The organism is Nostoc cf. commune SO-36 (genome assembly GCF_023734775.1).
In the GTDB taxonomy this organism is placed as follows: domain Bacteria; phylum Cyanobacteriota; class Cyanobacteriia; order Cyanobacteriales; family Nostocaceae; genus Nostoc; species Nostoc commune_A.
In genome coordinates this window covers 5,440,841-5,556,183 of the sequence record NZ_AP025732.1, presented here as the reverse complement: position 1 = coordinate 5,556,183, position 115,343 = coordinate 5,440,841, and the positions used below count along the sequence as shown (strand labels likewise).

The 115,343-nt window shown below is 41.9% G+C and carries 100 protein-coding genes, 1 tRNA gene, 18 pseudogenes and 1 other annotated feature (2 of these 120 running past the window's edge); of the genes and pseudogenes, 62 read left to right on the top strand and 57 right to left on the bottom strand.

Annotated elements, in window-relative coordinates:
* From ANSO36C_RS25255 to ANSO36C_RS25245, 3 genes are all read left to right on the top strand, one after another.
* Positions 1-185: the 3' end of an NIL domain-containing protein gene (locus ANSO36C_RS25255; protein ID WP_251956753.1), read on the top strand. It extends 409 nt beyond the left edge of the window; only the last 185 of its 594 coding nucleotides appear in the window; the start codon falls outside the window, past its left edge; it ends in the stop codon at positions 183-185.
* A 15-nt stretch (positions 186-200) separates the two neighbouring features.
* Positions 201-491: an NIL domain-containing protein gene (locus tag ANSO36C_RS25250; RefSeq protein WP_251956751.1), complete on the top strand. Its 291-nt coding sequence runs from the start codon at positions 201-203 to the stop codon at positions 489-491.
* A 346-nt stretch (positions 492-837) separates the two neighbouring features.
* On the top strand, positions 838-1,305 hold the full coding sequence (locus ANSO36C_RS25245) for an RrF2 family transcriptional regulator (protein ID WP_190947379.1): 468 nt from the start codon (positions 838-840) through the stop codon (positions 1,303-1,305).
* A gap of 166 nt (positions 1,306-1,471) precedes the next feature.
* On the opposite strand, the pseudogene ANSO36C_RS25240 reads toward ANSO36C_RS25245, so the two are convergent.
* From ANSO36C_RS25240 to ANSO36C_RS34465, 3 genes and pseudogenes are all read right to left on the bottom strand, one after another.
* Positions 1,472-1,895 (bottom strand): annotated as a pseudogene (locus tag ANSO36C_RS25240) (YidH family protein).
* A gap of 394 nt (positions 1,896-2,289) precedes the next feature.
* Positions 2,290-2,913 (bottom strand): hypothetical protein, encoded by a 624-nt coding sequence (locus tag ANSO36C_RS25235; protein ID WP_251956750.1) that lies wholly within the window; start codon positions 2,911-2,913, stop codon positions 2,290-2,292.
* Positions 2,914-3,268: 355 nt separating this feature from the next.
* On the bottom strand, positions 3,269-3,733 hold the full coding sequence (locus ANSO36C_RS34465; RefSeq protein ID WP_323374502.1) for a cadmium resistance transporter: 465 nt from the start codon (positions 3,731-3,733) through the stop codon (positions 3,269-3,271).
* Positions 3,734-4,110: 377 nt separating this feature from the next.
* On the opposite strand from ANSO36C_RS34465, the pseudogene ANSO36C_RS25225 reads away from it, so the two are divergent.
* Positions 4,111-4,326, top strand: a pseudogene (locus ANSO36C_RS25225) (LysR family transcriptional regulator); the annotation flags it as partial.
* Between the two features lie 157 nt (positions 4,327-4,483).
* Here ANSO36C_RS25225 and ANSO36C_RS25220 read toward each other — a convergent pair.
* Positions 4,484-4,654: pseudogene (locus ANSO36C_RS25220) on the bottom strand (DUF4277 domain-containing protein); the annotation flags it as partial.
* A gap of 213 nt (positions 4,655-4,867) precedes the next feature.
* Between ANSO36C_RS25220 and ANSO36C_RS25215 the strand changes: the two are divergent.
* From ANSO36C_RS25215 to ANSO36C_RS25055, 26 genes and pseudogenes are all read left to right on the top strand, one after another.
* Positions 4,868-5,224 carry a hypothetical protein gene (locus ANSO36C_RS25215; RefSeq protein WP_251956748.1) on the top strand — a complete coding sequence of 119 codons (357 nt, stop codon included), beginning with the start codon at positions 4,868-4,870 and terminating at the stop codon, positions 5,222-5,224.
* Entirely contained in the window at positions 5,167-5,589 is a 423-nt protein-coding gene (locus tag ANSO36C_RS25210; RefSeq protein WP_410174726.1) for a transposase, read from the top strand. Before ANSO36C_RS25215 ends, ANSO36C_RS25210 begins: the two co-directional genes overlap by 58 nt.
* Positions 5,590-5,749: 160 nt before the next feature.
* Positions 5,750-11,811, top strand: a pseudogene (locus ANSO36C_RS35050) (AAA family ATPase).
* Positions 11,812-11,819: 8 nt separating this feature from the next.
* Positions 11,820-12,449, top strand: a complete 630-nt coding sequence (locus ANSO36C_RS25165) for a response regulator (protein ID WP_251956739.1) — start codon at positions 11,820-11,822, stop codon at positions 12,447-12,449.
* Positions 12,450-12,656: 207 nt separating this feature from the next.
* Positions 12,657-13,214, top strand: a complete 558-nt coding sequence (locus ANSO36C_RS25160) for a DsbA family protein (protein WP_251960435.1) — start codon at positions 12,657-12,659, stop codon at positions 13,212-13,214.
* A gap of 168 nt (positions 13,215-13,382) precedes the next feature.
* The gene (locus ANSO36C_RS25155; protein WP_251956738.1) at positions 13,383-13,865 is read left to right on the top strand and encodes a peptidoglycan-binding domain-containing protein; all 483 of its coding nucleotides are present in this window, start codon (positions 13,383-13,385) and stop codon (positions 13,863-13,865) included.
* A gap of 32 nt (positions 13,866-13,897) precedes the next feature.
* Positions 13,898-14,437: a nuclear transport factor 2 family protein gene (locus tag ANSO36C_RS25150; RefSeq protein ID WP_251956737.1), complete on the top strand. Its 540-nt coding sequence runs from the start codon at positions 13,898-13,900 to the stop codon at positions 14,435-14,437.
* 118 nt (positions 14,438-14,555) lie between these two features.
* On the top strand, positions 14,556-15,158 hold the full coding sequence (locus ANSO36C_RS25145) for a cupin domain-containing protein (RefSeq protein WP_251956736.1): 603 nt from the start codon (positions 14,556-14,558) through the stop codon (positions 15,156-15,158).
* A 181-nt stretch (positions 15,159-15,339) separates the two neighbouring features.
* A complete protein-coding gene (locus ANSO36C_RS25140) occupies positions 15,340-15,927 on the top strand; it encodes a Dps family protein (RefSeq protein ID WP_251956735.1) in 588 nt (195 codons plus the stop codon).
* A gap of 76 nt (positions 15,928-16,003) precedes the next feature.
* Positions 16,004-17,581 (top strand): GMC family oxidoreductase, encoded by a 1,578-nt coding sequence (locus tag ANSO36C_RS25135; protein WP_251956734.1) that lies wholly within the window; start codon positions 16,004-16,006, stop codon positions 17,579-17,581.
* Between the two features lie 53 nt (positions 17,582-17,634).
* The gene (locus ANSO36C_RS25130) at positions 17,635-18,546 is read left to right on the top strand and encodes an SDR family NAD(P)-dependent oxidoreductase (RefSeq protein ID WP_251956733.1); all 912 of its coding nucleotides are present in this window, start codon (positions 17,635-17,637) and stop codon (positions 18,544-18,546) included.
* 77 nt (positions 18,547-18,623) lie between these two features.
* A complete protein-coding gene (locus ANSO36C_RS25125; RefSeq protein WP_251956732.1) occupies positions 18,624-19,445 on the top strand; it encodes an alpha/beta fold hydrolase in 822 nt (273 codons plus the stop codon).
* A gap of 15 nt (positions 19,446-19,460) precedes the next feature.
* Entirely contained in the window at positions 19,461-20,210 is a 750-nt protein-coding gene (locus ANSO36C_RS25120) for an SDR family oxidoreductase (protein WP_251956731.1), read from the top strand.
* Between the two features lie 19 nt (positions 20,211-20,229).
* Positions 20,230-20,880, top strand: coding sequence for an MOSC domain-containing protein (locus ANSO36C_RS25115; RefSeq protein ID WP_251956730.1), 651 nt, complete (start codon positions 20,230-20,232; stop codon positions 20,878-20,880).
* 57 nt (positions 20,881-20,937) lie between these two features.
* Entirely contained in the window at positions 20,938-21,807 is an 870-nt protein-coding gene (locus tag ANSO36C_RS25110) for an alpha/beta fold hydrolase (RefSeq protein ID WP_251956729.1), read from the top strand.
* A 117-nt stretch (positions 21,808-21,924) separates the two neighbouring features.
* Positions 21,925-22,794, top strand: coding sequence for an alpha/beta fold hydrolase (locus tag ANSO36C_RS25105; protein WP_251956728.1), 870 nt, complete (start codon positions 21,925-21,927; stop codon positions 22,792-22,794).
* A gap of 50 nt (positions 22,795-22,844) precedes the next feature.
* Positions 22,845-23,546, top strand: coding sequence for a dienelactone hydrolase family protein (locus tag ANSO36C_RS25100; RefSeq protein WP_251956727.1), 702 nt, complete (start codon positions 22,845-22,847; stop codon positions 23,544-23,546).
* 113 nt (positions 23,547-23,659) lie between these two features.
* Complete coding sequence (locus ANSO36C_RS25095; RefSeq protein ID WP_251956726.1) at positions 23,660-24,655, top strand: alpha/beta hydrolase; 996 nt, start codon at positions 23,660-23,662, stop codon at positions 24,653-24,655.
* Between the two features lie 239 nt (positions 24,656-24,894).
* On the top strand, positions 24,895-25,923 hold the full coding sequence (locus tag ANSO36C_RS25090; protein WP_251956725.1) for an alpha/beta fold hydrolase: 1,029 nt from the start codon (positions 24,895-24,897) through the stop codon (positions 25,921-25,923).
* A gap of 16 nt (positions 25,924-25,939) precedes the next feature.
* A complete protein-coding gene (locus ANSO36C_RS25085; protein ID WP_251956724.1) occupies positions 25,940-26,401 on the top strand; it encodes a DUF6130 family protein in 462 nt (153 codons plus the stop codon).
* Between the two features lie 55 nt (positions 26,402-26,456).
* A complete protein-coding gene (locus ANSO36C_RS25080; RefSeq protein WP_251956723.1) occupies positions 26,457-26,981 on the top strand; it encodes a nuclear transport factor 2 family protein in 525 nt (174 codons plus the stop codon).
* Positions 26,982-27,033: 52 nt separating this feature from the next.
* Positions 27,034-27,438: a DUF302 domain-containing protein gene (locus ANSO36C_RS25075; RefSeq protein ID WP_251956722.1), complete on the top strand. Its 405-nt coding sequence runs from the start codon at positions 27,034-27,036 to the stop codon at positions 27,436-27,438.
* A gap of 130 nt (positions 27,439-27,568) precedes the next feature.
* The gene (locus tag ANSO36C_RS25070; protein WP_251956721.1) at positions 27,569-28,216 is read left to right on the top strand and encodes a cysteine hydrolase family protein; all 648 of its coding nucleotides are present in this window, start codon (positions 27,569-27,571) and stop codon (positions 28,214-28,216) included.
* 10 nt (positions 28,217-28,226) lie between these two features.
* Entirely contained in the window at positions 28,227-28,610 is a 384-nt protein-coding gene (locus ANSO36C_RS25065; RefSeq protein WP_251956720.1) for a hypothetical protein, read from the top strand.
* A 138-nt stretch (positions 28,611-28,748) separates the two neighbouring features.
* Positions 28,749-30,143, top strand: a complete 1,395-nt coding sequence (locus ANSO36C_RS25060) for a mercuric reductase (protein ID WP_251956719.1) — start codon at positions 28,749-28,751, stop codon at positions 30,141-30,143.
* A gap of 72 nt (positions 30,144-30,215) precedes the next feature.
* Positions 30,216-31,166 (top strand): L-lactate dehydrogenase, encoded by a 951-nt coding sequence (locus ANSO36C_RS25055; protein WP_251956718.1) that lies wholly within the window; start codon positions 30,216-30,218, stop codon positions 31,164-31,166.
* A 205-nt stretch (positions 31,167-31,371) separates the two neighbouring features.
* Here ANSO36C_RS25055 and ANSO36C_RS25050 read toward each other — a convergent pair whose 3' ends face one another.
* The 10 genes and pseudogenes from ANSO36C_RS25050 to ANSO36C_RS25005 all read right to left on the bottom strand — a co-directional run bounded on the left by ANSO36C_RS25050 (position 31,372) and on the right by ANSO36C_RS25005 (position 37,086).
* Positions 31,372-32,142, bottom strand: coding sequence for an SLAC1 family transporter (locus tag ANSO36C_RS25050; RefSeq protein ID WP_251956717.1), 771 nt, complete (start codon positions 32,140-32,142; stop codon positions 31,372-31,374).
* Between the two features lie 81 nt (positions 32,143-32,223).
* Positions 32,224-32,373 (bottom strand): hypothetical protein, encoded by a 150-nt coding sequence (locus ANSO36C_RS25045; protein ID WP_251956716.1) that lies wholly within the window; start codon positions 32,371-32,373, stop codon positions 32,224-32,226.
* A gap of 8 nt (positions 32,374-32,381) precedes the next feature.
* Complete coding sequence (locus ANSO36C_RS25040; protein WP_251956715.1) at positions 32,382-32,636, bottom strand: HAD hydrolase family protein; 255 nt, start codon at positions 32,634-32,636, stop codon at positions 32,382-32,384.
* Between the two features lie 2 nt (positions 32,637-32,638).
* Positions 32,639-32,704 (bottom strand): annotated as a pseudogene (locus tag ANSO36C_RS25035) (hypothetical protein); the annotation flags it as partial.
* An 86-nt stretch (positions 32,705-32,790) separates the two neighbouring features.
* Entirely contained in the window at positions 32,791-33,255 is a 465-nt protein-coding gene (locus tag ANSO36C_RS25030) for a hypothetical protein (RefSeq protein WP_251956714.1), read from the bottom strand.
* On the bottom strand, positions 33,255-33,425 hold the full coding sequence (locus ANSO36C_RS25025) for a hypothetical protein (protein WP_251956713.1): 171 nt from the start codon (positions 33,423-33,425) through the stop codon (positions 33,255-33,257). Before ANSO36C_RS25025 ends, ANSO36C_RS25030 begins: the two co-directional genes overlap by 1 nt.
* Entirely contained in the window at positions 33,422-34,735 is a 1,314-nt protein-coding gene (locus ANSO36C_RS25020; RefSeq protein ID WP_251956712.1) for an NAD(P)/FAD-dependent oxidoreductase, read from the bottom strand. Before ANSO36C_RS25020 ends, ANSO36C_RS25025 begins: the two co-directional genes overlap by 4 nt.
* A gap of 68 nt (positions 34,736-34,803) precedes the next feature.
* Entirely contained in the window at positions 34,804-35,070 is a 267-nt protein-coding gene (locus tag ANSO36C_RS25015) for a UbiA prenyltransferase family protein (protein WP_251956711.1), read from the bottom strand.
* Positions 35,071-35,552: 482 nt separating this feature from the next.
* Positions 35,553-36,494 carry an SGNH/GDSL hydrolase family protein gene (locus tag ANSO36C_RS25010; RefSeq protein ID WP_251956710.1) on the bottom strand — a complete coding sequence of 314 codons (942 nt, stop codon included), beginning with the start codon at positions 36,492-36,494 and terminating at the stop codon, positions 35,553-35,555.
* Positions 36,495-36,909: 415 nt separating this feature from the next.
* Positions 36,910-37,086, bottom strand: a complete 177-nt coding sequence (locus ANSO36C_RS25005; RefSeq protein ID WP_323374501.1) for a hypothetical protein — start codon at positions 37,084-37,086, stop codon at positions 36,910-36,912.
* Between the two features lie 510 nt (positions 37,087-37,596).
* Between ANSO36C_RS25005 and ANSO36C_RS25000 the strand changes: the two are divergent.
* The 3 genes and pseudogenes from ANSO36C_RS25000 to ANSO36C_RS24985 all read left to right on the top strand — a co-directional run.
* A pseudogene (locus ANSO36C_RS25000) lies at positions 37,597-38,151 on the top strand (transposase); the annotation flags it as partial.
* 106 nt (positions 38,152-38,257) lie between these two features.
* On the top strand, positions 38,258-38,500 hold the full coding sequence (locus ANSO36C_RS35045) for a P-loop NTPase family protein (RefSeq protein WP_251956709.1): 243 nt from the start codon (positions 38,258-38,260) through the stop codon (positions 38,498-38,500).
* Between the two features lie 547 nt (positions 38,501-39,047).
* Positions 39,048-39,365: pseudogene (locus ANSO36C_RS24985) on the top strand (IS4 family transposase); the annotation flags it as partial.
* Positions 39,366-39,494: 129 nt separating this feature from the next.
* Here ANSO36C_RS24985 and ANSO36C_RS24980 read toward each other — a convergent pair.
* Positions 39,495-40,415: pseudogene (locus tag ANSO36C_RS24980) on the bottom strand (IS4 family transposase); the annotation flags it as partial.
* Between the two features lie 150 nt (positions 40,416-40,565).
* Here ANSO36C_RS24980 and ANSO36C_RS24975 point away from each other — a divergent pair.
* From ANSO36C_RS24975 to ANSO36C_RS24965, 3 genes and pseudogenes are all read left to right on the top strand, one after another.
* Positions 40,566-40,859, top strand: coding sequence for a PH domain-containing protein (locus tag ANSO36C_RS24975; protein ID WP_251955938.1), 294 nt, complete (start codon positions 40,566-40,568; stop codon positions 40,857-40,859).
* A gap of 165 nt (positions 40,860-41,024) precedes the next feature.
* Positions 41,025-41,567, top strand: a pseudogene (locus ANSO36C_RS24970) (IS4 family transposase); the annotation flags it as partial.
* A gap of 55 nt (positions 41,568-41,622) precedes the next feature.
* A complete protein-coding gene (locus ANSO36C_RS24965; RefSeq protein WP_251956708.1) occupies positions 41,623-41,838 on the top strand; it encodes a hypothetical protein in 216 nt (71 codons plus the stop codon).
* Between the two features lie 595 nt (positions 41,839-42,433).
* Here the strand turns inward: ANSO36C_RS24965 and ANSO36C_RS24960 are convergent.
* On the bottom strand, positions 42,434-43,072 hold the full coding sequence (locus ANSO36C_RS24960; RefSeq protein ID WP_251956707.1) for a response regulator transcription factor: 639 nt from the start codon (positions 43,070-43,072) through the stop codon (positions 42,434-42,436).
* On the bottom strand, positions 43,069-44,241 hold the full coding sequence (locus ANSO36C_RS24955; protein ID WP_251956706.1) for a sensor histidine kinase: 1,173 nt from the start codon (positions 44,239-44,241) through the stop codon (positions 43,069-43,071). The genes ANSO36C_RS24960 and ANSO36C_RS24955 overlap by 4 nt, the downstream gene beginning before the upstream one ends.
* A 548-nt stretch (positions 44,242-44,789) precedes the next feature.
* Here ANSO36C_RS24955 and ANSO36C_RS24950 point away from each other — a divergent pair.
* Positions 44,790-44,945, top strand: coding sequence for a hypothetical protein (locus ANSO36C_RS24950; protein ID WP_251956705.1), 156 nt, complete (start codon positions 44,790-44,792; stop codon positions 44,943-44,945).
* 22 nt (positions 44,946-44,967) lie between these two features.
* Here the strand turns inward: ANSO36C_RS24950 and ANSO36C_RS24945 are convergent, their stop codons facing one another.
* The 4 genes from ANSO36C_RS24945 to ANSO36C_RS24930 form a co-directional block, all read right to left on the bottom strand.
* The gene (locus ANSO36C_RS24945) at positions 44,968-45,843 is read right to left on the bottom strand and encodes an SDR family oxidoreductase (RefSeq protein ID WP_251956704.1); all 876 of its coding nucleotides are present in this window, start codon (positions 45,841-45,843) and stop codon (positions 44,968-44,970) included.
* Between the two features lie 78 nt (positions 45,844-45,921).
* Positions 45,922-46,665, bottom strand: coding sequence for a tetratricopeptide repeat protein (locus ANSO36C_RS24940; protein ID WP_251956703.1), 744 nt, complete (start codon positions 46,663-46,665; stop codon positions 45,922-45,924).
* Between the two features lie 490 nt (positions 46,666-47,155).
* Complete coding sequence (crtO, locus tag ANSO36C_RS24935) at positions 47,156-48,850, bottom strand: beta-carotene ketolase CrtO (RefSeq protein WP_251956702.1); 1,695 nt, start codon at positions 48,848-48,850, stop codon at positions 47,156-47,158.
* A gap of 104 nt (positions 48,851-48,954) precedes the next feature.
* Complete coding sequence (locus ANSO36C_RS24930; RefSeq protein WP_251956701.1) at positions 48,955-49,713, bottom strand: LmeA family phospholipid-binding protein; 759 nt, start codon at positions 49,711-49,713, stop codon at positions 48,955-48,957.
* A 955-nt stretch (positions 49,714-50,668) separates the two neighbouring features.
* On the opposite strand from ANSO36C_RS24930, the gene ANSO36C_RS24925 reads away from it, so the two are divergent.
* The gene (locus tag ANSO36C_RS24925) at positions 50,669-50,890 is read left to right on the top strand and encodes a ferredoxin-thioredoxin reductase variable chain (RefSeq protein WP_251960434.1); all 222 of its coding nucleotides are present in this window, start codon (positions 50,669-50,671) and stop codon (positions 50,888-50,890) included.
* Between the two features lie 5 nt (positions 50,891-50,895).
* Here ANSO36C_RS24925 and ANSO36C_RS24920 read toward each other — a convergent pair whose 3' ends face one another.
* The 6 genes from ANSO36C_RS24920 to ANSO36C_RS24895 form a co-directional block, all read right to left on the bottom strand.
* Positions 50,896-51,117: a hypothetical protein gene (locus tag ANSO36C_RS24920; RefSeq protein WP_251956700.1), complete on the bottom strand. Its 222-nt coding sequence runs from the start codon at positions 51,115-51,117 to the stop codon at positions 50,896-50,898.
* Between the two features lie 97 nt (positions 51,118-51,214).
* Complete coding sequence (locus ANSO36C_RS24915; protein WP_251956699.1) at positions 51,215-52,006, bottom strand: YdcF family protein; 792 nt, start codon at positions 52,004-52,006, stop codon at positions 51,215-51,217.
* A 24-nt stretch (positions 52,007-52,030) separates the two neighbouring features.
* On the bottom strand, positions 52,031-52,537 hold the full coding sequence (locus ANSO36C_RS24910) for a hypothetical protein (protein WP_251956698.1): 507 nt from the start codon (positions 52,535-52,537) through the stop codon (positions 52,031-52,033).
* A 95-nt stretch (positions 52,538-52,632) separates the two neighbouring features.
* Positions 52,633-54,162: a bifunctional aminoglycoside phosphotransferase/ATP-binding protein gene (locus ANSO36C_RS24905; protein WP_251956697.1), complete on the bottom strand. Its 1,530-nt coding sequence runs from the start codon at positions 54,160-54,162 to the stop codon at positions 52,633-52,635.
* A 99-nt stretch (positions 54,163-54,261) separates the two neighbouring features.
* Complete coding sequence (locus ANSO36C_RS24900; RefSeq protein WP_251956696.1) at positions 54,262-54,867, bottom strand: 50S ribosomal protein L25/general stress protein Ctc; 606 nt, start codon at positions 54,865-54,867, stop codon at positions 54,262-54,264.
* 69 nt (positions 54,868-54,936) lie between these two features.
* Positions 54,937-56,280, bottom strand: a complete 1,344-nt coding sequence (locus ANSO36C_RS24895) for an adenylosuccinate synthase (RefSeq protein ID WP_251956695.1) — start codon at positions 56,278-56,280, stop codon at positions 54,937-54,939.
* 997 nt (positions 56,281-57,277) lie between these two features.
* On the opposite strand from ANSO36C_RS24895, the gene ANSO36C_RS34450 reads away from it, so the two are divergent.
* Both ANSO36C_RS34450 and ANSO36C_RS24890 read left to right on the top strand, forming a co-directional pair.
* Positions 57,278-57,955, top strand: coding sequence for a CHASE3 domain-containing protein (locus tag ANSO36C_RS34450; RefSeq protein ID WP_323374500.1), 678 nt, complete (start codon positions 57,278-57,280; stop codon positions 57,953-57,955).
* Positions 57,883-59,433, top strand: a complete 1,551-nt coding sequence (locus ANSO36C_RS24890; protein ID WP_323374499.1) for a hybrid sensor histidine kinase/response regulator — start codon at positions 57,883-57,885, stop codon at positions 59,431-59,433. Before ANSO36C_RS34450 ends, ANSO36C_RS24890 begins: the two co-directional genes overlap by 73 nt.
* Positions 59,434-59,716: 283 nt before the next feature.
* On the opposite strand, the gene ANSO36C_RS24885 is transcribed toward ANSO36C_RS24890, so the two are convergent.
* Positions 59,717-60,037: a hypothetical protein gene (locus tag ANSO36C_RS24885; RefSeq protein WP_251956694.1), complete on the bottom strand. Its 321-nt coding sequence runs from the start codon at positions 60,035-60,037 to the stop codon at positions 59,717-59,719.
* A gap of 477 nt (positions 60,038-60,514) precedes the next feature.
* Between ANSO36C_RS24885 and ANSO36C_RS24880 the strand changes: the two are divergent.
* Positions 60,515-61,565, top strand: a pseudogene (locus tag ANSO36C_RS24880) (adenosine deaminase).
* A gap of 161 nt (positions 61,566-61,726) precedes the next feature.
* Positions 61,727-63,428, top strand: a pseudogene (gene mutL / locus ANSO36C_RS24875) (DNA mismatch repair endonuclease MutL).
* Between the two features lie 32 nt (positions 63,429-63,460).
* On the opposite strand, the pseudogene ANSO36C_RS24870 reads toward mutL, so the two are convergent.
* A pseudogene (locus tag ANSO36C_RS24870) lies at positions 63,461-63,726 on the bottom strand (IS4 family transposase); the annotation flags it as partial.
* A 718-nt stretch (positions 63,727-64,444) separates the two neighbouring features.
* Between ANSO36C_RS24870 and kdpA the strand changes: the two are divergent.
* The 3 genes from kdpA to kdpC all read left to right on the top strand — a co-directional run bounded on the left by kdpA (position 64,445) and on the right by kdpC (position 69,503).
* The gene (gene kdpA / locus ANSO36C_RS24865) at positions 64,445-66,130 is read left to right on the top strand and encodes a potassium-transporting ATPase subunit KdpA (RefSeq protein ID WP_251956693.1); all 1,686 of its coding nucleotides are present in this window, start codon (positions 64,445-64,447) and stop codon (positions 66,128-66,130) included.
* A 324-nt stretch (positions 66,131-66,454) separates the two neighbouring features.
* Positions 66,455-68,560, top strand: a complete 2,106-nt coding sequence (gene kdpB / locus ANSO36C_RS24860; protein ID WP_251956692.1) for a potassium-transporting ATPase subunit KdpB — start codon at positions 66,455-66,457, stop codon at positions 68,558-68,560.
* Positions 68,561-68,900: 340 nt separating this feature from the next.
* Positions 68,901-69,503 carry a K(+)-transporting ATPase subunit C gene (kdpC, locus tag ANSO36C_RS24855; RefSeq protein WP_251956691.1) on the top strand — a complete coding sequence of 201 codons (603 nt, stop codon included), beginning with the start codon at positions 68,901-68,903 and terminating at the stop codon, positions 69,501-69,503.
* Positions 69,504-69,725: 222 nt separating this feature from the next.
* Here kdpC and ANSO36C_RS24850 read toward each other — a convergent pair whose 3' ends face one another.
* Together ANSO36C_RS24850 and ANSO36C_RS24845 are read right to left on the bottom strand one after the other, a co-directional pair.
* Positions 69,726-71,222: a carotenoid oxygenase family protein gene (locus ANSO36C_RS24850; protein WP_251956690.1), complete on the bottom strand. Its 1,497-nt coding sequence runs from the start codon at positions 71,220-71,222 to the stop codon at positions 69,726-69,728.
* 84 nt (positions 71,223-71,306) lie between these two features.
* Positions 71,307-72,683 (bottom strand): folate/biopterin family MFS transporter, encoded by a 1,377-nt coding sequence (locus ANSO36C_RS24845; RefSeq protein ID WP_251956689.1) that lies wholly within the window; start codon positions 72,681-72,683, stop codon positions 71,307-71,309.
* A 156-nt stretch (positions 72,684-72,839) separates the two neighbouring features.
* Here ANSO36C_RS24845 and ANSO36C_RS24840 point away from each other — a divergent pair, with 156 nt between their 5' ends.
* The 3 genes from ANSO36C_RS24840 to ANSO36C_RS24830 all read left to right on the top strand — a co-directional run bounded on the left by ANSO36C_RS24840 (position 72,840) and on the right by ANSO36C_RS24830 (position 76,246).
* Positions 72,840-74,093: an anhydro-N-acetylmuramic acid kinase gene (locus tag ANSO36C_RS24840; RefSeq protein ID WP_251956688.1), complete on the top strand. Its 1,254-nt coding sequence runs from the start codon at positions 72,840-72,842 to the stop codon at positions 74,091-74,093.
* Between the two features lie 131 nt (positions 74,094-74,224).
* The gene (locus ANSO36C_RS24835) at positions 74,225-74,671 is read left to right on the top strand and encodes a hypothetical protein (protein WP_251956687.1); all 447 of its coding nucleotides are present in this window, start codon (positions 74,225-74,227) and stop codon (positions 74,669-74,671) included.
* Positions 74,672-75,232: 561 nt separating this feature from the next.
* On the top strand, positions 75,233-76,246 hold the full coding sequence (locus tag ANSO36C_RS24830) for a glycosyltransferase family 2 protein (RefSeq protein ID WP_251956686.1): 1,014 nt from the start codon (positions 75,233-75,235) through the stop codon (positions 76,244-76,246).
* A 44-nt stretch (positions 76,247-76,290) separates the two neighbouring features.
* On the opposite strand, the gene ANSO36C_RS24825 is transcribed toward ANSO36C_RS24830, so the two are convergent.
* Positions 76,291-77,550: a glycosyltransferase gene (locus ANSO36C_RS24825; RefSeq protein ID WP_251956685.1), complete on the bottom strand. Its 1,260-nt coding sequence runs from the start codon at positions 77,548-77,550 to the stop codon at positions 76,291-76,293.
* Positions 77,551-78,554: 1,004 nt separating this feature from the next.
* Between ANSO36C_RS24825 and ANSO36C_RS24820 the strand changes: the two genes are divergently transcribed.
* Positions 78,555-80,108 (top strand): serine/threonine protein kinase, encoded by a 1,554-nt coding sequence (locus ANSO36C_RS24820; protein ID WP_251956684.1) that lies wholly within the window; start codon positions 78,555-78,557, stop codon positions 80,106-80,108.
* Positions 80,109-80,582: 474 nt separating this feature from the next.
* Here the strand turns inward: ANSO36C_RS24820 and ANSO36C_RS24815 are convergent, their stop codons facing one another.
* The 6 genes from ANSO36C_RS24815 to ANSO36C_RS24790 all read right to left on the bottom strand — a co-directional run bounded on the left by ANSO36C_RS24815 (position 80,583) and on the right by ANSO36C_RS24790 (position 86,511).
* On the bottom strand, positions 80,583-80,780 hold the full coding sequence (locus tag ANSO36C_RS24815; protein ID WP_251956683.1) for an NblA/ycf18 family protein: 198 nt from the start codon (positions 80,778-80,780) through the stop codon (positions 80,583-80,585).
* A gap of 622 nt (positions 80,781-81,402) precedes the next feature.
* Complete coding sequence (locus ANSO36C_RS24810) at positions 81,403-82,140, bottom strand: Stp1/IreP family PP2C-type Ser/Thr phosphatase (RefSeq protein WP_251956682.1); 738 nt, start codon at positions 82,138-82,140, stop codon at positions 81,403-81,405.
* Between the two features lie 20 nt (positions 82,141-82,160).
* Positions 82,161-83,846 (bottom strand): ABC1 kinase family protein, encoded by a 1,686-nt coding sequence (locus tag ANSO36C_RS24805; RefSeq protein ID WP_251956681.1) that lies wholly within the window; start codon positions 83,844-83,846, stop codon positions 82,161-82,163.
* Positions 83,847-83,989: 143 nt separating this feature from the next.
* On the bottom strand, positions 83,990-84,316 hold the full coding sequence (locus ANSO36C_RS24800) for a DUF6825 family protein (protein ID WP_251956680.1): 327 nt from the start codon (positions 84,314-84,316) through the stop codon (positions 83,990-83,992).
* 162 nt (positions 84,317-84,478) lie between these two features.
* Positions 84,479-86,098: a ribosomal protection-like ABC-F family protein gene (abc-f, locus tag ANSO36C_RS24795; RefSeq protein WP_251956679.1), complete on the bottom strand. Its 1,620-nt coding sequence runs from the start codon at positions 86,096-86,098 to the stop codon at positions 84,479-84,481.
* 173 nt (positions 86,099-86,271) lie between these two features.
* A complete protein-coding gene (locus tag ANSO36C_RS24790; protein ID WP_251956678.1) occupies positions 86,272-86,511 on the bottom strand; it encodes a hypothetical protein in 240 nt (79 codons plus the stop codon).
* On the opposite strand from ANSO36C_RS24790, the pseudogene ANSO36C_RS24785 reads away from it, so the two are divergent.
* Positions 86,500-86,781 (top strand): annotated as a pseudogene (locus ANSO36C_RS24785) (protein kinase family protein); the annotation flags it as partial. The gene ANSO36C_RS24790 and the pseudogene ANSO36C_RS24785 sit on opposite strands and share 12 nt — an antisense overlap.
* Positions 86,782-87,293: 512 nt before the next feature.
* Here ANSO36C_RS24785 and rplL read toward each other — a convergent pair.
* The 8 genes and pseudogenes from rplL to rplS form a co-directional block, all read right to left on the bottom strand.
* Positions 87,294-87,686 (bottom strand): 50S ribosomal protein L7/L12, encoded by a 393-nt coding sequence (rplL, locus tag ANSO36C_RS24780; protein ID WP_251956677.1) that lies wholly within the window; start codon positions 87,684-87,686, stop codon positions 87,294-87,296.
* 86 nt (positions 87,687-87,772) lie between these two features.
* Positions 87,773-88,387 carry a 50S ribosomal protein L10 gene (rplJ, locus tag ANSO36C_RS24775; RefSeq protein WP_251956676.1) on the bottom strand — a complete coding sequence of 205 codons (615 nt, stop codon included), beginning with the start codon at positions 88,385-88,387 and terminating at the stop codon, positions 87,773-87,775.
* Between the two features lie 63 nt (positions 88,388-88,450).
* Positions 88,451-88,618: a sequence feature (ribosomal protein L10 leader region), on the bottom strand.
* 56 nt (positions 88,619-88,674) lie between these two features.
* Positions 88,675-89,388: pseudogene (rplA, locus tag ANSO36C_RS24770) on the bottom strand (50S ribosomal protein L1).
* 150 nt (positions 89,389-89,538) lie between these two features.
* Positions 89,539-89,949, bottom strand: a complete 411-nt coding sequence (gene rplK, locus ANSO36C_RS24765) for a 50S ribosomal protein L11 (RefSeq protein ID WP_251956675.1) — start codon at positions 89,947-89,949, stop codon at positions 89,539-89,541.
* A 21-nt stretch (positions 89,950-89,970) separates the two neighbouring features.
* Positions 89,971-90,613: pseudogene (gene nusG, locus ANSO36C_RS24760) on the bottom strand (transcription termination/antitermination protein NusG).
* Positions 90,613-90,833 (bottom strand): annotated as a pseudogene (gene secE / locus ANSO36C_RS24755) (preprotein translocase subunit SecE). The pseudogenes nusG and secE overlap by 1 nt, the downstream one beginning before the upstream one ends.
* A 297-nt stretch (positions 90,834-91,130) precedes the next feature.
* Positions 91,131-91,203 (bottom strand) — tRNA-Trp (locus tag ANSO36C_RS24750).
* A gap of 146 nt (positions 91,204-91,349) precedes the next feature.
* Positions 91,350-91,713, bottom strand: a pseudogene (rplS, locus tag ANSO36C_RS24745) (50S ribosomal protein L19).
* 155 nt (positions 91,714-91,868) lie between these two features.
* On the opposite strand from rplS, the pseudogene ANSO36C_RS24740 reads away from it, so the two are divergent.
* Positions 91,869-92,812, top strand: a pseudogene (locus ANSO36C_RS24740) (glycosyltransferase family 2 protein).
* 151 nt (positions 92,813-92,963) lie between these two features.
* Here the strand turns inward: ANSO36C_RS24740 and ANSO36C_RS24735 are convergent.
* The 3 genes from ANSO36C_RS24735 to ANSO36C_RS24725 form a co-directional block, all read right to left on the bottom strand.
* The gene (locus ANSO36C_RS24735) at positions 92,964-97,238 is read right to left on the bottom strand and encodes a DUF4347 domain-containing protein (RefSeq protein ID WP_251956674.1); all 4,275 of its coding nucleotides are present in this window, start codon (positions 97,236-97,238) and stop codon (positions 92,964-92,966) included.
* A gap of 307 nt (positions 97,239-97,545) precedes the next feature.
* The gene (cysK, locus tag ANSO36C_RS24730) at positions 97,546-98,508 is read right to left on the bottom strand and encodes a cysteine synthase A (RefSeq protein ID WP_251956673.1); all 963 of its coding nucleotides are present in this window, start codon (positions 98,506-98,508) and stop codon (positions 97,546-97,548) included.
* Positions 98,509-98,526: 18 nt separating this feature from the next.
* Positions 98,527-99,009, bottom strand: coding sequence for an RrF2 family transcriptional regulator (locus tag ANSO36C_RS24725; protein ID WP_251960433.1), 483 nt, complete (start codon positions 99,007-99,009; stop codon positions 98,527-98,529).
* A gap of 214 nt (positions 99,010-99,223) precedes the next feature.
* Between ANSO36C_RS24725 and cysE the strand changes: the two genes are divergently transcribed.
* On the top strand, positions 99,224-99,949 hold the full coding sequence (cysE, locus tag ANSO36C_RS24720) for a serine O-acetyltransferase (RefSeq protein ID WP_251956672.1): 726 nt from the start codon (positions 99,224-99,226) through the stop codon (positions 99,947-99,949).
* A 268-nt stretch (positions 99,950-100,217) separates the two neighbouring features.
* A complete protein-coding gene (locus tag ANSO36C_RS24715; protein ID WP_251956671.1) occupies positions 100,218-100,808 on the top strand; it encodes a Crp/Fnr family transcriptional regulator in 591 nt (196 codons plus the stop codon).
* A 6-nt stretch (positions 100,809-100,814) separates the two neighbouring features.
* Here ANSO36C_RS24715 and ANSO36C_RS24710 read toward each other — a convergent pair whose 3' ends face one another.
* Together ANSO36C_RS24710 and ANSO36C_RS24705 are read right to left on the bottom strand one after the other, a co-directional pair.
* Entirely contained in the window at positions 100,815-101,153 is a 339-nt protein-coding gene (locus tag ANSO36C_RS24710) for an NIL domain-containing protein (protein ID WP_251956670.1), read from the bottom strand.
* Between the two features lie 22 nt (positions 101,154-101,175).
* Positions 101,176-101,505 carry an NIL domain-containing protein gene (locus ANSO36C_RS24705; protein ID WP_323374498.1) on the bottom strand — a complete coding sequence of 110 codons (330 nt, stop codon included), beginning with the start codon at positions 101,503-101,505 and terminating at the stop codon, positions 101,176-101,178.
* Positions 101,506-101,820: 315 nt separating this feature from the next.
* On the opposite strand from ANSO36C_RS24705, the gene ANSO36C_RS24700 reads away from it, so the two are divergent.
* Together ANSO36C_RS24700 and ANSO36C_RS24695 are read left to right on the top strand one after the other, a co-directional pair.
* Positions 101,821-103,836, top strand: a complete 2,016-nt coding sequence (locus ANSO36C_RS24700; RefSeq protein WP_251956669.1) for a hypothetical protein — start codon at positions 101,821-101,823, stop codon at positions 103,834-103,836.
* A gap of 102 nt (positions 103,837-103,938) precedes the next feature.
* Complete coding sequence (locus tag ANSO36C_RS24695) at positions 103,939-104,673, top strand: type I restriction enzyme HsdR N-terminal domain-containing protein (protein WP_251956668.1); 735 nt, start codon at positions 103,939-103,941, stop codon at positions 104,671-104,673.
* 152 nt (positions 104,674-104,825) lie between these two features.
* Here ANSO36C_RS24695 and ANSO36C_RS24690 read toward each other — a convergent pair whose 3' ends face one another.
* The 4 genes from ANSO36C_RS24690 to ANSO36C_RS24675 form a co-directional block, all read right to left on the bottom strand.
* Entirely contained in the window at positions 104,826-105,092 is a 267-nt protein-coding gene (locus ANSO36C_RS24690) for an NIL domain-containing protein (RefSeq protein WP_251956667.1), read from the bottom strand.
* A 151-nt stretch (positions 105,093-105,243) separates the two neighbouring features.
* Complete coding sequence (cysW, locus tag ANSO36C_RS24685) at positions 105,244-106,119, bottom strand: sulfate ABC transporter permease subunit CysW (RefSeq protein WP_251956666.1); 876 nt, start codon at positions 106,117-106,119, stop codon at positions 105,244-105,246.
* Positions 106,106-106,966, bottom strand: coding sequence for a sulfate ABC transporter permease subunit CysT (cysT, locus tag ANSO36C_RS24680; RefSeq protein ID WP_410174631.1), 861 nt, complete (start codon positions 106,964-106,966; stop codon positions 106,106-106,108). The genes cysW and cysT overlap by 14 nt, the downstream gene beginning before the upstream one ends.
* 137 nt (positions 106,967-107,103) lie before the next feature.
* A complete protein-coding gene (locus ANSO36C_RS24675) occupies positions 107,104-108,276 on the bottom strand; it encodes a sulfate ABC transporter substrate-binding protein (RefSeq protein WP_251956665.1) in 1,173 nt (390 codons plus the stop codon).
* A gap of 178 nt (positions 108,277-108,454) precedes the next feature.
* Between ANSO36C_RS24675 and ANSO36C_RS24670 the strand changes: the two genes are divergently transcribed.
* From ANSO36C_RS24670 to ANSO36C_RS24660, 3 genes are all read left to right on the top strand, one after another.
* Positions 108,455-108,646, top strand: coding sequence for a hypothetical protein (locus tag ANSO36C_RS24670; RefSeq protein WP_251956664.1), 192 nt, complete (start codon positions 108,455-108,457; stop codon positions 108,644-108,646).
* 208 nt (positions 108,647-108,854) lie between these two features.
* The gene (locus ANSO36C_RS24665; RefSeq protein WP_251956663.1) at positions 108,855-109,715 is read left to right on the top strand and encodes a HaeIII family restriction endonuclease; all 861 of its coding nucleotides are present in this window, start codon (positions 108,855-108,857) and stop codon (positions 109,713-109,715) included.
* A complete protein-coding gene (locus ANSO36C_RS24660; RefSeq protein ID WP_251956662.1) occupies positions 109,708-110,550 on the top strand; it encodes a DNA adenine methylase in 843 nt (280 codons plus the stop codon). The genes ANSO36C_RS24665 and ANSO36C_RS24660 overlap by 8 nt, the downstream gene beginning before the upstream one ends.
* 229 nt (positions 110,551-110,779) lie before the next feature.
* Here ANSO36C_RS24660 and ANSO36C_RS24655 read toward each other — a convergent pair whose 3' ends face one another.
* Positions 110,780-111,559, bottom strand: a complete 780-nt coding sequence (locus ANSO36C_RS24655) for a class II glutamine amidotransferase (protein WP_251956661.1) — start codon at positions 111,557-111,559, stop codon at positions 110,780-110,782.
* Positions 111,560-111,827: 268 nt separating this feature from the next.
* Here ANSO36C_RS24655 and ANSO36C_RS24650 point away from each other — a divergent pair, with 268 nt between their 5' ends.
* A complete protein-coding gene (locus ANSO36C_RS24650) occupies positions 111,828-112,046 on the top strand; it encodes a hypothetical protein (protein WP_251956660.1) in 219 nt (72 codons plus the stop codon).
* 15 nt (positions 112,047-112,061) lie between these two features.
* Here the strand turns inward: ANSO36C_RS24650 and purE are convergent, their stop codons facing one another.
* On the bottom strand, positions 112,062-112,580 hold the full coding sequence (purE, locus tag ANSO36C_RS24645) for a 5-(carboxyamino)imidazole ribonucleotide mutase (RefSeq protein WP_251956659.1): 519 nt from the start codon (positions 112,578-112,580) through the stop codon (positions 112,062-112,064).
* 138 nt (positions 112,581-112,718) lie between these two features.
* Here purE and nagA point away from each other — a divergent pair, with 138 nt between their 5' ends.
* The 3 genes from nagA to ANSO36C_RS24630 all read left to right on the top strand — a co-directional run.
* A complete protein-coding gene (gene nagA / locus ANSO36C_RS24640) occupies positions 112,719-113,882 on the top strand; it encodes an N-acetylglucosamine-6-phosphate deacetylase (protein WP_251956658.1) in 1,164 nt (387 codons plus the stop codon).
* A 384-nt stretch (positions 113,883-114,266) separates the two neighbouring features.
* Positions 114,267-114,929: a cadmium resistance transporter gene (locus ANSO36C_RS24635; protein ID WP_251956657.1), complete on the top strand. Its 663-nt coding sequence runs from the start codon at positions 114,267-114,269 to the stop codon at positions 114,927-114,929.
* A 184-nt stretch (positions 114,930-115,113) separates the two neighbouring features.
* Positions 115,114-115,343 carry the start of a hypothetical protein gene (locus ANSO36C_RS24630; RefSeq protein ID WP_251956656.1) on the top strand. The gene runs 634 nt beyond the window's last position, so only the first 230 of its 864 coding nucleotides appear in the window; the start codon lies at positions 115,114-115,116; the stop codon falls past the right edge of the window.

The following is a 115,343-nucleotide window of genomic DNA, read 5'->3' as shown; positions in this document are numbered from 1 at the left end:
CTCGTTATGGAGTTACAGTCAATATTATTGCAGCATCACTGCTAGCCAATCAGCAAGATGATGGTTGGTTTGATTTAGATATTTGGGGTAAGCCAGAGCAACTTTTTTCTAGTTTCAATCACTTAAAAATGCTAAATTTACCACTGTGGATAGACACATCTTCTTTGCATGGACATATCATTTAAGGCGAATGTTTGTCTATGATTTCATTTATTAATCAAAGCAGTAGTATGAATCAACTGCGGGTGCGTTTATATATTCCTCAATCTTACTGGCAAGAACCAATTATTTCTCGGATAATTTCTTGTTTTCAGATAACTGTTAATATTACCGGGGCTGAACTAGAAAAAAACACTAATATTCCAGGGCGTTTTGACTTAGAATTGCGAGGTTCTATGTCTCAAATTGGTGATTGCTTAAATTATCTGGAATCTTTAAATATCAAGGTTTTAGGTAAAGCGAATGCAGATGGTGATAGTTGGTACTGTTAATTTTTAAAATATAAATACTAAAAGTTGGTAGGATAATCGTAGTTTAATTGAAAATATACTAAATTGGAAGAATGCCGACGAGAATACAACTGCTGCGATCGTTGATCGGATTATTCACCTTGGCTGGGAAATTCTTGTTGAGTTAGGATTGCGGACTGCTGAATATGGCGTGTAGAAACCGGATTCTAAATAGACTTGGGTTTCCTAATATTTAAATTGTTTGCCCCATCCAAACACTCTTCAATCATTAAGCTGCTTTTAGAGGATGTCTCCTGGATGACTTGATTAGTAGATAAATGAAAATCAACGCCTAACTACACTAAATTTATCAGGTAACAGTAGTATTATGACAGATAGCTTAAAAAAACAAAACTATACCCTCTTGGATCTGTCTGCGAAAGTGGAATATGCGCTATTAGCACTTTTAGAACTAGCCAACCATTATGTTCACAAAACACCCACAACCATGAGTGACATATCTGCCAAGCATCCAATACCAGAGCGTTATCTAGAGCAAATTCTTTCAAGTCTGCGGCGTGCGGGTGTGGTGCAGAGTCAACGTGGCTCTAAAGGTGGTTTTGTTTTGGCGCGTGAACCTCGGCAATTAACGTTATTAGAGGTCGTGATTATGTTGGATGGAGAACAGAAAGAAAAAGAGCTTCCTTCTGAAGAAAATTTGGAAAAAAGTTTGGTGTCGGAGATTTGGCAGCAAGCAGATGTTGCTGCACAAACTATTTTGAGCCAATATACCATCCAAGACTTGTGTGACCAGCGCGAAGCACGTTTACAGAAGAGTCAGATGTATTACATTTAGCAACATAAGAATGCAGATTAGCTAGAGAAGAAGGTTTATCAGAGTTGGAAATAACTGCATTCAATTAAAAACTTCCAAATTCAAAAATATTCAACAGACATAGGAGTGAAAAATAACTTAGAGACGTAGCAGTGCTAAGTCTCTACAAGGATTACAGGTAAATCTTTCACTCCAGAATATAACTACTCAAATAATCTAGAGGAACTGTGAACACATAGTATAGTACACCCCCATCGAGGAGAACCACAGCTAGACTCGCATAAGTATCCAACGGTCTGGCGGTTGATAAGTATCCTCGTCAATATCTCGACGAACAGCGAATAATGCTGAGTTGAAAGTAATACTGTTAACACACCAACTAAGGCAAATGCTAAACCTAACTTCCAACCATTACCAGGGGGTTGTGGTGCTAACGGAGGGCGAATGATCCGCAATCGTACAATCAAAACACCAAAACCCATCAGCGCAATACCACTCCGCATCCATGCTAGATAGGTACGTTCATTTGCTAAGTGATCTCGAATTCGGTCTGACCTATACTTCTTTTTTTCTAAATTCTTCACTTCTAACTTTTCTGCTTCTATCTTCATGCAATTTATGTGTTCAAATAGTTATTCAAAATTTTCACTATTCAATTTATTTTACAAAAAAATAACAATACTTTGAAAAATAAAGCTATATTTATTTTTCAAAAGTTTAAATATAAGTAAATGATTTTTTAAGTTTTTTGATAAATCATTGTTATTGAATCTCTGTAATTAATATACTACTTATTTGCCTCTGTCTTTAATCATATAATAATATAAATCAAAAACAAAAGAGCCAGAACAATTCTGACTCTGAGCTTTTATTCAAGATTCTGGCTAAATTTACCTAAGCTGTCGCGTATTTAAATTTTATAATTTTGGGTCTAAAGCCCTTCCATAGCCTAGAGGCAGCTGAAAAACTAGATGTGTGGCAGCCTATTCAATCTATACTAGTCAATTAATCATCAATTTTCGCAGTAGTAATTCCAGCATCTAGCGCGGCTTGCAAGTTTTCAGGAATAACCCAGTTAACTTCACCAGATTGAAAAACTTTTGCAGGTGGAAGATTGAATTCAATTTCTCCAGTTTCGGGGTTGGTTGTGGCAACTAACCGAGTTCCATGAACAATCTTAAAAGCTTGAGCAGGTGTGGCTGCTTGTTCTTCTGTAGCCGCTTGTCCAGGAATATAAACACCTTGACAATCCCATTCATCATCGGTTTCTGCGCCACTAGAGAGCAGATATAATTCATTGTCGTAGGTTGAGGTAGATTTTTTTGGTTTCTCACCGTATATTAACAGTGTTTTATCGGTTTCATTGCGACAGATTCCCACAGAATCTTCACTATTTTCCAAAATGTACTTTTGGTATTTCAAATTAGTGATTTTTTGCTCAATTTCTGGTGTAACTCCTTGAGCTTGTTTATCCTGTAAAGCAGATTCTAGTGATTTGGTGAGTTCTATATAGTCTGGATCATTAGCTAATTTTTTTCCTGCCCAAGATGGTTGAGCAATGATCAAGTTCACTATCAGCAATAAGCAAACAAGGGTAATTTTAACAAGGGTATTTTTGAAAAGTTTCATGTGTTTCTCCTAATAAATTAGTTTTTTCAGATACCAACTACCTAATTTAAGGTATTAATTGAGCATTATTTCATCTGTCTATTGATGCAACTTGCAAATATAAAAGCTCATTTTTGTCTAACCCCAGCTATAACTTCGGCTTCAGAAACGATCCAAAGAAAATCCATAATTTTCTCGCCAAATGTTATTGCCTAAAATTAACAGGTAAGAACCAATACTTACAGAGGTAATGAAAGCTAAGGCAGGAGTTTTCTAATGTTTGACTTTCTATTAAAATAGAAACACCTAATCCCATTAAAATGAAGGGGACTAAGAATTACCGTAGCGAGTGATTGCAGAAGCGATCGCCTTGATCTTAGTTTAAATGATAGGCTGTAAAACACCACACACCTACCATCACGAAGAAAACTACCAAAATCACAAGTAAGTTATCCCATGTATTGGTAGCAAACATTGGCATATAGATACTGATATTGTCACCCCCATTAGCGATGGTAACAGCTGCTACACCGTAAGTTTGGGGTGAAAGGAAATTGCTCCACCAAGCTTGCGAAGATTCAGGAGTGTTTACATCTTCTGTATCGCTAGTCTCTTGATTTAGCAAGCGATTGATACCAATCATGATTGGAACAATACCGAGTAGACCAATCCAAGATTCTGGTAGGACAAACTTGCCAAAGAAGCTGGGTAAACTGGCGACTACTAACGCACTAAAACCCAAGTACTGACCGATAACGATGTGACGACGGCGAAAGCAAGTATTTACCTGTGAGAAAAAACAGCGACAGAACAATAATATCGTCGAGATTGGTAGCAACAAAAGCCGTGAGTCCTGTAGGTATAGCAGTCAGTAGTTCGCTCATAGGTGTGTCGTATATCCTCAATGGTATTGACTGTCAAACATCTATATCAGTGAGATAGAGGTTGCGAGTGGGGAAAATTCGGAATTTCAGAAAATAGTTAGTGTAGTTAGCACTTTCGCTAAAGGCATAGTTTCACTCTATGGCTACTTATCAATAAGAGCAAACAGTCTTTTTTGTTATATCCATAAACTGAGTTTATGGATATGCCGATATAACTGCAACCACGTAAGTAATTGAGAATATTGATAGCTATCTACAGCTTTCCGCTAAGTTTACCGTATAATTCTTTCAGAGTGTTCAAAATCACTACTATACAACCCTGTACATATTCCAAATGACGCTGGAACAGTTGCGAATTTTTTTAGCTGTGGCGGAAATGCTGCACTTTACCCGTGCAGCAGAAGCACTTTATATTACTCAACCAGCAGTCAGTGCTGCTATTCAAACTTTAGAGGCAGAATATGGAGTCAAATTATTTCATCGCATTGGTCGTCATATTGAAATCACAGATGCGGGTAAATTATTACAAGGTGAGGCGCAAAAAATTCTACTCCTGCTCCTATTAAATGTTCACAAGCTATTGTTTCAAAATATTTTGGAAACATACAGCGCTTCCCGCTATTATGCAATACAGTTTTTCTTATTGCCTCTCTCCTAACATAGCTTTTAGCTTTGAGGATGTACCTCATAGCTGCCGGAAGTGCTGTATATAGAGGTTTGGATACAAATCCTAGTCCGTTCAATATCATAGCTTTAACTACATGACCTGGACTGACTTTTTCTCCTTTCTCTTCACCTATTAATTCATTAATTATTTCTACCAATCCTATCGCGTCTATTATTCCTGCTACTATTCCTAAATGGTCTATGTTCTGAATTTAAATGTCTTCCGCATTCAACATTACAACACCATTCTCTACAACTTCTGTTGCAATTCTCTCATTTATCTTTTTGTTATCAATTATTTTTAACTATGAAGTTTTCTCTTGCTTCTGTCTTCATCACACAACTTTCTCTTCTCGCTAAATCACCAGACTTAATACTACTTATTCTCATTAAGTCTGTTAAATTTTGAATCTAACTTAGTTCCTGTGTACTACTCTGTCCGCTTTTTGTTGATGTGTGACAGTTGGGGTGCGGAAGGTGGGTTCTATATCAGCGCCATTGAGCGTCATATAAAGGGGGAGCGCACAATATCCATTGATGAAATGACAGGTATTCAAGCCACTGAACGGTTAGAAAAGGATTTGCCAATGCGACCAGGCAAAGTCGAAAGAAGAGAATTTGAGTACATCCGTCACGGCTCGCATTGCTTAATTGCCAATTCGATGTTGCTACTGGTCAAATTGTCTAGCCGACTTGTTCAGATACAAGAACAGAAGTTGATTTTATCCTTCATGTTCGCCGAACAATTGAAACTGACCCAGATGCCAAAAAATGGTATCTGATTATGGATTATCTGAACACTCATCAGTCTGAATCCCTGGTTCGTTTAGTTGCACAAATGGAAGGTTTGGATATTAATCTGGGCATTAAGGGAGAAAGTGGCATCCTCAAATCAATGAAATCCCGCACGACTTTTTTGCGTGACCCAACACACCGAATTGTGTTGCATTACACTCCTAAACATTCTTCATGGCTCAATCAAATTGAGATTTGGTTCACTATTTTGGTTCGCAAGTTACTCAGAAGAGCCAGTTTCGTCAGTCAGGATGATTTGAAAAATCGAATCCTCAAGTTTATCGACTACTTTAACAAAACAATGGCTAAACCTTTTAAGTGGACATATGAGGGCAAAGTTTTGGCTATTTAATGGTCTGCTTATTTCCGCCGCGCTGTACTAGCTCAAAGCCTTGCTTCACAATCGATTTCACTTTATGTGCGAATTGCATCGGCTGAAACCCGTGTAGTTTCGTTGTCAATTACTGTATAGTTTGAGGTATTGCCAGATTATCCTCTCAAGAGTTGCTTCTATGATTACTCTACCTGGTATTGTCATTCAAGACAAGATATACGAAAGTTCTAATTCTCTAGTTTATCGCGGTATCAGAGACGATGGAGTAGGGATAATTGTAAAAATGCTAAAACTTGATTATCCCTCACCTCAAGAACTAACCCGCTACAGACAGGAATATAAAATTACCCGTTCCCTCAACTTGGAGGGAGTAGTGAAGGCATACAGTCAGCAAGACTATCAACGCACTCTGGTGATTCTCTTAGAAGATTTTGGGGGAGAGTCCCTAGAGCAATGGATGCACAATCGCCCAGATATCTTCTGCCCCATGCCTTTATCCCAATTTTTAAGTCTTGCGATCGCCCTCACAGACATTCTAGGCAAAATCCATGCAGCTAATGTCATTCATAAAGATATCAACCCTGGAAACATAGTACTCAATCTGGATACTGGCGTTGTCAAAAAATTATTGACTTTGGAATTGCCACCCAATTTAACCGCACGAATCCGACTTTCAAAAGTCCTCATGTTTTAGAAGGGACACTCGCATACCTATCTCCAGAGCAAACTGGGCGGATGAACCGTTTACTCGATTACCGCACCGATTTTTACTCCCTTGGTGTGACATTTTACAAACTACTAACCGGACATCTGCCGTTTCCCACAACAGATATCCTGGAACTAGTCCATTGTCATATAGCTAAACAGCCTATTCCGCCTTATGAAATAAATAAAACGATTCCTAAGCCAGTTTCAGATATCATTCTCAAACTGATGGCGAAAAATGCAGAAAATCGCTATCAGAGTGCTTGGGGAATCAAAGCGGATTTAGAAATCTGTGACTGAACAATTAGCAAAAATCGGTCAAAATCTCTAGCATTCAACTGGCGCTTCAAGACGTTTCGGGGTCAGTTTCAAATTCCCCAAAAACTGTATGGACGGGATCAGGAAGTTGCAATGTTACTGGCGGCGGTTGTTCGCGTAGCGTGTCCGGAGGACAATCGTGTAGCGTGTTCAGAGTCAAATCCCGTTGCTTCTCTACCAAACAATTCAGAAACAACTTCACAAAGCGAACAAAGAGGCAAACCAAAATTCCAAGTCGAAATGATGTTGGTATCTGGCTATGCTGGCATTGGGAAATCTGCGTTAGTGCAGGAAATCTATAAACCAATTACCCAAAAGCGTGGTTATTTTATCTCTGGTAAATTTGATCAATTTGGGCGCAATATTCCTTACAGCGCGGATCGCAGATGCTCTGCAAAAATTAGTGCAGCAATTGCTCAGTGAACCAGACGAACAAGTGCAACAGTGGCGATCGCTCTTACTTACAGCTTTAGGAACCAACGCACAAATCATCATTGATATCATCCCAGAAGTTGAATTAATTATCGGCAAGCAGTCGCCTGTACCAGAAGTGGGAGCAACTGAAGCTCAAAATCGCTTTCATCGAATCTTTGGGCAATTTGTGCGGGTGTTTTGTTCAGAAATCACATCCCCTGGCGATCTTCTTAGATGATTTGCAGTGGATAGACTCAGCAACGCTGAAGTTAATCGAGTTGATGCTGCTTGATGAGCAAACCCAATCACTATTTTTAAATGGAGCCTATCGAGATAATGAAGTAAATCCAACGCATCCATTAGCATTAATGCTAGAGAGAGTGCGAAAACAAGGGGCAGTCCTTCAGGAAATTATCCTAACACCATTAACGCTTAAGCCGTGAGTCAGGTAATTGCCGAGACGCTACATCAGAATGCAGACACAGTTAGTCCATTAGCTGAGTTGGTGTTGCGTAAAACTCGAGGGCAATCCTTTTTTTGTGAATGAATTTTTGAGAATGCTGTATAGCGAAAATTTATTGACCTTTGATGCCCAATACTTAAGCTGGGAGTGGAACATAGCTCAGATCCAAGCCCAAGATATCACTGATAATGTTGCGGAGTTGATGCTTCACAAGTTGAAGAAACTGCCAGAGAATACACAGCAAATTCTCCGGTTAGCTGCTTGCATTGGTGCTGAATTTAATTTAGATACTCTATCGATTGTTTGTGAGAAGCCACCCGAAACGATTTTTCAAGATTTACTAACAGCCATACAAGTTGGATTAATTCAACCACTATCTGAATTAGATGAAAACTTGTTAATTCAAGAGTATAAGTTCTTGCACGATCGCGTGCAGCAAGCAGCATACACCTTAATCGATGAGTCGCAAAAACAAATTGTTCATTTACAAATTGGTCGCAATCTCCTCGGAAAAATTTTGCCAGAGAAACTATCAGACCGACTGTTTGAAATTGTTGATCATCTTAATCATGGAATTGAGCTTGTCACAGATCAACTAGAACGCAATGAAATTGCTAGATTAAATTTAATCGCCGGACAGAAAGCAAAAGCTGCGATCGCCTATAGCGTGGCTCAAAAATATTTAGCCACATCAAGAGTTTGGCTAGCAGCTTCTAGCTGGCAAACAAACTATGACTTGACATTAGATTTATATTTAGAAACAACAGAAGTCGCGTATTTGTGTGGCGATTTTGAGCAAGTAGAATCGTGGGCGGCGATCGTTCTACAATCAGCCAAAACCATTTTCGACATCGTGAAAGTTTACGAAGTCAAAATTCAAACCGACATCGCACAAAACCAGCTATTAAAAGCAATAAATACTGGATTGCAAGTATTGCAGAAATTGGGATCAGTTTTCCCGAAAAACTGAGTCAGTCAGATATTCAGCTTGAACTAGACACAATCATATCCCACTTTGACAACAAACCAATCCAGGACTTGATCCAATTGCCAGAAATGACTAAACCGGAAAAGCTAGCAGCAATGCAAATCCTCTCAAGGATAACGCTTGCTGCCCATCATGCGGCTCCTGATTTGGTGTCTTTACTTGTGTTTAAACAAGTCAACTTGTCAATTCAGTATGGCAATATGTTTGTGTCTCCCTTTGCTTATGCCAACTTGGGGTTAATTCTTTGTGGAATGGTCGGAAACATTGAGGCTGGCTATGAGTTTGGGCAGCTTGCATTAAGGCTGTTACCCCATCTGAAAATCCATTCACTTAAAGCTAGAACATTGTTCATGGTGACTAATTTCATCATCCATTGGAAAGAGCATATTAGGGAAACATCGAAGCATTTCTGGAAGCTTATCAAAGTGGTTTGGAAACTGGAGATTTAGAGTTCGCTGCCTATTGCGCTTTCACTTATTGCCTCCAACTCTTCATTGTTGGAAAGGAACTTGTCGAGGTTGAACACGAGATGGCAAAATACTGTGAAGCAATCCATCAAATTAAACAGACAACATCACTCACTTGGACTCAAATATTTCAGCAGTCTGTCTTAAATTTGATGGGATGCTCGGTCAATCCATCCCGTCTCGTTGGCGAATCCTATGACGAGGAAAATAGACTGTCACACCATGAAATAGATGCAGTTATACTGTTTTTGGTACATCTCAACAAACTTATTCTATGCTATCTATTTTCTGAGTATGTTCAGGCATCTGAGAACGCAGCCATAGCGGAAAGTTATATGATCCGCGTCATTGCAACCCCCCTCGTTCCTTTGTATTACTTCTATAGCTCTCTAGCAAGACTCGCAATATTTCCTAGAAGCAGCGCTCAAGTGCAGGAGGAAATCCTCAAAAACGTTGCTGTTAGCCAGGAGCAAATGAAGCAATGGGCAGCTTATGCGCCAATGAATTATTTGCATAAATATCATTTAATGGAAGCAGAGATTGCACGAGTTTTGGGTCAGTTACTTGAGGCAGAAGAATTCTACGAGCAAGCCATACAAGGAGCTAGAGACAACGAGTATTTGCAAGAAGAAGCATTAGCTTATGAATTAGCTGCTAAACATTATCTGGCAAGAGGTAGAGAAAAAATCGCCCAAACTTACATGAAGGAAGCACATTATTGCTATGAACGATGGGGAGCATCTACGAAAGTCAAAGATTTAGAAACTCGCTATCCCCAGCTATTTCCTCAGTCGTCGGGCATGGCTTACGCGCCAATCCCCAAAACTTCTGTCACCACATCTAATCACTCACCCATCGCTTTCGATTTAGCAGCAGTGATGAAAGCTTCCCTTACGATTTCTCGTGAAATTGAATTGGATAAGTTACTCAGTTCCTTGATGAAGATATTAATCGAAAATGCTGGCGCACAAACAGGATTTTTGATTTTGGAAAACTCAGGGAAATGGGTGATTGAAGCTTCTTGTGAACTCAATGACGGTGAGAAGGTCTGGGCTACGCAAGTGCTGCAATCGCTCCCAACTGCAAATAATCTACCTGAATCAATTATTAATTATGTTATCCGTACTCATGAATCTGTCATATTAAATGATGCAACTCGTGAAGGTCATTTTATCAATGAACCATACATTCAGCACAACCAAATTCAATCACTGCTCTGTTTGCCACTCCTGAATCAGAGCAAACTTGTCGGCGTGTTGTATCTAGAAAATCAATTAGCAACTGGGGTATTTACACCAGATCGATCGCAAGTTCTGAATCTACTTTCCACTCAGGCAGCGATCGCAATTGAAAATGCCAAACTCTATGCAAAGCTTGGGGCAAGCGAAAGCAGGATGACTCAATTTCTAGAAGCAGTTCCGGTGGGCATTGCCATCATCAATGCAGAGGGTCGCCCTTATTACGCCAATCAACGGGGCATTCAACTCATGGGTAAAGGGATTGATCCTGCTGTGCCACCGGAGCAAATCTCAGAGGCTTATCAATTTTATGTGACGGAAACGGATCAAATCTATCCCACTGAAAAACTGCCAGTTATCCGGGCGTTAAGCGGCGAATGCACCACCGTTGATGACATGGATATTCGCCAAAACAATGCAACCATTCCAGTTGAGGTTTGGGGCACTCCAGTCTTTGACGAACAGGGCAAGGTGGCTTATGCGATCGTCGCCTTTCAAGATATCACTGAGCGCAAACAAGCAGAGAAACTGCTAGCCGATTACAACCAAACCTTAGAACAACAAGTCACCGAGAGAACTTTACTACTTTCGCAGGAGATTGAAGAGCGCCAACGAGTGGAGAATGCCTTGCGACAAAGTGAAGAGCAACGCAGGCTGACGATGGACTTCACCCACATCGGTAGTTGGAGCTGGAATATCACGGAGAACAAAATAGATTGGAACGACAATCATGCTCGATTGTTGGGGTTAGTTCCCGGTGAGGTTGAGAGCAGCTATCAGGTATGGCGCGATCGCGTTTATCCAGAAGACATTTATCGGGTTGAGCAAGCTGTTACAACAGCTCTAGCAACTTATACTGATTTTGAAGCCGAATATCGAGTCATTCATCCAGATGGCAGTATTCATTGGCTGGTAGGTCGAGGTCGAGGCATTTATGACACAGATAGACAGCCTGTGCGGATGTTAGGAATAATTCTTGACATTAGCGAACAGCGAAACGCTGCACTGCGCGAACAAAAACGCGCTGAACAAGCCTCAATTCTGGAAGAACGCAACCGCATGGCGCGAGAAATTCATGATACACTCGCTCAATCTTTCACAGGTATTCTGCTTCAGGTTGGAGCAGCAACACAAGTGCTGGCGGATGACCCAGAAGCAACCCAAGTACATCTGGAAATGATTGAGGAACTAGCACGCGCTGGGCTAGCAGGCGCACGGCGATCCGTATCAGCACTCCGCCCTCGGCTACTAGAAGAAGGTAATTTAGAGAGTGCCCTGCATCGTATAGTGGCTCAAATGCGATCGACGACCGACACGGCTCTGATTTGCGAAACTCAGGGTACAGCCTATTCCTTACCAACCGAAGTGGAGAATAACTTACTCAGAATTGGGCAGGAAGCATTAACCAATGCGATTAAATACGCTTGTGCTGGCGAAATTCGGGTTGAATTGGTGTACAACGAGACACAGTGTATCTTAAGGGTTAAAGACGATGGCAGAGGCTTTGGAGTAGGTAGCATTCCTTTGAGCGGTGGGTTCGGCTTATTAGGAATGAGCGAACGAGCAGAGCGTATTGGCGCACAACTAACGATTCAAAGCCAACCTGGTCAAGGAACAGAAATTATTGCCACTATCAATCGAGGGTGAGAATTACGATGAGCCAATCCACTACGATTCGGGTGCTAATTGTTGACGACCATGCCATAGTTAGAAAGGGATTGGCAACCATCATTAATCGCGATCCAGAAATGACAGTGATTGCTCAAGCTGAAGATGGGCAACAGGCGATCGCCGCATTTCGAGAACACCAACCTGATGTCACACTAATGGATTTACGAATGCCCAAAATGGGAGGTGTTGAAGCCATTATGGCTATTCGTGCTGAATTTAAGCAGGCTCGGATCGCGGTACTGACAACCTACGATGGCGATGAAGATATCTATCGCGGTTTACAGGCGGGCGCTCAAGGCTATCTGCTTAAGGATTCTAAACTTGGCGAGCTTTTGAATGCGATTCGCGCCATTCATAATGGTCAAAAATATATTCCGCCAGAAGTAGGCGCAAAATTATTGCAGCGAATCAGCAATCCAGAACTCAGTGAACGAGAGTTGGAAGTGCTGCGTTTGATGGCACAAGGAATGGGGAATCAGGAAATTGGGACTGCTTTGATTATTGGTGAAAGTACCGTCAAATCGCATATAAATCGGATTTTGAGCAAATTGGGCGTGAGCGATCGCACTCAAGCTGTGATTATTGCTGTTAAGCGTGGGATTGTCAGTTTGTAAGCTGTACTAAATTTGGTATCCAAATTCCAACTAAAGTTGGAGGCAATTTTCGACTGCGAGATGGATAGGTTTATCCATCACTCGATTGTACAAAAATGTCAACCCTGTGTGGACGACAAGAGAAGGTCAATTGTCTATATTGAATCCATAGCAATGTTAGCGCAGTTGGGTTGTAAGGCAAAAGTATTGCTTAATACAAACCGAAACATGACTTACGACCGCAATAATCATTCTTTATTCGTTCCGCCTTCAACCCACGATCATATTCAAGGTGCGCTGAATGCTGCTGTAGTCTTCGTCATGTATGGAGATTATGAATGTTTTCAAAGTGCCAATGTCTATCGATTGATTAAAGTTGCCGGGCAACAATTGAAGGTTTCGTTTGGAGAAAACAATTTAGGTTTTATCTTCCGTCATTTTCCTCAAGTACAGATTCATCCACATGCTCGACGGGCAGCCGAAGCCGCAGAAGCCGCCGCGGCTCAAGGGCAGTTTTGGCAAATGCACGAGATGCTATTCATCCATCAACAAGAGTTGGAGAATGGCTATCTAGTAGAGTACGCCAATCGTTTAGGACTTGATATTTCTCAATTTTTGCAGGATTTATCCAGAGGTGTGTATGTCGATCGCATCAATGCGGATATCGAAGGTGGACTGCAAAGTGGAGTGGAGGCTGCGCCCGCTTTGTTTATTAATGGAATTCGCTATCTAGATCGCTGGACTGTTGAGCAGATAATGGCAGCTATTGTTGCTGCAAATTATTAATGTTTTTAGTGCTTATCTTAATAAGTATTTCGTCAGAGAGTATTTCATAACTTCTATACCGACAACAAAACCAGAGATTTGAGCAATTTAGCAAGAATACAGAGGCAAGCCCAATAATAGTTTTTACAGGGAAAAAAGTTCAAAAACGCCCAGATTAGGAGATGTATAATGAAATCAATAACACTTCAAAACTCAATTCATCAAATTACTTTTGTGTTATCTAAAGTATTCTTATCAACAGCACTGGTTGCAGAATTGATTGGAGTTTCACTAACTAGTACAGCGATCGCTTCAAGTGAATTACATCGGTTCGCAGCACCTGTCTCGTTCCCAAAATCGCGCGTTTTAATTGCAACAGCCTATACCGATATAACCTTACCTACTTTGCGGCGAGGCGATCGAGGTAAAAGCGTTAAAATATTGCAGAAAATTCTCTTAGATAATGGTTTTTTAGGAGCCGCAGGAGTCAGATTAGGAAATCCGCGTGGTGTGAGTGTTGATGGAGTGTTTGGTTCAATTACCGAATCTGCGATCAGAGATTTGCAAAAACGATACAAAGTTCCAGTGACAGGAGAAGTGAATCCTCGCACCTGGGAAGTTTTGGATATGAATGAAAATCCTTATCGTTCGCCACTTCCCTGGAAATTATAATTATTTACCAAACCTAGCGAGGCAGATATATAATGATCAACTTTTCCTTACCTGTCTGGTTAAAACAGCATCGGCTAGTTGTTGGGGAAATGCTGCTTGCGATCGCCATGACAGCCTGTACTGCTCTAACCTCACAATCACTTGCAAGCCCCTCGAAGACTTCATCCTTAGTCTCTCACACCCAAAATGCCACCGCCGAGCCGCTTGAGCAACAAGCAGTTCAAGTCATTCGTGATTACTACAGTGCGATCGCTCGTGCAGACTATAAGCAAGCTTACTCGGCTTGGTATGGAGATGGCACTGCCAGCAAGCAGTCATTTCAGCAATTCAAACAGGGTTTTGCCAACACCAAATCTACTACTGTCAAGGTTGGAGAACCCAGCAGAATAGACGGAGCGGCAGGCTCATCCTATATTGAAATTCCTGTCACTGTTACTGCCATTACTAAGAATGGAACTCAGCAGCGATTTCGCGGTAGCTATGTTCTGCGACGAATCAATAATGTTCCTGGCTCAAATCCAAATCAGCAGCAATGGCTCCTTTACTCGGCGAAGATTACTCGAATTAATTAGTTTTCAGTAAACCTGTCATTTGCTGCCACTTAATTCGCAAAAGCCTCGCCATAACTTCTATACGGACGACAAGAATCAGAGATTTCAGCAATTTAGCAAGAATACAGAGGCGATCGCAATGATAGTTTCTACATGGAAAAAAGTTCAAATATTGTTACTGTGGTTACTTGCATTAAGTGCTGTCGTTGGGATATTAATGCATCCAACATTAGCCACCGCCAAGGAATTACCTCAAGCCTCCAACTCTAAACCTGCGATCGTTCTCGGTCATGGGGCTTTTGCTGACGGTACATCAAAATCATTTTGGCTTCTTAATAACTACCTTACCATCGTCGCCGATCACACCACAACTGATGGTAAATATGACCTGGTTGAGGGCTATTTCCCTCCTGGTGCCCAGACTCCACCCCATCGCCATACACGCTATTCAGAACAACTTTATGTGTTGGAAGGAGAGTTCACTGTCTGGGTTGGTAAGAATAAGGTTGTGCTAGGCCCAGGTGAAAGTGCCTTCATTCCGATGGGCACACCCCATGTTGTCGCTGCACTCAGTGACCAGCCAGCTCGCGGGTTAGTCGTTGCTTCGCCCAGTTCCTTTGCTCACTTTGTTGAAGCAACAGGGACGCTAAACCAGAATGAAGCACCTGACATGGAATTGTTGAATCGCATCTCTAGCGAAATTGGCGACGAAATTCTGGGTGCGCCCGGAGATATCCCTTAGAGAAGACGTTTTTCTTTCTTCTTCCACTCTTTGTAATGATTAAGCTTTTTGAATGCTTATCTTAAGGATGAGGCGCAAGTAATGGCAGCAACCCAAAAGCCGATCGCCTGTAAAGTAATCCCAATTTTAAGAGAAGCAGTTTCTCGGTACATACAAATTATTGATTCTAGGAGATTTGATCGTGCCGACTCAAAATACAGATATAACTGAAGTCGATCGCAGTCAACCCATACTGCATCAACATGGATATGAAATTCAGCAGTATGGTAGCCTTCGTGATTTGCCAATTGTTCTCAACCCCAGTACCCGCAGTGAAAGCTGTGTTTTAGTCAATCAAATTTTGGCAGATACGATTATTCTCTATCACCTTTACAAGAAACATCACTGGTTGATGCGCGGACATACGTTTTATCAACTGCATTTGTTGCTTGACAAACACGCCAGTGAACAAATTGAGTTAATTGATGCACTAGGTGAACGGGTACAAACACTCGGAGGTGTGGCGATCGCAGATCCGCGTCATGTGGCAGAAGTCACTAAGATTAAGCGTCCGCCAAACGGCGTTGAGGAAGTACCTGTGATGTTGTCGCGGTTACTGGAAGCCCACGAGTTAATAATTGGGGAATTGAGAGTGGCGATCGATAAAACAGCAGCAAATCAAGATAGTGGTACTAACGATTTGTTAGTGAGCCAAGTCTTGCGAACTAATGAAACACAAGTTTGGTTTCTGGCAGAACATTTAGTGGATACACCATTAGTTCGCAGTTAAATTCAGCGATCGCTCTTTAAATCAGTTCATTCTTGACTCCATTTATCCATTGTAGATAACAGAGGAAAAGAACTTTATGACTAATTATGACTACATTGTAATTGGTGCAGGGTCAGCAGGTTGTGTGGTTGCCAATCGTCTCACCGAAGACTGTGACACAACCGTGTTACTCCTCGAAGCAGGCAACCCAGCTACAAAACCAGAAATTCAAATTCCGGCAAAATGCATCAGCCTACTTGGAACCGAGGTAGACTGGAGCTATTTCTCTGAGCCGGAACCCTACCTGAATGGTCGCAAAATGTTTTGTTCCCGTGGCAAAGTCTTGGGGGGCAGCAGTTCAATTAATTTCATGATGTATGTCCGGGGCAATCCTCAAGATTACGATCGCTGGCAAGAATTAGGAAATCCTGGTTGGAATTACCAGGGGGTCTTGCCCTATTTCAAGAAATCGGAGCATCAGCAGCGAGGCGCGTCAGAATTTCACGGAGTTGATGGGGAGTTGAGCGTTACCGATTTGATGTCCCCTGCTGTGGTTTCCCAACGCTTTATAGATGCCTGTGTGTCAATGGGATACAACTACAATCCTGATTTTAATGGAGTACAGCAACAAGGGGTAGGACTCTATCAATTGACGGTCAAGGATGGTAAACGGCACAGTGCTGCTGCTGCTTTTCTTCTACCCATTTTCCATCGTCCCAATTTGACAGTAACGACAGGGGCATTGGTGACACGATTGCTGTTTGAAGGCACTCGCGCTATTGGGGTGGAATATCTGCATGAGGATACTCTGCACCAGATCAGAGTTAACCAGGAAGTGATTTTAAGTGCGGGTGCATTTGATTCGCCTAAGCTGCTAATGCTTTCTGGTATTGGGGATGCAGAATATCTGCAAGCGATGGGAATTTCTGTCATTGCAGATTTGCCGGGTGTCGGTCAAAACCTTCAGGATCACGTTCTCACTTGTGTCGTTCAAGCAACTACTCAAGATATACACCCTGCCATCACTAGTAATGGAGTAGAAGCCGGATTATTTTTGCATAGCAAAGGCAATGTGGAGTCTGCACCCGATTTGCAGTTCTTTTTCGGCCCCATTCAATTCTTGTCACCTGGTTATACTCCTGCTGATTTTGGATTTACAGGTGCAGTCTCTCTTACCCGTCTCCAAAATATTGGCAGTGTCGGTTTGCGTTCATCTAATCTCAACGATCCACCAACCATTCGGATGAATTATCTGCAAAATCAAGCCGATGTGCAGAAGTTGGTTGAGGGAGTTAAATTAATCCGCCAATTGTTTCAGACCAGTGCCTTTGATAATTTTCATGGTGACGAGATTGCTCCGGGTTCCCACGTTCAGAGTGATGCAGCACTCGAAGCTTACATTCGGGATACTTGCAGTACTGTATGGCATCCGGTTGGCACTTGCAAAATGGGCATTGACTCAATGGCAGTGGTAGACCCTGAACTACGGGTACATGGAATTGAAGGGTTACGGGTTGTAGATGCCTCCATCATGCCTACCATCACGACCGGAAATACGAACGCACCCACCATCATGATTGGTGAGAAGGCCGCGGATTTAATTAAAGCAGGTCGCACAGCACGAACGGTTCTCAGCAAATCTAACGTCCAAAATCCGGCGTATTCATCTATTTAGAAACGGGCGATGTTAGGCAAACAAAACACTCGACCTCTGTAAAGGAATACACAATGGCACTGATTACAACACCATTCGGACGACATTCCACCGCCGCCGAGGTTGTAGAAGGAATTGATCTTTCCAGCAAGCGGGCGATCGTTACGGGAGCCGCATCGGGCATCGGACTAGAAACGGCGCGGGCGCTGGCTCAAACTGGAGCGATCGTCACCCTAGCTGTGCGTAATACCGATGCTGGAGCGCAAGTTGCGGCTGACATTACGGCTACTACTGGGAACCGGAATATTCATGTTGCTTTGCTTGATTTAAGCGATCGCAACTCAATTGCCAAGTTCATTGCTGCCTGGCGTGAGCCGCTGCACATCCTCGTTAATAATGCAGGGGTAATGGCACTGCCCGAACAGCGCACACCCGAAGGCTGGGAGATGCAATTTGCCACTAACTATCTCGGACACTTTGCCCTAGCGCTCGGACTACACGACGCTCTCGCCGCAGAGGGTGCTGCCCGTATCGTGTGGGTTAGTTCTAGCGCACACCTGATGTCGCCCATTGTGTTCGATGATATTCACTTCATGTTCCGTCCTTACGATCCGTGGTTGGCGTATGGACAGTCCAAGACCGCAAGTATCCTCTTTGCTGTGGGTGCTACTGCGCGCTGGTTCAAGGATGGCATTACCGCTAATGCTCTCATGCCTGGTGCGATCGCAACCAACCTCCAGCGTCATACAGGCGGTCTTAAAACCCCACCTGAGCGGCAGAAGACAATAGCGCAGGGTGCGGCAACTTCCGTTCTGTTGGCAACCTCTCCGTTACTAAAAGGCGTTGGCGGACGCTATTTCGAGGACTGCAATGAAGCCACTCTCGTCACCAACGGGAACGGCTATATGAGCGGAGTTGCCCCCTACGCTCTGAATCCAGACAATGCCGATCGGCTCTGGAATGAATCGTTGCGCCTGCTCGCTTGACCTGGCAGTAACCAAGTTACACCTCACCTAGAGAGTCCGTTCCCAACAACATTAACGAACACACAGGATATCACCACATGAACAGGCTCATCCGCAGAAATAGTATCCATCTGCTTTTGATCGCCGGACTTTCCCTCGGAATCATTCTCATTACTTCATTAGAAGCCGTTATGACTACTGCCAGCGCCCAAGATAACAAACCCACGGTCGTTTTCGTCCACGGCGCGTTTGCCGAATCTTCTAGTTGGAACGGCGTATTGACCAAGTTGATCGCAAAAGGGTATCCGGTGGTCGCTGCTGCTAATCCCTTGCGTGGTGTCAAAAGCGACGCAGATTATGTTGCCAGCATCCTCAAGAACATTAAGGGTTCCATCGTACTGGTCGGACACTCCTATGGCGGCTTGGTGATCAGCAATGCGGTCAAGAACAACCAGAACGTGAAGGCGCTGGTTTACGTTGCTGCCTTTGCTCCCGAAGCAGGTGAGACTGCCGCCGCACTCACCGGTCTTTACCCCGGCAGCACGCTCGGCCCTACGCTTGCGCCTCCAGTTGCCCTGCCTGACGGCGGCAAAGACCTCTACATCCAGCAGTCCAAGTTCCAAGCGCAGTTTGCCGCAGATGTGTCCATCGCCGACGCAAGGGTGATGGCTGCCACCCAGCGACCGATTACGGAAGCTGCACTTAACGAAGCATCGGGCGAGCCTGCATGGAAGTCTATTCCGTCCTGGTTCATCTATGGCGATCGCGACTTAAATATTCCAGCGGCGGCGCACGCGTTCCAGGCAAAGCGCGCCAACTCAAAGGAGACGATCGCCGTACAGGGCGCATCTCATGTGGTGATGGTTTCCCATCCAGATGCCGTTGCCACGCTCATCGAACACGCTGCGACCACGAAATAGAGAGGCATTAACATAATGAGTAAACTAGAAGGAAAAATCGCCCTTGTCACGGGTGGCAACAGTGGTATCGGTCTTGCCACAGCTAAACAGTTTGTTGCTGAAGGTGCATACGTCTACATCACAGGTCGTCGCCAAGTCGAACTGGATGCTGCTGTAGAAGCCATTGGTAAAAATGTTACGGCTGTGCAGAGCGATGTTTCTAATCTGGCAGACCTCGATCGTCTGTTTGCCACCATTAAGCAAGAGCAAGGACACCTCGATATCATCTTTGCTAATGCTGGCGGTGGACAAATTGCCCCACTTGGAACAATTACTGAGGAACACTTTGACAAAACATTCAACATAAATGTTAAAGGTTTGCTGTTTACCGTACAAAAGGCATTGCCACTGTTACCAGAGGGCGCTTCTATTATCCTGAATGCTTCGACTACTTCTATAAAAGGTACGCCAGCTTTCAGTGTTTACAGCGCCACCAAAGCCGCCGTGAGATCATTTGCTCGGAATTGGATACTCGACCTCAGAGAACGCAAGATCCGAGTGAATGCCATTAGCCCTGGTGTGGTTCCGACTCCTGGTTACGATCATTTGGGACTGAATGACCAGCAGTTGCAAGGATTCGTGGACAGCCAAGTCAGCGCCATCCCACTGGGACGAGTCGGCAAACCCGATGAGATTGCCAAAGCCGTTGTCTTTCTCGCTTCAGATGATAGCAGCTTTGTGAACGGCATTGAGTTGTTTGTTGATGGCGGTATGGCACAGATTTGAAGTTCAAAAGGAGTTAAAGATGAAGCTGATCTCTGTTAATGTCGGACTGCCGCGTGAAGTGTCCTGGAAAGGAAAAGCCGTCCGCACTGGAATTTTCAAAGAGCCAGTTAATGCGAGAGTGATGGTACGCGAACTCAATTTAGACGGCGATGGACAAGCGGATCTCACCGTTCATGGCGGAGTTGACAAAGCCGTTTATGTTTATCCGTTTGAGCATTATGATTACTGGCGAAGCGAATTGCCTGACACAGAGTTAACACTTGGAATCTTTGGTGAAAACTTCACAGTTACAGGATTTAAAGAAGAGGAAATTAACATTGGCGATCGCTTCAAAATTGGCAGTGTGGAATTAATGGTGACTCAACCGCGCTTACCCTGCTACAAGTTAGGGATTCGCTTTGGGCGACCGGATATGGTGAAACGATTTCTCGCCAGTCGTTGCACCGGATTTTACTTTCGGGTTTTGCAAGAGGGCGAAGTGGTCGCTGGAGACACTTTAGAGTTGATGAGTCGAGATACCAACAATATCACCGTTGCTGATATCACTCAGCTTTATGTTCGTGAGCAAAACAATCCAGAGTTACTGCATCGTGCAACTCAACTAGAAGCGTTACCCGAAAGCTGGCGGGACTACTTTCAGGAGCAAATCCGTCGTCAGGATGTGAGATAGATCGACCTGTCGAAAAACGTCATCATGTCACTTTTATCACTTATAAAGAGTAATCCTATGACTACATATCGCACAGTTTCAATCGATGGTTTAAATATCTTCTACCGTGAAGCGGGTTCCCGTGATAATCCAACGATTCTGTTATTGCACGGCTTCCCAACCTCATCCCACATGTTCCGTAATCTCATACCAGCACTTGCTGATAAATTCCATCTCGTTGCTCCTGATTACCCTGGCTACGGCAACAGTTCGATGCCTACGGTAAATGAGTTTGATTACACGTTTGATCGCTTGGCTGAGATTGTCGAGAAATTCATTGCTGCGATCGCTCTCAAAAAGTACAGCCTTTATGTAATGGATTATGGCGCACCAATTGGCTATCGGATTGCCGCTAAATATCCAGAACGGGTGCAATCTCTGATTGTTCAAAATGGCAATGCTTACGAAGAAGGTCTGCGCGAATTCTGGGAACCAATTAAGGCATACTGGCAAGAGCGATCGCCTGAGAATGCTGAAAAGCTCGAATATCTTGTCACCCTGGAAGCAACGAAGTGGCAATATACCAATGGTATTCGCAATCTAGAAGCGATTAGCCCCGATACCTGGACTATCGATCAACATTTTCTCGATCGCCCCGGCAACGGTGAGATTCAACTGGCACTGCTGTATAGCTATGGTACGAATCCACCGCTCTATCCTCAATGGCAGGAGTATTTTCGTAAATATCAACCTCCAACTCTGATTGTTTGGGGCAAGAACGATTACATTTTCCCTGCTGACGGTGCTTATCCGTATCAGCGTGACTTGAAAGACGTTGAGTTCCATCTACTCGATACCGGACATTTTGCCCTGGAAGAGGATGGGGATGCGATCGCAAACTATATCGATCAATTTCTCACATCACGGCTGCAATCCGTTCTCGCCTGATTCAGTGGGAACGATCGATCATCCGAGCATAGCTCATGCTCAGATATGAACCTTTGAATAAACAGGATCAACTATTTCTGATTCTGTTGAACGATTTGAATTCAAAATAGTAAACGCATGACCACTTATCGCACAGTAGCAATCAATGGTTTAGATATCTTCTACCGTGAAGCTGGTTCTCGCGATCGTCCGACGCTTCTGCTATTGCACGGCTTTCCAACCTCGTCCCAGATGTTCCGCAATCTCATCCCGGCGTTGGCGGATCAATTCCATCTGATTGCACCTGATTATTCTGGTTTTGGCTATAGTTCTATGCCAACGGTGGATGAGTTTGATTATACCTTTGACAGCCTTGCCGAAGTGATGGCAGATTTCATCGCTGCGATCGGGTTGAAACGCTATAGCCTTTATTTAATGGATTATGGCGCTCCCATTGGCTATCGATTGGCAACGCAGTATCCAGAACGAGTAGAATCGCTGATTGTACAGAATGGCAATGCCTACGAGGAGGGACTCGGTGATTTCTGGAAGCCAATGCGCGCTTTTTGGCAGAATAAGACACCCGAAAATAGCGATCGCGTGCGACAGGCTCTAGCAAGCAAAGGCACGAAATGGTATTACATCACTGGAGCCAGGAATCCAGAAAACCTTAGTCCCGATACCTGGACTCTGGATCAAGCACTCCTCGATCGCCCTGGCAATATGGATATTCAACTGGCATTAAAATACGACTACCAGTTCAATGTGCGGTTATATCCACAGTGGCAAGCTTACTTGCGCCAATATCAACCACCCACGCTGATTGTATGGGGCAAAAATGACCAGGGCTTTTTAGTTGAGGGAGCTTATGCCTACAAACGCGACTTAAAAAATCTGGAGTTTCATTTGTTTGATACCGGACACTTTGCCCTGGAAGAAGATGGGGATGCGATCGCCAACCATATTGCTCAATTTCTCACGTCACGGCTGCCACCCACTCTTACTTAATCAAATTTTGATTTCCAATTCCCATTCATTGGTTAAACAGGAAAGGTATCATGACCACTCAAACTGTAACTATTCCAGCCTTGTTAGGGGGCAGTTTTAACGCCTATCTAGCAACACCCAGTACTCAGCCTCGTGCAGGAATTGTGCTGATTCAAGAAATTGTTGGGGTCAATCAAAATATGCGACAGATTGCCAACGATTTTGCGAAGGTAGGCTATCAGGTGCTTGTACCAGATTTGTATTGGCGCCTGGAACCCGGTGTGCAACTTGATTTTGACGACGAGAAGCAGCGTGCTAAAGCCTTTGAGCTACTTGGAGAGTTTGATTGGGATAGCGGTGTAGAAGACCTGAAGGCAAGTCTATCTTTTTTACGGCAGTATCCCAGCAGCACAGGTAAGGTCGGCAGTGTCGGCTTTTGTTCGGGCGGTAAATTGGCATATTTTATGGCAACACGTACTGATGCGGATGCCAACGTCAGTTACTACGGTGTTGACATTGATCGGAATTTAGCAGAGGCGACAAAGATTCATAAACCGTTGATCTTGCATATGAGCGCAAATGACGAGTATGTGTCACCAAGCGCTCAAACGACCATTCAGCAAGGACTGAAAGATAACCCCCTGGTAACAATCTATCGCTATGAAGGAGTGAGCCACGGGTTTAGTCGCGCGGGTAGTTCCGCTTATCGCAAAGAAGCCGCAGAATTAGCGGGCGATCGCACGTTGGCGTTTCTGAAACAGCATTTGGGGTAGTCGGTGATTGCCCTTTCCCGATCGTTGTACATGAACAGATATTGTCGAGTCAGCTAGCTTGACAGTGCCAATTCAACAGATTATCCACCATCTATAAATTCAAGGAGAACGTTATGGTTGCTCAAGTAAACTCGCAAGCAGCAAAAATTTTGGAAGTTGCGAACGATCCGCGTCTTTCCAAAGGAGTAAAAGAATTTTTGAAAGTGCTGAATTCAGGGGGTGTGGCGCTGGATAAACTCACTCCACTCGAAGCACGTCAAGTTCTTGTGGATGCACAGGCTTCTGTTTCAGTAGACCTTTCAGGCATTGAAGAGTCTGAAAAAACGATTACTGCTGATGGTTATTCAATTACCCTCAATATTGTACGACCTCAAGGGGTCAAAGGCATATTACCTGTTTTCATCTTTATTCATGGTGGTGGTTGGGTGTTAGGTGATTACCCAACACACAAGCGCATGGTTCGCGATCTGGTTGTGCTTTCAGGGTTTGCAGGTGTCTTTGTCAACTACACTCGCACGCCAGATGCTCAGTACCCACAGGCAATTAATGAGATTTATGCTGCAACTAAATGGGTTGCCGAGCATGGTGAGGAGATTGGCGTGGATGGCAAGAATTTGGCAGTCGTTGGCAACAGTGTCGGCGGTAACATGACAACTGTCACTGCTTTGAAGGCGAAAGAAAAAGGAGAACCACACATCAAGTTGCAAATCCTGATGTGGCCGATTGTAAATGCGGATTTTGAAACGAATTCTTATCACCAATTTGGCGATCAGCGTTTTCTGACAGTACCAACAATGAAGTGGATGTATGATATGTACATCGCTGACCCAGAAAAGCGCAAAGACATTTATGCTTCTCCCCTACAGGCGACGGTTGAGCAACTCAAAGGCTTGCCTCCAGCATTAATTGTCATTGCAGAGAGCGATATCTTGCATGACGAAGGCACAGCCTATGGACGCAAGCTTGATGAGGCTGGGGTAGAGGTGACAACTGTGCAGTACAACGGCATGATTCATGACTTTGGACTGCTCAATGGTTTAGCTGAGTTGCCAGAAGTCCGTTCTCTGTTTGTTCAAGCTGCTGCCCAATTGAAGAAATATCTGCAATAGGATGCGATCGATGTTTTTGGGGAAGGAAAAGACGCTCTTCCATCGCTTTGCTGCTTACCGAATTAGCGTCGGGGAAAAAAGGGTAAAGCGACTGTGCTTTGTGCAATCGGCATAGCTTTGCTTAGAGCGACTGTGCGTAGCGTCTTTTAGATTTGTTCCGCGCACAAGGGATGGGGCTTGTACCAAAGAAATAATCCAAAATCCAAAATCCAAAATTTAAAATTGGCACGGTCAACCCTATGCTCAAAGCAATTAAACACAACCGCCGCCGCTTTCTCTTAACGGCGGCAACAAGTATTTTCACAGAAATGGCACTCATGGGTACCGCACACGCAAGCTTCGACAAGCCCAAACGATCTGAATTTAGGTTTACTCCCATCAAGCAGATCAAAGCGGGTGTACTCGACATCGGCTACTACGAAGCAGGGCCGAGCGATGGATCTCCGGTGTTGCTGCTGCATGGTTTCCCGTATTCCATCGATAGCTACATTGATGTTGCACCAATGCTTGCTGCACGCGGATGTCGGGTGATTGTTCCTTACCTGCGGGGACATGGATCAACCCGTTTTCTCGACAGCACCACACCACGCTCCGGGCAGCAAGCCGCGATCGGTGTTGATGCGATCGCCTTGATGGATGCATTGCAGCTGAACCGTGCTGTGCTTGCTGGCTATGACTGGGGTGGACGAGCCGCTTGTGTTGTTGCGGCTCTCTGGCCTGAACGATGCACAGGTCTGGTGTCCGTCAATAGCTACCTGATCCAGGATATTGCCAAAGCAGGGCTGCCACTTTCACCCGCGATCGAATCTGGTATCTGGTACCAATACTATTTCCAGACCGAGCGCGGACGCGCCGGATTGACGGCTAACAGACGTGAGATTGCGAAGATTCTCTGGACTCGCAATTCCCCAAACTGGCACTTTGACGAGGCAATGCTCGATCAACACGCCAGCGCCTTCGACAACCCCGATTATGTGGAGGTCGTCATTCATTCCTACCGCCATCGCCTTGGACTTGCAGCCGGCTATCCCATGTATGAGGAGCTTGAGCAGCGACTTGCCGCGCAACCGACCATTACGGTGCCGACGATCACGCTGGACGGAGACGCAGATGGTGTCGTGCCAGCAACCGATGGAAAATCGACGGCAGCGAAGTTTAACGGCGAACGTCAGCATCGGGTGATTCCAAATGTCGGTCATAACCTGCCCCAGGAAGATCCGAAAGCATTCGCAACTGCGGTCTGGGAACTCGCATCAAAGAAACGTTGATGACTTCTCCGGAGCTATGACCATGCACCTCTTTACCTTCAAAGGGATCGTTATATCGACCACTCTTATGTATTTAACCACCATGAACACCCACACACCAAGCGCCAGGGACATTATCGGATCATCACCGTTGATTGCGATCGAAAACGAAGCACCACCCAAGCTGATTGTCGATCCACCGCTTCCCGAACCGTTAGCACAAGGACGCGTCTTCATCCAGTACCGGACGGAGAATTTACGTGTGTTGCCAGTGTTTGGCAAAGGTGCCCTCGACGTATCGCCGCGCATTGGGCATATCCACATCACTGTCGATGATGCGCCGTGGCACTTTGTTGATGCTAGTGGCGAAACGATTATCCTAGTTGGACTGGAACCTGGTCTGCACAAAGTACTGATCGAACTAGCTGACCCCACGCACAAAGTAATCACCAGTGAAACTGTGAAATTCACGCTGCCCGATCCTAAGAAATCATCATGAAAAAACTAGACGGGAAAATCGCAATTGTGACGGCGGCATCTAAAGGAGGTGAATAATGCTACCTATGTTGAGACGATCGCAATTCTACCGCTTACATACTATGAACAACCCTGAAAATCCTCGACTACCCGTGCCGCCTTTTGATAATGAATCCGCCATCCAAAAAGTCCGAATAGGAGAGGATGCTTGGAACACACGTAACCCTGAACTAGTATCACTCGGTTACACGTCGGATAGCATTTGGCGCAACCGCTCAGAATTTTTATCTGGCCGTGAGGCGATCGCACAATTCTTAACACGTAAGTGGCTTAAAGAATTGGACTACCGTTTGATAAAAGAGCTTTGGGCTTTTCAAGACAACCGCATTGCTGTCCGATTTGCTTACGAATGGCATGATGATTCCGGCAACTGGTTTCGTTCTTATGGCAATGAAAATTGGGAGTTTGACGAACACGGATTCATGCGGTGGCGTATTGCCAGCATCAACGACCTGCCAATTCTGAAGAGCGATCGCAAATTCCACTGGATACTGGGTCGTCGTCCTGACGATCATCCCGGATTGTCAGACCTCAACCTTTGAAAACCCCAACGACCATATCACCCAGTTTTTATCTTACAAGAAGTCCATTGCTATGAATGCAAACAACGGCATCATTAGCCAGCTTAGTCAATATTCAGTGCCTGTAACCATTGATCGATTAGAAGCCGTCCTTGAAGTAAAAGGCATCACCATTTTTGCTCGTATCGATCAACAGGCTGAAGCCGAAAAAGTCGGACTAAGCCTGTGTCCTACACAGTTGTTGTTGTTTGGCAACCCGAAAGCCGGAACTTCCCTCATGGTGGCAGAACCAACGATCGCTCTGGATTTACCCCTGAAAGTACTGGCATGGGAAGCGGCTGACGGCAAGGTGTGGGTGAGCTACAACGATCCTAATTACTTAAAACAGCGATTTTCTCTCTGTGATGAGTTGGTGAAAAATATCGCTATCATTGCACCTTTAATCCATCAAGCACTAAGTTCCGCCGATCGCAAATAAGTTGCAGAATTAGCACGCGATCGCCCTGGCAACCAAGTATTCTGATTCTGAATCACTGGGAAAACGCTGCATATCGCGGGTGATTTTTAAGGAAGAGAACGGTAAAAATCAATAAGCAAGGAGAAAAACCATGAACATCAACAAGAATGACACCGCAGTAGTTGTCATCGATCCGCAAAACGATGTTTTGAGCGAAAAAGGGGTTTCCTGGGATTTGGTGGGTGAGAGTGTTAAGGATAACAAGACCATCGAAAACATTGAGCGAATCTTCAAAGCCGCGAAGCAGAATGAATTCGAGGTTTTTATCTCTCCTCACTATTACTACCCCACCGACCATAATTGGAAATTTGCCGGCAACCTAGAGCAAATGATGCTTGAGGTTAAGGAGTTCGATCGCCGTGGTGCATTGACCCTCGATGGATTCCTGGGATCGGGTGCTGACTGGCTCGATCGCTATAAGCCCTTCATTGAAGATGGCAAGACGATTGTGGCCAGTCCCCACAAAGTCTATGGGCCGCAAACTAACGACCTCGTTTTGCAACTGCGTAAACGCAACATCAGCAAAGTAATTCTACTTGGAATGTTGGCAAATCTTTGTGTTGAAGCTCACCTACGCGAATTGCTGGAGCAGGGATTTGAGGTTCTTGTCGTTAAGGATGCAACAGCAGCCCCTCGGCATCCGCAACTGGGCGACGGCTATAAGGCAGCACTGATCAACTTTGGGTATATCGCCAATGCAGTGCTTTCTACAGATGAAGTTGTAGCAGCAATGCAATAATGTCAAACTCATGAATTTTACAACACTTATGAAAACATCCGCGTTATTTCTTGCTCTGCCAATCAGTATCTTAGCTAATTTTTCCTTACCTGCTTCTGCTGATTCTACTGCTGGCATCGTCCTGAGTACGAAATGCCGGGGTGGGTACAACGTAAATATTTGGCAGAAATATACTTCAGGTGAACTGCTTTATCGCGCCACTAGTCCCAATGGTAATTTAAGTTTGGGCAAAGGAACTAGCCAAGCGACTGAAGGTGTTCGAGTGTATAAGTTTCGGAGTGGAATTTATCAATACTGGGTGTGGGATGGCACGTTGGATAATCCGCAGTCTGGAATTTTAGAGGTGTATAAAAACAACCGTATCTTGATGAAGCAAGCTTGTAAAAAAAGTTGAATCTTCTAGGAGGTGTTATACACTTTTTGTCAACCCAGCTAGGACAAATACATTATCGCTAAAACCCTCTTAGTCAGTTTTTTCTGAAATTCATAACACCTTCTAGAAATCGTATTCACCTTATCAAACTCAAAGGATATGGAAGTGAACGCTCAACACTATGACGATATTATTATCGGCTGCGGCAAAGCAGGTAAAACACTTGCACCGGCGTTAGTCGCTGACGGACGTAAAACCGCTCTGGTTGAACGCAGTTTAAATATGATTGGTGGCGGGTGCATTAATATTGCCTGCATTCCTACTAAAACTATGGTGGCGAGTGCCAATATAGCAAATACAGTGCGAAAGAGTGCCGCTTATGGGGTTCAAAGCAACACACCCACCGTTAATTTAGCAGAGGTGATTCAACGAAAACGAGCGGTTGTCCAAGGGATGCGTGAAATGAACTTGCACAATTTAGAAACTGCTTTGGGTCACGAACTGATCATTGGTACAGCCCGCTTTGTTGCTCCCAAAACGATCGCAGTAACGACGACTGAGGGAAACAATCGCTTACTTACCGCCGAACGATTCTTTATTAATACAGGCACACGACCGCTAATTCCATCCATTCCCGGACTTACAGAAGCTGGATTTTTAACCAGTGAGTCAATTATGGAGCTAGAACACCTGCCTGAACACCTGATCGTTCTCGGTAGTGGCTATATTGGTTTAGAGTTTGCCCAGATGTTCCGGCGCTTTGGCTCTGGCGTTACTGTCATTGGTCAAAATGAGCAAATCCTGTCACAGCAAGATCCAGATATAGCGATCGCAGTTCAAAGACTGTTAGAAAAAGATGGTATTGAATTCTTATTAAAGGCGAAGGTATTAAGAGTTGATCGCACTGGTAATGAAACCATCCTGCAAACCCAAGTTGGCGATCGTGAAATCTCCCTCCAGGGGTCGCATTTGCTCGTCGCCGTTGGTCGTGCGCCCAATACCGAGAGCTTAAATTTAGCTGCTGCTGGTGTGGCAACCGATACACGCGGATTTATTCAAGTTAGCGATCGCTTAGAAACAAACATTCCGGGGATTTGGGCGTTAGGCGACATCAATGGGGGGCCGCAATACACCCATATATCGCTCGACGATTATCGCACTATCAAAGCTAATTTAATTGATGGGGGCGATCGCAGTACACGGGATCGATTGGTTCCATCGTGTCTATTCATCGATCCAGAACTGGCTCATGTGGGTTTAACTGAAACTGAAGCACAGCAACAAGGATATGCTATCCGCGTGGCGAAGGTGGATGCATCAGCCGTTCCTAGAGCGAGAACACTCGGTCAAACTGATGGACTTCTAAAGGCGATCGTGGATGCAGATACAGGTCGTATTCTAGGGTGTTCTCTGTTGTGTCATGAAGCAGGTGAAGTGATTTCAACGGTGCAGATGGTGATGCAAGCTCAGATGCCCTACACCGTTCTACGCGATGGTATTTTGACTCATCCCACGATGACCGAGGGGTTAAATATATTGTTTTCCAAGTTGTAAAGAGACAGCAATTGCAGACCCAAGGACTTACCAAATAAACGACATTTCACTCTTGAAAAAAGTAGACATAGCATGATTAGTAAAACATCTAAAGTCGGTATTATTGGTGCAGGTAATGTAGGTGCAAACGTTGCAAATGCTTTAGTTTTACTCGGTAAATGTGTAAGGGTTGTGCTTTTTGACCGAACCTTATCGAAAGCTGAAGGACAAGTATGGGATATTGAAGACAGCATTCCTCTACTTAAAGAGATGGAGATTATACCATCAAATCAGTATGAAGATTTAGCTGATTCAGATATCATTATTGTGACTGCTGGGGTGCAACCAAAACAAGGACAGACCCGATTAGATACATTGAGCGACAATGCAGACATTATACGTTCGACAATCAAAGAATTGGATCGAGTTGCACCGAATTCAATCGTACTTATCATTAGCAATCCAGTGGATGTACTCACGCGGATTGCTCAAGCTACTTCCACCAGAGCAGAAAACCTAATTTTCGGTTCGGGAACTGTTCTTGATACTGCTAGACTGAGATATCAACTTGGAAAGCGACTGAATGTTGCTAAACAAGACGTTCATGCTTATGTGATTGGAGAGCATGGAGACAGTGAATTTGTCGTTTGGTCTAGTGCATTTATTGGGGGAATTCTGTTAACTGAATTTCCCATACCACAAGGAGCAACGCTAGAACAAATTCAGCAAGAGTACACACAGTTAACTCGTAAACGAGGCTATAACATTTTTGAACGCAAAGGAAATACCAGCTATGGTATATCAACAGTAGTTTGTCAATTAGTTGATACCATCCTGCGAGATGAAAAGCAGATATTTCCAGTATCGGCCAGAGCAAATTCTAACTATGGAGTTGGCAGTGAAGTTGTTCTTGGACTTCCATGTATCATTGGCTCAACAGGTATTCAGCGCCAACTGCTGTTATCAAGAAATGCTTATGAACAACGCTTATTAGAAGAATCAGCCAACAAACTCAATGAAGCCCATAATTCTTTGCATAATTAAAATCAAATTGGAACCCCTGACTTTTCACGGATGTGGAAAAGGGGGTTGGTTCGCAATTAGCTGTGACGAACCGAACCTTTGAACTTATCGGATTTCTACAAGAATATCAATTCTAGTTGAGTAAACAAACGATTTAGTGCCATTTTGCTTAGTTGTTGCAGCCATAAGTTCTACTCCCAATATGTTCTGGAAAAATGAACGATCGCTAGCTTAGTAATTTGCCCCGCAGCAAGAGGCGCACTGTCCCTAGAGAAATACTGCCGATCGCAATATTTGCGCCAATGAATAGCAGTAGTGCCAATTCTTGCATCACTCCAGTCATAGCGCGTTCAACAAGGTGCAAGGATGCCAGCGACAAGGCAGCAATGCCGAGGGTGAATGCCCAATAGGAAGCTGTAAAGGGTTCTTGAAATAACCACGGTAGCAGTCGCAGTAGAATCAGCGCTTGCAACAGTCCATAGCCGAAAAGGAACTGAGCAAAGGCATCGGGCTGACCACTGGTGATACTCAAATAAGCAACACAGCCAACGACAGGGGGGGCAAGTTGAATGCCCAGCGTTGGACGTAGTAGTTTAGGCAACGCTTCTAGCAAATAGAGGCGCTGCATAATCATCGACTCTAGTGCTAGCCACGAAAACAGCCCTCCTCCAAAAAACAACAGGCCCCACTCTCGATAACCGAGGGTACTAGCAACGATTGCACCGACAAAACTACCCGCGACTGTAGAGAGGTAGAGAATGGGTGTAATAATTTCTGGCTTACGTCCTCCCATCCATAGCTGACCGGAACGATACACGCCAAAGCTTAACTGACCAATTGCACCGACAATGAATAACGCGACGGCGATCGCACGAGAGTAGGGTGCGATCGCCAGCGCTACAAACATCGTAGACACAGGCACTAACCCGATAAAGCAACACAAAATAGGATGCTCAAATTCAGCTAAGGCATCTGCTCTTGCCAACAGCGTCGGCAAAACCAATGCACCTGATGGTGACGAATGTGACGCAGGAGTAAACTAGAACAACAGAGACAGACTGTTTCATTCATTGCAGCGCTAAAGCATTGATCGAAAACGCTTTTTGGTGATGTCTGCGGTATTGCTTCCCAAAATGAACTGTTCAACTGCGTTGGCAAATCCTTCTTCTTCGTAGGATGTCGTCACGTACTGAGCTTGCTTTTGCACCTCTACACTTGCATTACCCATTGCAATGCTCAATCCACTGCGTTGAAACATTGACACATCATTCGGCATATCCCCTCCCCAATCGTGGCAATTTCTTGATTGGAAATTCCCAGTAGTTGCGAGAGGCGAGCGACCACAGCCCCTTTATTGGCACGGGGATGGGTGACATCCAGATAATAAGGCTGCGATCGAGCCGCAGACAGCTGTTCACCCCCACCTGAACTTGCTCTTGCCTGACAAGGTAGTGATCGATACGGTAAATTTGGCTTTCCTTCAGTACGCAACTGATATTTTCATTTAGGGTGCGAGCAGAATTTAGATCGCGTCCAAATGCTTTTTCAATAATGTTCAATCCAGCTTCAACATCTTTCTCCAGATGGAGTTGACTCCGGCAAAGTCGCGTCCAGGAATACGCGGCAGACGAGATCGCAACTCCGTTCAATGTATTGATTTCTCAAATGTATATAGTTGTGAGTGACCCGTTCTAGTTGGGGCCGAGATTACAAATCGACTCACCCCTTGCTCCCACTTTGCGGTTGCATCAACGGTGTAAGGACTAGCAGTGCCAAACTGGTTAAGGCTGCTGGGTGGAGGAGTGAAAACCAGATGAAACTTACTTCCGCGATGGGAACCGCTAATTTGAGCAAAGTTCTCACCATCATTAGACTTCAAACTTCCGTACAGTTTGCCGGCAGGATCAATAAATACGAGTATCTGCCCCTGAGAACCGACAGTACGGAAGGTTCCCGTCCAACTGCCCCGGTAGGGAAGTACATAGTCTTGAGAGGAATTTGGTTGAGCTTGGCTGACTGGAAGCGCGAAGAGAGACTGTGAACGTAGCAGTCCAATTATGCCAATCGTTAAGATTCCACCAACCAATCGTTTTGTTGTTCGTGTCTTCATCAGTGGTTCTCTTTAAATAGATGATCGACTGTCAATCTGTCAAATTCCCCGTAACTATATGGTTTTGAGGTAATGGTGGGAATCTCTTCAAAATTTTCGCTTGGCGGCGATGAAGAGCTTGTCCACTCTAATCCAGTGGCATACACAGATGAATGAGCGATCGCTCTCATTGTTCAACCGAAGAGAGAAGTTGTTTTGCGGTGGTTTCTGGCTTCATCTTGGGTCTGTGATAGCGATGGAAAGTTTCTTCCTTCAGCCATTCTGTGGTTGCCTTAAAGTCATGCAGTGGGGTGGGCAGCATTTCCAAATACGTTGCACTGCGAATTAGATCGCCAAGTTTGCCAGTTATCTGCACTTTGTCAAACAATTTTGCTACCCCATTTCCTAAACCCAATTTCATTAGCGTACCCCGAAGACTGACATGGGCTGGGCTAGGGGATGCACCTTTAGCAAGGGCAATCAAATTGTGGGCAATGCTCGCACCTTGCTGATATGCCACCTGGGCTAGAGCCGGTAAGGTTTGTGGCTGCACGTTTGCACAATCGCCTGCGGCAAACACTTCTGGAAAATCCAGCAGTTGCAGAGTTGAGGTGACAAGCGGTAGCCCATGCTTATCCAGGTGATCTGCGGGAATTTGGGACTTGAGATTTTGGATGAGTGGGTTTACGGCTGTCCCGGCTGTCCAGATGGTGGTTTGAGTCAACAGCGTTTTTATCTCAGTGCTGTTGGCAGGTTGATACTCCAGGTGGTCTTGAGCGATCGCTTTCACCCCTACGCCTAATATCAACTCAACAGGTACTGTTCGAGTTCTGAAAGCGTGGAGAGCCTCTTCCTGCAAACCCGCGTTGACATCGCCTGCGAGAATCGTCTTGCCATGATTGATTAAGACAATGCGAATCTGACGAATATCGCCGCCGAGTTGGGCGTACCAGTAGGGTAACAAATCTGCCAGGGTTGCCGCCATTTCTACCCCTGTTGGGCCTGCCCCAACGACAGCAAAGGTGAGGAGCGATCGCCGTTGTGTTTCGTCATCCGTTTGGCTAGCACGTTGCAAGCACTCTCGTAACTGGCTCTCCAGAGCGATCGCATTCTCTTGTGTCCGAAATGCGAATGCGTTTTTTTGTGCGCCTTCTGTTCCTAAATAACCCTGAATACTGCCAACAGCTAAGACCAGATGATCATAGATATAATCTGAGCCAGAAGCTAACTTAAGACGTTTTTCTTGCAGGTTGATCGCCACTACTTTGTCCTGTACAAAGTTGATATCACTACCTTGCAGCAACTCTTTATAAGTCGGACAAACAGCATCTTCTGACAATTCACCTGTCAATAGTTCATACAACATTGGCTTGAAGACAAACCGTTCTTGTGGATCAATCAAAATGATCGAGCGCAAGTCTTGCTGATGACGCAGATGCAACGCTGTAAAAAGACCTGCAAAGCCTGCTCCGATAATCACTGTGGGGCGAGAAGAATTCATTTTAGGAAGTGGTTAATAAACAGCAGCAAGCAATTTAACCAACGGCTTAACAATGTCGCTCTCTTTGGTCAATTAAAGATGGGTAGGCAATCAACTACGATCGCCACCGATAGCAACATCATGTAAATGATCGAGTACTTGAATAACGATCTGGCCAACTCTAAATCTGAGGTAGACTGCATTAATAACCAGACTTTATGAACAAAAATGCTTTCCAGGGCGATCGCAGTAACTAGATACAGCCAATTGGTGATTTGGAACGGGTAGGTGAGCAGTAAGCTAACTGGAACCAGAATCAGTAGGCAAAAATTTGTCGATGTCGTTTTGTACATCATATTTACCCTACTCTTGAACGAGGCAGAAAAACTAGTCCAAACGAATTACCAGATGGGAAAAGCCTTCATTTGCACAGGCGGTTTCTGCTTTCACATGAGATGGAAAAATGTTCACAGCTTCGTATTTGTCTGACATAGATTTGACTCTAACTCTCGCTCAGTTAACGTTTCAATAGTAAGGATTTGGCTGTATTCCGGTTCTATGGCTCGAATTGCAATTGTTTCAGCGTGGTTGCTGCCATCAGCTTGAACAAGGGGTAGCTGTATTTAAATCTTTCCCCTTTAACCGAACCGTATTGCTAGTTGGGAACCACGTTATTTGGTTTACCCCAGTTCAGCTGCCTTACCAGATGTAGTTGTAGCATTGATTCGTGCAGATTCAGGCGATTGTCTTTTCGATTATTTCAAACTCGGAGTGTAAAAGCATCCATTGTGCGCTAAGAACCCGGTTCTTAGCCGTCAGTACCGACCTTTTTTCTTTTTTATTGACGCTTCAGCATTCCTATCGCACCAAAAGCACCAAGGGCTAAAATCCCTAAGTTAATCGAAGGTTCAGGAACAGACTTAGCTTCAATCGCTGCCAGTACAGTATCTGCTATCACTTTATGACCAGAAGTCGTTGGATGAAACCCGTCCCAGATGAGAAACTTGTTGTTACCTGGGTTACATATATCTGGTCTAGATAGACAAGACTCTGTCACATTCGTAAAACCCAATGTACTTGCCTGATTAAATAAAGAATAAGTATCAATAGAGATGATGTTGAGATTTTGGTTTTGACTCAAAGCGCTCACAGTTTCTGCTAAACCCAAGTTAAACTCATTAGTCGATTTGCTAAGAGTTGTAGGGTTACGATTGTTGATTTTAGCTGCTGGCAGCTGTCCCAAGTCTGGCAAGTTAAATACCAAAATATTTTTTGCGCCGACTCCTACGAGAGTATTCAAGGCTAGGGATATATTACTGATTGGCGTGCTAGAGTCTTCGGAGTTGAGAAAAAAGAAATCATTCGCACCTCCCCACAATGTATAAAGTGCATCTGGATCAGCAGTTTGATTATTTGCTTGCACAGTTGCAGCAAAACCAAGAACTTGTTTGAGTACTCCCGGTAAATTTGGATTGGAAACGACAGCGTTACCTAAACCAGAGCTAGAACCACCGAAAGCGAAGTTTATTCCTTGGGTAGGAATTGGTGTAGGAGGAATAGTAGTGAAATCGATATCAGTCAATAAAGTGGGCTTTAACCCTAACTGATTTCCGACATAATCTACCCAGAGTGACCCATCGGAAAAACGTCCTTCAAAGTTAGGTGGGCTTACAGGGTATGTTTTACCCGTAGCATTGTATATATTGCCCATATCCGAAAGACTATCGCCAAATACGTAAAGCCGATCAAAACTTGCAGCAGAGACCTTGGTCGGCAACATGAAAGAAAAAAGAACAAACCCTGTTGCGATCGCTTGTTTTTTCATATTTGTTTTACTTATGGTATTTTTTAATTTATTTAAAAGTAATCAAAGGGCGATAATCTGACAACTTATCTGTTCTTCAGTTACTTTAAAAACCAGTAATATTTCAGGGCGGCCGCATCATGTTAACAAGCAAAGTTTATTCTCAATAGAACTAAAATTAATGTCATTTACTCTTACTTATTGCGAAAACTTTAGGCGTAGGCGCAGCCCGTCGTAGACATCACTTTGGGGCTTAAAAAATAATCAAGCGCGAAAGGAAAGATTTTTTCGTTGGTTCTTAAGCTTTGTTGTGATCAAGAGTAATTTAGATGCGTTTGCCCTGAGTAATATTTAATGAGTTAATTTCCCTTATTATACTTAACTATAGGAATCATATTTGCACAAATAATTTTTCCTCAAAGAAACACCAAGTACCAAGCTGCCGCTCAATGACTTTAATCAGCCTGTAAACGTCCGCACTTTGAGAACATTGATAATCCCCATACATCACCAGCACCACGGCGGCATTCAGCACACTCTTTGTGTGATCTTGTGTTGAAGGTCGCACGAATAACGAACTGCGGTCACGATCAAAACTCACTGATACCTCCGACGGTTGTATGTTCAGCACTAGCGTTGAGTATACAGCCCTCTTTCTTTCTTCTTCCTTTTTGTATAGCAAACATTGATTGTAACTAAGTTGCAATCAATGTTTGCCTGAATTAAATATATGCAATTCACTCTAATATTGTCGTCCCCTAAAAGTTTCAACTTTTACTCAATAGAATGATTGATAAATCAGTCCATCTCAAAATGGAAGGTTGGCTCCAACTAAAGTTGGAATCCACATTTAAACCAAAGTACAACTTACTCATATCATTTCTTTGTGAAGCTGCTTTTGGGCTGTTTTTATCGGATTTTTCTCAACATTCAACACTTTTGGTAGCTATGCGTATTCAAGGAAAACTAACTGAAGGGGCGACATGCGCCTCATATTCCAAGTAGTGCAAAGGTTTGACCAAATTATGGTAAAAAAAAAGATAGGTCAATCATTGTCAAGAAGACCTATCTATTGAAAATGTTACCTCCATTATATCAAACTAACCTAGAAAATCATCTCTCAGAGTCCGAATTGTTGTTTTTAAACCTGCTAATTAATGTTTTACAAGATATTAAAGAAGTCAGTTTAGAAAAAATAGCGAACGCTTTACCTGTACCAATATTATTTGAAAGCAGACGCAAGAAAATTCAAAGATTATTATCACTGCCAGTATTCAATATCCAGAGAATTTGGTTTCCGATAATAGAAAACTGGTTAACTCAAAATTTTTCGGAGAATCAAAGAATTTATTTGGTAATTGATAGAACAAAATGGCAGCGAAACAATTTGATGATGATTAGCTTAGTTTATGAGCGAAGAGCTATCCCAATCTATTGGGAATTTTTGCCCAGAATGGGAAATAGTAATTTTGAGGAGCAATCAAAAATATTTTCTCAAGTAATAAGATTATTCAATAAATATCAAACAATTATATTAGGGGACAGAGAATTTTGCTCTGTAAAATTAGCCAATTGGCTCAGGGAGCAAGAAGTACACTTTTGCTTGAGATTAAAAAAGAATGAATTTATTGAAAATGAAGATGAATTTGGCGTATTATAAATGAATTATTTTATTCAAAATAAGGTTTAAAAGTTTCAATTTACATTAACAAAGTGTATTTGCTTTGTCGAGGATTATTATGTCTCAAAATAGAACCAATAAGGGTAAGAAAGTCATGTATGATGATAATATAATCAAGAGTAATAATAGTAAACCTCAAAAGCGGCTAATAATTGTTACAGGTGATAAAGGTGGTGTGGGAAAAAGCACCTTTGCACGAGCGCTCTTTCAACTGTACATTAATAAAAATTTACCCTGTGTCACTTATGAAGCTGACTTAAGAAATCCTCAGTTAGAAAGATATTTCAAAAAAGACTACTGACCGATAATACGCTACATTGATATTTTCCATAGAGGTGGTGCTGACGATTTATTAATTAATTTAGATGAGAGTGATTGTCCTATTACACTATTAGACTTACCAGCACAATCTGGAGGTTTCTTTGAAAGTTATGTTAAAGAGCTTTCATTTTTTGAAGTGCTTAAAACCGATATTAATTGTCAAGTTACGATGGTTTCAGTGATTAGTAGGGCTTGCGGGGGGACAAAATGGTCTAGAATGCCTGTACTACAAAGAGTGCAGCAATTTGTGGTAAAAGAAAAAGAGCATTTATTCGCAATAAGCTCTATTTAATGATAATGTTACCAGAATTCTACGAAACAAACCTCAAGCGAGAATTGGGACGTGCAGAATATTTATTACTAAAAATCCTGATAAATTTATTACAATCAATAAAAACTGTAAGCCTTGAAGCCAAAAGTGTTGAATGTTAAGAAAAATCCGATAAAAATAGCCCAAAATATGTTAAATTTTGGGCAGAAGATTAAAGTATATCTATTTGATAGTGATTATAAATTAATTTCCCAAAATTGTCAAAGGTATCTTGAGAGGACTGCCAAAAAACGATTATCCAGTATTGAACAGTCGTCTGTTCTTTGAGTGCTGGTTATCCTATACTATGGATAACAGCTTAACAAGTATGCGAGATTTGTTTAACAGGTTAAACAAGACAGGATATGAGGTAGATATTTCTACTTTTTCTAAAGCAAATTTACATCGAAGCCAAAAACCCTTTCAAGAAATTTACCAAAAATTAAATGAATTAGTACAGAACAAAGTTCAAAAAAAGTTACACGATAAATATGCGATTTGTCCAATAGATTCAACAATTATCAAACAGAATTCAGGAGTCAGGAGCCAGAATTCAGAACTATTGGCACACTCAAAAAACTTAATTGTTAATTGATGAGAATATCTTTAAACCGTGGAGCTATAAATTGAGGATGAAAAACTTAGAAGTTCAAAATGGATATATTCAACTGGCCTGTCTAAAAATTTGAAAAGATAGTTTTTGTCGGGGAGAACCATTATTTCGATGACTTCGTTTTTTACTCTTAAACTTAGAGCGGGCTTTCTTGACTACTCTTGGATTACTTCTATGTTGTCGTAAAGGGATTTCTAAATCGGAGATTTCGGCAATTAACCAACTATAATATGTATTGATATCCAGTAGATTATTTATCTGACGTTGAAACTCAGGAATTGCACGTCGAACAACTCGTAAACTCCCAATAAAACTTAACTTTAATGGAGAAATATTTTTCAAAGTGGCACTTTGAAACATTAAACACCGTAGGCAATAATGTCCTAACAACCACCCATAAATTTCTTGGACTACTTCACGAGGATTCTTAGAACGGATAGGTATTTTTCGTCCATTCAGATGGATTTTCAACTCATCTAAAGTATTCTCTACTTCCCATCTTTGATGATATTTTGATGCTAATAGCAAAGTCGGAAATTTAGCAGTATCCATTAAATTCGTAATCAAACGGTAAGTTTTTGGAGTACCATTTTCTTCAATAATATATTCAATGATGCGGACAGGAATTCGGGTTGCACCCTTCCTTTTCGACTCCCCATCAGGTACAATCCATGATTTATAGGAGCCATCTGGAAACAGTTTCACCACTTCAAATTTTGCATGGGCTGGGAGACGACCAAGGAAATGACCTTTTTGTTTAATGATGGCATTAACCATCTTGAAAGAATGTAATCCTCTGTCCCACATTAATAACATACTAGAGTCAATACTGCGTAATAGTTTTAAAGCACTTCTTCTTTCTCCCATGCGATAGGGAGTTATTAATGCATCTATAATTAAATGAGTGCCTGCTTCTATTAAAACCACTAATCTAGCTTTTGGAAAAGCCGGATATGTACCTGAAAATTTACCAGTGACATATACTAAAAACAAAAGTGATGGTGGAATTTTAGTTGTCACTTCATAATATATTAAAGGGATTGTGTTCTCGAAATACTATCGAGAACACGATTTTTATGATTACTTTCATCTGGGGAGCGTTAATATCCTCTTTTCTTCATTATGTCTACGAAAGAAAATGATTTGATTTCCAGAGCAGAACTACTGCAACAAGCCATTGCGACTTTGCAACTCATGATTCAACAAATCAAGGCTGGTGGGGAAATAGCACCACCTGGTTGCTGCGTTTCCCGTTACCAAGCACGGGGTAAACAAGGAGTTTATTGGTACTACAAGTTACACGCTAACCACCCAATTTTTCCCACCGCTCAACCCAACAAATTGAGTAAATACAAGCATTTAGGCAAGGCTGGAAGTCCTGCTCACGTTGATGCAGTTATGCCCATCCCAAGTTGATTACTTACAATCATGCATTGATTCTCTTCGACAAAATTGGGTGGACTTGTACGATAGTCTCAAAGAGAAAAACTAAGTCTCTCAATTTTTATTGTTCTCGTAAATAAACCGCGAACACTTTTCTCTTGGTTTTACTCCCCTTTTTCCTTAACCGAGCAGTATTGCCCTGGACTTTCATTTTTTTATCAAGGTATTAAATATACAAAAACTACAGGATTTATCAGTTTTAATCTTGCAGGTAAATGGAAACGGAAACGCTTTGGAGTTGCGCCAGAGGAAGGCTGGTTTATCTTGACTAATTTAGATGATTTAGATTCAGCGATTCTTGCTTATAAACAACGTTTTGATATTGAAGAGATGTTTAGAGATTTTAAGAGTGGTGGTTATAATTTGGAAGATACCAATGTATCAGGACAACGGCTAATTTCTCTAATATTATTAATCTCGCTTGCCTATACAAGTGCAACTATATCTGGTCAAAAAATTAAACGCATGGGTGTTCAAAAATATGTTGGACGAATTAAAGAATCTAAGCGGATTGTTCGACGACACAGTAGTTTTTATATTGGGTTATATGGCCATAATTGGGTCAATTTCACAGAAAGTTCCTATGAGTTAGTCACTGAATTATTGAGATTAAGTCCTAATAAGCGTAAGTACTACCAACAAGGACAGAGAGCGATGAGGCTTATTATATCTGCATCCTAGCCCTTTTTGTCCCCCCGTAATCAGACAATCAAACTATTACTCGTATTGAGAAAACTTGCCATTTAACGCTGTCGCCTTTAGCTGGGATGGCAAATACTTAGCGACTGCAAATCAAATCTATAGTCTCATCCCATCCCCAGAAGACTTTGTAGTAAAAGTTTGGTTTCTATCACCAGAAAACTTAGTAAACGAAGCAGGTTCTCGTTTGATGAGTAATCTCAATCTAACTCAATTAGAGTGGGAACAATATTTAATTAGCCAATCGTATTAGCAGATTTATCCTAAATTAAGCTCCGTAAGGTAGTGACTTTATTTTAAAAAAGTGAATAAATTTTTGCAGTGATTGGTACTCCTGCCCAACCACCCAAACCTCGCGGAAAGTCCCCTGGTTGGGAAGCAGGAAAAAAGCGTCACCGTAAAAACCGCTGCCCCATTGTTAAAAAAACAGTAACACGACCACGTAAAGAACCATCTGTTGCTGTTTAATACTAAAGATTATTCATAATTTCGCTAAGTCTCTAATTAACTCAGCCCTGCTGCGTCGTTTTGCATACCTTAGTCTAAACTCCAGTTACTTCCAGAAACTGCTACTTGTTCTGATGATTCTGACTTGTTGAATGCTGCCTAATTTTATTGCTTGATTTTCCGGGTTGTTTTTAGTCCACTATGTGCGGGATGTTACCCAAGGTGAAGATGCATCCAGAATTCGCACTACTCTCCTGACTCAGATTTTTGCGCTCGCTCGTAATTTTTCACTCAATTTGTACCGGGATAATATGTTTAAGAACATGGCGCAAGCTCAACGTTTATGTTCTTTTGGATTAGACACACTCAAGCGGCTTTTTAGAATGAAATAGCCCTGGGTCTTAGCCTGGCAGGTGTTGTTGTACCCAAAGTACAGCGTGAATGCGATCACGTAAACCCAACTGACTGAAGATACGCGAGACATAATTCCTGACGGTTCCTTCCGTTAAATGTAGTTCATGAGCAATTTCTCGGTTATTTTTTCCTTGACCCAAAAGTTTTAAAACATCCAATTCGCGCTTACTAAGCAAGTTTTGATAATTAACCTCTAAAGTTGAATTACCGGATTGTAATTGCGTAAAAACTTTTGGTGCAATTGTTGGCCCCAATTGACTATATCCCAGATATACCGAGCGAATTGCTGTAGCAATTTGTTCAATTGGGGTATGTTTGAGTAGATAACCTAGCGCTCCTGCCCTTAATGAATGCCAAATATACTCATCATCATCAAACGTAGTCAGAACTAAAATTTTTATCCAAGGGTAACGTTGAATAATTTCTTGAGTAGCAATCACCCCATCACAAATGGGCATTCTTACATCCATTAGAATAACATTCGGTTGCAATTGCTTTAGCAAAGCAATTGCCTCTTTACCGTTGCTTGCTTGTTCTATCACTTCCAAATCGTCTTCGCTAGACAGTAATGTAACTAAGTCTTGCCGAAAAATTTCTTGATCGTCAACAACTAAGAGGCGAATCATAGTGGAATTGTGATTTTAATTTGCGTACCTAGCCCTGGAGTACTCTTGATTATCAGATTACCACCAAGCATTTCTACTCGTTCTATCATGCCTTTGAGCCCTAAACCTGAATGTGGCATTGTGTTGTCAAAGCCTTGACCGTCATCCCTAAGTTCTAACAAAATTACTTCAGGTGTAGACTTTCCTCGAAAAAATACTTGGGAAGCGTGAGCGTGTTTTTGAATATTAGTTAATCCTTCTTTTACAATACAGTAAATGTGGTGGCTGTTTGATAAAGAAAGTTGTGGTAAATTAATTTCCCATTTAATATTAAAAGCTTGATTGTAGCGCAACTGTTCCACTAAAGTAGTTAAAGCTTGGTTGAGATTGAAGTCAGTTTGCCGCATTGTTTTTAGGTAGTGACTAACATCTTCAATGCATTGACTAGCTAGAAACTTTGCTGTATCAACTGCTTGAGAGACGGTATCTATATCATGTTGGCGTAACTTCTGTTGGGCAATTGCGAGCCTACTATTAAGATTGGTTAAACTATGTCCTAGCGAATCATGAATATCCCGTGCAATTCGAGTGCGTTCTAGAGCATCTGCTAAAGTTTGTACTTGTTGGGTTAAAGCTTCCGCTCTTTGTCGGCTTTTCTGTTCAGAAATTATCATAAAGCTAAAAGCTATGATAAAGGGAATACTAACAAGATTGTTTGAAAGATACTCAATAATAACTAATTTTATTTGCTTAGATCCCTGTAAGATCCCACATAAATCAGCTTGAGCTTTGACTGATTCGGGTACAGTCAGTATGGATGTTAATATATCTAATGAAACTATTAATATGACAGTTAATAATAGATTTTTGCGATTCAGTAAAAAACAGCTTTTAGCAATATATAGGTAAACAAATAATTCTAATCCAGTGCCGATAAACTTTACAGATAGAGCGAGCAACATTCCTATTAAAATGTATATTTGTCTTTGCCAAAGTGGACGCTCAATCGGAAAAATTAAACTCAAAAGAGCATATCCAACAAGACAGGTTATCACATATAAAGTTGTTACTGTAGATATCTGAAAAGTTCCATCAATTATGCAACCTAAGGTAATTCCAGCAATCATTATCCATTCTACGTAACATAAAGCCCAACGGAATGATAGGGAAGGGTTTATAATCAGATTCATAACTCGAAAATTAATTGAACATCAATTTCAAAAGACTGACACAAGAAAGCAGAAGATAAAAAAGCTCTTGAAGAAGAATTAAGAAGCCAGAATTCAGGAGTCAGAATCAATGAGTGGGGGATTCAGACCCGCCACTCATTGTAGACTACCAAATTTTCAATTTGGTGGGGGTCTTAAACCCATTTATTCAGACGCGACTCGAAAATACTCGCTAACGCTACGCTATCGAGTACTCGCTCTAAGCGAAGCATCCCGAAGGGTATACGCTGCGCTATCCGCCAGTCGCGCAGAATTCATTCTGAATTCTGGCCCCTGACTCCTGAATTCTGTTTGATAATATTAATTAGGATTTACGCATTGACAAGAAATAGTAAATATGTATAACGTGAAAAGCCACATCTTTCGTAAGGGTAAAGCATTGCTAAACCCCTACAGCATGGTCTATTTACGATCAAAGGATAATTAATCAAATCCTGAAACAACCTATTTTCGTTAAGCCACATCATGATTAATTTGTACAGTGCGTAAGTCCTATATCTGTAGATGCGTTGGCGCAGACCGCCGCAGGCATCGCTAATATAATCAATACAGATGAATACGAAGTTGAAGAAGTTCTAGAAAGTTGGCTTGAATTCTTACACCAAGAACAAATTGACGGAGAAACCCATATAGTCTCTATCATTCCAGCTTCCGTCACTGGTTAGGTACACAACAAATACAATCCGATTATTGACTATTGATTAATTCCTGCAATTCTTCTTTTACAGATAAAGGCTGATACCCTAATGCAAATGCTTTGGAACTATCCAAAGAAATATCTGTTGGTCTAGGTGCTGCCATTTTCACATCTTGTTGTCGGCATGATTTAAGTCCAGTGGCGGGAAGCTGAAATACTTCTACTAATATCTGTCCAAAATCATAACGCGAAATCCGCTCTTTCCCACCTAGGTGAATGATGCCGTTAACTTTTTCTAATGCTAATAAAAGTCCTTTGGCGGCAGTTGTTCCACTTACTGGGGTGCGAAATTCATCTATAAATAAATTTAGTTCTTTTTCTGCTTGTAAAGTCTCAATAAATGGCTGAATAAAGCTTTTAGCTGTGGGTGTTGCCGCACCAAACATCAACGGCATCCGACACACTGCTGTCATAGGATACCTTTCTAGCATATCTGCTTCTGCGATCGCTTTCTGCTCGCCGTAAAGATTGACAGGACACACAGCATCTGTTTCTCCATAAGGGGCATTTAAGCCATCAAAAACTAAGTCAGTGGAAGTAAAAGCACAAGGAATCGAATTATCCGCGCAAAGTCCGGCAATATTACAGGATGCAATGACATTAATTGCGTGTGATTCTTTGGGGTGGGTTTGACAAAAATTCGGTTGCGAATGTGCAGCAGTATGAATAACTGCTGTTGGTTTGACATTATTAAAGATACTTTTTAATTCCTGAAAATTTGTTAAGTTCGCTTTTAACATTTTTATGCCAGGAATTTCTAAAGAATGGGATAAATAAGTGCCATAAATCTCCCATTCTTGTTTAGCAAGTTGGCAAAGATGCCATCCTAAAAAACCACTTGCTCCGGTGATTAACAATTTTTTCATGTCTAATCAAAAACCGTTCAAGAAAAAATCTTTGCTGTAGCAACCTTATATTCTACACTGAGACGTGGTGATAAAATCCTATTGGATTAATTCTTGAAACTGCTTTTCACTACGCACTTTGCTAAAGTCTGGGTCAGTTTTTGCTAATTTCTTGTATTTATCAGGAACAAGCTCAATTGCTTTGCCTAGGTTGCTAATTGCTAATTCTAGATTGCTTTGTAAAGCATAAGAGCAAGCTTTATTGTAATATGCTTGGTGCAAATCTTGCTTGATAGCGATCGCTCTATCATAAGATGCGATCGCTTCTTGGTAGCGGTGCAGCTTTGTCAAAGCTATGCCTCGGTTAATTAAGGCTTCGTATTTGCCAGGTTGGATAGCGATCGCTTTGTCGTAAGATACAAGAGCCTCTTGGTAGCGTTGCAGCGATGTTAAAGCTATGCCACGGTTATACCAAGCTTCATATTTGTCGGGTTGGATAGCGATCGCTTTGTCGTAAGATGCAAGAGCCTCTTGGTAGCGTTGCAAGGATGTTAAAGCTATGCCACGGTTAATCCAAGCTTCCGGACTCTCAACTTTTATAGCGATCGCTTTCTCATAAGCTTTTATCGCATCTTCATAACGTTGCCCATCTAATAAATCATTGGCTTGATGAAATAAATTTTCTGCTTTTTGCGTAGCCTTCGCTTCTATGAAAAGTTGGGTTACATTGCTTTCTTTCACAACCTGTGTAGTATTTTCTATTGATGAGTTTGCCCCACCACTACAGCCAAACGCAAAGAAAACTATTAAGTTAGATGCAACGAAGCAGCGCCGAAAAACCATGCTGTACCTACAAAACTTATAAAGTGATATTAAAATTTGTTCGCTTTTTGAGTATTACTAAAATACCTAGTTTTTACCCATTAATTTACTCATATTTTAATAAAGAGCTTTGTTAAAGACGCATAGATGTTTTTTAAAATTGAGTGTGTATCACATTATCATATTAAATATACATAAAGCAATTACTTAGAAAATATTTCACTCAAAAAACGAGAATTGCAGTTGCCATATACGCTGCGATCGCAGCGTATATGGCATCCTCTGTTTCAATTAACAAGGGTGCGATCGTACTCGTTGTTCACCAAACAATGATGTTATTTGCTTTATGTATTAATCAATAGCAACAAGGTGCTTTGTGAATATGCACAACCATCTTTAGCCAAGTCAAACACAACTTTCAACTACATATTGAGCATGGGGTGATAAGAAACAGAGTATAAACGCAAAAAGGCAAAGCCTTACTTCGCGCCTTTGCCTCTTTGCATAAACCCTAATTAATGCCAAACACTGACTCGACGGTTGACTTAATCGAATCTCTTGCATCCTTCAAAGTTTGACTAATGGGATGTTTTGCTTGTAAAAATACACGCGCACAATTGCGTCCCGGCATTCCCGAAATCGAACCACCTGGATGAGTACCAGCACCAGTCAAAAATAGATTTTCAATTGGCGTTTTGTAGTTCGCTATTTCTGGCAAAGGGCGGAAAAACACCATCTGATCTAGGGTCATATCAATATGGTAATAATTTCCTTTATATGCGCCTAATCTTTCTCCTAGTTCTGCTGGACTTTCTACACGACGGGCAATAGTTGCACTCTTGACATTAGGTGCATAATCTGCAAGTTTATCAACCACCCTATCTGCAACTTTGTTTTTCAATTCATCTGTCCAACCAGTACCTTTTAAACCAGTGCCTTCAGCACCAGCAATTTGATAAGGGGCAAAATACTCAATCCATACGGTGTGCTTACCTGGCGGTGCTAATGTGGGGTCTAAAAAGCTCGGCATGACCACATACATTGATGGGTCAGCATCAGGAATCTGTCCCAAGGTACATTTACTGTGAGCCTCTTCTACATGAGCCACTGAATCGGCAATTAAGATAGAACCAACGAGATATTCGTCTTTATGGGCGTGGTGTGGAAAGCGTAGTGGTTCATCTAAAGCCAAATCTATCTTGAGGATAGTTTCGTTATTGTTAACGATACGGCGTTCTAATCTTTCCCATAAATTTGGGTCGGCTCCATCAACGTCACTTTTATCAGTCATTTGTAAAAATAACCGCTTGGCATCAATATTAGAAATAACGCCATATTTAGCGCGATATTCTTTACCACCAGCAACCCGCACACCGACAGCTTTTCCATCATCAATTAAAACTTTTTCAACATGCTGGTCTGTAAGAATAACGCCACCTTTACTTGTGACTAAATTCACCAAAGCTTGCACTAGTGCGCCAGTTCCGCCGCGCGGTCTAGCCATTCCCGGATTGTGACGCATTGCCATCATAATTGCACCAATGGCAAGAGTTTTTTGCGATGGCGGCGCACCAAGTTCTGCTGCAAGTCTGGCTAATGGTGCTTTCAGAAATTCCTCATCAAACCACTCGTTAAGTAAATCCTCAGCGCTGGTTAACATGGTGCGAATAAAGTCCAGCGTTTTATTTGGGGAACCAATCATCGAAAATAAATCTTTGAATTTTTTGATATCGTAGTTGCCCACAATATCTATAATTGACTTGGGCGGTGCATTAAACATAGGAACCATTGCACCGAGCGCTCTTTGCCAATAGTCTACAAATTCTGCGTATTTTTTGGCATCACGCTCATTATAACGAGCGATTTCGGCACAAGTCTTTTCCAATGACTTATGTGCTAAGAAATACTTACCATCAGGATGAGGACAGAAAACAACCGGATCGCACTCCAAATAATGCAAGCCATATTTTTCTAGTTCTAATTCTTCAACAACTGGCCCTAAGTGAATAAATTCATGGTCAATCGCACACAAGTTAAATTTAAATCCAGGAGCCTCTTGCGGTAAACATTCTTCAGTTGTTGCTGCACCACCTGGAACAGAACGCTTTTCTAGTAACAGGACGCTATAACCAGCCTTCAGCAAGTAAGCTGCACAGACTAACCCATTGTGTCCAGCACCGATTAACACAACATCATACTCTTGCATAGTTGAAATTTATAAATAAGTAGGTTTTAAAAGCTTATAAAACTTTTAATAAATTTACATCACTCCCTAGTTACAAAAAATATCTTTAACTGGTGTTAATACCACTAAGGAGATAGTACGGTTAACGATGATGGTATTTGTTTTACTTGAGTTTCTACCAGAAGTATTAAACTACCAATTTCTACTTTTATATCTTTAATAGAAAAGGCTATATCTTCCCATTTAAGATATGGTAGACTTATTAGTTCTTTAACTTTATGCATAAATGCTGTAACTAATTGTATTGAAATACCCTCTCCCTCAGTGCAGTTAAAACTCTCCAGCATCGCGGATTGTAAATTATTCGGTAGCCGAAGAATCACGGTGTAAGCAAAAGGGCGAGTATTTCCCATTTCTTTTAACAGCACCTTTCCCCTACATTCTATTTTGCCATCACCAGGTAAAAATACCTGAATTTCTTGCGGTTCAAAACTAACAATATCGCCATCTACATCCAACTGCAAATTTTGCATCTGGGTGCGAATCAAGTCTGAGGTCAAGGCGTGGTTAATATCTACTTCTGTAACTATAATGCGAGCTGTGGCATTTACTGGCTGATTAAGTTCTATTTGACCAAAAATAGCGTTGAAGGGATTAATGGCAATACTTTCTGTTTGCAGTTTTATTTCCTGTACCCGAAGGCCTTCTTGGATTACTAATCCTTGGCCTGCAACCGAAACTCCGTCCGCCTGTCCCTGAACTATTTTCAAAATATCGGTTTGTACATCTATTTCTATTTCTTCTACTTCATCTAGCTTTTCAGATATTCTTCTTTCAGCTTCCTGGGATAAAAATTTTTCCTCCAACCGATGCTCATCAGGCATGAATTAGTAATCTCCTAAATTTCCTCTTATTAGTTACTCTAAACGCTAATTCTGGAGAGTGAATCTATATTGGGGTATATGTTAACTTGAAAGACTTTTCAAGATGGGTAAAAATTTTGGTCAATAAATTCCTTTTTCAGTTCTTTACTCTGTGTCATCAGTATTTATGTAGTTATAAAAGTAACTTTGAAACCCACAGATGTAGAGGAGGACACTTGTATGGGCGGGTTTACCAACTTGAGCAAAATATCCGTGGCGCAGAGAAAAAAAGAAATTCTACAAATTTCCTGGAAAAAGCTATTTTCATCCCCTCAACCCTGGCAATTTTACCTGTTTTAAGCAATGAAACAGTTCTACGTTAAAAAGAGCGTTGAGGGAAGCAAAAGTTTATGGAGCAACTCTAGAAGACTGATGTTAGACTGTAGCCCCTTAAAAAAGAAGAGTGCATTCGCTCATAACAGCGTGTCTGCTATTATCAAAAATTGGTGAGAGAGTTGACCTGGGGAACATCCTAGAGTGAAGATAAAAGGGTTAGATATTTTTTTGCCAAAGTACTAAGTACATCAGTCTGCTTATTTCGTTTCATATTCCTACTTTTGGGATAAAGATGGAGGGTAAGGGCGATACATAATTAACGCGGCAAAAACTTAAAAAAGTACGCACGGATTGCTAAGACGTGCGGCAGTACCAAATTGAAGGAACTGCCGTGGTAAATCTTTTCAGGTGATGTTCTTTCTTCTGAAAAGACGCTTTGGCTAACGTCGCTAATGCTAGCCGCCTAAAGCGCTGGAGTCACCGCAAGGTGTTGCCTTGCGTGGACGCAGAGGGTTAAATGCGCCGCCGCACCCCGATAAAACGTCAAGAAATAGCTGATTAAATCAAATTTTAAGCGATTTAATCATATATTCTGTAGCAGATACTTGTGGAAAAGCAAATGCTAGGTGTAAATGTTGTTATGAAAGTTGGCGATCGCGTCCGTGTTAAAGATTCGGTAGTAGTGTATCATCATCCTGAACATCGGAATCAGGCTTTTGACATCAAAGGCATAGAAGGTGATGTAATAGGTATTGCCAGCCAATGGCGAGACAGACCTGTAAGCGCTAATCTGCCGATTGTAGTCCAGTTTACTAAAAAGTTTAAAGCCCATTTACGTGAAAATGAGTTAGAAATCATCTAAATCACTTATCGGCGGCGAAACCACTGAAAAATATTCAGTTCGCCGCGCATTCTTTTAAGCTCTTGACGGTTTTGCTCTGCTGTTGTGTAATACCATTCACAATAACGCTGAAACTCTGACCGTGAGTGAACTTCGTGGTAAAACTGATGGGTTGTTTGGTAAGCTGCAAAAGCTTCCTCAACTTGGGGTTGAGGGGATGGAACAATATAAGGTAAGTTTTTAGACATAAAGTTAGTTATTAGTCATTAGTCATTAGTCATTAGTTATTAGTCATTAAGAGTTTGAAATTGAGGCAATTACCACACCTGATAACTCCTAACTTTATTAGAGCCAACCGCGTAAGCGATAAACAAAAGAACCAATGTACTCTTTTAAAGCGATGGTAAATTGGTGCAAGTTGTCGGTATCAGGTAATAAATTCAGTATAGCGGCTTTGGGAGTGCTGCCGAGTTCTTGCAACTCACCTTCACTAACAAGAAAGTCAGTAGGTGCAGGAATGGCATTGATTCCTTGACGCTGGAAAATCCGAAGCGATCGCGGTATATGCATTGCCGAAGTTACTAATAATATCTGACGAATGCCACGAGATGACAAAATTTTTCGGACATTTACAGCATTTTGATAAGTATTGAGAGAATCAGGTTCTTGGACAATCGCCTCAGATGGAATACCAATAGATGTGAGGATTGTTGCCATATCTGCCGACTCTGGTGAACCACTCCCACGCCAATCAATGCGACCACCACTGAGAATGATTATAGGTGCTTTTTTTTGGCGATATAGTTGTGCAGCGTAGATGACGCGATCGCCTGCTTCACTCAAATCGACGGTAGCTCTTGGGGGAAAAGCTGATTTAGTTGCACCACCCAAAACCACAATCGCTTCTGCAACTGGCATTTGAGCGGGTGGAAGATATTGCCATTCAAGCGATCGCACTAATGATTTAGCAATCCAAGCATTACTGCAAAATAGCAATAAAGTGAGGGCAAAAGCAATTGCGATCGCAGCAGTCCTCGGTCGTTTCCTCAAAGTTACTAATGCAACTACCAAACTTACACAGGCTAATCCTAGTGGATAAAAAAATAGTGGCAGTAACTTGGATAAATATAAAAACATACTAGAAGTTGGTGTCCCTAATCCCTACCTTTCCCAAAACTTGAAATTGAAACTACTTCCAGCACTGCGACGGTAACGGCGACCGGCTCTTCTTATTTGACGTTTGTTGATCCTCTCATTTGTTAATTCAACTCCGTCCTCTTCTGACTCTTCAACTTGCAACTGAGTTCTAGTTTCTTCCTTACTTCCCCACCAAGCAGTAATCCAGCCTCCAGCTAAAGCGCCTATTGCACCAAGCAAAATACTCATGGGTGCTGGATACCCCAAATATACAAAGCCCAGCATGAAAAATAACCAGTATTTCAATCCTGTATCCACACCATCAGAGGAGGCGACAGCTGGAGCCTGGGGACTATTATCGGTTATGTTCGCGATCCAGCTTAAAATGAAACCGCCCATGATTCCTAAGAAGATGCTCAGGGCTGGTGCGGAGCCGGTCATTATTAATATAAATGTTAAAAATGCCCCAAATAACAGCTGAGAAAAGAAACTGGGAGAAATACTGAAAAAGTCGTTCTTTTTGTCTGCCATAGAGTGAAAAAGCTCTTAACTAATTACTAATGACGCTCGCGGACTCGCTAACGTAATTCGTATTTTCGATTCAATTACGAATTACGAATTACGAATTATCTTAATTGTGCCTGTTGTGCTTGAGTTGTATCGAAAATCTTTACGTAAGGTTGTTCTTCTTCAGTAAAAGGTTCAGCTTGTTTGATTTGTGAGGCCAATAAATCGGCGGTGGCATCAGCAATATCACCAGTGCGATTGTTCAAACGCTCTTTTAGAACTTCAAGCGGTGCTGTGCATTGGATAATCTGAATAGGAAGTTGGTGCTTTGTAGCTTGTGCGATCGCTTCTTGCCGTAACTGCTGTCTATCATATTTAGCATCTAAAATCACCGAAAAACCTTGTCTAGCCAGTAGAATTCCCAATTCCAACAGCCATGAGTAAGTTTTTTCGGTCATCTCAGGGGTATATAAATCATCGCCACCCTTTTCCCATAAGGGAATTCCCCCTAAATGTTTCCGCACTGCATCAGAACGCAGGTGAATCGCTCCCTGTTGACGCGCTAAATTCCTTGCTGTGGTACTTTTGCCAGAACCCGACAACCCGGACATCAAAATTAGTTGTCCCTGGTTTGGTTTAGTGTATTCCCAAGCCTGTTTGTAATAGTCAGCAGCAGTTTTTGTCGCTTCTTCTTTTACAGTTGCGGGTACACTCGGATCATCTAGCAAAAACGAAGTTACCTTTGCCCGGACATAAGCCTGACGACTTAAATACAACGGCAGCAACTGTAAGCCTTCCCAGTCTCCAGTTTGCTCTATGTAGGCATTTAAAAACGCATTACCCAAATCTTTACGCTGCCGCGCTTCCAAATCCATCACCGTGAACGCCACATCGTACATCACATCGACAAAGCGAAACGGCTCATTAAACTCAATGCAATCGAACAGCAAAATTTTATCGTGCCACAAGGCAATATTTCTCAGGTGTAAATCCCCGTGACATTCACGAATATATTCGTTGTGAATTCTGCTAGCAAACAATTCTGGACGTTCGGCAAAAAAGCTATCTGTATATTGCTTTGTTTCTATAAACTGTGCCTGCGTCTGGGGGCCACCAACATACTTCTCAGTTTGCTGATAATTCTCATCAAAGGCAGCCCGAACATTTGGGACTTCACCAAAAGTACGAATGTAATCATTCGTCTGTGCTTCGGCATGATATTGAGCCACCACCCGTCCCAACTCCTCTAGGTGTGTCTCGTTCAACTTGCCCTGTTCAAACAGTGTACTTAATAGCGACTCTTGCGGAAACTGACGCATCTTTAGTGCATATTCTACAGGTTCATCAGTTCCCCCTAACTGGTATTGCTCTCCTACTAAAGTTATGGGCAAAACTTCTAAATATAGTTCACCAGCACCCCGTTGATTTAACCGCAACTCTTCCTGAGAAAAATGTTGTCGCTTCTCTAAGGTGGAAAAGTCTAAAAAACCAAAATTCATCGGTTTTTTTAGTTTATAGGCGTAATCCCCAGTCAGCAACACATAAGAAATGTGGGTTTGAATGAGTTGAATAGGTTCTGTTACCGGATGGGGATAAAATCCAGGTTGCAACATTTGCTCAATAAAAGCTGGAAGAGTCGCTTCTGTCATCTCTGTCCTCTGCGCTCTCTGCGCCTCTGGGGTTCAAATACAAAAAAACCAGGAGTTCCCCCCTGGTGTCATCAAAAATTATTACACAGTTTACCTAGCTTAAGAAGCTGCTTCAGTTTCAGTTTCTGTCCCAGCATCTTCAGCGCTAATTTGTGGTGGCAAAACGCTCACAACAAGTCGCTCTGATTCAGCTAGAGGTGTTACACCTTCAGGAAAGGGTATATCACTAATACTCAAGCTGTCTCCAATTTGCAGGTTAGAGACATCGATTTCGATTACATCTGGGATGTTTTCTGGCGCACAACTCACTTGCAATTCAGAGATTACGGTGTCTAACACACCACCCTCTTGTTTAACACCAATAGCAGTGCCCACAAAACGCAGCCGTACTCCTACAGTGGTGTCCCCATGTCCAGCAACCGCGAAAAAGCTGAGGTGGTAAGGCGTACCTTTGGCTGGATGGATTTGAAGTTCCCGCAGCAAGGTTTTGCCGCGCCAAGGTGCATCAGCAATATTCAACTCAATCAAGGTGTTGTTAACGGAAGCTCTTTTGAGCAAACGCTCAACAGTTTTAGCTTCAATGGTCAAAGAAATGGATTCTGTACCCTTATGACCATACAAATTGGCAGGTATCAATCCAGCACGGCGCAAAGCTCTTGGCTTGCTGCCTTCTGGACGTTTTTGAGATTCGACTGTAATAGCCATAAAAGTTATCCTTTGTCATTTATCCTTTGTCATTTGTCATTAGTCATTAGCAACTAACTAATAACCAATTTACGCACTTAGCAAGCTTGCAGGTGTGCCATCAGGGTGCAATAAAGCGCGTTTGGGGCCGTGGATGGGGTCTTCTACGATTATGGTTTGATCGCGGCTGGCTCCTAGCGAGACGATCGCAATCGGGACTTCCATCAATCCGGCTAAGAATTTTACGTAGTCCAGTGCTTGCTGTGGCAAGTCTTCTAGAGTACGGCAATGAGTTGTTGACACTTTCCATCCTGGTAAGGTTTTGTAGATGGGGCGACATCTAGCAAATTTACGGGAACTGGTAGGGAAGTGTTCGCTGCGCTCGCCATCTATGTTGTATGCAACACAAACTTGGATTTCCTCTAATTCATCAAGAACATCTAGTTTAGTGAGTGCCATACAATCCATGCCATTAATCCGCACGGCATAGCGACCAATGACAGCATCAAACCAGCCACAGCGCCGTTTGCGTCCGGTGGTTGTGCCAAATTCAGCACCGCGATCGCACAATAATTCTCCCAACTCTCCATGTAATTCCGTAGGAAATGGCCCTTCTCCCACCCGTGTCGTATAGGCTTTCGACACTCCAATTACCCGGTCAATCATTGTCGGCCCTACCCCTGTACCAACGCAAGCCCCCCCTGCCACAGGATTAGAGGAGGTGACATAAGGATAAGTTCCATGATCTAAGTCTAAAAGCGTACCTTGTGCGCCTTCAAACAAAATATTGCGCCGTCGCTGAATGGCATCGGATATTTTCAATGATGTATCAACAACGTGAGGCCGCAAGCGTTCTGCATACCCCAAATACTGTTCAATCACCTCTTGTGGATCTAGAGGCGGCAAGTTGTAAAGCTTTTCTAAAATGACGTTTTTATAATTAATCGTCCACTCCAACTGCTCACGTAGCCCATCAGGATCCATCAAGTCTAAAACCCGAATCCCTGTACGTTCAGATTTGTCAGCATAAGTCGGCCCAATGCCCCGACCCGTTGTGCCGATCTTATGGCTTCCCCGTCGCTCTTCAGATGCCTGGTCAATCAACCGATGATAAGGCATGGTTACGTGGGCTGTCTCAGATATCAGCAGGTGGTCAGTGGAAATATTTAATTCTTTTAGTTGGTCGAGTTCTGCGATCAAAATCTGTGGATCGATGACTGTTCCACAGCCGATAATGCAATCGGTATTTGGATACAAGATACCAGAGGGAATCAAGTGCAGTTTAAAGGTCTGACCTTTGACTACAATCGTGTGTCCAGCATTGACACCCCCTTGATAACGCACCACAACATCCGCTGAACGGCTGAGTAAGTCAGTTATTTTACCTTTTCCTTCATCGCCCCATTGGGCACCTATGACAATGACGTTAGCCAAGAGTTTATATTAAGAAGTAAAGTTTCCACAAACTACTATTGTTAACATATTGAGTGATTCATGTCAAGCTTTTTTTTAATTAAAACAATTTAGTCCCTTAGCACAGCTAGCTGTGCATGGGTGCAAAAAATAAACTATCTCAAATTATTTGTAGATTTTTAGGGACGCAATGACGTTGCCCCTCTAAAATAGGATATTTTTTTAACTAAGCTAAAAATCTTTTAATTTGCATCCTCAAAAAAATGAATCTCTTGTGGGGTGGGCATCTTGCCCGCCCTAGTTGTGCAAATTAAATGCGCGACAGCTTAGTCCACCACAGTAACAATGCTTAAAGTAGCCAGAGACTAGGAACGAGACAATCTCTAGAAGCTGTTTCGCGTTAATTGATCAAAAACACGTCACGTCAAAATTTATAGATAAGGGCAACCAAAAGAAGTACTAGAGTTACCCTCTAGCTTGCCTGGAGAAGATATACTATCTGGTTTTGTTTTTGATTTAGCCTTAGTGTAGGCTTAATGGTTCTTCGGTTATTTTTATGGAGAATACGGTTCAAGATCGTTGAAAGCCTTATCCTATAAGGATTTTATTCAGAATAATTCCATGATCCTTTATAATCCTTGCCTAGTAAGGGTTCTGTCACGATAAATCGTCAATCACCATAAAAAGAACGTAAGAGCCGGCTTAATTAAAATTGCAAACAAAATCTGTTGCATTGCAACCTATCTACAAATATTATAGATAGGCAAATTATCTGAGCCGAACTGCATTAGATACATTACTGTTAAAAATGAATTTATATTAAAAATTAGCGGATTTATTTGTAACTCTTATGTATAAATTGTCATCACCAAAATCCCGTTATTTACAACTTTAACAGATTGTATTTTGTTACCCGTGCCATCAAAAACCTTAAAATATTTTCAGTATTCATTTTTAATCCCTAATCTTAACTGATGGAGGGCATCTGCGGCAAGAAGGGCGATCGCATGAGCAAAAAATGGTATCGAGTCCAAAGCTGAAAGCAATATTCATCCTAGTTTTGGCAATTATATTTACTAATGCCGTAGTTTCATATAGCAACACTGTCAAGCTGATTAACAATCAGCAGTGGGTAACAGACTCATATAAAGTGATTACTCAACTCGAAAGTATCAAATCAGCACTCAAAGATACTGAGACTGCACAACGCAATTACCTAATTACAGCAGATGCAGATGATTTACAAACCTATATTGCAGCTGATCAACAAACTAATAGCAATATTCAGATACTTAGCAAATTAACTGCTAAGAACCATCAAAAGCAGCAGTGGATTTCGTTGCTGAAGCCGAAAATTACCGATAGACTCAACATTCTGCAACAAGAAGTTTACCTTAGACAAAACCAGGGATTAGAAGTAGTTCAGCAGCTAATCTTATCTTATAAAGACAAGCAAATCAGTAAAGAAATTCAACAGCTGATTGACGACTCTTTAAAGGCAGAGCAAAACTTATTACAGCAGGGAATGCAGCAGTCACAAGCTAGTTCCCAAAAGGCAATAGTTACGTTTTTTATCGCCGCTATTGTGGATTTGGTGCTGGTGGCGCTGCTGTATGATTTGTTGTGGCATTATATAAGGCAACTTCAGCAGACGGAACTGGCCCTACGCCAAGCGAAAACCGTTTACGAGCCATAATAGATGCAGAACCAGAATGTATCCAGTTAATTGCCGGGGATGGAACCCTTTTAGAAATTAATGCAGAAGGGCTGGCAATGATGGAAGTGGAAAGTGCCGATGTATTAATTGGTAAACCAATTAATGCCGTAATTGTACCAGAGTATAGAGCAGCCTTTGCCGACTTGCATAAAAGTGTCTGCCAAGGTAATAAGGGGACTTTAGAGTTTGAAATCGTGGCATTCAAAGGCACTCGTCGCTACGTAGAAACTCATGCTGTACCACTGCGTAACGAAGCTGATGGCACCTTCATCCATTTGGCACTGATGCGAGATATAACCCAGCAAAAACAGGCAGAACAGAAAATCCGTGAACAAGGGTTGCTGCTGGATGTATCAAGTGATGCGATTTTGGTGCGAAATATCCACAACCAAATCTTGTTTTGGAATCAAGGTGCTGAACGATTGTACGGCTGGAAAACTGAAGAAGTTGTGGGTAAGAATGTTTTGCAACTTTTGTATAAAGACATTTCCTCACAGCTAGAAGATGCTTACTTGAGAGTAATGAATACGGGTGAGTGGCGGGGTGAGTTGCATCAACTGACAAAGGAAGGTAAAGTAATTATCGTTGAAAGTCGGTGGATACTGATCCGAGATGATAATGGTCAACCCAAATCCATTTTGAGTGTGAATACCGAGATTACGCAGCAGAAACAACTGGAAGCTCAACTTCTGCGATCGCAACGTTTAGAGAGTATCGGTACGCTAGCTGGCGGTATCGTCCATGACCTGAACAATATACTATCCCCAATTTTAATGTCAGTTCAACTGTTGCAGAAGAAATTGCCCGATTCACAGAGTCAACAAATACTGCAAACTTTAGAAAATAATGTTAAACGTGGCGCTAATCTGCTCAAACAAGTGTTATCTTTTGCACGGGGCATCGAAGGGAAACAGACAATTGTCCAAATTCAGCCATTGATGGCAGAAATTGAGCAAATTATCGATCAAACATTCCCCAAATCCATCATTTGTCAAACAGACATCCCCAAAAATCTGTGGTATGTGCGTGGAGACGCAACGCAACTACATCAGGTGCTGATAAATTTAGTAGTTAATGCCCGTGATGCCATGCCCAATGGTGGCATTTTAAGAATAGTGGCGGAAAATCTAGTGATTGGTGAACATTCTGCCCAAATAAATATTGATGCTAAAGTGGGTTCTTATATTGCGATCGTGGTGACGGATACTGGTATGGGGATGTCTTCAGAAGTCCAGCAACGGATTTTTGAACCATTTTTCACCACCAAAGAAGTAGGAAAAGGTACAGGTTTAGGACTTTCCACAGCGTTGGCTATTATTAAGAATCACAGTGGTTTTGTCAATGTTTATAGTCAGATTGACAGAGGGACTCAATTTACAGTGTATTTGCCTGCCTCAACATTCAGAGACACACATTTGCTGTCTCCAGAACTGGAATCAGTTGCAGGAGATGGCTAATTGATTTTGGTGTGAAAGTATTATAGACAACAAAAAATTTTATCAACTAAAACTTTTTGCTCATGTTGGAAATTGGTTAGTAGAAATAAAATATACTTAGTTAATATGATACGCCGTTATCACTATTCTTTTATCTGGACTATATACGGACTCCACTCTTAGGTATTCGTTATGAATCCACCATACTTTTATTCTATTAGACTGTGCAGGTGCGCTACCTGAGATTGAATATCCTGCCTGAGTCATTAAGGTTTCAAAACTATTTGAGTCGAGAACCGTACAATTAAAAGGTGCTAGCCCCTGTATTTGATGTCTGTTTAGGGTCATAGCTACCCTGGTAAGTCGTCAAAACTTTATATCCTGGTAATACTAACGCAATTCCAGTATTACTATGGATTTTACCGGGATATTTATAAGGAACATCATCTGGTACGTTCCCACCAATGCGAAAATTAAAACCAAATAGCCATATATACAAACCAGGTAATAGTAAATCCATGCTATATGCAATAGCTCTCATTGCTTCATTTTCTTTAAAAGAAGCGCGATTTCTGGCTATAGCGAATTTTTTGGAGATATTTTTCAGGTTTGTGGTTTTTAACATGGTCTTAATTTCAATCCCAAATAGGGATTTAGTAAGTTTCAAGGGTTTTAATCCCTGTAAAGGAAATGGGTTTCGCAACCTACCCTATCATGATATCACGCTAGTTTATAAATCTAGAATGTGCAATATTGTTCGTCGCGATCGCGTAACGTCCTGATAGCATTAATGGCATCCGAGTTTATTGGATGGCTAAGGTTTAAATGTGAGAAAAATTAAAGTCTTAATCGTATCAATTTAATCTTGTTAATGTCAAGTTTTATTTATGCTCAAAAAACTATATAAATGCTGGATTTTTCCGAAAATAAGGATAAAATCGACTACCTTATCGCAGTCTGTAGACGGGAAGCCTCATTTGAACAATTCAGATGGTGGCAAGCCTCCGCTCCGATTTCTCTGGAGCTAAATTTTTTCGAGTGGAAATTTTTTCTCTCTATGTTTTTGTTACAATTGATGAAATTTTTACATAAAAATACCACTATGGCTTTATATGCTGAATTACATAGACATCTGGGCGGCTCGGTCGTACCACGAGTGTTTATGGCGATATTTTGAGGCGACATTCTTCGGAGTTGATTTCTCGCTTTGCTGACTATTCACAATTTGAAGATTTTTATACTCGCCCACGTAATACTTTAGATGAGTATCTAGAATTACACACTTTAGTAGAAAGTGTGCAAACTGTGGACACTTTGCCTTACTTTATTTATCGTTTGGTGCGGGGTGCTTACATATTTGAAAATTTGGCTTATCTGGAACTGCGCTACACTCCCTATTTGCGGACGCCTGAGCATCTGAGTCAATCTGAAAGAATTGACAAGATGGCAGAAATTGTGCAAGTAGTAGGACTTGCCAGCCACCAGCCAGAATATCCGATTGTTACTAGCCAAATTCTCTGTATGCACACGCGTTTACCTTATGAGGTGAACAAAGCAATTGTTGATTTGGCGGCGCAAAATAAACAGTATGTCTGTGCAGTGGATGTAGCGGGGGGTGATAGTTATTACGCCGATCGCTTAGAAGAATGGATTAACCTATATGATTATGCGCGATCGCAGGGCGTTAACACCACCGGACATCTATATGAAACTACTGCTGGCTGTTACCCCGAACTCTTACCCTATCTCATGCGATCGGTCACGGCATCCAAATTCCCCTACTATATCCAGAGTTACTTAATGATGTAGCTCGACGCGGACAGTGTTTAGAGGTTTGTCCGACAACTTACCTGAAAACTGGTACTTTGCAGGATATACGTCAACTAAAATTAGTTTTTGACCGTTGTCTTGATGCTGGGGTAGATATCGCTATCTGTACTGACAATGCTGGGTTGCACAATGTGCGTCTGCCATTTGAGTATGAGAATCTCTTGACTTACGACATTATTAATTTTGCACAACTACAAGCTTGTCAGGATGCAGCTTTCCGTCATGCTTTTGCTTGGCCTTACAGCCAACGTCCCGCATCCCTGTTGAACGGTTTACTCAAACCTGAACCACCTAAAGTTTTGGCAACAAGGGATAGTAATTAACAAACTTTGGGGGTTTAAGTCCCCAGCAAGACAGGCAGCCCGTTTTGTGTCGGGGTCTAAATCCCCGTCACAAAACGTAATTGCGAATGGGCGAAAAAGCGAATTGCGAATTGTTTTAATTGATTTCTTTCCTCTGCCTCAGAAGCTATAAACTATAATTTATGGCATCTACTATTCAAGCTCTACCAACAGAAGTCGTATATCTTATTACAGCTGGTGAGGTAATCGACTCTTTAGCCTCCGTGGTGCGGGAATTGGTAGAAAATTCCCTAGACGCAGGTGCAACACGAATTGTGGTTTCTCTATGGCCGCAGCAATGGCGAATTCGTGTCGCAGATAATGGTTGTGGAATGAACCTAGATGATTTGCAGCAAGCAGCCACAGCCCACAGCACGAGTAAAATTCGCTCTAGTGCCGATTTATGGAAAATTAACAGTTTGGGGTTTCGTGGTGAAGCTTTGCATAGTTTGACGACTCTGGCAGATTTAGAAATTTTGAGTCGAGTCCTGTGGGTGGAAAATTAGGATGGCGGATTAGCTATGGCGATGGCGGGAAAGTTGTGCAAGTTGAAGTAACTGCGATCGCACCTGGTACAGTGGTGACAGTTTCTCATCTTTTCGGTAATTGCTCATCTCGTCGTCAGGGATTACCCACAGCAGCACAGCAAATGAAAGCGGTGCAAGCGACAATTCACCAAATCGCCCTGTGTCATCCCCAGGTCACCTGGCAAGTTTGCCAAAATGACCGTCAATGGTTCACCATTTCTCCCGCCGCAACAACTGGACAATTAATACCGCAGATTTTAACGCAAGTACGACAAGGTGACTTGCAAGAAGTCAAACTCGAAATACCCAACCCTGCCAACTCTTGTACAGACACAATTAATCGCGTCTCTCTTCACTCCTCACTAAATTTAGTGGTAGGATTACCCGATCGCACTCACCGTCATCGTCCAGATTGGGTACGTGTAGCCATTAACGGCAGGATGGTTAAAACACCAGAATTAGAGCAAACAATATTATCAGCATTTCACAAAACATTACCACGCGATCGCTATCCAATTTGTTTCTTACATCTTGCCATTTCCCCCGATCAAATTAACTGGAATCGCAATCCAGCAAAAACAGAAATTTATCTCAACGAAATCATCTATTGGCAAGAGCAAATTACCCAAGCAATTAACCAAGCACTCAGCATCTCTTCTAACAATCTTAAAGAAGCTGTCCATACAACACGAGTTAGTAAATTACTCAAAGCCGCAGAAGCCAAAGGCGGCTACAATTTCAATCCTCAAAATCCCAAGGAAGATCGCAAAAATCCTAATTCCTTAAAAGCTGTCGCTCAAGTCAGCAACACCTATATTGTGGCAGAACATCCAAGTGGTATGTGGCTAGTGGAACAGCACATTGCCCATGAGCGAGTTTTATATGAGCAATTGTGTGATAATTGGCAACTTGTCCCCGTCGAACCGCCAATCATTCTTTATCAATTGTCACCAGCGCAAGTATCGCAATTGCAACGCATCGGTTTAGAAATAGAACCCTTTGGCGAACAACTTTGGGACAGTGCGAAACATACCCGCCACCTTTGCAACAGCGAGAAGACTGTGCAGAAGCAATTTTAGAACTTAGTTGGGGAGGCGATTTACAAACAGCCCAAGTAGCTGTCGCCTGTCGCAGTGCCATTCGTAATGGTACACCGATGAATCAACAAGAAATGCAGACACTTTTAGATAATTGGCAACGCACTCGCAACCCTCGCACCTGTCCCCACGGACGCCCAATTTATTTATCTTTAGAAGAATCAGCTTTAGCCCGGTTTTTCCGGCGTAATTGGGTAATTGGTAAAAGTCATGGAATTTGATGTTTTCGGTGAGACATCTGTCGATTGCCAAATTATTTGTCTGTGTTGACAGACTGAAGGAGCGACATGAAGCCTATAAAGCTGACTGTATAAGCTTCATAGCTCTCATCCCTTGTAAATAATTCTCTAGTTTATGGCGACTTAATCGCATTAAATCTTGAACTAAACTCCAACAATCATCAATGAAATTAACCCAGTTCTGTGCATAAAGACCGATATAAAAGTTACTATGCCTTCTGTGAGAACGTCCATATTCTTTGGGACGTGCCACATATTTTGCAATTCCTTTACTCTTAAGCTGACACCACTACTTTCTACCAATTGAACATCACTGTTGAGCATTTCCAACCAGTGAATTTTGCCTTCTAGTTGGAAACTGCGTTAGCGAAGCTCGCCGAAGGCATCGCTTCATCAGCGCAAACCATGATTTATATATGTAGTTCACCAATGCGATCGCACAGAAACTAAACCAGATAAGGAAATAGGCGTAAATAAATATAAGATGTTCCGTCATTGCGAGTGTTCGCGGAGCGTCTCGTAGAGAAGCGTTCCCTTGGCAACGATGACGCATCGATATGCACTACGAGATGACCAGTGCGAGAAAATCAAAAACCTGCTGCCTGAGCAAGAGGGCTATGCGGGCGCTACGACAAACGCGCTGTAAACTTTTTAGGTGAAATTATCTGGCTGCTTTTGTCATTTAACTCAATTGATGACACGCCTTAGATGGGCGGGGTAGTTCATAGTAGCAAACTTGAAAAATGTATTGTATAAACAAATAATCCTAACTAGTGAGATAAATAAATTAAGAGTAAAAATTAAATATTCTTAACAAAAACTTTAACAAGTATTTGGAAAATAGTATTAAAGAAGAATTCAGAATCAAGACGCTCTCTACGAGACGCTCGCTATGCGTGGCTTCCCCGTAGAGGTAAACAATCAAATATTCCTACGGATAATCTGTTATTTCTAAGAATTGGCTTGCTAACACTTAAATTTAATTTAGCGCGAAATATATGGGACAAGGTTTTTTGCAAATTGGCTTAACGCTGTGTATTGTCATAGCAATCACTCCCCTATTAGGAAAATACATAGCGCGTGTCTTCTTGGGAGAAAGAACACTGCTTGATTTTTTAATGAACCCCATAGAGCGAAGTATGTTCGTACTAGCGGGTGTTCGCAGGAAGGATGATATGACGGGTTGGCAGTATATCCGGGCTGTACTGTTTAGCAACATCCTCATGGGTATTTCAGTATATTTATTAATATATTTTCAGAGACTCTTACCCTGGAATCCTAACGGCTTTGGTGCGCCCAGATGGGATGTATTGCTGCACACAACGATTTCATTTGTAACTAATACTGATCAACAACACTATGCTGGTGAGACAACCTTAAGCTATTTTAGCCAGGTAGCAGCTTTAGGCTTTTTGATGTTCACCTCCGCAGCCACTGGTTTATCTGTGGGAATTGCTTTTATTCGCGGCTTGACAGGTAGAAGACTGGGTAACTTTTACGTTGACCTCGTTCGTGGAATTACGCGAATATTGCTGCCGATTTCGGTTATTGGCGCGATCGCTCTGCTCATAACAGGTGTACCACAAACATTAGATCAGACTCTAGATGTGAGAACCTTAGAAGGCGGGACGCAATATCTTGCTAGAGGCCCGGTAGCATCATTTGAAATGATCAAACTTTTGGGCGAAAATGGCGGTGGCTTTTTTGGCGTAAACTCAGCACATCCCTTTGAAAACCCCAATGGCGCTTCTAACTTGATAGAAATGATCGCCATGATTTCGATCCCAGCAGCCTTGATTTATACCTACGGTATATTTGCCAACAACATCAAACAAGCTTGGCTACTTTTTTGGATGGTGTTTGTGATTTTTGTAGTTCTGGTGGGAGTAACAGCCGTGGGAGAACTGCAAGGTAATCCCCTGGTTAATAACGCCTTTGGATTAGAACAACCCAATTTAGAGGGTAAGGAAGTTCGATTTGGCTGGGCACAAACGGCATTTTGGGCAGTGATGACTACTGCTACTATGTCTGGTGCTGTGAACGGGATGCACGATTCTTTGATGCCACAAGGAATATTTTCGACTCTCTTTAACTTATTTATCCAGGCTATCTGGGGTGGTCAAGGAACTGGAACAGCTTACTTATTTATTTACTTAATTCTCACAGTGTTCCTAACTGGACTAATGGCAGGACGCACCCCAGAGTTCTTAGGACGCAAAATTGAAAAGCGAGAAATCGTCCTTGCCAGCGTGGTGCTATTGATTCACCCAATTCTAATTTTAATTCCTAGTGCGATCGCCTTAGCTTATCCCATCTCCTTATCTGGAATTAGCAACTTTGGCTATCACGGTATTTCTCAAGTAGTTTATGAATACGCCTCAGCAGCAGCAAATAATGGCTCCGGCTTAGAGGGGTTAAGGGATAACACCCTGTGGTGGAACTTGAGTACAATATTTAGCTTAATCGGAGGACGCTACATTCCGATAATTGCCATTCTGCTGTTAGCTGACGGTATGTCTCGCAAACAAAAAGTACAAGAAACTCCTGGTACTCTGAGAACTGATTCTTTGGTATTTACTACTATCACGGCTGGAGTGACACTGCTTTTGGGAGTATTGACTTTCTTTCCCGTTCTGGCTTTAGGCCCCATAGCTGAGGGTTTAAAGCTAGCATCTGGCAGTTAGAAAATTTATGAGTTATTAGTTATGAGTTATAAGTTTGGAATTAAGAGAATACTAAAAAATAAATAAACTATCTGGTTTTGTAGGTTGCGTTACTAACACACCCTACAGGTTGGATATTTTTATATTAGAAGTTCCTAATAACTCAATACAATCCAGTTAAGCCCAAAATCCTGCAAAATTTGACCTGACTGAGTTCGCGCTACTACGGTAACGTCCCGTTGCGCTAACACGTCTTTACAGGTCTAAAATCGCTAACAAAAATGCTTAACCAAGCGTATTGCTTAATAACTCTTAACTCCTAACTTCTCATTCCTAACTATATTTATGAATTCAGTGGCAACTAACTCCAAAGCTAGACGCCCAAATTTTCGTTCTGGCGATCGCCGCCAAGTACGTAAAAAGGCCAGGGCAAGTAATAAATGGCTGTACTTAAGGGCAATTAGAGATGCTTTTGTCAAGCTAACCCCTAAGTATGCAATCAAAAATCCAGTAATGTTTGTGGTTTGGGTGGGGACAATCATTCTCCTATTGCTAACAATTGATCCCAACCTATTTGGGCCAACCCTCCAAAAGAACCCGCAACTTTTCAACGGTTTATTGTCGGGGATTTTATTCTTTACAGTTTGGTTCGCCAATTTTGCCGAAGCAATGGCAGAAGGACGGGGTAAAGCTCAAGCCGATGCCTTGCGAGCAACCAAATCAGAGATGATCGCCAAAAAACTTGCTGCCGATGGCACACTGAGTGAAGTTTCATCCACTAGCCTCAAACAGGGCGATACCATCTACGTTGTTGCTGGCGATATCATCCCCGCCGATGGTGAAGTAATCATGGGTGTCGCCTCGGTGGATGAATCGGCAATTACTGGGGAATCCGCACCAGTATTAAAAGAATCAGGCTCCGACGTTGCTAGTTCCGTTACTGGTGGGACGCGGATTATCTCAGATGAATTAATTATCCACATCACTAATGACCCCGGCAAAGGCTTTATTGACCGGATGATTGCCTTGCTAGAAGGGGCAGAACGCAGTAAAACACCCAATGAAATTGCCCTGACAGTATTGTTGGCAGTTCTCAGCTTAGTGTTTTTGTTAGTCGTGGTAACTCTGCCCGCACTTGCCTATTATGTCAACAGTCCAGTCAGCATCCCAATTTTGATTGCTCTATTAGTGGCATTAATTCCTACAACCATTGGCGGCTTACTAAGTACCATCGGCATTGCTGGGATGGATCGAGTTGCCCAATTTAACGTTATTGCTACCTCAGGACGAGCAGTCGAAGCCTGTGGTGATGTCAACACTTTAGTTCTCGACAAGACAGGTACAATTACCCTCGGCAACCGTTTGGCGGAAGAATTGATTCCCATCAACGGTCATTCAATGTCAGAAATTGCTAATGTTGCCTGGGCAGCCAGTGTCTTTGACAATACACCAGAAGGTAAATCCATTATCCGATTGGCAGAAAAGTTAGGCGCAAGGTTTGATTTTGACTTCAACCAAGCAGAAGGAGTTGATTTTTCTGCCGAAACACGAATGAGTGGTACTAACTTACCTGGTGGGTATGAGGCTAGAAAGGGAGCAGTAGAAGCCATTGAAGCATTTGTTCGTTCCCGTAACGGACGCGATACACCAGAATTAGATGCTGTGTACGAACAAGTTTCTCGCCTGGGAGGTACACCCTTAGCAGTCAGCCTAGATAACGAAATCTATGGGATTGTTTATCTCAAAGATATAGTTAAACCTGGTATCCGCGATCGCTTTGAGCAACTGCGACGGATGGGAGTGCGTACCATCATGCTAACTGGAGACAATCGAATTACAACTTCTGTTATTGCCCAAGAAGCAGGCGTTGATGACTTCATTGCCGAAGCTACACCAGAAGATAAAATCAACGTCATCAAAAAGGAACAAGCAGCAGGCAAACTAGTTGCCATGACTGGAGATGGAACTAATGATGCTCTCGCATTAGCCCAAGCCAATGTCAGCGTTGCGATGAATACAGGAACGCAAGCTGCAAAAGAAGCTGCCAACATGGTTGATTTAGACTCCGATCCCACAAAGCTGATCGATATCATTAGCATTGGTAAACAATTGTTGATTACTCGCGGGGCATTAACAACATTTTCCATCGCTAATGATATTGCTAAATACTTTGCAATTATCCCAGTGATATTTGTCGCTGCTAACCTGCAAAGCTTGAATATTATGAATTTAACTAGCTCTAAATCTGCTGTGCTATCAGCGCTGATTTATAATGCTTTAATTATTCCCGCTTTGATTCCTTTGGCATTGAAAGGTATACGGTTTAGACCGCTAACAGCTAATCAGCTACTCCAACGTAATATTTTAATTTATGGCTTAGGTGGGGTGATTGCGCCGTTTATTGCCATTAAGTTGATAGATATACTGATTACAGTTGTGGGTTTGGCTTAACGACAGTAAAAGTAGAGACGCTGGGAAACGATGGCATCTTGACCAAGGTAAAATAATTAACATTTTTACTTTTACCTGTTGAGAGAGGTAACAACAAGAATATGAATAAACATCGTTTTCACTTAGCACTACTTCGGCCATGCCCTTTGTTTGGTCGCAATGGCATAAACAACAACTACCACTCGCTATTTTTATCTTGCTGTGTTTGAATGTGGTAACTGCCCCAGTTAGTTGTTTATGCTGTTGCTAACAGCGCCCTGAAACGTCCTGCTGAGTGGGAAAAACAATTAAAAATTAAATAATTAAAGATTAAATTATAGGAGCAATTGGAAAATTTATTATGGCTATTATTCGAGAAACCATCAGAGCAATTTTCATAACTCTAATGCTTTGGTTGTTGACTGCAATTATCTATCCTTTGATAATCCTTGTAGTGGGTCAAGTGTTTTTACCCTATCAAGCTAACGGCAGCATCATGCTGAATCTAAATAATCAACCAATTGGTTCGGCTTTGATTGGTCAGCTGTTCACATCTGAGCAATATTTCCATCCTCGTACCAGCACTGTTAGATATAGCCAAGGGAAAAAAGCCAAGCCAACTGGCATATCTGGAGCCAGCAATCTCGCTGCTAGCAATCCAGAGCTACTAAAGCGGATTTTAGAACAGGCAAATGAATTGCGAGACGAAAATCTTCAACCGATCGCCGATATAATTTATACTTCTGCTTCCGGTTTAGATCCGCATATTTCCTTGAGAGCAGCACGGCAACAATTGACGCGAATTGCTGGTGCGCGGGGAGTAAAAGAAGATGAGATCCTACCTTTAATTAATAAGTATACTGATGGCAGATTTTTATGGACTTTTGGTGAGCCTGGGGTCAATGTTCTCCGATTGAATTATGCTCTTGACTTGCAAGATTTTAATCGCCAGCAAAATCAGTAAATTGGGATTGGGGATTTGACATGAGTAAAGCAATACGCTTGGGTTAAGTATTTTTCTCTTCTCTCTGTTTACTCTGCGCCTCTGCGGTAGCCTGCGGCAAGCCGCTCCGCGTCTACGTTAAAAAAATTGAATTTGATAAATAGTTTTAGCTTTACTGAACCGTATTGATGGGTAAAGCGTCAATCATTGCCAGCGAAAAAATGGTTTCACCCGAATAAGAGATCAAATTTCCCCAAAAACCTCAGAAGTAAAGCTTCCATGCAGACCATAGGGGATATGATGCTTAAGATGTAGCCGTGCAATTACTCCCTTAGATAAATCACTAGCATCTAAAATTACCAAATCTGAGCGGTGATGGGCAGCATCATAAACTAAAGCTAATACCCAACCATCATCTTCCTTTTCCGAACCTGGGCGCGGGACAAAAATCGGTTCACCGACAAAACCACGGGGTGCAGCACTCCAAAGTTGTCTTTCTCCAGACTCTAAATCAATTTTCAGCAATGCTTGTAAGGGAGCATTACCACTCTCCGCATGAGCCGCACCTATATATAGATATCGATAAGAGTGCCCCACATTCGCCGGATGTATGCTGGGAAATTCACAACATCGGCTCTCAATCAATTCCCGCCGGACTGTCCCATCCTTTAGATTCAGATAAAATCGCCACAGTTGCCCAGGTGAAAGTGCCTCAAAATCAGTTTGTCGAAAATCGCTTTCTGGTTCCACTTCTGGTAAATGTTGGTAACAAATGGAGTCAATCAAAACTTCCTCTTCTACCTCAAAAGCATTAACATGGTGGAAGACAAAACCAGAGTGAGTTTCCAGAAATTTTATCTCGAGTTGCCCTTCTTTGGGGAAGCGGGGAATAACTAGAATTTGAGTTGGCTGATGTGGCTGAAATTTGATACATTCTCCTGCTGCGCGTATTCCCAAAGCGAAAGGTATGGGATTGAAGGTGACAGGATTTTGAAAGAAGATGCAGTAATTAGGAGTAATAACAAAATCGTGAATGAAACAGAAACCAGGAACACTATGAGCGTGCTGTCTGACAATTTCACCTGCTGGGTTTAGCTCAAAAATAGTAATTGTGGTAGATAATCCTGGCTTAATTGAGAAGTTTACCAAGCAAGGTGCGCCCCCATCTTGATCACAAGTCTTTTCCACACGGGGATGTGCAGCGAAAGCTTCACCTGCTGACAAAGCACCATTAAAATATTCATTCCCTAATGTTTCTAGAGTATGAGGATCGAGGCGATATGCTTCAGCCGCTTCCCACAGTGCTAGCAGTTTACCGCCCCAATATATGACATTTGTATTGGCAATATTTTTAAGGTTGAAGTCAAAAATATTCGCTAGCCAACCGCCAGGTTTTTGAGTACCAAAAGTACCGCGATAGAGAATTTTTCCCGCCTTTTGCTCTGCCAAATAGCCAGTTGTGCCGACAAAGCGGTTGCGAAAATGGGCACGACCATTGGTAAAGGTAATTTTGCTAATCATCCCATCCCCATCAAATGGGTGATGAAGAGGTTGGTCATTCACATCCAGCAAACCGGGGCCATTTCTAAACAGCGTACCTTGTAACTCTATGGGAATTTGCCCTTCTATATCATCAATCCAATAATCAAACTCTTGGGTAAGAGATTGATATCCTCCTTGCCAATCTTCACGAGTGTAGGATTTTTCTGCAACTAAGCTCTCCTGACTTTTAAAATGCATATACTTTGTTATTTATTGTTACTTTGCACGAAAAGATTTAGCCGCTAAAAAGAATTTTTCCGACTGTGGTTCTCTCAGTACCAACTAAGACATCAACTCTGGTATAAACGCTTGTTCCCCATCTTTCGATGTCTCAGTTTGTTCTTCAGCAGCAGGTAGCCAATTGATAAATGGTAGAGGTAACAATGTGCTGAGATTAGTAATTAGCACCAATAGCCAAAGTGATTCAAAGTTCGTTGCGGTGATCCCCAGCCAATAGGTGATTAATGCCCCAAATGCATGGGAAACCGTTGATGCTGAATTAAACACCGACATTAACAAGGCAAATAATGTTGCTTCCACACCAGAAGGACAAAGCCTTGCAGCTAGAACCATCACTTGCATAAAGGCAATTTTCCCCATCACAGTGAGAATCAGGCTATCACCCAAACTAAACCAGTGGTCATCTATACCTAACCGCCTGTTTGTGTGAGTTACTAACAACAGCATCGTCATTCCTAAAACTGACGAAAGGACTGTACTCCAAGCAAAAATCACGCGAAAAGGGATGCTTTTGAGGAAACGTTGAAAAATCCAAACACCTGCTAAAGAGGCGAAACTTGTCACTAAGTGTACGCGCCCCAAAAATTCGGGTTCAAAGTGTAGTTCGTTGGTAGAGAAGTAGAAAAAGGCTGAGTCAGCATTTGGGGTAGCTTGCCAGATGAAGACAAACAGCGTTGGTAGCCAAATTCTTTTTTGGCTGATGGCTTGGCGTAGCTGCCCCAGTTGATGTTTGATTGGTAAAGAGTTGGTCTGATTACTATCTTGAGCATTTTTGCTAACGGGGGACTCAGAAATTAACCAAGCTACACCTGAGACGATGAGAGGAAATAAGGCAGTAATTGCAAAGACGGTACGGGTAGTAAAGTATTGGAGCAGCAGACCACTAAAATATGCTGTTATTAAACCTCCGATCGCAGAAGCACCCCAACACAGAGATTGTAGTGAACCCGCTTTTGCTTGGGATTCGCCTCTGACTCGTTCCACAACCAGCGAGTCAACTATGACATCACTCATGGCGACAGACAGAGAACCCAGAGCGATCGCTAAGGTTGCTGCCCAGCTAGTATGAACTATTGTGGCCAGACTCGCCCAAGAAGCAGTTCCCAGTATCCCGGATAAAATCAAGTAGGGACGGCGACGATAGCCAAATATAGGCAAACCATCAGAGATAAAACCAAACACTGGCTTGATCATCCAAGGTAGAAAGACAATTCCCAATAACGCCGACACCTCAACAGGACTCAGCAGCAGTTCATCTTTAAGGAAAAAGCTAACAGCTAGACGTGATAGCCCTAAAATTCCTTGGACAAAATAAACGGTGAGAATTGCAATTAACTCTGCATTGGGTTCATTACCCAAGAAGATTTTTTGTGTTAATGAGTCTTTGACCTTGGACAAGCCAAATGATTGAAGCACCATTCGATAAATATTTTTTAAGTTTTATCTACTTTTCTATCATATCGATTCTGAGAATATGGGCAGTTTCGCCAGCCAACGATGCCACCTGAGTTTTTTTGACATGGGTAGTAACATGAATTAGACTACCTCTTGCAATCAACAAAAGAATCTTGCTCAATGCATCCGACTGAACAAGCTGCTGTCCCTACTCGCGTTATCGGTTTAATTAGTGGCACATCCGTAGATGGCATAGACGCTGTGTTGGTAGAGATTTCTGGTACAGAATTGGATCTCAAAATTGAGTTGCTAGCGGGGGCAACATATCCCTATCCAGCCGAACTCAGGGAAAAAATATTGGCAGTTGGTGCAGGCGTTGCCATCTCAATGGCAGAATTGGCAGAAATAGATGATGCGATCGCTATTGTCTTTGCCCAAGCTGCCCAAAAGATTCAAATTGGTCATCAGCCAGCCACTCTTATTGGCTCCCACGGTCAGACGGTTTATCATCGACCACCTGCGGGAGTAGGGAAAGCAGGGGAGCAGGGGAAGAAAGAGAGAGAAATCCTCACGCCTTACTCAGCAGAAGCTAAACGCTTTACTATCCCTAACACTAATCCCTTGGGTTACAGTCTTCAACTAGGGCGCGGTGCATTAATTACTTATCTTACGGGTATTACAACTGTGAGCAACTTTCGTGTTGCTGATATTGCTATTGGCGGTCATGGTGCGCCTCTTGTACCCAGAGTAGATGCCTATTTACTTAGCCATCCCCAGGAGGGGCGTTGTATTCAAAATATTGGTGGGATTGGTAATGTTGCTTATATTCCACCTCAACATGGCGACTGGCTTTCAAAAATTCGTGCTTGGGATACTGGCCCAGGAAATAGTCTGTTGGATCTGGCGGTGGAGCATTTGAGCGCTGGTGCTAAAACTTACGATGAAGATGGCAATTGGGCAGCAAGTGGTACTCCTTGCGATCCTTTAGTAGAACAATGGCTCAACCAAGAATATTTTCATTTGCCACCACCCAAATCCACTGGTCGAGAGTTATTTGGTGTGGCTTACCTGCATCAGTGTTTAAAAGATGCCCAAGCATACCAACTCAACGCTGCCGACTTATTGGCAACTCTCACAGAACTTACAGCTGCTTCAATTGTTCATAGTTACCGCACTTTTTTGCCGGAAATGCCACAACGGGTATTATTATGTGGCGGTGGTAGTCGCAATCTCTATTTGAAACGTCGATTACAGTTGTTGTTAACATCAATACCTGTCTGGACTACAGATGAAGTCGGCTTGAGTGCAGATTTTAAAGAAGCGATCGCTTTCGCTGTTTTAGCCTACTGGCGAAATTTGGGCATTCCTGGCAACCTACCTATTGCTACTGGGGCATCTCAAGAAGTGCTTTTAGGGGAAATTTACCAAATTTAGTCCTGAGTCAGGAATAATAAAAAAGTTTCTTCATTCTTCACTGGCTCAACGCCCCGCTATCGCTAACACAATTCAGCACTGCTATAACTGTAGTCTTGGCGGCACTCGATCAAGACAGGGAATATATAAAGGTGGCTCATACTTTTTTATTGGAACCAGGACGCTGGACAATACAAGGAAATTGGCTGGAACGTAATGGTATGCCAATCAGCGTCAAGGGTATGACCTTGGTAGCTTGGAATCGAGATAACTGGTTCACTATGGCCACAAAACTGATCTTTCCAGGTAGCGATCGCTCTGAAATCTCTCTGCAATATAAGGGGCGGCTACATGATGGAGAGCGTCAGTATACTTTTTTACTACAACATAATATTTTGGGGCAGGTTGAAGGTGAAGGCTGGATTGGTTTAGATACTATTGTGCAGCGTTATTGGGTACTAAGCGATCGTCAGCGTCGTAGTGGCTTTGAAACCCTACACCGCATTTCTGAAGATACATACTACCTTAGTAGTGGTATCTTATCTGGTCATTTTTTAACTAACACAATGGAAGCTAGCCTAGAACGTCAATCAACCTAATGGTAGTAAGTAGCTAGTACAGCACAGCAAAAATAGAACAACTAAACCATTTAAAATCGCTCAAAAGCAAATTTTATCAAAAAAGCTTCATGTTCAAAACCTCGCCCGCAAGTGGCGCGTACTCCTACGGAGAAGCAAGCTACGCGGTAGCGTCTCGTAGAGAAAAAATCCTTGTTTGTATCTCAAGCTAGGTAAAAACCCCACCCCTAGTGTCATACTGAGTTTAATCAGCGCTATATTTACTTTCTGAAAACTTGGACTTGTTAACATGTATCTAACGTAGTTAGTTTTTCTAAGCAAGTGAAGTACATCCAGATATTATTTAACAAGGTTAATAATTTTAAAAACGCAAATTACCAGACTAGGAACCACAATGCATCAATCATAAGTATGAGTTGTAAAAACTATTTTATTTAACGAATCGCAAAGGGCACAAAGTATAAAAATAAAATATTTTACAAATTATTTAGGACTGGTATAGTAAAAATAAATTATTCTCAAATTCTTAAGATTTTAGCATTCTTATTTAACCGTGTAATCAATAGCCAGGAACCCAGTTTCATGAATCCTAAAGTCTCTGTCATTATTCCTGCTTACAATACTGAAGCTTATATTGCAAAGGCAATAGAGTCAGCCTTAGAGCAAACGCTCACTGATATTGAAGTTATTGTAGTCGATGATAGTTCAACTGATAAAACTGTAGAAGTTGCTAATAGTTTTACCGATCAACGTCTTAAAGTAATAGTTAATCAACAAAACCTTGGGGTTTCTGCTGCGCGTAATATTGCTCTCAGGGCAGCTGAAGGAGAATGGATTGCTGTTCTTGATTCAGATGACTGGTATGCTCCTGAAAGATTAGAAAAGCTTGTGTTACTGGCAGAAGAAACAAATGCAGATATGATTGCAGACGATATTTATTTTATCAAAGATGGTGCAACATCTCCTTGGAGTACATTAATTCAAGAAAGTGGAGAAAATATAGATAAAATCATCCAAATTGATAGCGTTTATTTTGTAGAAACTGATGTTTATGGACAACCAGGGTTGCATCTTGGTTTAAGCAAGCCTGTATTCAAACGGGAATTTCTGGTTAAGTACGACATTGAGTATGATGAAACTATAAGCATAGCTGAGGATTTTTGGCTTGACATGAAATGCTTAATCAGTGGCGCTCGCTTTTTCCTAGTACCACAACCCTATTATTTCTACCGTTCACGCTCCATTTCTCTTGTACGTCAAAGCCAATTGTCACGTCTAAATCAATATTGCCTAGCTACTTATTCTTTTATACAACAAAAAGCTGTAGAAAAAAATCCAGCTTTAATGCGTGCTCTGTCTTATAATCTTGAAATATTCAAGAAAAATTTAGCTTATGCTCAAGTTTTAGTGCCTATAAAACAAGGAAAATTGTCAACAGCATTAAGAGAGATCAGGAAAAATCCAGGCTTTTTTTATGAGTTCATTTCTCGATTTTCTAATCTAATAGAACGTCGATTCCAATATTATGTAATGGGTAATAAATTAGTTTTTGAAATATTTTACAATCTCCAATTAAAACGAAACAAAAATAATTAGTAAATTTACTCTAAAATAAATTCCTCGACTATGGCAATATCAATTTATAACTGCTGAAGATATTCTTGTATAAGATTAATTATACAGTCGCGATCGTAATGTTTTATAGCAGCAGCACGAGCTTGATTTCCTAGTTCTTCGCAAAGAAAATCATTTCTAAATAATTCTAGGCAAGCTTGGGCAAAATCTTCAGGCTGATCTCGAAGCATATATTCTCTGCCGTCTATCATTTCTAGTCCTTCTGCTCCAACAGTAGTTGAAACAATTGGTTTTCCATACGCTGCTGCTTCGATGATTTTAAGTCGAGTACCACCTCCAGATAAGATTGGGCAACAAACCACGCGAGTTTGGTCATAAAGAGCATTTATATCTGTCACAAAGCCTGTAAATTCTACTCCAGGAATATTATCAGTATAAGTACGAATATTATCTGGACTCTTGCCAGCAATAATTAAACGTGCTTCTGGGTGCTGTTGATAAATAAGTGGCCAAATCTCCTCTATCAAGAAATTAGCACCAATAACATTATTAGGCGATCGGTCATAATTTCCTAAAAACAGCAAATTTGGGTTGCTAGGAAGCGAACTTTTTTTCGCCGGGATAATCACAGCATTAGGTACTATTTTAACCTGAGAATCATTAAACTTTTCTGAAATATATTTACGGTCAATCTCAGAACAAACAAATGTTAAGTCTGAAATTGCAACAGCACGAGAAAGTAGTAATTGTTTGTGAAGAACCTGAAAAAAGAAAAAAGGAGATGATTTAACGCTTTCCCAGGAATTACTTAAATAACGTAGCTTAGAACTCCATAGCCTTTTATAATAATCAGTATGGGTAACATCATCAATATCAAAAAAAATAGTGGGAAATTTATATTCAGATTCAGTACCTAATGCTGGGACAATTGACGGTAATCTACTGAAGAATATTATGTCAGGTTTTATTGTTTGAAGCTTCTCTTTTAAAGCTATAGTTTCTAATGAGTTTTTGCTAGAAAAAAATCTTTTTTGATCGTAAAAAATAAAAAGCAAATCTATTACTTTTTTTACCAAACTACCTCTCATTTTATAAGGACAAAGAGACAAAATAACCTTTTTATTGATTCTGCTGCTTAGATTTATTTCTATCTGAGCAGTTTTTTCTAAGGTTAAATTGTCTTGCCCCTCGTTAAAATAGTAAAGGATGTGGATCTCAGAAATATCCGTGAGTGCATCGATAAATATTTCTAGGCGTTTAAACCATCCATGTTTATCAGTTTTATTATCAGTTGGTAAATGACACGTAACAATTAAAGCTTTCATATATCCGCCTAAAATAGTTTCTGTGCAAAGAATATTTTTCTCTGGAGTAAGCGTCTAAACTTGAAAGTAAATATATATTTTGTTAGTCTAAACAATTCACTAAATATCCGGAGATAAAGGACAATTTACTGCTATAAATCTAGAAAATTTTTGATGAGTAGACTTTATTTTCAGTTTTTCAATTTTTTACTTAACAAGGGATAGTAAAATTAGCAGGAACTTTGAATATATACATAAAAATTTACGCTCATCCGCGATTCCAGGAAGCTAGAGAAAACCAACAGCCGATGGTCTATAATCCGCTTTCAAGGTAAGCTCATCTAATTTGATATGAGGTTAGACCCCAGGGTAGAGTGAACTAAGAAATAGAGAAAATTACTAACAAGCAAAACTTTAGTTAAGGGTTATTGGCCACTAAAAAGAACGGTTATAAATTCTAATAAGTTAGAGCATTATTTACCAGACATAAAGGCTTGAAACTTATAAAATCTACCTAGCACGGCTTCACGTCACGTAATCAAGCTTTATTTATATTCAAAACTCTGTACTCATGACTCAGTTTTCAGAACTTTGTCTTGAGTATGCTACTCACTAATTAAGGTTTTTGTCTCATCCTAGAGTTATATATTTAGTCAAAATTGGGCAAACTAAAATTACATCACAATTAAAGTGCAAAATGGTCAAAAGCGTCATTATAAATATAACCTTTCTAGCTTGTTTGATTTAGTATGTTGCACCAGTTGTAATAACCGTCTCGGTTGCAAACTGGCAAATCGTGGTTTAAATCCTCTTTTAGAGGACTAAAAAACGCTAATACAGCACCGCCCAAACAAAGCAATGATTGGAAATCGCACAAAAGCTCATCCAATAAGCTTTTTGCCCTCCGACTTCTGCCTTGCGGTACGAGTCTAGAAAGTCATTTATAGGCGCAATAATTCAGATATCAGTTTGAATGCACTTTTCCTGCCAAACACTTACAACCTGCTTTTGGATTCAAATTTTCTATGTCAGACCCCAATATTGGTCGCTTACTCAGCAAACGCTACCAACTCCAGGAGTTAATCGGAACTGGAGCAATGGGTCGGGTTTATCGTGCTAAAGATACTTTGTTGGGAGGTGTACCGGTTGCAGTGAAGTTTCTCGCTTTATCAATCCAAAATGAAAAGATGCGATTGCAAGACCGCTTTGAGCGAGAAGCAAAAACCTGTGCTTTACTAGGGCAAAAAAGTATCCACATTGTCCGAGTTATGGACTACGGCGTAGACGACAATAATACCCCGTTCTATGTCATGGAATACCTACAAGGACAAAGCTTGAATAATATTATTCGCAAGCAACGGCTGCCTTTACCAAGATTTCTCAGCATGGCGCGTCAACTCAGCCTGGGATTACAGTGCGCCCATGATGGCATCCCAGTTGAGGGCACTATTTGCCCAATTATCCATCGGGATGTCAAGCCAAGCAATATGCTGGTAATTCAAGATCCCAGCTTTGGAGAATTGGTCAAGGTTCTAGATTTTGGCATTGCTAAGTTATTACAGTCAGACGGCGACCAGACAAAATTTTATTTGGGAACATTGGCTTATTCTTCTCCCGAACAGATGGAGGGTAAGGAATTAGACAATCGTTCTGATATTTATAGTTTGGGCATCATGATGTTTGAGATGCTCACAGGCAAAATGCCACTGGTTGCACCAACTCACTCTTTTGGTGCATGGTATAAAACACATCACTATCAAAAACCGCGTGCTTTTACTGAGGTTACGCCCGGATTAGAATTACCAAAAGAAATCGAAGATTTGGTGATGAGTTGTCTAGCTAAAGTAGCACGCGATCGCCCACAAAGTATCACTGAAATCCTCAAAGTTTTAGCAGCTCTAGAAAAACCTGAGCATACACGCAAAATTAAGCAAGACAGCCATGCCCTAGTTCCTGCGACTACAGCAAGCAATGAGCTGGAACAAAAGACAAAAGTCGATTTGCAGGTATCCTTATCAAATGATGAAATCGCTCGTGCCATTTCCTGGCCTCAAAATAAACCAATTGCCGATATTGTGTTTCCCCAGCCTATTCATAGCAATGGGCAGGTGTTACCAGCTTTGTGGGTGATGCTACCGCAAGAAGAAATTCAAAAGCGCTTACTCTGTAACCGCTATAACCAATTTCTGTTTATCTCTATTCCCCATCCCATGCTGCTATGGATTACTGTCATCCACAACCGCAAGCATGGCGCTAAATGGTTGCCTTATTACCTTGATCTGAAAACTAGTCTTGGTCAAGAAATTACTCGCTTACTACAGCACACAGGTTACTATCGCCTGTTATTCTTTGCCCGAGAAACACCAAATCGCTGTTCTCATATCTTACTTTCCAGCGTTGCTTTTGCCCAGCGCCAACGACTACAAGAGTGGGTCGCTATGAGCAACACGTTGATGTCCTCTGCCGACCCGCAAATGAGTAAAAGCTTACTCAAAAAGGAGTATGAAAAGATTAAGCCTCAAATCCTGGCAAAACTGGAAAGTATTGATACTGATTCTCCATACGATCTTTCCAGCTAAAAATAATTTCCTAGTTTTATCTATTTTTTAGATGCAACTAAGGGGCGGTCACTCCCTCAATGTAACGTTTTATAAACAAAATATATATAAAGATGTAAGTTCTAGTTATATGTATAAAGAGTGAAAACACTAGCTGCCAAAGACAGTGCTATGTAGATTCTCTCTGAATCTTCCTGTATACATATTCGAGTAGATTGTAAATTTATGCAGGTGTGGTTCTCAGACTAGACAAAACAAAAAGAAGTTTGGCTAAAGCAAACAATAAATTTAGCCTACGAATCTAAAGTCAGGTCTAGACTGTAACAGATATGCCGTAGACAATGTTTACTCATTCTTAGTTAATTTGGTGAACTGAACTTTTACACCACTTTTGTGGAATTACTTATCGAAGTTGACGCCCCGACATCCCCAGCTCTTTTCCTCCTTGGAACCAAGCAAGAGAAGGAGGTCGCCCACTGCGACATTAGAACGACTCTATGCCATAGTGGAACCGGAATCTAAGCCCCACTGGTGCTTGAGAAGCTCTTGATAAGTTGCCTCGCGGACGACCATTTGCTCATAAAGCTTGACTAAAAAGTCTTTAGCTTGCTCGTGGCTCATGTGTTGTACCTGAGTAGAAAATGAGCAAATGCTGAATTGCTGTTCCAAGGATAGCTTCATAGGTTGATTCATAATAAACTCCGAAAAAACAACGCGTAAAGTTGATATCGCTCACAGAAGTCCAAATGGGATAAGATTTGTACTTCTATCTGTCCAACATTTGTTCCTCCGTATTAAGAAAGATAACAACTGTTTGACATGATTGCCCACATCCGAAATGCGGACTTTTTCTGATTTGATTTCTTGCACCTAATCCTACTGATATACCACTCAAGTTAGCCAAAGCGTATTCCGGAAAATAAGCTTTATTTGGCTTTAGATAGTTATAACTATCTCCCTAACTCCTTTCTGCTTTGCACAACTCTCGTTTTAGGACAAGATTAGGTGCTATGCTTAACCATCCTAGTTTTGATTAAATAGAAAAACTAAGAGGCTGTCTTCCCCAACGTGGAGGAAGCTTTGCAGCAGAGGGATTTTAAGGAAGTTAGGAAATGAATGGTAATAAGCGTGAATTATAATCGCTCTAACTTATTACATGCAAGATGTCAAATTTACCAATTTATTCAAATTTAGCCTCTTTAGGTCATTTTTGAGGCTAAAAATATTTGTATCAAATTGTAAAAAGGAAAAATGCTCACGCTGAACAAATTACTGAGTATATTTACCAGACTTGTCCTTTATTCTTTGACAGTGACTAATGACTATTTTCTTCGAGTGAGACGATGACAACCGTGATGTTATCGTGACCTCCATGCTCTTTGGCAGCCTCAACTAGAGAAATGGCGGCTTTATCAACCCAAGGAGTGTCTTGGAGGCAGCTAGCAATCTTTTGCTGGACAAGTTCTTCTGTAAGACCATCACTACATAACAGCAAGCGATCGCCAGCTTTGACATCTAGTGGTTGCACATCAATTTGATGCAAGTCTTCACGCCCTAAACAGCGCGACAATACATGACGAAAAGGATGCGATCGCGCTTCATCTAAAGTGATGTCACCGATTTTTATTGCCCGTGCTACCCAAGTGTGGTCTTCTGTTACTTGTTCTAAGTGCGACTCTCGGAAGCGATACAGCCGAGAATCGCCAACATGAGCGCACCAGGGGGATTCTGGGGCGCGAAAAATTACTGCTACAACTGTTGTACCCATGTCGGCGCGTTCGGGATGATTTTGCTGATCGTGCAAAATCGCTTGATTGGCTCCCCACAAAGCTTGCTCTAGCAATTCTTGAGAAGATTTAGGAGATTCCCAATTTGCTAGCAAATACGCCTGGATTTCTCCAGTGGCAATCCGACTTGCTTCTTCACCTCCTGCATGGCCACCCATTCCATCGGCGACAACGAAAAATCGCCCCTCTGGGTCGATATAGTAAGCATCCTGATTATTAGAACGAATAAGTCCCGGATCGCTAAAACCCGTGAAATTAAGTTTCATAAATTTTTTGCAACCAACAATTAATACATACGATCGTAACGGTCGAGGCGTAAAAGTAGTCTGATCATGATCACTGAAAGCCCTAGTGCAATTAAACCAGGGAGCAGTGCCAACCAGACATAATCTTTAACCACTAGGATAGTAGCTGAAAGGGTGAAACCGCTTATTAACAGAGAATAGCTTATTGAAAGTTGAATACTGCTCTGTCGCCGCAGCAAGCGTTCAGTTTCTATCGACCGAACGCGCAAACGCATATCTCCCTGCTCTAGCTTCTCTAGCGTATCTTCTAATCTACGTGGTAGACCAAAGGCGGTACTACTTACCTGAGCTGCTTGGCGACTTAATTCGTTAAGAAAGCTATTCCCCTCAGAACCATTCATGTCGGTCATAAGTTGCATTGCATAAGGTTTAGCAACTTCCATAAAGTTAAAATCTGGATCTAAGCCTTTACCTACCCCTTCTAGGGTAGAAAAGGCTCGCATCACAAAAGTGAAAGTTGCTGGAAATCTAAATGGCTGATTATAAGCTATTTCGTAAAGGTCGTCACTGATTGCCGCGACCGATTGGTTTTCAAAGGGCTTATCCATGAAATGATCGAGCATGTACTGGACGGAACGCCGTACTGGCCCCATATCATCAGTTGGGGCGATCGCGCCTAACTCGATGAGAGATTGGACAACGCGATCGCCATCTTTTTGAGCGATACCAAACAGTGTTTGCATCAATCCTTCGCGGACGTTGGACTTAATCCGCCCCATCATGCCGAAATCGTAGAATATTAAAGCACCATTGGCACTAACAGCAATATTACCTGGGTGAGGATCGGCGTGGAAAAAGCCACTATTGAGTAATTGTAGTAAGTAGGCTTGAGCGCCTTGACGTGCGATCGCTTTTCGATCCAAACCTGCCGCTTCTAAAGCTTCGTATTGGCTAATTTTAATTCCAGGGAGATATTCTAAAGTCAGTACTCTGGAAGTGGCATAACGCCAGTATATTCTGGGCACGTTTACCCAATCGTAGCCGCGAAAGTTACGGCGAAAAGTATCAGCATTACGACCTTCGTTGAGATAATCAATTTCTTCCCAAAGAATGCGACAACATTCTTCGTAAATACCTAACCAATCTCGCCCTCGCCCCCATTTGGGATGGTTTTGAAAGTAGCGGGTAATTCCCTTGAGAATTTGTAAATCTATTTCAAATAACTTCTTTAGTCCAGGACGTTGCACCTTGACAACAACCGATTCTCCAGTATGCAGTATAGCTTTGTGTACTTGCCCCAAACTAGCAGCAGCCAAGGGAATTGGTTCAAAATTATGGAAGAGTTCAGGAATTTTCTTGCCTAGTTCTTTTTCAATGGTCGCTTCTACTTGCTCATAGCTAAATGCGGGTACTTTGTCTTGTAACTTGGCTAGTTCTTCTACATATTCACCTGGGAATATATCAGCACGGGTGGAAAACAGTTGGCCAACTTTAATAAAGGTTGGCCCTAAATCTAGTAAGGTATTGCGAATCCACACCGCTTGGGTTTTGCGTCTTGCAGCTTGCTTTAACTCAGTCACACCACCTGGATAACTCCAAGATTTGTTGTATAGCCAAAGTTTGAACAATAAGGTCAAGACAAAAGACCAAATGTCCACAAAACGCCGTCTGCTAGAGTATTTTTCCCGATTCCAACGGTATGCTTTATCTGAATAACCTTGTTCCATATACTTTGTGTACCGTTGGTTTGCGACCGAATCTTTTGGAAGAAAAGACACTCTGATTCCTAAACTGTTTTTTCCTAAGTGTCTTTTGTCATTTGTCATTTGTGCATAATTTTTGACCAATGACTAATGACCTATGACTAAATTTATGCAGAAGTTCTGCGATAATGTTGCAATTCTGTTCGTAAAAGGGCAATTTCTGCCCGTAATTCATCTACATCTGCTTGCAAGTCACCGGAATCAGGGCTGGCTTGTCTAGTACCGGTGGTAGCTTGACCGCTATTAGCCGCTTCTGCTGCTCGATTTGCCCGCTCTATGACTTCTTCTGTAAACTGGCGCAGCTGCTCTCTAGCTTCTGCATCAAATTTGCCCAGATCACTCAAAGCATCGGTCAAGGCGACCTCTAAACGCTCATTAACTACTTCAGCTACTGCTCTGCCTACGAAAAAGGCTTGCACAAGGGGGTTACTCATAAATTTTTGTTACGTTGCACCGCAAGAGAATTATAACTTGCCCGTATGCTTTACGGCTTCTGTTGTAGAGTTATAAATTTACGTGATGCCATACGCGACTTCAGCCCTAGTGAATAGAATTCGCATTTACGGGCACATAAGAGAAAACTACACTGGGCTGGGCTAACAGATATCCTGTAGTTCGAGTAATTCTCGATAATATTGCTCTGGCATATTGGGTAAATAGGTTGTCATTTGCAAGGCTTGCTTTCTCAACTTGAAACTTTGAGTAATGTTAGTTTGGCACAGGAAGTCTAGATCGTGGGAAATTACCCAAAGTGCCCCTTGATAGTCATTCATACCTACTACCATTTGTTCAACAGTTTCAATATCCAGGTTATTAGTTGGCTCATCGAGAATCAGCAGATCGATTTCTGAGATACTGATCATAGCGATTGCTAATCTTGCCAACTCACCCCCACTCAATACAGAAGCGCTTTTGTGAACGTCATCATATTTAAAGAGAAAGTGTCCCAACTGTTGACGCAAAAGCTGATAGCTAAGATTAGGATTAGCAACTTGCATATTTTCCAAAAGTGTGTATCGGCGATTTACCAATTCGTAGGTTTGATCGAGATATACAGCTTTCATCGCTGGTGCTAGCAAAACCTCACCTGATTCTAAAATCGCTGTTTGGTTTTCCATCCCCAAAATTGCTTTTACCAGACTCGATTTACCAGAACCGTTTGCGCCGATAATGGACATGCGATCGCTAGATGATATATGCAGTTGAATATTTTGAATCAATAGACGTTCTGATACTTTAAGATTTGCACCCTGGATATTAATGAGATTTCGGCGCTTTTGATTTTTTTCTTCTAGCTGAATACTAGTTACTTTCGTAGTTTTGACTTTCGTCTCTGCAACCTTTTGATTAGCCTTTGCTACTGCTGCTTCATGTTTCTTTTTCGCCGTTCCGGTAGACAACTCAGCTTTAGTTTTAATCAGCCCTGCTGCCATTCTATCAATACTGCCATTAAGAAACTTGGCGCGACCGTTACGGCTAGATTGGGCTGCGCGTTGCTGTTCTTGCATAGCTGTGGCTTGGGTACGTTTGAGTTCCTTTCTAGCGACTTCGTGCGATCGCAATGCTACCTCTAACTCGATTTCTTTCTGTTCTCGATATAGAGAAAAATTGCCTCCATATACTTTCAAACAAACAGATGTAAGTTCCCAGGTAATATCTGTCACTTGGTCTAGGAAAAAAGGCTTGTGTGAGACAATTACAAACGCGCCAGTAAAATTTTGTAGAAATTGTCTTAAGCCTTCTAAGGCTTGCAAATCCATGTGGTTAGTTGGCTCATCCAGCAACAGCAAATTGGGTTGTTGAGATAAACCAATTGCCAAAAATAGTTTTGTGAGTTCTCCACCGCTTAAGTTAGCAATTGGTAAAGATAAGTCAAGTCTTGTGTGGAATTGTGTTTGTAAAATATCCTCAATATTCCACCAATAATCAGAAAGAGAAATCAAAAAATTCAGTACTGTATCTGCTGTGATTTCTTGCCTGATAGTGCTGATTTGGGGCAAATAGTAAACAGCGCTATTACAGAAAACGGAACCTGCATTGGGAGTAATTTGACCTGCAATTATCTTGAGTAGGGTTGATTTTCCTATTCCGTTGCGACCGACTAAAGCAATGCGATCGCCCACCTCAATACTCACATGAACTCCTTGAAATAAAGTTCTGTATAAGCTGAGATTATAGGCTAAATTCTCAGCTACCAATATTGATTTTTTCGGCATTCTTCTCAAACCTCAATTCGCAAATTTTCACCCGCATTTTTCCAAAATCTGCGGGTAGATTAGACACAAAAAACCAGCCGTAGACACTTGTCAATCGGTTTATTGTAGATATGAATGATGACAATATTTTTAGTGCATGACTATATGAAGTAACCCTGTCAAACTAGTTGCGTTTATTCTTCGTTGACATTTGTTGCTTTGGCGCAACAGGTGTTTGGTACTACTTCATTTGTGCTATCTCGTTGGAGTTGTGATGAGGTTTGATATTGACTACAGTCTAGCATGAAGATATTTCGGAAAGCGAGGATGCGATCGCTTTTTCTATTTCCACACTCCCCAGCCCTACTAGAAAGACTTACAGCAGTTTGATTCTGTCTTAAATACTCTCTTGTGGGGTGGGCAAAGAAATTCAATTTTTACAGAAACTTAATCATCCTGGTATTCCCCACTATCTGAGTTCTTTTGAGCGACCTGATGGCTTTTGTCTAGTTCAAGAATATATCAATGCCCCATCTTTAGCAAAAACCCGCAGCTTTGCACCAGAGGAAATTAAACAAATTGCAGTTAAAACTTTAGAAATTCTTGTATATCTGCAAAATCTGATTCCGCCGATAATTCATCGAGATATCAAGCCGGAAAATATTTTGGTAGATGAGCAACTCAATGTCTATATAATTGACTTTCTTACGAAATGCTTTGAACCCGCAACGGTCGTCTGATTGCGCCCAGTTAAGAGCTTCACTCTACAAGAACCGAGCTTGTTCGGTGTGGGCAGATAAGGAGTCAATTCTGAGTCTGAAGTGGCAAGACTTGCACTTGCATCTGACCGAGAATTCAGCCTTTAATGACAGTAATCTGCTGTCGGGCTGGATTAGTTATTTACGGATTGGATACCGTGATTCCCTAATTAACGAATCGCACAACAATTCTTCATCAGGTAAGTTAATTGGGACAGAAACAATACGGTTCACAATTAACCGTTTTGCTCTTGGAGCAATATTTCGTAATAAGGATGGTAATCAGCTAATCCCATACTTAAAATTTTCCAAGCTTCTTCGCCCTTATTTTGCGAGGGGAGCAGTCTGAGTATCACTAAAGGGTATCTAATCCCATATTTTAACCGTGCTTATATCCCCACCGATAAGCGAATGGGGTTTTACACACGATCAACAAAAAACTGCTAATAGAATTGTAACTACTTGATAGTCACCTTACCGCCAGCTTCTTCGATGCGCTTCTTAGCATCTTCAGCAGCATCCTTAGCAATACCTTCTTTAACTGCCTTGGGCGCAGCTTCTACCAAGTCTTTCGCTTCTTTCAGACCCAAACCGGTCAATTCCCGGACAATCTTCAGTACGGCAATCTTCTTATCAGCTGGTACTGATTCGAGAATCACTTCAAACTCGGTTTGCTCAACAGCTTCTTCAGCTGGAGCAGCACCACCAGCACCAGGCATCATCATCATGCCGCCAACGGGTGCAGCTGCACTCACGCCAAAAGCTTCTTCAATTTGCTTAACTAACTCAGAAGCTTCCAACAAAGAAAGGGTTTTTAGTTGTTCTAAAATTTGATCGGTTGCAGCAGACATTGATATAACTCCTGTAATTTTGATTAATTATTAGTCATTAGTCAAAAGCTAATGACCATTGACTATTGACTGATGAACCACGAAGTCTATTCAGCAGCAGTTTCGGTGCTGCTATCGCCTTCGGTAGTTGTTTCAGTGCTGCTATCTTCGACAGCAACAGTTTCGGTGCTACCACCACTTTGCTCTTGGTCAGACACAGCCTGCAAAGCACGAGCCAGTGAACCAGGAACTTCGTTGATACCCACAGCAATCTTGGTAGCCAAGGCGTTGATAGCCCCAGCAATTTGGGCGATGAGTTGTTCCTTAGATGGCAAGTCTCCCAGTACCTTGACATCAGGTTCTTTGAGTAGGCGACCTTCCAGTACACCACCACGAAGTTCTGTCTTCTTGCTGACTTTTTGGAATTCTTGATATGCCTTAATTGCTGATGAAAAATCTTCTTTTACCAGCAAAAAGGCGGAAGAACCGTTGAGCAATTCCGACAAAGGCTGCCATTTTTCATCATCTTTAATGGCAATGCCCATTAGGGTGTTTTTCGTCACCTTACAAACAGTGCCACTAGGACGCAGCCGCCGCCGTAGGTCTGTGATTTCAGAAACTGTTAGCCCCTGATAGTCAATTACCAATGCCAGAGTTGACTTACTCAAAGTTTCTTTGAGGTCAGCTACTATTTCTTTTTTATTTTCTAGTGTTCTACCCATTCCAATCTCACCTCCTTAAAACAATCGGTGAAGTGCCCTACTTGTGCGTTTTTTCTAAACCTGAACCCAAACAACAAACCCCAGCTAATTTAGCCGGGGTTGAGTATTAAGACTCTGAATGCCATACCTATCACACCGTTAAGGGTGATAATTCTGACTATTAGAGTTTTAACCTCGGCAGGATATTAAGTTATTAGCACCTGCTGTCTCCGGCTTTGCGTATTTAATTTTGTCATTTGTCATTAGTCCTTTGACTTTATAAATGACTAAGGACTAACGACTAAAAATTAACCAGCTTCGCTCAGTTTTAAATCTCGTAGGGCGCTGATATCAACCTTAATCGATGGCCCCATTGTGGCTGACACATAAAATGTGCGCCAATAACGACCTTTAGCCCCTGAAGGACGGTTACGGTCAATGGTTTCTTGCAATGCCTTCAGGTTGACTAACAAATCTTCAGGCGAGAAAGTTGACTTACCAAACATAACATGAACAATACCAGTTCGGTCAGCTCGGAATTCTAATTTACCAGCTTTGAATTCTGACGATCGCACTTCCTAAGTCAAATGTTACGGTTCCACCCTTGGGCGATGGCATCAAACCACGCGGCCCAAGCAACTTACCCAGTTTTGCCACCTGTGGCATTACATCGGGTGTGGCAATCAGCTTATCAAAATCCATTCTACCTTCTGGATTTCGTCAATCAGTTCTTCTGATCCGACTATATCAGCACCAGCGTTGCTTGCTTCGTTTACCTTTTCGCCTCTGGCTATCACCGCCACCCGGACGATTTGTCCTGTACCTTTGGGCAGTGCTACTGTTGTCCGCAACTGTTGGTCTGTATACTTAGGGTCAATTCCCAACCGGATATGCGCTTCCGCAGCTTCGGTAAATTTTGCTGTTGCTGTCTCTTTGAGAAGGGCTAAAGCCTCTAAAGGATGATAATCCTTATCTTCTACTTTTGCTTGCAGTCCTTGCAAACGACGCGATATTTTTGGCATTTTGTTCTCCTGGGGTAATTCCGAAGCCTCGCCTCTCCCCCGATAATTTTTAGTTATCAGTCCTACCCTGCGGGAAGCCGCTAAGGCGTCTATGTCCTTTGTCTTTTGTCGCTAGTTTTTTACTAATGACCAATGACCAATGATCAATGACTAATCAGTGATTGTTACACCCATATTTTTAGCCGTTCCTGCCACAATCTTCATTGCCGCGTCGATGTCGTTGGCATTGAGGTCGGGGAGTTTCGTTTGGGCTATTTCTTGCAATTGGGCTTTGCTAATTGACCCAACCTTTTTTTTGTTGGGTTCATTGGAGCCTTTTTCAACTTTCGCCGCATCCGAATCAGCACTGATGCGGGTGGCGTCTTGAGTACAAATGTAAAAACTCCGGTCTTCAAAAACCGAAATTTCTACAGGTATCACCATTCCAGCTTGGTCTGCTGTTTTGGCGTTGTACTCCTTACAAAACATCATGATGTTGACACCATGTTGAACCAAGGCGGGCCCAACTGGCGGTGCTGGGTTGGCTTTTCCAGCATTCAAGGCCAGTTTAATGACCGCCACTACTTTCTTCGCCATTTGTATTTAACTCTGTTTCTCTACCTGATTAAATTCCAATTCTACTGGTGTATCCCTGCCGAAAAATGAGAGCAAGGCTTTAAGTTTACTCCGTTCTGGAGAAACTTCAATTACCTCGCCTTCAAAATCTTTAAATGGGCCAGAAAGCACCATTATCTTATCACCAGTAGCCATGTCAATTTTGACAACCGCCTCTTGTTCGTTGGTTTGTTTAAATATACGTTCGACTTCTGAAGAACTCAGTGGTATTGGGTTGACATGACCGCGACCCTTACTGCTACCACGCTTTTGTTCTGCACCGACAAAGTTAATTACATGAGAGGTGTTGCGTACCACCTGCCAGGTATCATCATCCATCATCATCCGCACCAGAACATAGCCAGGGAAAACTTTTTCTTCTGTATGCTGGCGACTGCCATCTTTGCGGATTTTCACCGCTGGCGTCTGCGGAATTTCTACCTGGACAATTTTGTCGGCTACATCAAAAGTTTGAATGCGTTGCTCTAAGTTAGTTTTTACACGCTTTTCACAGCCTGAGGCTACTTGCACTGCATACCAGCGTGCTTCTTTTGACGCTGCTTCTGCTGTTTCTCCTGTTTCCTCCGACTGCCAACATTGAGTTGCGCGGTTCGTCTGTTGCAAAAGTCATCAGAACACCTGTTTAGCTGCCCAAGCAAACAATCCATCGACCAAGTATATCAAAGATGCCGAGAGTGCCACCATTAACAACACAGCAGCGGATTCGCTTACTATTGTTGCCGACTGGGCCAAACTACTTTTTCAAGTTCTTCTTTGGTTCCCTGTATGAAGTTGCCAAAGCTAAACCCGTTTGGAGGTTCTGGCAATTCTGCTTCACTTTTTTTGGCCACGACCGTTTATCCTCTCTTTGTCACTCAATTTTGGATTTGGGATTTTAGATTTAGCCCGTGCCTTAAGGTAAAGGAGCTTAATTTTAGATTTTGGTTTGTCGATTTTAAATTTCTTATCAATCTTAAGATCCAAAATCTCAAATCTAAAATTCGGTCATCCAAGTTTACAGTTTCGACTCTATTTCACTTAACTGGAAGCAAAACAACTGCAAATTCAATAAGTTAACCCGAAATTATTAACGCTAACTGCTATGTTAGCAGTTGCGTAATTATTTCGGGCTTTTTTTTGCTCTTGAGCGCGCCCTGGAGGACTTGAACCCCCGACATCAGGTTTTGGAGACCTGCGTTCTACCAAATGAACTAAGAGCGCACAAGCTGTTTTTGATTCAGTTATTGCGGTGAACTAAATTTTAGTTTAACGCAACAAGCGATTTTCATCATACCTCAATTTCTTTGGGAAAACAAGTTAGCGGCAGATGCCGCTTGAGATTTCTCCCATAACGATTGAAGGACGAATCACAAAGGGCGGTCAAACCGTTGCTTGATCCGGGTTGCCTTACCTACGCGATCGCGGAGATAATACAGTTTAGCACGGCGGACTTTACCGCGACGTAATACTTTGATGCTGTCAATCCGGGGAGAATGCAACAGAAATACCCGCTCAACGCCCACGCCTTGAAAAAACCTTACGGACTGTAATAGTTTCGTTGATGCCACCATTGCGCTTGGCAATTACTACTCCCTCGTAGGGTTGTACGCGGTATTTTTCGCCTTCTTTGATTTTTACTCCCACTTTTACAGTGTCGCCCACATAAATGTCGGGCAAATTCGATTTTATCTGTTCCGCTTCAATGGAGCGGATAATCTCTTGAGCATTCATAGTCTTTACTGTCTGCTTAAAAAAAATCTCACGATCATCAATGATAAATCGATAATCCTATTTCAGTCTACCTATTTGGAGATTGATAATTTTACTGATACAACAGCCAAGAGATCAAAGCTATATTGCGGAACGTTGTACCATTGGGGAAATTTATGAAATTTAGCGTCGTCATCAGTACCTATAATCGCTTGAATTTGCTGCAAAGAGCAATTGATTCGGCTCGTAACCAAACAATCGAGTGCGAGGTGGTTGTTGCCGACGATTGTTCATCTGATGATACTCAAATATATCTTAAGAGTTTAGGAGACAAGATTGTTTACCATCGTAACGAAGTGAACCTTGGTCATGCAGCAACGGTAAATGCTGGAGTTGCCAAAGCTAGCGGCGATTGGATTAAGTTTTTAGATGATGATGACTATTTAGCGCTCAACTGCATAGAAGAGATGGCTAAGGCGATCGCACTTCGTCCCGATGCTGTAATCTGCTCTTGTGTGGCAGCTCAGGTGGATGGCAATGAAGTTGAACTCTCTCGCACTCCCCAAGTTGGCCCCGGTTTAGCTTTTTATATCCCCCAAGCCGATATTCACTACGGCATGCTTTTAGAGCTTGTACCCTTTGGCACGCCTGTACAAGTAGCTTGCCAACGTGATGCTTTCTTACAAACCGGTGGTTGGGACTCTACACTTGATGCTAATTGTGATGACATCGATTCCTGGATTCGGATTGCCCAGTTTGGCGATGCTATTTTCTTCACCAGTGTCTTGCTTACCGGACTATCTGGCCTGGTGCTTATAATCAAAAGTTTTCTTTGTCTCGGCGGTTGGCGACAAATATTCTGATGAAAGAAAAAATTTACGCCTTGGTAAATGAGCAACATCGCTCAAAGATTCCCGTCTTTGAGGATATAAAAAATTACCTGAAACTCCATTGGATTTTAGTAGCACTGAAGCAAAAAAATCTCAAAAGTTTTCTTTCAATGATAGATTCTTCTATACTTTCTCCTCAGTCTTGGAAGTTTTTGCTCAATGCCGTTTTATCACGCCGCACTCAGGGAAATAATTCTCAGGTTCGTAAACTTGTGTTGATTGAGGCGTAAGAAACTCCAAAAATAAATTATTCAAAATTATTTGTCCATTTGTAGGGACGCAAAATCTTGCGCCCCTATGATGGGATATTTTTTTACTGGAGTCCCTAGTTATGATCTCCAGCAAAAGTGTATTTCCGGCATACTATGCTAAATCTGAGCGCTAGACAATAACATTAGTGCCAACTATCAGATTGGTAGCCGTAAAATTACTCAAAGTTGCCAATGTGTAATAAAAGGAACCACTACTAGAGAGAATAGAATTAACTTCTGTAGAAGTACCCGATTGCACAAACTGTATGTAACCATCACCGATGGGATTGCTGCCACTGTAGCCTAGACTTTTTAAGAGGTCAGTGAGGACTAACTTATCCTCGCTCTGATTAAAGTCAGTGATGGTATCACCACTAAAAGGGGTTTTGTAGACGAACTGGTCATGACCGCTACCGCCAGTCAGGATATCGGTATCGTAACCTGTATCACTAACAAGAATGTCATTACCTGCACCACCGATAAGACTATCGCTACCTGCACCGCCAACAAAGATATCATCGCCAGCACCACCAATGAGTGTATCGTTTCCTGTACCACCTCGTAGCAGGTCATTCCCACTCTTGCCGTTAATGCGGTCATCACCCTCTTGACCATTAATCACATCAGCTGAGTTGTCAAAGCCATTGACATTATTGTTGAGGCCATTGAGAAAGGTAACTGTGTTTTTGTTGAAAATGCTGCTTTGGGTGGAGTTGGCATTAAAGACATCAAAGCTGTCACTAATGCTGGTTTGTCCATCAAACAGGACATTACCTACAGTAGAGAGGTTGTCTAGGTTTTCTAGAGCAAAGTTTTGCAGGATAACTTTATCATCAACCACTCCTTCAAAGGTGATTTCTAGATTGTTAACATTCTGAGTGAGTTGCAGATTTCGGGCTGTTAATCCAGCACTTTCAAATTGCAGGGTATCCAATTCGCCAATGACTTCTGCCGAGGGATTTGAGCCTTTACCTAACCCACCGAAATCGGTAATGGTATCAACACCGTCGCCTAAATTGTAAACAAATTTATCTCTGCCAGCGCCACCAGTTAAAATATCGTTGCTTTGATTACCTGTGATAGTATCATTCCCGGCTTGAGCGTTAATTATGTCACCATACATATTGCCCACTAGATTATCAGCGCCATTGGTTCCATTTACCCCGTTAAACTCTAATGCACCAATGTCAACTGTACCCTGAGATATTCTGTCAAATCCATCACCCCGTTGATCAGTTGTAATACCTGCTAGAATTAGGGCATTATTACCTGCGTCAATGGCAGGACTATCCCCAATTAAGGCATTAGTAAAGGTTGCACCGCCGTTATTTTGCAGGGGGCTGAGTTTAGGATCTATTGGGTTGGCGCTAGTGCCGACGAGGGTGCTAGTAGTAAAACCAGTGCTATCTGTATTGTCGCCAATCAGGTTATTGCCAAGGTCGGTGAAGTTGCCTTCAACGTCGCCAGTGGAAAAACCATACACCAAATTGTCTGCAATGATAGTGTTTCCAACAATAATAGTGCCATTAGATTTATTGAAAACGCCCCCATTTTCAGCTTCAATATCGTAGAAACCTCTTGCCTTGTTATTGGTAATAGTGTCGTTAGTTAGGGTGAGAGTGCCGTTGTTGTTATAGATGCCACCGCCCCTTGAAGATACATTATTATCAGAGACAGTACTGTTAATCAGGCTAAAAGTACCATCATTAAAGACACCACCGCCCTCCCCTGCTGTATTGTTAGAGAGAGTGCTTCCCGTTATATCGACAGTGCCGGAGTTATAAATACCACCACCATAGGAAGGGTAGGGGTTAGGAGCGCGGTACTCGATACCATTGGCATAAGCGCTATTATTAGAGATAGTGCTTCCTGTTATCTTGAGGATGCCTGTGTTAAATATGCCGCCTCCGTAGGCACTGAAGGATCTGTAGATGTATGCCCTATTATCAGAGACAGTGCTGTTAGTCAGGGTAAAAGTGCCTGTGTTAAATACACCGCCGCCTAATGATGACCCCCGATTGCTTGAGACAGTGGTGTTGGTCAAGCTGAGGTTGCCTCTGTTAAAAATGCCTCCTACTGCTCCCTGATTGTCGGACACAGTGCTATTAGTTAAGTTGAGGCTAGTATTGCTATTGAGGAAAATACTCCCGTATATGACATCATTAGCATTGGTAATCTTCAAGCCATCAATGCTGACATCTGTCCCTGCTTCTGTAATCTCGAATACACTGAAGGCATTATTGCCGCTAATGGTCAGCTGAGATGCTCCAGTTCCCACAATCGTTACATCATCAGTAATTGTCAGTTGTCCGGAGGTAAGGGTGATGATATCTGGGGTGACATCAGTGAACACGCTGCCTGCAAAGGTAATCGTATCCGCCCCAGCAGTGGCATTGGCATTTAAAAGCGCCTGCCGCAACGACCCTGCGCCTGAATCGTTGGTATTAGTCACCACTGTGTCAGTGTTAACAGGTAGCGGGGTGATGGGAGACTGGACTTCATAAGCACCAATATCAACTGTACCGTTAAAAATTCGGTTAAATCCATTACCTCTTTGGTCGGTGGTGACAGTAGTTGCAACTAAGGAATTATTGCCTGCGTTAATGGCGGGACTATCTGCAAGTAAGCTATAAGTTAAGGTTGAACCACCGTTATTTTGCAGAGGGCCGAGTTTTGGGTCAATGGGGCTGGCGTTAGTCCCTACTAAGGTGCTGGTAGTAAAACTTGTGCTACCAGTCTGATTACCAATCAGGTTATTGCCCAAATCTGTGAAACTGCTGCCGGACACGTCGGAGTTGATATCGCCGGAGGTAGATTTGTCAAAGTTGCCTGCAATAATGGTGTTCCCGACAACGGCGAGTGGCGCGTTGTATATATCAGACTCACTACTGAAAACGCCACCACCGTTACCAACACCATCACCGTTTGAGTCACCAGTGTTATTGGTAATCGTGCTGTTGATGAGACTAACTCTTGTGAGGTTATAAATACCACCGCCATCCTCTAATGCCTGATTGCCAGAGACAGTGCTATTAGTTAGGGCAGCCGTACCGTAGTTAAAAGGAATTTCATCTCCTCCGTTATAAATGCCTGCACCATAAATCGAGGTATTGTTAGAGATAGCGCTATTGGTAAGCTTTAAGTCGCCATCGCTATAAATGCCACCACCTATAGAAGTTGCCGTATTGTCAGAAACGCTGCTTTTAGTTAGGCTGAGGATGCCTTCGCTATAAATGCCACCACCTTTGGAAGTTGCCGTATTCTCAGAGACGCTGCTTTCAGTTAGGCTGAGGATGCCTGTGTTATTTATACCGCCGCCGCTAGAGGTTGCCGTATTGCCAGAGACATTACTATTGGTAAGCTTAAGGGTGCCTTTGTTATTGATACCGCCACCGCTAGAGGTTGCCGTATTGCCAGAGACATTACTATTGGTCAGGCTAAGGAGGGTATTAGTATTAATCAAAATACCGCTATCATTAGCATTAGCAATTTTTAAACCATCAATACTGACATCTCTCCCTATTCCCGATATCTCGAACACGCTGGAAGCGTTATTCCCACTCACGGTAAGCTTCGATGCCCCAGTGCCGAAGAGAGTCAAATCATCAGTAATCGTTAGTTGCCCAGAGGTGAGGGTGATGACATCTGGGGTGGTATCTGTGAACACTCCTCCAAAGTTAATGACATCATCCCCAGCAGTCGCATTCGCTAAGTTTATTGCTTCGCGGAGTGTCGTGATACCGTTGTTCGCATTACCGTCATCTGCGTCCCCGGTATTATTCACTGTAAAGGTCGCCAGTAATCCCGCGTAAGCCTGTCGCGTCGTTTCTGCAAACGCTAGAGTCACTTCCATCTGGGTAGTGCGTACTTCCAGTTCCCAATTACCTCCTAATGCCGCATTGCCTATCAACTTACCCGAAGCAGCAATATTTGCTCCTGTAAGTTGGTGCAGTTTGGCAATAAATTCTGCCCCCACATCACCAGAAGCTACGTTGCAACCATAGATGAGTAAGTTAGCTACAGATGTTGTAGTAGATGTAACTAATGATTTAGGGGTTTTGGATGAGGTGGAAAATATCTTCTGCCATTGTTGCAGTTGCTGGCTATGGTATTCGAGGGTATCAAGTCCCAAGTGAGTGTTGCCCAGTTGCAAGCTACCGGGGACACCGTGGCAAACAATATGAATGCTGCTAAGATTTTGGCCAGAGCGAGTTGCCAAAATCTCCGTAATTTGCTCAACACCGTTCTGTGTCGGGTCAATAACGAATACTTCGGTGTTGGGGATAACACCGTTAATTAAATTCTGATAGTCTTCAACTGCCGTGTCAATGAAGACTAAGTTATGTCTATATAAGGTGGTAATTACGGAATTTAATGGGGAGTATGGAGTATGTAAAGTTAACATTTTTTACTTCAAGCTAAGGTTATGAGGGAAACTCAAACTGACTGAAGCATTGTCATTAGGAAGCTTTCACACACTTGTTAACATTAATAATCAATTACTTTTGAGTATTAATTTCCTTTGTTATCATCAAGCAAATTGCTGTTTTTGTAAAGTCATAAAAGCATGTAATTTTACTAATTTAGTACAATTAAGCAAATTGGTACTCTTTGCAAAGACAGAAAAGTATTTAAACTTACGCAAAAATTGCCCGATGCGATCGCACCAGAAAAATTTGGAGAGTCTGCGTAAAATTATGCAAGCAATAATATCAAACTTTACTCAACCACTCATTTTCTTCTGGGTCTTTGAACAATGAAGTACTAAGGTAGCGTTCGCCGAAGCTAGGCTGTATCATCACGATTAGGCGACCTGCATTTTCTGGTCTTTGTGCCACTTGAATAGCCGCATATAAAGCAGCGCCAGTAGAAATCCCCGATAGCAATCCTTCTTCTTTTGCTAGGCGACGGCTGTAAGCGATCGCTTGTTCATCTGCTACCTGAATCACCTCATCTACCACTTCTGGACGGTAAATTGCTGGGACAAATCCCGCACCGATACCCTGGATTTTGTGAGGCCCTGATTTACCACCTGCTAATACTGGGCTGCTGCTTGGTTCAACTGCGATCGCTTGGAAACTCGGCTTCCGTTTTTTAATAACTTCGGCAACTCCGGTAATCGTCCCACCAGTACCCACTCCCGCCACCAGAATATCTACCTCTCCATCGGTATCATCCCAGATTTCTTCGGCTGTGGTTTCAGCATGAACTTTCGGGTTAGCAGGGTTGCGGAACTGCTGCAACATATAAGCATTGGGCGTTTTAGCTACAATCTGCTCTGCATGAGCGATCGCTCCTCGCATCCCTTCTACCCCCGGCGTTAACTCTAGTTGAGCGCCATAAGCTTTGAGCATTGATCGTCTTTCATGGCTCATTGTGTCAGGCATCGTTAGAATTAGATGATAACCCTTGGCGGCTGCCACCATCGCCAGCGCAATTCCTGTATTTCCCGAAGTCGGCTCTACTAAAACTGTTTTTCCAGGGTGAATCAAGCCTGCTTCTTCTGCCGCTTCTACCATACTCGCGCCAATCCGGTCTTTCACAGAAGATGCTGGATTCATGCTTTCTAGCTTCACCACAATCCGAGCAACCGCTCCTGAAGCTTGGGGAATCTTGTTTAATTGAACTAAAGGAGTTCGACCGATTAACTCTGTGATATCTTTCGCTATCCGCATGTGGGTACTCCCTCGTGACTAAATATAATACATCGGGCTTTTCTGGGCACGAGTTTCTCTTTCCTCGCACAAATCTTGGAGTGTATAACGACCCAAAACTTCAATTGAGGCAGCGTTAGCTTGCTCCCAAACTTCATAAATCAGAGTCTTTTCTAGAGTCGGAGAGTCAGAGGTATCTTTCTCTTTCCGCTCACCTTCAAGCAAAGTGATAATTTCGAGCAGTGTAATCTGCCAAGGTTCACGAGCTAAAACGAAACCTCCTTTAGAGCCGCGTTGACTCTGCACCACACCAGCACGCCGGAGGTTGGTCAAAATTTGTTCCAGATAGCGCTCAGGTATGGGTTGCTTGGCAGTAATCTCGCTCATGGTTATAGGAAGTTTTTTGCCGTGGTGGCTTGCTAATTCTAAAAGCGCCAGCAGGGCGTATTCCACTTTGGAAGACAGATCCAAGAGAGCGTAGTTTGGGCTATTCAAGGCCGTACTCAATATACTACGGTGAATTGAGAGATTTATCGCAGTTTATGCGAAATTAATTTTTTCCAAGTGTGGAATGTGATAGCATCCCATCTTACTACCAACAAAAACACTATCTTCTATCGATTTACCGTAGATTATTATCCTACACAATTTCCATGAATAACCTGATTTTTTTATGGGAATTATCCTGAGTTTCTGTTTTCAGAGCCTCACTTACCAACGAAAACCCTAATAGAGTATGCTACTAACTGATTTGCGAACCATTTTTGAGCGTGACCCAGCAGCTCGTAACTGGCTAGAAGTATTGTTTTGTTACCCTGGACTCCAAGCTCTAGTGTTTCATCGATTAGCGCACTGGCTGTATAAAATTGGAATTCCGTTCATACCTAGGTTTATCTCTCATATTAGTCGGTTTTTGACCGGAATTGAAATCCATCCTGGGGCATTAATTGGCCAAGGAGTGTTTATAGACCACGGGATGGGAGTTGTGATTGGCGAGACTGCGATCGTGGGCGATCATGCCTTGATTTATCAGGGTGTCACCCTTGGCGGGACTGGAAAAGAAAGCGGCAAACGCCATCCAACTTTAGGTTCTCATGTAGTTGTGGGAGCGGGTGCAAAGGTATTGGGGAATATTCAAATTGGCGATCGCGTCCGTATTGGAGCCGGTTCTGTGGTTCTACGAGATGTCCCCAGTAACACTACTGTAGTGGGGATTCCAGGGCGCGTGACTCGTCAGAACAACTCGGCTACCAATGTTTTGGATCATGATAAAGTCCGCGACGTAGAAGCTGAAGTCATCCGCGCTTTATTTGAACGTGTCAAGGCTCTAGAGAAACAGTTTGAGCAGTTAGAACAATCTACTTTGTCCCCAACGGAGCTTGGCGAGGAACCAACCGAAAACCCTAAGAGCAAAAATTCTGATGGGATGATTGAAGATTTTCTTGATGGTGCGGGAATTTAATTTTGGGCATTGGGCATTGGGCATGGGGCATTGGGCATTGGTTAAGCTAATTGTCATTCATTATTTCCAGAATGATTCGCTTGTAGTAAGGGCTTCAGCCCAGCCCTACCTTTGTGCAACTTCAATACCGATTAGCTTATTCTTCTTGTCTCCCTCATCTCCCTAACTCCAAACTCCCCACTTCCCTCTTTAAAATATTCATAGCCTCTTAGAACCTGATATAAATATAATACTACGGTTAATTTATCGGAAAACAGACTTATAAAATATGGTGTCTTTGTACACAAGCTTATCTAGCTCAACAAGTAATATTACCAAAGAAGTTTTTGCCCGTAGGTCATTTCTACCAGAGCATCAAAACGGACTTTGGAAAATTGAAACGGGTTTTGTCAGGACTTTTACCTATCTGGAAGATGGTACAACTGTCGCTCTGGGATTGTGGGGGCCTGGAGATGTTGTTGGTAAGGCTTTGTCAAAATTAGATCCTTATCAAATGGAATGCCTAACTAAAGTAGAGGCAACGATCTTACCTCTAGAGGAATGGACTCAACTAACAGAAACTCTACTTAACCATATCCAACAGGCTCAAGAATTGATGGTTATTCGTAGCCATAAAAAAGTGGATACTATGCTTATCAAGTTGCTGGCATGGTTATCCAAAAAGTTTGGTTCGGAAGTTGAGAAGGGACGTTTAATAGATATGCGTTTGACTCACGAAGACTTGGCAGAAATGCTGGGTTCAACTCGTGTTACCATCACTCGTGTTCTTGGGCAATTTGAGCAAGAGGGCTTGATTGATCGTCTCTCCCTGCATCGAATTGTGTTGCGAGAAGAAGACATTTGGTACTACGAAATTTAGATGATTTCAGTAAAACCAGCTATCGCCGTCAGTATTCGGCTTACCGACAATTCTTAGATTAAGGGATTCTAGGTAAGCTAAACCTCTGGAAATTTGTGATACTGTTCTCCGAAGTTCAATGTCAAAGTATCCTTCTTTATTTGTATTTAGTTGTAACATAGCTTTGATAATATTAACTACCAAGCCGTAAGCAGAAATTAACTGCGAAATCACGGGCGCTTGCAGATAGCTTATGGGAATATATATTCGCAGACGAATCTGAGTGACTTGGCTTTTTTCCTTGACTGAAGAAACCAGTGATAATCTGGTTTGGGAATTGATTTTTTGGTTATTTAGTGCTGCCATTGGTTAGTAATGATTTTATTAATTAGCAATCGCTATAAACGCTAGACAAATCCAGCCAAATTGGTAGCCCCAGTTTTTCTAAATAACTCAGGCTAGAGTAGAGTTGCTTTGTTCTCCCCCACAAATCCAAGTCAAACCAGCCGTCATCTTCGGTATCGGGTTGAAGTACTGCACTGGTAATATTGACTGTTAATCCATAACGAGAAACTAATTCGGAAATCACTTGTTCTTCGTAATAAGATTTTAAGACGCACAGTTGTAAGCGCAATCGACTGGTTTGACCTAGAGAAATCCATTGCTGGAATTGTTCTTGCCATTGATGTTTTAGCCATGCAGAATCTTTGAAACTCACTATCTTGGAATTAAAACTGAAGAGCGATACTCATTACCAAGTAATTAAAGGGTTGCCGAAATCAACTTAAGTGATGTTGTAAGAATTTTGTTAGATTTTATCTCATAGTGGGCATACTGCAAGTATCAAGTCTGACTTTTCACTGTATCAAGAAAACCTCACTTCTATTTCTCTCTCCTAAAAGGAGAGACTTTAAATTTTCCCCGTTCCCGCATCGGGAAGGGGGTTAGGGGGTTAGGGGGTTAGGTTTTTATGGGCTTACATGACAGGAAAAGTCAGATATCAATTAGGTAGCATCAAGATAAGGAAAACAGTATGTTGACGACACAGCCGCTAGAAGAAATTACATCATTGAAGCAAAATTTAAGACGTGAAATCAGTAAACTATCAGGTGTTCCAGAGAATAATATACCTAAGTATATTTGCATCAATAATCTGAATTCAAAGCTAGAAAGATTAGAAGAAATCGAGAAAATTCTTAGTATAGATAAATATAAAATTGTTTTTATAGGTACTATCGGGAAAGGAAAAACTACAGCCATCTGTCATATTTTTAACTTAATAAGTGACTTCAAGGTTTCCAAGACAATTCATGGCAAAACTAAAAATGTAACCGAAACTAAAGAGTTACTCTCAACGGGAGCGGGCAGAACTACTATATGTGAAGTAATTATTAAAGCTTCTGAAAAAACTTACATAGAGATAGATCCTTATACAGTTGATGAAATGGAAAATATTATTTTTGATTTCTGCGATTCTATTGCCAATAAAGACAATCCTCAGTCAGACGAGAAAATAATCATTTCTACAGAAATCGAGAGAGCTATTAGGAATGTTACAGAACTTAAAATAACTTCTAAAACAGTTCATGATGGTGATAAAAAGAATATTTTAATAACTGATCAAGCAAAGGAATTACTTGATAAATCAGGAGTAGAATTACTTAAAAAAGCTGCATTAAATAATGCAAATCTCGAATTTAGAACTACTACTAAAATTGAGTTTGACAACCATAATAATGAGCAAGAATGGATAAAAAATACCTTTGCTGTCATCAATAATGTTCAGTTAAAGGAGTTTGCTATTCCAAGGAAAATATATCTTTATCTGAGCGATGATATTTTATCTGGTTCAAACTTGTCTCAGTTTGATTCAGTTGTTGATACCAAAGGACTTGATGAGAACCCAATTCGTAAAGATTTACAAAAATATATTGAGAGTCAGGATGCCATCTGTCTTTTTGTAACTCCCTTTACTGATGCTCCTGAAGCTAATATTAGGAAATTAATAGGTTATCATCTTACATCTAAATCCAAAGACTTTCATCATAGATTTGTGACTTTGGTATTACCTCACAAAAATGAGCCTGAAAAAGTGCATGGATCTAATGAAGATAGAGATTTAGGAATTAAAATTAGACAAGAAGAAGTTCAAGCTACATTCAAAAATTTGAATTTAGATTTTTTCACAGACAATATCTTGTTCTTTGATTCCTTGAGGTACTATCGTGATGATATAGTTAAGCTACATGAGGACTGCGATCAAGAAGATGTACAGGCAGATAAAAATGAATTTATCGAAGCTATAGTGGGTGTAGTAAAACGTAGGGAAAATATTTTATTAGATGAACTTAAGGCTATCAAAGAAAGCTCTGCGAAAATTAGAAATGGTAATGCTTTAACGGAATCAGAAATCAAGGCAATTGAAAATGCCATTAAGAAGATAAAGGATTTACAGGATTTAAGTAAAAGATTACCTGGTTTTGTTTATGAAGGTTTTATTGATGAATATGTTAATAAATACTATCGCACAGAATATCCGGCATGGAATACGAAACACGCTATCCATAGAAATTTTGGTTACTATGAGGCAAGAGATATAGATATATATTACGACGCGAGGGTTGTTGCCGAGGGAATAGATGAAAATAAAATGCTGAGAAAATTTACCAAAGAAGTAAAACAGGAATTAGAAAATATCCTGATTGAGCTTACATCTGCGAATGAATCTTTAAAAACATTTATCCCTGAATTAGTCAAAGAGTTTTATGCATTATATGACGAATTTATATATGAAGTTGGAATAGAAGTTGAAGAAGAAGTTAGGAGAAAACTATTGCCTAGAAGCGAAGATTCTGAATTTTGGAAAGCTCTAATTGCTGAGAAAGGTAAGGAAAAGAAGAAGGGGGAAAAATTTGTCGATAATGTATGTCTGATATTTAAACGAGAACTTGAAAAAGAGACGAACTTAAATACCTTCTTAAAAAGTAAAGCTGAATATCATTGGAAAGAATTAATTACCAAAATACTAGGCTTTTCTGGGCATCAATAGACAATTGATTTGTGAATTGCACGTTTAATACACAGTTTAGGGCGCAATATAATTGTGTCCCTAAAGCTATTTTATCCATCATTAATTGTTATTAAAAGATATATGACTGATTTAAAACGAGAAATAACTACAAAACTCAGCAGATATCAAAAAGATTATCAAGAATATACAAAATGTTTAATTAGGGGAATACAAATTCCAATTAAAGGAAGGCCAGAGGAGTTAGTTAGACAAATATTTATTCATTTTATTATTAAAGAAAGTGGGCTATTCCCAGATATTATTAATATCGCAGTTGAGGCTAATAATCATGATATAGAAATATATAAAAATCAAAAAAATGATAATTTCAGACCACATCAGTCTCCTTTAATAATTGTGGAAGTAAAACGAGAAGATGTGAATTTAAAAAACCATTATAATCAGATTCAAAGATATCTAAAAAATTCTTGTTGTGATATGGGTATTTTGTATAACTATCATGAGATTATCGCCTTTAGTAGAAAAGATGATCGGTTTGAAGTTAATCATCTCAAAAGCATTAGAGACATACAGACATTAATTTTAAAAAGCAATAATGCTCATGATGATTTATTAGAATTTGAAAAAGCTCAAAACGGAAATTTTGATAGTTTTGCTTATCTTATTAGTAAATATGGTAAATATACAACTAATACGGTAGTTTTTAAAGTTAAACAGCAAAAATCCGAAATAGCAGGATATTTATTCAATATGCAAGGGAATAAAGTTTACTATGATGTGTGTGGTAAAAACTCCGAAAAACAGCCAAGTTTTGATTCACAAGATTTTGAAAAACTAATTTCTATCGTTTATTAAAGAAAAACCTAACCCCTAATCCCCTTCCCGACGCGGGAAGAGGGGAAATTCAAAGTCTCTCTCTTTTTAGGAGAGAGATTTAGAGAGAGGTTAATATTAGGTATGAGGACATGCAGCTATCTGTATGCCCCTATTATGTATTGCTATAACCTTTACCAATCAGTTGCTTTAGTGTCATCCCAGACTTCCAATTCCAAGTCGCGGAGATAACTTAACCCGCTCTGAATTTGTGCATCTGTTCCTTGTAATTCCAGGTCAAACCAACCATCACCGACAGCATTGGCTCCCAAAATCGCTGCGGTGATATTCACAGTCAGTCCATAGTCAGATACCAGGCGAGAAATTACAGGTTCCTGGTGATAATCTTTGGGAATTCTTAATCGAATTCGTTTGTTGGTAAGTGTATTATCAGTAGCCATATCTGAATTATTTCAATCCCTAATCGGGATTGGTACAGAACTACTCTTAACCCTAACGGTAATTTCCTGATAGGTACTAAGTAGATCGTACCATGTCCCATGATTTGCTTGTATCTTAATTCAAAGGATAACTAATAAGCCTTTGATTTTTCTATTCAACATCTTTAATGCTGGTTTTCCGTTCCAGAATCTCTTTTAGCACCAAGGTTACTACTGCTAGCAACGCTAACAGTACAGCCGCAGAGAAGGCAGCTTCGGTTTCATATTGTTTGTAAGCGTCTTCTACAAACAGTGGTAAACTCTGGGTTTGGTCTGCAATGTTGCCAGATACTACCGAAACCGCGCCGAATTCACCCATTGCTCTAGCATTGGTCAAAATTAAACCGTAGAGTAAGCCCCAACGGATACTAGGCAGGGTGACGCGCCAAAATATCTGCCAATCTTTCGCACCTAAAGTTCTAGCAGCTTCTTCTTGATCCTTGCCAAATTCTTCCAAAATGGGAATGACTTCCCGCGCCACAAAGGGCATACTCACGAAAGCTGTAGCCAGCAGCATACCTGGAAAGGCAAAGATTATTTTGATATCATGTGCTTGGAGCCAAGGGCCAAACCACCCAGTGCGACCGTAAAGTAGCACAAGCATCAATCCTGCAACTACGGGCGAAATCGAGAAGGGCAGGTCAATAATGCTTAAAACTACGGCGCGTCCAGGAAATTTATGACGAGCGATCGCCCAAGCTGCACATAGACCAAATACAGTATTCACAGGCAGAGAAATCAAAGCCAGCAAAAATGTCAACCAAACTGCACTGAGAAAATCTGCTCGTGTCAGGTTGGACAGAAATGGCCCAACTCCTTTGCTGAAGGCTTGGAAAAAAACGTTGATTGCAGGGATGTATTGAACTAGGGCTAAATAGGCGATCGCTATCCCAATTAAAACTATTGGAACCCAACTCTTCTGTTCTTGCGGCTTGGCTGTATGTGTATCAGATGCAGATGAGTGAAAACTTGGCTTATCTAGTGTCATATCGCCTTGCCCATGCTTGTAAGAAATTAATTGCCAACAACAATACCAACGAAATTGATAGTAAAACTATGCCAATTACTGTTGCACCAGAATAGTCATATTGCTCTAAGCGCTGGAAAATCAATACAGGTGCGATTAAATCTTGATAGGGGGTATTGGAAGAGATAATCACAGTTGATCCATACTCTCCAACTGCACGAGAGAAACCCAAGGCAACACCAGTTAAAATTGTCGGAAATAAAGGTGGCAAAATCACTTTCCAAAAGGTCTGCCATTGAGAAGCACCCAGACACCAAGAGGCTTCTTCAATTTCACGTTCCATTTCTTGAAGCACGGGTTGCACAGTTCTCACGATAAAAGGTAGTGAGATAAATATCATTGCCACCGCTACTCCCGTGCGGGTAAAAGCTACTTTAATTCCCAATGGTGCTAGTAAAGAACCTAACCACCCATTATCACTGTAAACTGTTGCCAAGGTTAACCCTGCTACGGAAGTTGGCAGTGCAAAGGGTAAATCTACTGTGGCGTCAATTAAGCGCTTGAAGGGAAAGTCGTAGCGAACTAGAACCCAAGCAATTAGAGTTCCAAATACGCCATTGAGTAAGGCAGCAAATATTGCCGTAACAAAAGTTACGTTGTATGTTGCTAATGCAATATCACTAGTTGCGATCGCCCAAAATCTTGCTGGAGGTTCTGTACTTGCTTTCAGGAACATGGCAATGATGGGGATAAATAACATCACCGTCAGGTATCCTATAGTGATTCGCCAAGTCCAGGGAACCCGCCCCAATCTCTTCCAGAACGGCGTTTTGCGTTCAACTTCCAAAGAAGGAGATACAGTTGTCACGTAGCTTCGCTCCGAATTCAAAATTTACAATTCAAAAGAAATTTTTGTCAGTATTCATAATTGTTAATCCGTAATTCCTATAGGACTTGCCCACATACGAACTACGAATTACGAATTACGAATTACGAATTATTTAGTTACCGTCTCTTTTGGGCTTGAATCTTGTCAAATACAGCCCCATCTGCGAAGAACTTCTGATCAATTGCTTCCCAACCGCCAAAGTCTGAAACTGTACCCAAAGTTTTCACCTTGGGAAATTTATCTGTAGCAGCTTTAGTTTGGGCTACTTCCTCATTTGCAGGTCTGAATCCTAATTTTACAAACTCTTCCTGTGCTTCTGGAGTATAAAGGAATTTGACAAATCCTTCAGCAACTTCGCGGTTGCCGTGTTTATCGACATTTTTATCTACCACTGCGATCGGGTTGTCGATAGATATGTTCACATCGGGAACGATATAGTCAACTTTTTCGCCTTTTTGTTGTGCCAGAATAACTTCGTTTTCGTAGTTAATCAAGACATCCCCTTGGCCCTGCTTGGCAAATGCATCAGTGGCTTCCCGTGCATCTTTAGTCAAGATTGGCACATTATTGTAAACCTTGGTGACAAATTCTGTAGCTTTAGCTTCATCACCACCGGTTTTAATTACAGAGTTCCAAAGTGCCAAGAAATTCCAGCGAGCGATGCCTGACGTTTTCGGATCAGCAGTAATCATTTTTACATTGCCTGTCGCCAAATCTTCCCAGGTCTTAATGCCTTTAGGATTACCAGAGCGAGTTATTAACGCCGCTACAGATTTGGAGACAATACCATTGTTGGGAACTTCTTTCTCCCATCCTGGTTGAATCAATCCAGCCTTCTCAATCTTTTGGGTGTCTCCAGCTAGTGCTAGGTGGACAATATCTGCTTCCAAACCATCGATAACGGCGCGAGTTTGGGAACCGGAACCGCCATAGCTTTGCTTGAAGACGACGGTTTGGTTATGATCTTTCTTCCACTGTTCTACAAATTTAGGGATAATTGCTTCATGAGCCGCTTTAGTGACAGCAAAGGAAACCAGGGTTAGTTCAACATTATCCTTGGTTGCAGCCACAGGACTGGCAGCAGGGGTTTCAGAGGAAGAATTACTCGCACTTCCACCAGAGCAGGCAGCAAGCGCCACACTCAATACACTCCCTACTAAAAAGAGTGATACAAAGCCTTTGAGCGAATTTAGTCTGAACCGATACGTTCTACGTTCAGCGTAGACGCGACGCAGCTTGTCGTAAGACATCCCTTGTAATCTTTTCAGTGAGCGTTGCCACAAACTCATTCTATTTCCTCCACTAAATCTACAAATAATTGATGGGAATACAGTTATATAGTGTTTATCATACTCGATGATTCCGTGTATCTAGTTACAAACACCAACAAAGGTCATATTCTTTATCAAGAATATGGTGATTTTAGCAGTTTTGTGAACAATTACAATACCTGACTTTCCACATCCCGTGAAAAGTCAGATTCAAATTGACCGCAAAACAGCAGACGGTAAGACACCTTTAAAGGTGGCAACGATTAACGGTTTAAATAATTCAGAGGGTGATGCAGAAGTAGATAAAAAGGTGACAATACCTGGTTGGTTGACTCCCGAAAGCATTCACAAGCATTTTAACGGTCAGCCAATTGATTTTGATGCGTAAATTTATGCGCTTGCTGAGGAGCATACCTGCAAACATGAGGGCGTTCTGCAACCATAAACAGGCTGTATCACGCAGAAGCCCAGCAGGGAAAGTAATAAAACTTACATAATTTCTGCGTCTGCTTTTGCATAATTTTACGATGCTTTCAAATCACATTACTTTGACAGGTCATCGGTTACTCTGTGGAACAACATAATGTTCTACAAATATGACACCCCGTTCAAACCTGCATGGTTGTGTATTAGAGTACCTGATAACGGAAGTAATAATTATAACTCACCCAGGGGTCAGCCTAACAGTTAGAGCTAACAATGCTCAACTTAGAGATGCCAGCAAGTTAACAGAATTAAATTCATTACTCTTAAATGAATTAAGACTAGCGGCTAATGCGCTGCTGCTACTGTGGTTGAATCCTCAATTTCAGTTGTCCAAGCAACCATCAATCACGATAGATCGACTACCAGATCAGAATCAGAATGATGTTACTGATATTTGTTTAACTTCAAAAGCATGGACAGTTAATCTGTCACTCAAACATAACCATACCGCACTCAGGCACCAACGTCCTGGGACAACTCCAGTTCACTGCGGTTTCGCTAAAAATGACCTACAGATGCAGCAGTTTAAACAACAATACCGAGCAATCACACAGGAGTTCATGCAACATATTGGACAGGCAAAGCTTTTTGCAGAACTACCGCCAGCTTTGATTGAACAGCATTTGTATACTCCAGTCTGTAATTTGGTTAGCCAATTTATCAATAGCCATACTGACACTTACGCCACCAAGTTATTTCAATACCTTGTTGGTAATGTGAATTACTACAAAATTATTGTTGATACCCACGCCCGAACCCTGAATATTCAGCAGTTTGCAGAAATCCAAATGCCTACTAACGTGATAGCAACGGTTAACAAACAGTATGTTTTTTTGAGTTTTGACAACGGATGGGAAATTTCTATGCGCTTACATACCGCATCAAGCCAACTGAAAAACTCTCCTAGTTTGAAATTTGATACTAAGGCACTAAAAAATCCCCTTACTGCTACTATAATTCCTTATGTTTAAAAGTCCATTACGTTATCCCGGCGGAAAGCAAAAGGCAATTCCTCAAATTGCTCACTATCTACCTCCTACATTTAAGGAATTCCGTGAACCTTTTGTTGGCGGTGGTTCTGTATTTTTTCATGTTTTACAGAAGTACCCCAGTATGCCTTGCTGGGTCAATGATCTAAACCTTGAACTCTACTACTTCTGGCATCAAGTTAAAACCAATCAAAGAGAGTTAGTTGAGGAGGTCTGGAAAGTAAAACGCTCTTACACAGATGGACGTGCCTTGTTTAAATCTCTCGCAGCCGCAGATACTAGTACCATGAGTCCACTAGAGCGGGGTGTGCGGTTTTTTGTTCTTAACCGGATCAGCTTTTCAGGAACTATTGAGAGTGGCGGTTATAGTAGTGCTTCCTTCAAAGGTCGGTTTACAGACTCTTCGATTGAGCGATTAGCAGCTTTGGATGGTTGCTTTGTTAATACCCGTGTGAGTAACTTCGACTACAGCACCCTACTTGCTGAACCGGGAGAAGATGTATTTATCTTTCTAGATCCACCTTATCTCAGCAAGACTCAATCTAAGCTTTATGGTAAGAGAGGTGATTTGCATACCTGTTTTGACCATTCTCGCTTTGCCAAACTAATGTCGGAGTGTTCACACAAATGGTTGATCACTTACGATAACTGTGAACAAGTGCGGCGTAACTTTGCCTTTGCCTACATTTATGAATGGGAGTTGCAATACGGGATGAACAACTACAAACAGCAGAAGGCAGACAAAGGCAAGGAACTGTTCATTACCAACTATCCTGTTGAATCATACATTTTGCCTACAATTATGGAAGTTGTGTAAAAAGTTTAGAACTAGTGGTGATTTAAGTTAGTGGGGGTTTTGGCTCGACAATTTCTTAATAAACGCATTAATTGCTTTACCCCCTGCCGACTGCCGCCCCATCTCAGGAAAGCTGAGGGTGCGATCGCGAATTGTCTCATATTACTGGAGTTTAGACTAAACCATGAAAAACGACTCAGCAGGGCTGAGTTAATAAGAGACTTGCCAAAAGTATGAACAAACTTTGATATTAAGTGAATGCATATTTTATGGGCAAACCGTCCTGAAAAACTAGTAATTCTCCTGGTTGGATTTGTGTCCATACTTCGTTGTCAGTCAGAGGTGTGGTAGCAATGACAGCAACGCGATCGCGTTCTGTAGTCACTTCCCGAAAATCTACAGTCATGTCGTGGTCAATTAAATGGGCAGCCGCAAAGGGCGCTTGGCGGACAATATAGCTGAGTTTGGTTGAGCAATAAGCAAAAAAGTTGACTCCATCTGATAATAAGTAATTAAATATACCCAGTTTTGCAATTACAGCAGTAATTTCTTGCAGCACAGAGTACAGTTCCTTGATGTCAGGCTTACCCTGGGGAAAATGCGATCGCAGTGTTTCTAGCATCATACAGAATGCCTTTTCACTATCGGTATCACCTACGGCTTGATAAAAGCCCAAATTTTCTGGATCAAAATCTGGCAAATTACCATTGTGGGCAAATACCCAATATTGACCCCACAATTCTCTACGGAAAGGATGGCAATTGTGTAGGGCAATTTCACCCTGAGTAGCTTTACGGATATGGGCTATGACATGGGTTGAGTGGATGGGATAACTCCGCACAAACTCCGCTACCGGAGAAGCAACAGAAGGTTGGGCATCTAAAAACATTCGACATCCCTTTCCTTCAAAGAAAGCAATGCCCCAACCATCGCGATGGTCATCCGTTTTTCCTCCCCGTGCAGAAAACCCTTCAAAAGAAAAGCAAATATCCGTTGGAACATTGCAATTCATTCCGAGCAATTGGCACATTAGCTCTCAATTTTTGACTAAGGTCTCAGGATCAAGATACTTCAGAATGCTGCATTGATTCTGGAGCGATCGCTTCAATCTTAGAATTTTTCAGTTAAGTTTGTCTAGCAAATGGAGTCGCCTGGGGACTTTCAAGAAAAAAAATACCCATTGCTTTGGTGAGCAGGGGAAGCAGGGGGCGCAGGGGAGGCAGGGGAGGAAGAATCTAATGATCGTCTTCGCTCCCAAAATTGAATAATTTAATTTCTGGAAGTCGTCTAACAAGCAAATGGAGTCGCTTAACAAGCAAATGGAGTCGCTCAACAAGCAAATGGAGTCGCTCAACAAGCAAATGGAGTCGCTCAACAAGCAAATAGAGTCGCCCAACAAGCAAATGGAGTCGCTTAACAAGCAAATGGTGTCGCTTAACAAGCAAATGGTGTCGCCTAACAAGCAAATGGTGTCGCCTGACAAGCAAATGGTGTCGCCTAACAAGCAAATGCCTTAACTAATTACGAATTACTCAAGGCATTTGCTGTAAATATTGCTCATAGCCTAATTCTTCTAGTTTTGCTTGCTTTGCAATTACTGATTCACATAAAGTTTTGCGATATTGCTGCACTTTTTCTAACAATTCTGGTTGATGAGTTGCGAGGATTTGTACTGCTAAAAGACCGGCATTTTTGGCATTACCGATTGCCACTGTTGCCACAGGAATACCCCCAGGCATTTGTAAAATAGAATACAAAGAATCAACACCTTGTAAGTTACGAGTGGGTACAGGAACACCAATGACAGGAAGCGGAGTTAAAGATGCTACCATTCCCGGCAGATGGGCAGCACCACCCGCGCCAGCAATAATTACTTTAATACCGCGTTGGTGTGCAAGTTGAGCATATTGCACCATGCGTTCTGGGGTACGATGAGCAGAAACGATCGCCACTTCGCTCTCAACGCCAAATTCTTCACAAACTGCGATCGCGTCTTTCATGGTGGGCAAATCAGAATCGCTGCCCATGATAATACCAACTAAAGGAGCCATATAATTTTGGATTTTGGACTTGTCGTAAGTGTTCAGACGTTCGGCTAGCGCTCAGTCGAGCCGTAGAATGATTTTGGATTAATTGCCGATTGTTCCATCTAAAATCGGGTCAGGTTTAATTATTCCCTAGCCAGTGTGATGATCCAAGCAACACAAAATCCTGTAGATATTATCAATGCTAGAGTGCCTGGTTACAAAGATTTGCAGATGCTCTTAGTTAATCAAGAGGGCATAATTGAGCAAATCTTGCCAATGGGTACGGTAAGAATACACGGATGTGTATCCCTACTAAATGTAAAAGGTGACTTGATTTCTCTAGGCGGCGTTGATTTACAAATTAACGGTGCGTTGGGTTTGGCATTTCCTGATTTGACAGCTGAAAATGCTTATATACTCCCAAAAATCTCACAATTTTTGTGGGATGCCGGGGTAGATGGATTTTTACCGACACTTGTGACAACTTCAGTAGAAAAGATTCAGCGATCGCTTGCTGTTATTGCTGAGGTTATTTCCAGTCAACAAGTAGGTGCTAAGATTCTCGGAGTGCATCTAGAAGGGCCATTTTTAAATTACGAAAAGCGCGGCGCGCATCCAGCAGAGTACTTGTTACCCTTAACAGTTGACGAGGTAAAGCGAGTTTTGGGTGACTATGCTGCGATCGTCAAAGTCATCACCTTAGCGCCGGAGTTAGATCCCACTGGCGAAGTAATTCCATATTTGCGTTCTTTGGGCATTACCGTTAGTTTAGGGCATTCTCAGGCAACTGTTGCCCAAGCGCAACTTGCTTTTAAACTTGGTGCAACGATGGTAACTCATGCTTTCAACGCCATGCCACCATTACATCACCGCGAACCAGGATTATTAGGGGCAGCAATTACCCATCCTGATGTGATGTGTGGTTTTATTGCTGATGGTGAACACGTTTCGCCCACGATGCTGCAAATTTTACTTCGTGCCTGTTATCAAGAAAAAGGTCTTTTTCTAGTCAGCGATGCCCTTTCACCACTGGGGCTACCCGATGGCGTGTATCCTTGGGACAGCCGACAAATTGAAGTTAAAGACGGTACGGCACGACTCGCTGACGGTACTTTATCGGGGACGACTTTACCCCTATTAGTGGGAGTGCAGAATTTGGTAAAGTGGGGGATTTGTGACGTAGAGACTGCCATTTTATTAGCTACCAATGCACCTAGACAAGCGATAGGTTTACCGGGAATTGCTAAAAATCAACCCGCTAATTTATTACGCTGGCATTGGGACGAAGCGACACAACAACTAACTTGGCAGCGATTATTGAGCTAAATTTCACCTCAAGTTAAAATCTATATTTTTGAGCTTGATTGCTGCATCAAAACCAATGATAAATTTAAAATTTGCTTAGTTCTTTACTAGGATTTTCGCTAATTTCATCGTTGCTGGCATTATTTTTCACCAAAATCATCAAGCAGAAACAAATTTTAAAGATAAATATAGAATAATACAGTTTAGTTAACTATAAAAATCTTAACTTGCGTAAGTTGAGTAAAGGAACGAAACCCAACAATTAAGGCTTGATGTTGGGTAACACTAAAGTTCAACCCAACCTACTAACATTTGTAAACTTAAAACCTTTGTGCTTAAATCTTTGTAATTGTGACAGAAGGTTAATTTGGTATGGTAGTAAATCGTAGATTCTAAAAATCCAGCATGAGTAAGCTAGGGACAGCCTTCAGTGAAGGGATAATTGCCTTTATCGCCACTAACATAGATGACATCTTTATCTTGTTAATATTTTTTTCACAGATAGATGTTAATTTTCGGCGGCGGCATATCTTACTCGGTCAATATCTGGGTTTTGCAGTCATTATCATCGCTAGCTTACCAGGATTTTTTGGTGGCTTGGTTGTACCGCGAGAATGGATAGGATTGCTAGGACTACTACCAATAGCAATTGGAATTCAACAATTAGTATCTAGAAAAGAAGAAACTACAACAGTTCAGACAGTAAGTAGTGATTTTGGGCAGTTCACACCGACTAACTCGGTATTGTCTTTTATTTTGAGTGTTTTGCACCCCCAAACTTATAAAGTGGCAGCAGTAACGATCGCTAATGGTGGTGACAATATTGGTATATATATTCCTTTATTCGCTGGTCAGGATCTTACCAGCTTGGGAGTAATTCTAAGTATATTTTTTATCATGGTAGGGGTTTGGTGTGCGATCGCATATTTTTTAAGCCGTCAACCTACCATTGCTGATATTTTAAGTCGCTACGGTCAAGCTGCCGTACCTTTTGTGTTAATTGGCTTGGGGTTGTTTATTATGTATGAACGAGGTACATTCACTCTACTACCTTGGGTAAGAAGTTAATCGATGTTGGATGTTGAATCTGGATTTGAGATTGAACGATGAAAATCCCAATCTGCAATTCAAAATTAAATCGTTACTGTTCGCTCTTGGGAGAAAAACTTTTTGTTTACCAATTCTTAACCAAAACGTGACTTGAGCATCAATATAATCAACAATGATTTTTTCAATCATTGGAAGCTATGTCATGCAACACTCCCTTATCTCTGCAATTGGGTGCAATCCTATCCGTTTTCGCCCAAATATTCAACCTAGTTTTTGTCTGATTTCCATGATCGCCCCATTTTTATGCTTTAACTCAGCACAAGCTCAGATAATAGGGCAAGATATCACTTCAATCACTACCGACACTGCTTCATTTCCGAATATATCTATTACCAACATTGCAGGTGACAGCGAATTTGCAGGCAATACCTT

Bases quoted from the DNA above. Each gene is read 5' to 3' on its own strand.
- purE (WP_251956659.1), bottom strand. From the start codon at position 112,580: ATGGCTCCTTTAGTTGGTATTATCATGGGCAGCGATTCTGATTTGCCC.
- ANSO36C_RS25030 (WP_251956714.1), bottom strand. From the start codon at position 33,255: ATGAAGACACGAACAACAAAACGATTGGTTGGTGGAATCTTAACGATT.
- ANSO36C_RS24650 (WP_251956660.1), top strand. From the start codon at position 111,828: ATGGAGTCGCTTAACAAGCAAATGGAGTCGCTCAACAAGCAAATGGAG.
- ANSO36C_RS24820 (WP_251956684.1), top strand. From the start codon at position 78,555: ATGTCAGACCCCAATATTGGTCGCTTACTCAGCAAACGCTACCAACTC.
- cysW (WP_251956666.1), bottom strand. From the start codon at position 106,119: ATGACACTAGATAAGCCAAGTTTTCACTCATCTGCATCTGATACACAT.
- ANSO36C_RS25090 (WP_251956725.1), top strand. From the start codon at position 24,895: ATGCTCAAAGCAATTAAACACAACCGCCGCCGCTTTCTCTTAACGGCG.
- ANSO36C_RS24665 (WP_251956663.1), top strand. From the start codon at position 108,855: ATGACACCCCGTTCAAACCTGCATGGTTGTGTATTAGAGTACCTGATA.
- ANSO36C_RS25235 (WP_251956750.1), bottom strand. From the start codon at position 2,913: ATGAAACTTTTCAAAAATACCCTTGTTAAAATTACCCTTGTTTGCTTA.
- ANSO36C_RS25125 (WP_251956732.1), top strand. From the start codon at position 18,624: ATGAACAGGCTCATCCGCAGAAATAGTATCCATCTGCTTTTGATCGCC.
- ANSO36C_RS25130 (WP_251956733.1), top strand. From the start codon at position 17,635: ATGGCACTGATTACAACACCATTCGGACGACATTCCACCGCCGCCGAG.
- ANSO36C_RS24910 (WP_251956698.1), bottom strand. From the start codon at position 52,537: ATGGCAGACAAAAAGAACGACTTTTTCAGTATTTCTCCCAGTTTCTTT.
- ANSO36C_RS25120 (WP_251956731.1), top strand. From the start codon at position 19,461: ATGAGTAAACTAGAAGGAAAAATCGCCCTTGTCACGGGTGGCAACAGT.
- ANSO36C_RS24900 (WP_251956696.1), bottom strand. From the start codon at position 54,867: ATGGCTATTACAGTCGAATCTCAAAAACGTCCAGAAGGCAGCAAGCCA.
- nagA (WP_251956658.1), top strand. From the start codon at position 112,719: ATGATCCAAGCAACACAAAATCCTGTAGATATTATCAATGCTAGAGTG.
- ANSO36C_RS25015 (WP_251956711.1), bottom strand. From the start codon at position 35,070: ATGATGTACAAAACGACATCGACAAATTTTTGCCTACTGATTCTGGTT.
- abc-f (WP_251956679.1), bottom strand. From the start codon at position 86,098: ATGCCGAAAAAATCAATATTGGTAGCTGAGAATTTAGCCTATAATCTC.
- ANSO36C_RS25100 (WP_251956727.1), top strand. From the start codon at position 22,845: ATGACCACTCAAACTGTAACTATTCCAGCCTTGTTAGGGGGCAGTTTT.
- ANSO36C_RS24815 (WP_251956683.1), bottom strand. From the start codon at position 80,780: ATGAATCAACCTATGAAGCTATCCTTGGAACAGCAATTCAGCATTTGC.
- ANSO36C_RS25055 (WP_251956718.1), top strand. From the start codon at position 30,216: ATGATTAGTAAAACATCTAAAGTCGGTATTATTGGTGCAGGTAATGTA.
- ANSO36C_RS24920 (WP_251956700.1), bottom strand. From the start codon at position 51,117: ATGTCTAAAAACTTACCTTATATTGTTCCATCCCCTCAACCCCAAGTT.
- ANSO36C_RS24800 (WP_251956680.1), bottom strand. From the start codon at position 84,316: ATGAGTAACCCCCTTGTGCAAGCCTTTTTCGTAGGCAGAGCAGTAGCT.
- ANSO36C_RS25085 (WP_251956724.1), top strand. From the start codon at position 25,940: ATGACCATGCACCTCTTTACCTTCAAAGGGATCGTTATATCGACCACT.
- ANSO36C_RS24715 (WP_251956671.1), top strand. From the start codon at position 100,218: ATGGTGTCTTTGTACACAAGCTTATCTAGCTCAACAAGTAATATTACC.
- ANSO36C_RS25105 (WP_251956728.1), top strand. From the start codon at position 21,925: ATGACCACTTATCGCACAGTAGCAATCAATGGTTTAGATATCTTCTAC.
- crtO (WP_251956702.1), bottom strand. From the start codon at position 48,850: ATGCAAGAGTATGATGTTGTGTTAATCGGTGCTGGACACAATGGGTTA.
- ANSO36C_RS25095 (WP_251956726.1), top strand. From the start codon at position 23,660: ATGGTTGCTCAAGTAAACTCGCAAGCAGCAAAAATTTTGGAAGTTGCG.
- ANSO36C_RS24885 (WP_251956694.1), bottom strand. From the start codon at position 60,037: ATGTTAAAAACCACAAACCTGAAAAATATCTCCAAAAAATTCGCTATA.
- rplL (WP_251956677.1), bottom strand. From the start codon at position 87,686: ATGTCTGCTGCAACCGATCAAATTTTAGAACAACTAAAAACCCTTTCT.
- ANSO36C_RS25150 (WP_251956737.1), top strand. From the start codon at position 13,898: ATGATCAACTTTTCCTTACCTGTCTGGTTAAAACAGCATCGGCTAGTT.
- ANSO36C_RS24960 (WP_251956707.1), bottom strand. From the start codon at position 43,072: ATGATTCGCCTCTTAGTTGTTGACGATCAAGAAATTTTTCGGCAAGAC.
- ANSO36C_RS24675 (WP_251956665.1), bottom strand. From the start codon at position 108,276: ATGAGTTTGTGGCAACGCTCACTGAAAAGATTACAAGGGATGTCTTAC.
- ANSO36C_RS24660 (WP_251956662.1), top strand. From the start codon at position 109,708: ATGTTTAAAAGTCCATTACGTTATCCCGGCGGAAAGCAAAAGGCAATT.
- ANSO36C_RS24695 (WP_251956668.1), top strand. From the start codon at position 103,939: ATGACTGATTTAAAACGAGAAATAACTACAAAACTCAGCAGATATCAA.
- ANSO36C_RS24830 (WP_251956686.1), top strand. From the start codon at position 75,233: ATGAATCCTAAAGTCTCTGTCATTATTCCTGCTTACAATACTGAAGCT.
- ANSO36C_RS25080 (WP_251956723.1), top strand. From the start codon at position 26,457: ATGCTACCTATGTTGAGACGATCGCAATTCTACCGCTTACATACTATG.
- ANSO36C_RS24940 (WP_251956703.1), bottom strand. From the start codon at position 46,665: ATGGTTTTTCGGCGCTGCTTCGTTGCATCTAACTTAATAGTTTTCTTT.
- ANSO36C_RS35045 (WP_251956709.1), top strand. From the start codon at position 38,258: ATGTCTCAAAATAGAACCAATAAGGGTAAGAAAGTCATGTATGATGAT.
- ANSO36C_RS25245 (WP_190947379.1), top strand. From the start codon at position 838: ATGACAGATAGCTTAAAAAAACAAAACTATACCCTCTTGGATCTGTCT.
- cysE (WP_251956672.1), top strand. From the start codon at position 99,224: ATGCTACTAACTGATTTGCGAACCATTTTTGAGCGTGACCCAGCAGCT.
- ANSO36C_RS25010 (WP_251956710.1), bottom strand. From the start codon at position 36,494: ATGTTGCCGACCAAGGTCTCTGCTGCAAGTTTTGATCGGCTTTACGTA.
- ANSO36C_RS24825 (WP_251956685.1), bottom strand. From the start codon at position 77,550: ATGAAAGCTTTAATTGTTACGTGTCATTTACCAACTGATAATAAAACT.
- rplJ (WP_251956676.1), bottom strand. From the start codon at position 88,387: ATGGGTAGAACACTAGAAAATAAAAAAGAAATAGTAGCTGACCTCAAA.
- kdpA (WP_251956693.1), top strand. From the start codon at position 64,445: ATGGGACAAGGTTTTTTGCAAATTGGCTTAACGCTGTGTATTGTCATA.
- ANSO36C_RS24850 (WP_251956690.1), bottom strand. From the start codon at position 71,222: ATGCATTTTAAAAGTCAGGAGAGCTTAGTTGCAGAAAAATCCTACACT.
- ANSO36C_RS25070 (WP_251956721.1), top strand. From the start codon at position 27,569: ATGAACATCAACAAGAATGACACCGCAGTAGTTGTCATCGATCCGCAA.
- ANSO36C_RS25075 (WP_251956722.1), top strand. From the start codon at position 27,034: ATGAATGCAAACAACGGCATCATTAGCCAGCTTAGTCAATATTCAGTG.
- ANSO36C_RS24690 (WP_251956667.1), bottom strand. From the start codon at position 105,092: ATGGCTACTGATAATACACTTACCAACAAACGAATTCGATTAAGAATT.
- ANSO36C_RS24930 (WP_251956701.1), bottom strand. From the start codon at position 49,713: ATGCCTGATGAGCATCGGTTGGAGGAAAAATTTTTATCCCAGGAAGCT.
- ANSO36C_RS24700 (WP_251956669.1), top strand. From the start codon at position 101,821: ATGTTGACGACACAGCCGCTAGAAGAAATTACATCATTGAAGCAAAAT.
- ANSO36C_RS25110 (WP_251956729.1), top strand. From the start codon at position 20,938: ATGACTACATATCGCACAGTTTCAATCGATGGTTTAAATATCTTCTAC.
- kdpC (WP_251956691.1), top strand. From the start codon at position 68,901: ATGGCTATTATTCGAGAAACCATCAGAGCAATTTTCATAACTCTAATG.
- ANSO36C_RS25025 (WP_251956713.1), bottom strand. From the start codon at position 33,425: ATGAGAGCGATCGCTCATTCATCTGTGTATGCCACTGGATTAGAGTGG.
- cysK (WP_251956673.1), bottom strand. From the start codon at position 98,508: ATGCGGATAGCGAAAGATATCACAGAGTTAATCGGTCGAACTCCTTTA.
- ANSO36C_RS25135 (WP_251956734.1), top strand. From the start codon at position 16,004: ATGACTAATTATGACTACATTGTAATTGGTGCAGGGTCAGCAGGTTGT.
- ANSO36C_RS24945 (WP_251956704.1), bottom strand. From the start codon at position 45,843: ATGAAAAAATTGTTAATCACCGGAGCAAGTGGTTTTTTAGGATGGCAT.
- ANSO36C_RS25020 (WP_251956712.1), bottom strand. From the start codon at position 34,735: ATGAATTCTTCTCGCCCCACAGTGATTATCGGAGCAGGCTTTGCAGGT.
- ANSO36C_RS24655 (WP_251956661.1), bottom strand. From the start codon at position 111,559: ATGTGCCAATTGCTCGGAATGAATTGCAATGTTCCAACGGATATTTGC.
- ANSO36C_RS25155 (WP_251956738.1), top strand. From the start codon at position 13,383: ATGAAATCAATAACACTTCAAAACTCAATTCATCAAATTACTTTTGTG.
- ANSO36C_RS25045 (WP_251956716.1), bottom strand. From the start codon at position 32,373: ATGGGTAATGCAAGTGTAGAGGTGCAAAAGCAAGCTCAGTACGTGACG.
- ANSO36C_RS24735 (WP_251956674.1), bottom strand. From the start codon at position 97,238: ATGTTAACTTTACATACTCCATACTCCCCATTAAATTCCGTAATTACC.
- ANSO36C_RS24975 (WP_251955938.1), top strand. From the start codon at position 40,566: ATGTCTACGAAAGAAAATGATTTGATTTCCAGAGCAGAACTACTGCAA.
- ANSO36C_RS34450 (WP_323374500.1), top strand. From the start codon at position 57,278: ATGGTATCGAGTCCAAAGCTGAAAGCAATATTCATCCTAGTTTTGGCA.
- ANSO36C_RS25160 (WP_251960435.1), top strand. From the start codon at position 12,657: ATGACTTACGACCGCAATAATCATTCTTTATTCGTTCCGCCTTCAACC.
- kdpB (WP_251956692.1), top strand. From the start codon at position 66,455: ATGAATTCAGTGGCAACTAACTCCAAAGCTAGACGCCCAAATTTTCGT.
- ANSO36C_RS25065 (WP_251956720.1), top strand. From the start codon at position 28,227: ATGAATTTTACAACACTTATGAAAACATCCGCGTTATTTCTTGCTCTG.
- ANSO36C_RS24925 (WP_251960434.1), top strand. From the start codon at position 50,669: ATGAAAGTTGGCGATCGCGTCCGTGTTAAAGATTCGGTAGTAGTGTAT.
- ANSO36C_RS24915 (WP_251956699.1), bottom strand. From the start codon at position 52,006: ATGTTTTTATATTTATCCAAGTTACTGCCACTATTTTTTTATCCACTA.
- ANSO36C_RS24840 (WP_251956688.1), top strand. From the start codon at position 72,840: ATGCATCCGACTGAACAAGCTGCTGTCCCTACTCGCGTTATCGGTTTA.
- ANSO36C_RS24845 (WP_251956689.1), bottom strand. From the start codon at position 72,683: ATGGTGCTTCAATCATTTGGCTTGTCCAAGGTCAAAGACTCATTAACA.
- ANSO36C_RS24905 (WP_251956697.1), bottom strand. From the start codon at position 54,162: ATGACAGAAGCGACTCTTCCAGCTTTTATTGAGCAAATGTTGCAACCT.
- ANSO36C_RS24955 (WP_251956706.1), bottom strand. From the start codon at position 44,241: ATGAATCTGATTATAAACCCTTCCCTATCATTCCGTTGGGCTTTATGT.
- ANSO36C_RS25165 (WP_251956739.1), top strand. From the start codon at position 11,820: ATGAGCCAATCCACTACGATTCGGGTGCTAATTGTTGACGACCATGCC.
- ANSO36C_RS25115 (WP_251956730.1), top strand. From the start codon at position 20,230: ATGAAGCTGATCTCTGTTAATGTCGGACTGCCGCGTGAAGTGTCCTGG.
- ANSO36C_RS24635 (WP_251956657.1), top strand. From the start codon at position 114,267: ATGAGTAAGCTAGGGACAGCCTTCAGTGAAGGGATAATTGCCTTTATC.
- ANSO36C_RS25145 (WP_251956736.1), top strand. From the start codon at position 14,556: ATGATAGTTTCTACATGGAAAAAAGTTCAAATATTGTTACTGTGGTTA.
- ANSO36C_RS25250 (WP_251956751.1), top strand. From the start codon at position 201: ATGATTTCATTTATTAATCAAAGCAGTAGTATGAATCAACTGCGGGTG.
- ANSO36C_RS24710 (WP_251956670.1), bottom strand. From the start codon at position 101,153: ATGGCAGCACTAAATAACCAAAAAATCAATTCCCAAACCAGATTATCA.
- ANSO36C_RS24810 (WP_251956682.1), bottom strand. From the start codon at position 82,140: ATGAAACTTAATTTCACGGGTTTTAGCGATCCGGGACTTATTCGTTCT.
- ANSO36C_RS25060 (WP_251956719.1), top strand. From the start codon at position 28,749: ATGGAAGTGAACGCTCAACACTATGACGATATTATTATCGGCTGCGGC.
- ANSO36C_RS24805 (WP_251956681.1), bottom strand. From the start codon at position 83,846: ATGGAACAAGGTTATTCAGATAAAGCATACCGTTGGAATCGGGAAAAA.